Origin of the sequence: Aeromonas sp. YN13HZO-058 (assembly GCF_001921245.1) — a bacterium.
GTDB classification, from domain to species: domain Bacteria; phylum Pseudomonadota; class Gammaproteobacteria; order Enterobacterales; family Aeromonadaceae; genus Aeromonas; species Aeromonas allosaccharophila.
This window is the reverse complement of sequence record NZ_MQSY01000033.1, coordinates 57,672-160,233: the sequence shown is the minus strand read 5'-3', so window position 1 is coordinate 160,233 and position 102,562 is coordinate 57,672. Positions and strand designations below refer to the sequence as shown.

Below are 102,562 nucleotides of genomic sequence, written 5' to 3'. Positions count from 1 at the left end.
TGTGAGTGCCCACACAGATTGCTTGATTCAAATTGTTAAAGAGCGTCACGCTTGTCGCGTTGAGGAGGCGCATATTACGCTCCTCACTTCGAAAGTCAAGCGATTATTTTCGCTTTTCTTTCGGCGCCCACTTCGCTAGGAAGCTGGCTCATCAGTTCGGCGTGTTCCGCCGTGCTGGTAGGGGCGCATTATAGGGAGCCGCGCCGCGATGACAAGGGCTTTTTCAGCAAAAAAGTTCGTTCGCTCAGATATCAAGCAATCACCTCTTTTTTTGTTCGAAATGGCATCAATCCTGACTATTGCCGGATTTAAATTGAACATTTGAAAAGCCAATTTATAATTGCCATCTCAAATGTCCAATTGGAATGCCCTCATGCATCAAATCCTCGATAGCCATAAGGAAGAGCAAATCGTCCCGCTGTTCCGCTTGGGGTTCCGACCCTTCTTCTTGTTCGGAGCTCTGTTTGCTGCCGTCGCCATGCTGCTCTGGCTGGGGCAGCTCAACGATTGGCTAACCTTGCCCGGGATTGCCAACCCGATCTGGTGGCATGGTCATGAGATGCTGTTTGGTTTCGGGGCTGCTATCGTCGCGGGTTTTCTGCTCACCGCGGTGCAAAACTGGACGGCCCATCCCAGTGTTCGGAGTTGGCCATTGGTGTTGGTGGTGGGGTTGTGGATGTTGCCAAGGACGTTGTTACCCTGGCTGGGTGAGGAGAATACGCTCCTGATGGCGGCAGACCTGCTCTGGTTGCCGCTTTGCGCCTGGTTCCTTGCCAAGCCGATCTTGATAACCCGGCAATGGCGCAACCTCTTCTTCGTGCCCCTGTTGCTGATACTGACCCTGCTCAATGGCGCCAGCTGGTTATGGCATGAAGAGTGGAACACCGTTGAGCATCTGCTGATCACGACTGTGCTGTTGTTTACCACCCTGATCGCCGTGATGGGTGGAAGGGTGATTCCGTTCTTCACCGCCCGAGCAACCGGTCAGGAGAAAGCTGCACCTCAGCTCTGGCTGGAACGGGCGGCGCTCGCAACACTGTGGCTTATCTTGTTGTGCTGGCTGCTGCTCCCCACCCAATGGGTCACCTGCATATATATAGTGCCTCTCTATATAGTGGTGGCGAGTTTGCATCTGTGGCGACAACTGCGTTGGCATCTGCCATCGACCATTGCGCATCCACTGCTTTGGTCACTCCATCTCGCCTATCTGTTTATCCCACTTGGCCTGCTCGCTCTTGCGGCACATAGCGCGGGTCTGCCCATCACGCTGTCAATGGCCAGCCATCTGCTCAGCGCAGGCTGTATGGGCACCATGATCCTGGGCATGATTGCGCGAGTCTCCCTCGGCCATAGCGGTCGGGCCTTGCAGGTAGGACGCAGGATCACTGGCGCATTCGCCCTGGTTATCGCTGCCGCTACAATGCGGGTGGCGATTCCGCTGTTCTGGCCTGCTTATACCCTGCATGGCTGGAACCTCAGCACGCTTGCCTGGATCGCTGCCTATGGTCTGTTTGTCTGGGTCTATACCCCGATACTGGCTAGCCCCAGAGCAGATGGTCGACCGGGTTGATGACTGCGGAACATGTTCAGGGTGTTGCCACCGGATAGTGGATCAGGTTGTGGAAAATCGCCGGAGCTATGCCCAGATTGCGATAACCGTGGGGACGGTCGGCAGCAAAACGCACCGCCTCCCCTTGCTCCAGTGAGCGCCACTCCCCTTCCACCAGCACCTCCATCATGCCGCTGATGACGATGACATGTTCGGTCACTCCCGGCTCATGGGGCTCGGATTCACGCTGGTAACCCGGCAACAGGGTCAGCTCAAGCAATTCGAAGCCAAACCGGTTTTCATAAGGGAAGAGCGGCGCCACTTGCATGCCCTCTCCCGCTGGCTGCTGGCGAATGGCATCGGCGGTGCGATAAAGCACCTCTTCCTGCGCGGCGGGTGTGGGCTCGATGAAACTGGAAAATGAGACTCGAAAACCGGTCGCAATCTTCCACAGGGTCGCCACCGTCGGGCTGGACTCCCCCCGCTCAATCTGCCCCAGCATAGCCTTGCTGACACCCGTTTCGCGCGCGGCGGCATCCAGGCTCCAGCCTCGCTCGCTGCGCAGCTCCTTCAGTCGAGCAGCCAGATGCTGACTCATCTCTTGCATAACTGCCTCTTTATTACTCTTACACAATGCGCCTTGTACGCTATAGCGCACGGCGATATAGTCAAAGCTGTATTGTACGCAATAACGCACAGCACGTCACAACGCCAAGAGGAAACCCCCATGCCCTTCGCCCTTCCCCATCTGGTCGCAGGCTTTATCGCCGTGATGGTCGGCTACACCAGCTCCGTCATCCTGATCATCCAGGCCGCCACGGCAGCGGGTGCTGATACTGCCCAAGTCGCCTCCTGGCTCTGGACGCTGGGGATCGGCATGGGGGTGAGCTGCATCAGCCTCTCTCTCTATTACCGCATGCCCGTACTGACCGCCTGGTCCACCCCGGGCGCGGCCCTGCTGATCACCACACTGGGCAACTTCACTCTGGCGGAAGCCATCGGCGCCTTCGTTATCTCTTCCCTGCTGATCACCCTGTGTGGCATCAGCGGCTGGTTCGACCGTTTGATGAGACATATCCCGGCGCCATTGGCCGCCGCCATGCTCGCTGGGGTGCTGCTCAGATTCGGACTGGATCTGTTCAAGGTCGCCCCGCAAGATCCCTTGCTGCTTGGCACCCTGCTGCTTACCTTCCTAGTGGGGCGTCATCTCTGGCCCCGCTATACCATGGTACTGGTGCTGGGAGTGGGGATGCTGATCTGCAGCGTGCGGGGGGAGTTGCAGCTGACAACTCTGCACTGGCAACTCGCCAGCCCGGTCTGGACCTGGCCAACCTTCTCCCTTGATGCCCTGTTTGGCATCGCGCTGCCGCTGTTCATTGTCACCATGACATCGCAAAACATGCCGGGGATAGCCATCTTGCGAGCCCATGGCTATCAGCCTGCCACCTCCTCGCTAATCAGCTGGACCGGCCTGACCGGCCTGTTGCTAGCCCCTTTTGGTGGCTATGCCTTCAATCTGGCCGCCATCACCGCCGCCATCTGCATGGGCAAAGAGGTCGACCCGGATACCAAGCGCCGCTGGCCTGCTGCTGTCTGGGCGGGTTGCTTTTATCTTGTGACCGGCTGTTTCGGTGCAACCGTCGCCGCCCTGTTTAGCGCCTTCCCGACAGCCCTTGTCACCTGCATCGCCGGATTGGCCCTGCTAGGCACCATCGGCAGTAGCCTGCACTCGGCCTTGCAACAGGATGAAGCGCGAGAAGCTGCGCTGCTCACCTTTATCATTACTGCGTCCGGGATCAGCCTGCTCGGCATCGCGGCAGCCTGTTGGGGTCTGCTCATCGGACTTGCCTTGCACTGGCTTCATTTATATCGACAAGAAAATCAATGAGACATCAAACCGTGATGACCTGCGCAAGATCCGGAAAAATTAGTTCACAGATGAAACTAATTACCCTCTATTGGTGTCAGGGCACCACTCTTCCCGGACATGGTGCCCTGTCAGGTTCATGCAACGGAGAATAATAATGAAACATCAGGCTTTCATCATGTTGCTGGCGCTTCTGGGCGTCAGCACGGCACACGCAGCCGACACGGACAGAGAGCTGGCTCGCCAGCTCGCACTTCAGCAGAAAAACCTGCTGCCCCTGCTGAGCAATCAGCAATACCAGAGCCCGCTTCCCAACCTGCTGCAAAAAGCCAGCCCGCGCCTTAAACGGCAGGCGACCGATGCCAACCAGGCGGCCATCAGTCGACAAGGACTGGATGGCGAGGTCAAGCAACTGATGCAGTTGCGGCTGGCCAACACCGATCAGGCCGCCGCACTGCAACAGGGCGTCGAACCGCTGGTCGCCTATGTTCCGAGCGGGGATGAGAAGAGCTGGAGCGCGATCGAGGCGTTCGACAGCGCCGGCAATCCTGTCTATCTGGATGTGGACAAGGCACCGGCCCGGCCGGTGCTGGTGGTCGAAGCCGATCCTGTCAAAGCCAAGAACGCAGGCTTGAAGGTGATGCGCAAGGCGCTGGCCGATGCAGATCTGCAAAGCGCCCCGCGAGCGGCGACCAACACGGCGCCGCTCAAGACCAGTGTCCTGAAAAAGATCAGACTGAAGGATGATCAGGAGCCCTGGCTGCTCGGCGCGGCCGAAGTGTATGCGGTGGTCGCAGGGGTCAATCCCAGCCGGGATGAGCCAGTGGTCGATATTGTCGACATGCCCTACCTCGACTATGACAACACCGATTACACCCCCAACCAGATCCTGGTTTACTGGGATCGCTATCGCTGGGGTGCCGTCGATGTGGTGATGATGGAGCAGGATGACAACGTCAACTACAAGGAGCTGAGCGCCCTGCTGATTGAAGCCCTCAAACTCGGCTTTACCGCGGGTGGAGTACCGGAAGCGCTGCCCTTCCTCGATCTTGGTGGTCGCATCGTCAAGGCGCTGCCCGACTCCTGGATGACCAACAACGATGACTATCTGGATACCTTCTACACCCTGGAGCAGGATCAGGTCTATCACCAGTATCCGGGGGCGGCCGGTAATGCGGTTATCGATCTTGAACCGAAAGAGATCCCGGTAACCCGGCCTTAAACCACGGCCATAACGAAAAAGCCAATGAGCAACTCATTGGCTTTTTGCTTTTATCGCGCTGACCACAGGTCAGCCCTTGGGACGAACCCCCAGGGTATGACAGATGGCATAGGTCAGCTCGGAGCGGTTCAGGGTGTAGAAGTGGAAATCTTTCACCCCCTCCTGACTCAGCACGCGCACCTGATCAATGGCGATGCTCGCCCCCACCAGATTGCGGGTCATCTGATCGTTATCCAGTCCCTCGAAACGTTGATGCATCCAGCGCGGGATCTTCACGTTGGTGAAACCGGCAAACTTGGCCAGCGTCTGGTAGTTGGAGACCGGCAGTATCCCCGGCACGATTTCGGCATCGATACCGATGGCGGCGCAGCGATCCCGAAAGCGCAAGTAAGTCTCCACATCGAAGAAGAACTGGGTGATGGCGCGGTTGGCACCGGCATCGATCTTGCGCTTGAGGTTGAGCAGATCGGATTGCGCACTCTTGGCCTCCGGGTGGCCTTCCGGATAGGCGGCAACCGAGATATCGAAATCAGCCTCTGACTTGAGCAGGGCAACCAGATCGGTGGCATACATATCCGGCTTGTCCAACCCCTGCGGCAAGTCACCGCGCAGAGCCACGATATGACGAATACCGCTGTTCCAGTAGTCGCGGGCGATGGTGCGCAGCTCGTCGCGGCTGGCATCGATACAGGTCAGGTGCGGCGCCGCAATCAGGCCGGTCCGCTCCTTGATGTCCTTGATCACCTTGTGGGTGCGATCACGGGTGCCTGAGTTGGCGCCATAGGTGACGGAGACGAACTTGGGTTCCAGCACTTTCAGCCGTTCGATGGACTGCCAGAGAGTATTCTCCATCCCTTCACTGTTGGGCGGAAAAAACTCGAAACTGACCGATATATCGCCATTCAAATCTGCCAAGCTCTGGTTGAGCGCCTCAACCTGACGTGCACTGTGAAATCCCATCTGCTCTTCTCCCTGTCCTGCAATCCATCTTCTTACGTCAAAACGGATGTTTGGACGTCTAAACGTCTTTATATTTATGAGTAAAACGATACAAAGTCAACAGGGATTTACCTCACATCCGATCTGACGAACGTCATATTTACAAAATTAACGGTACGTAACCGAAAAGTGCCCATCCCAAAATCGCCCCAGTCGAGTTATGATGGGGCCAGATCGTCCTGGACGTTCTGAATCTGCGTGTGATTGTTTGGCCGGAGGATTCTCCGGCCCCTTTTCATCTATTTCCCCCTCCTGCCGATAACAGAATGAGTCTTTGCAGGAGCACCATCATGGATACCCACCCCGGCTTTGCCACCGACTTGCTGTTTGATCGCTACCAAGGCGAGGTCACTCAGCATGAGCAGTTCTGGGCGGTTCGCACACCGGATGCTCCCGACTACTACTTTGGCAACTACCTGCTGCTCACCACCCCGCCCAGCGACCATGATAAAGGCTGGCTGGAAGCCGCCTTTGATCAACTGATCGGTCACGACCACAGAGTCCGCCACCGCACCTTCCAGTGGCCACTGGCGGTCGGGCAAAACAGCCGGATCGCCGGTTTTGTCGCAACGGGATACCAATATATGGAGTGCGTGGTGCTGGCGCTGGATAAGCAGATCTGCCCACCTCCTCACGGTGACATGGACAAGGTTCAGGCACGCACCTTCACAAATGCTAATTGGCAAGAGTGGCTCGACTTCGAACTCAATGAGCGGGATGAGGGGCACACGGCAGAGAGTTATCTCCCCTATCTGCAATCCCGCCGGGCGCTCTATCAGGCCATGATTGCCGATGGGCTCGGGGATTGGTGGGGGATCTGGCAAGAGGGGCAACTGGTCGCCAGTTGTGGCCTCTTCTTCTGCGGCACTCTTGGGCGCTTCCAGTTGGTACGCACTCACCAGGCGTGGCGCAACCAGGGGTTATGCCGCCAGCTGCTGAGTCAAGTGGCTCGCGCAGGATTGTCCCGCGCCAAACAGCTGATCATCGTGGCCGACGAGCACTACCATGCCCAGCGCATTTACCGCTCTCTGGGGTTCGCCCCGGTAGCCCGCATCGGCAGCCTCTGCCGTTGGCCCCACGACACACCATAAAGCGATTCGCTCTGGCCGCGAGCCATCAATAAAAACGGGAGGCTGATGCCTCCCGCTTGTTATTTATGCTGATGAGTTATTGCTGCGGTGCTTCCAGCTCGTTGGAGAGCGCCTGCTCCACATCAGCCGCAGGAGCGGGGACTGGCGCCGTCGCAGCTGATGCAGGTTCTGCGGGAGTCACAGCGGGTGTCACCACGGCCGGCGTGTCACTGGTCGCGGGTGCAGCGGACACAGCAGCCGGTGCTGAAACCGGCGCAGGAGTGACGGCATCACACTGACAATCCGCACTCTTGGCCTTATTGCCCTGATGAGGGGCATACCAGCCCTTCAAGCCCCCTTCCAGTCGATCCGCGGCCGCCTTGGGCTCCATCTTGCCAAGCAGCACCGCCTGACTCACCTCGGCCAGTTCATCCCCCAACTTGGGCGTACCACGAGAGAGGATCTGGGTCGCCACCCGAATGGTCGAGTCACACTGATCGCGCCACTCCATCATCTCTTTGGCCGCCGGATTGGTGACATCGAAGAAGTGGTTGGAGAGGGAGAAGAATCCTGGCAGCGAGTTGGTATAGAGTTCGGCAAATTGCGGCGTCGTCAGCCACTGCAAGAAGGCCATCGCCCCCTCTTTGTTCTTGCTGGCCGGATTCATCCCCATACCGATATCGGTGTGGTCGGTAAAGAAACAGCCATCCCCCTGTTTGGCCACGGGCGGACGCATGACGCCAAAATCGACCTTGCCAGTGAAGGGGGCAATCTCCCAAGAGCCCGCCACGTAGAAGGCAGCCTTGCCCGAGGTGAACAACTCGTTGCTGGTCGCATAATCGCGGCTCTCGCCCCCCTCACCAAGGTAGGATCGCCAGCGGGCCAGTTCGTCGAACACCTTCACATATTGCGGGTTGTCCAACCGTTCCTGCCCGCCAATCAGCGCCAGACGGCCATCCTCCCCCTTCCAGTAGTTAGGGCCAATATTCTGGAACCCCAGCTCGGAGGCAACCCAGCTCTCGGAACCGCTCATGGCCAGCGGCACATAGCGACCATCGGCCTTGATCTTGTCCAGCACCGCAAAGAACTGATCGCGGGTTTGCGGCAATGTCAGCCCCAACTCACTGAAGATCTTCTTGTTATAGAAGAAGCCATGGATTACCGAGGCCATCGGCACGCAGAAGGTCTGGGCACCGGAGTCGGTCTGCCAGGGTGACTGGGCAAAGCTCGGGAAGTTCTCCATCCCCGCCATTTCGGTCAGCTCGGCCAGATGGCCCGCCTTGAACAGGGCGAGCGAATCATCAAACGGACGACAGGTGATCAGATCCCCCGCCTTGCCCCCTTTCAGACTCTCCCACAGAGTGGGCATGTAATTGACGTTCTGCACCGGATGAAAACTCACCTTGATGCCGGGATGCGCCGCCTCAAACGCCGGAATGATCTTCTGCTCCCACAGCACCTTGTCATCGGTTCGCCAGCTCTCGATCACCAGCTCACTGGCCATCAGCTGGCCACACAACAGGAGACTCAGGGCTCCAATCCACTTTTTAGACATAAGCCCTCCTAGACCTTGAAATGAGCGATCAATTGCTGCTGTTTGGCGACCAGGTCGGCCAGCACTTCGCTGCTGCTGGCGGATTCGCGCGCCTCCCGCTCTGTCTCGTATGCCACATCGGCAATACCGGCAATATGACGAGCAACCCCCTGACTGACGGAGATCTGCTCCTGAGCGGCATGGGCCACCTGATCGGCCATCGACTTGATGGCCCCCATCCGATCGGCAATGGATTGCAGCGCCACATCCATCTCGCGAGTCTGCTCGACACAGCTCTGGGTCTGTTCCTGACTGCGCCCCATCACTTCAACCACATGCTTGCTGGAGCTCTGCAGGTTCTCAATCATCCCCTGGATCTCTTCGGTCGAGGTCTGGGTGCGATTGGCCAGTGCCCGCACCTCATCGGCTACCACCGCAAAACCGCGACCGGCATCGCCAGCACGAGCCGCTTCGATGGCGGCGTTCAGGGCCAGCAGGTTGGTCTGCTCGGCGATGCTGCGGATCACATCGAGAATGCTGCCAATGTTGTTACTGAATTCCCCCAGCTTGTAGGTGATCCCGACCGCCTCTTCCATGGCGCCAGCCAACTGCTCGGTAAGCCTGCGAGTGGTGGCCACTTTCTGGCGACCACTGCGCGCCTCTTCATCGGCCAGATCCACCTCCCGTTTGGTGCCATCGGTAGAGCGGGCCACCTCGGTCGCGCTCACTTCCAGCTCGGTAATGGCGGCGGCCACCTGATCGGTCTGGCTCTTCTGCTCCTGTACCCGGGACATGGCCCGTTCGCTGATCTCGGCGGCGCGGCTCGCCTCATCCACCAGATGACGTGAGCCCGCATTGATTTGGGAGAGCAGCTCGCCGGTCTTGCCTGCCAGCGTATCGATGGAGCGGGAGAGCGTGCCAAATTCGCAACTGCTGCGATAGTTGATGCGGCGGGTCATGTCACCGGCCGCCATGTAATCGAGCTCCTTGTTGATCATCTGCAACGGACGCTGAATACTGCGCGCAGTGGTATAGCCGATCACCAGCGCCGCAGCGGCCGACATCGCGGCAACCACCAGGATCCAGAAGCTGGCGCTACTGACCGCCGCATCGGCATTGATCCGGCTATCGCTGGCGATGGCACCGGCAGACTTGCCCATCTCATCGAGCAAATTGAGGCTGTTGACCAGACTGGCATCCAGCTGCTGATTCTGATTAGCCAGCGACAGCTCCAGTTGCTGGGCCTGACGCATGGTTGCCAGCAAGCCCTGAGCGCCAAGCGCCAACTCCTGCATCCGGTCGAGATTGGAGACAAAGCGCGCTTTCACATCATCCGGCACCGTCACTCGCTCCAGACGCTTGCGCGCCATCTCGATATCCTTGCTCAACACCTTTTCCAGCTCGTTCAAATCGGTTTTGGCATCGGCACGGCGGATATTCTTCAGATCGCGGGCGATACCTGAGGTAATGAGTTCCGCCTTGTTGCGCATGGAGCGCTTGCTGGCGGTCTGTTGCAACAGCAGATCCGCCGCCCACTGGTAGGTATCCTCAAGCCGGATAAATTCCATCTCCAGCTTGTGGCGCTGATCCAGTGCACTGACCCACTGCCGATGCTGGGCCAACACCTGATCCGCCAAGCCATAAAATTGGGAGGTAGCACTCTCGACCTGCTGGAAGCGGGCGCGGGCATCCGCCACGTCGGTAAATTTCCCCATCTCCTGACTCAGCTGAGCGAAGCGGTTCTGCTGCTCCTTGAACTGATTGGCCAGCTGCGGCAACTGGGCGGCATCTTCACTGGTGCGGTAGACCAGCACCCAGCGGTTGCTATCCTGCAGCGCCCCCTTGAGACCTGCGACAGCCACCACCAGCGGGGTTGCCCGGTCAGATACGGCGGAGAGGCCGTCATTTATACCCTTGATTTTAAAGGTACTGATCACGCCAAGCAGGATCAGCAACAGCAGCATCAACACAAATCCGGCGATGATCCGCTGCACGATAGATAAACCCATGGAGACATCCTCACTCATTGGGGGAAGGTAAAGTGAACATAGTCACTATCGGCAGGGGTAGCGAATAACTGAAATAAAGCTGTGGGTATTTAATTGATTTGTATCGGGTTGGATCACAGTCCGGACCACTTCAGTCAAATAAAAAAAGCCCGGCACAAGCCGCAATGCTGTTCACTTAAGCGGAGCCGCATTGCGATCTACCGGAAAACGGGTCTTTGATATCTTCACCGCCCTGGGTCTCGATGGCCTGGGGCGTTTTTCTATAAACATGACGCCTATGCAGCCCCGCAACTCCGCCAACCTCCGTGGGGTATGGGCTGGCGATAACGCGCCCGCCATCACTGCCATCTGGTTCGCTATGAACTGACAGGCAAATTTGAAGCTCACCTCATTAGGCGCTCGCTGATGGGCTACGGCGGCCTGGCTCGCCTCCCGCCTGACCAGATTGTATCCAAGCAGCAATCCCCACAGCTCCTGATAGACCAAGTCCACTTTCTTGCTTCTCAGTGTGATGGCGTTGTGCTGCATCGCGCTTTTGATATCCCGGTATCCCAGCTCGATTTCCCAGCGCTCGTAGTACAGGGTCGCCACCTGCGCTGCGCTAAATCGGGTTACGGGTAGGGAGGTAAAGACCGTTTTCTCCTTGCCTGCCACCTCATAGGTCATTGCGCGAACTTGCCAGTGCGTCGGCAACGCCGGGTTTTTCTTGTGAGCCTGAGGCGAGACCGTCATTTGCAACAGACGGTCACCGTCGCCATAGCGCTCCAGTTCCGTGTATACCAGCCCCTTGCGTTCCGGGATGAGCCAGTGACGGTCGGTGTCTTCGGCCTGAATACGCAGCAACAGGTCGGCACCGAAGAAACCTTTATCCAGCAGGGTCACCGAATTGTCCGGCAATGAGTGAATGAACTCGCTGGCCAGGGGAATTTCCCCTTTGCGGTACGGGCTGATGGCCGCGTTGGCAATGACATGCGAGCGGACATTCATCAGCGTGACCAGCCGCAGCATCGGGTAGGGTGTCTGCCGGTTGGTTGAGGTGTTACCCGAGCCGAAATGCGCCCTGAGTTCAGGCATATCCTGGGTTCGGAACAGGGCACCATCGATGGCGAAGACCTGTAAACCGTGCCACTGGTCTTGAGGATAACGTTCCCGCCCCCACACATCGGCACACTGCTTGAACAGCCACTCGAGTGGCTGTTTGCCGAGTCGCTGACGGGCTTGAGACAGGGCACTGTCCGCGAGCAAGGCATCATTGGCCAACCCTTCTGCACAGATGTTGAGGCGCCGAGCGACCTCGGAGATGGGCTCATTGCGGAAAAAGGCCATCCCCACGACGAGCCACAAAACCATATCAGAAGGTAAGCGGCGGCGGCGAATAGTGGCTTTTTCAGACAAGGCGGCAGCGGCACGGAGCCATTCGTCGGGAATATGGTCGGCAAAAATGGCCAGCCGAGCCAGCATGTCGCCAGATGTCTCAATAACGTCGTTCAGGTCGTTTGCAATAGACATAAAAAATCCGGAACCAGTGATTGGTTCCGGATTGTCCTACAGCAGAAGGATCGGTCAATGGATCCTTAACTGATCAGCATTGCGGCACAAGCCGGGCTGAAAGAGACGTACTTTGCTATCTTCCGCGACCTTTCAGGGCAGCGGTCAGAATCAATTCATTAGAAGCGGTAGCCGACACCTACCATAAAGGCCATCGGGTCGACCTTGGTATTAATGGTGCCAATCGCAGTATGCACATCGGTATCGATATCCATGATCCAGGCCGAGCCATTCACAAACCAGCGATCGGTGATCGCCATATCGATACCAACTTGTCCGGCAACACCCCAGGAGTCATCGACTTTGACATCGGTCCCGGACAATGCACCACGGCCCTCTTCATCAAAGAAGGTGGTGTAATTCACGCCAATACCGACATACGGGCGAACCTTGCTCTGAGCATCGCCAAAATAGTACTGACCCATCAGAGTCGGCGGCAGATGCTTGATCTTGGCAACTTCAGAGCCACCCAGTTTGACCGAATGAGAGAAGGGCGTTGCAGCCAGCAACTCAACACCCCAGTTATCAGTAATCATGTAAGAGAGAGTCAATCCCAATTGCATGTTGTCATTAATTTCCAGCTCTACAGGCGTGCTGCTTTCCTGCGGCGATACAAATGCCAAACCACCACGAACCAGAATATCGCCAGCCTGGTGGGCCATGGCGAAGGGAGAGGTCACTGCAGCGGCAATCATCAGAGGAAGTAATTTTTTCATCACGTAATCCCTTTTTTTGTTTTCATTTGATGCTGTAAGCCCGCTGACTATATGCCCTTGTAAATGCAAAGTTATTGACCTGAAGCAAAAGTTGCACAGAAATAAATCGATTGCTGTGACATCTTTGCGCACCATCCCAATCTTGTCGCTCACCCCAGATAACACGCCGCCATGCCCATTCCTGGATACCTGCGCCGCCCGCACCCAACGCCAAAAGGCGCATGCCAGTGACACCTTACAGCCGTGTAGGACAGCGATTAATTGTTGTTAAGATGAGCAAAACAGCGTATTTTTGCGCCACGCAAGTTATTGGGAAGTAATGGTTTATTTATGAAGAATGAGTCGAGATGGCAAAAGGTGGGGGCCTTTCTCGCGGCCGTGTGGGGAATCGGTTCCTTTCTCTTTATCCTGCTCGGTTTTATTGTCGCGCTGGCCTATCTGGTCCTGGTAAAACACGGTTAATCAAGGCTTGCAGATGAGTATTGTGTGAGAACCGCCCCTTCGACAAGTTGTTCCGGGGTCCGGCCCATCACATCGCCAGGAGACGGGGAACCGCCATACCCGCACCACCGATTGCGCCCTCCCAGCTTGGCCTGATAGAGCGCCATATCAGCCAGCTTGAAACTGTGGCTCCAGAATGAATCCGGACATTCAGGATGCAACGGATAGCGACAGTATCCCAACGACACCGTCAACCATAGCGGCCTGTCTTCGAAACCAAAGCGGTGCTGGGCAACACGCTGCCTGAGGTATTCGGCTCGCAGCGCCAACTCCTGTTCGTTATCCACTTGCAACAACAGTAAAAACTCCTCTCCCCCCAGTCGGATAATCGGTTCTGATTCACTCACCACCAGCTTGCGCAGCAGTTCTGCCAGTTGCTTCAACACCAGATCCCCGATGTCATGACCAAATCGATCATTGATCCGCTTGAAATGATCCAGATCCAGCAGCAACAGCAAACAAGGCTTGGCTCCGTTAGCCTGCAACCAGCCATCCAGATAGCGGCGATTGAAGCAACGGGTCAAGGGATCGGTGAACGCCGCCATCTCCATCTGACAGGATCGCTCCAGCAACGCATCGTGTTGCTGGCTTACCTTGCTGGCCATCTCCCTGAACTTGCCACTCAGGGTCGCCATTTCGGCACTGCTGTCGATAAACGGGATCAAATTGGCATCTGGCCGATCGCCAAAGCGCTGCAGCGCCGAAACCAGCTGTTGCAACGGGGTAAGCACGATACTGTTGAGTCGGTACATGGCGATCATGATGCAAATAAAACTGATAAACAGCATGCCGATGAAGGTCCAGAGCGCCCCTTCCAGCACACTGCCCAATACTTTGCGATCCTCCTCAATGACCAGCGTCAACACCGGCAGGTTATCGCTGTTGAGCAGCCGCACCTCTCCTCTTAGCCGATCCAGCCCCAGGTCAATCAGGCGATAGGTCATTTGCGATTTCAACGGTTTGAAGGAGGCGGTGACATCCAGATTGGTATGGGAAATCGCCAGTGGCAGCTCGGTTCGCTGCGATACCTGCTCGAGATAAGCGGTGTCGAGCCAACGCATCACCAGCAAAAAACCGTTGAACGGCGCAGAGCCGTCACTGTTTCTGATCGGCTGCCAGGAGTACATCAGTGGCCCCCACTGGGAGGCTCGAATGCCATGCAGGTTGGCCCCACCCTGCGCCATAGACTGCTCTTTGAGCTGTTTTTTCAGCTCGTCGAGGAAATAGGGAAACTGATCAGGATTGATCCCGGGCGCATCGGGCAGCAGGGTACGAGTCCAGATCTCGTGCCCCCCGAGATCCATAAAGCTCATCAGGTTGAGGCTGAAATCCCGCATTGGCATGTCGTTGAACAGATTGGATTCGATGTACATCCTGTTCCTGTTGCCTATAAAGCGATGGCTATCATCCCAGATGCCCCAATCCCGACTGAATGCATCCAGAGCAGCGACATCGGACTGCACCACCCGGCTAACTCGCAGCAGGTGATCCTTCATGCGCTGCTCTTCAATCCGGGTGGCCGCCGGGATCTGGGCCCATGCCAGCAGGAACAATAGCAGCAGGATAGCCCCCAGCCAGATGGGGAACATGGAGTAAGCCAACTGATGATCAATCGTGCGCGGAGCCTGAGCCATAACCCGATATATCCATTACCATGATGCCGTGATACCCAGCCTGCCCGCATCACACGAGCCGCACCTGCAGGCTCCCGAACTTCATAGTAAAAAGGGGCCAAAGGCCCCCCGATTATAACGGTTTATCTGGTCAATAGCGGTCGCAAAAAACGTGCTGTATGAGACTCTTTATGGCCGCATATCTCCTCTGGCGTCCCCGTCACCAGAATTCGGCCGCCACCGGCGCCCCCCTCCGGCCCCAAATCGACGATCCAGTCGGCAGTTTTCACCACGTCCAGGTTGTGCTCGATGATGACGATGGTATTGCCGCGATCCCGCAACTGGTGCAGTACCTTGAGCAGTTGCTGGATGTCGTGGAAGTGCAACCCGGTGGTCGGCTCGTCCAGAATATAGAGGGTCTGACCGGTATCCCGCTTGGAGAGCTCCCGCGCCAGCTTGACCCGCTGCGCCTCGCCACCAGAGAGAGTGGTCGCTGACTGACCAAGGCGAATGTAAGAGAGGCCCACATCCATCAGGGTCTGCAACTTGCGCGCCACTGCCGGCACAGGATCGAAGAACTCGCGGGCATCTTCCACCGTCATGTCGAGGATCTCGTGGATGTTCTTGCCCTTGTATTTCACCTCCAGGGTCTCGCGGTTATAGCGCTTGCCCTTGCAGACATCACACGGCACGTAGACATCCGGCAGGAAGTGCATCTCCACCTTGATAACCCCATCCCCCTGACACGCCTCGCAGCGACCGCCCTTGACGTTGAAGGAGAAACGGCCCGGCTGGTAACCGCGCGAACGCGCCTCCTGGGTGCCGGAGAGCAGTTCGCGGATCGGGGTAAACAGACCGGTATAGGTAGCCGGGTTGGAGCGCGGCGTACGGCCGATGGGGCTCTGATCGATGTCCACCACCTTGTCCAGATGCTCCAGCCCCTCGACGCTGCGATAGGGCGCAGGCGTAGACTCGGTCGCCTTGTTCAGTTCACGGTGAGCGATACGGAACAGGGTGTCGTTGATCAGGGTGGACTTGCCGGAGCCGGAGACGCCGGTGACGCAGGTCATCACCCCGATCGGCAGATCCAGGTTGACGTTACGCAGGTTGTTGCCGCTCGCACCCTTGAGTTTCAACCACTTGCCGGTGAGCGGGGTGCGCTCGGCCGGGATGGCGATCTGCTTGCGGCCAGAGAGGTAGTCACCGGTCAGCGAATCCGGATTGTCGATGATCTGCTGGGGGGTGCCCTGTGCAACAATTTCGCCACCGTGCACACCAGCGCCCGGTCCGATATCGAGCACATGGTCGGCGAGGCGAATGGCATCCTCGTCGTGCTCCACCACGATCACCGTATTGCCCAGATCGCGCAGATGGGTGAGAGTCTTGAGCAGCCGCTCGTTGTCGCGCTGGTGCAGGCCGATGGAGGGCTCATCGAGCACATACATGACCCCTACCAGACCGGCACCAATCTGGCTCGCCAGTCGAATGCGCTGGGCCTCGCCACCAGAAAGGGTCTCGGCGCTGCGCGACAGGCTCAGGTAGTTGAGGCCGACGTTCACCAAGAAGCCAAGTCGCTCGACGATCTCTTTCAGGATCTTCTCGGCAATCTGGGCGCGCTGGCCGGTCAGGTTCAACCCCTCGAAGAAGGCGAGCGCATCACCGATAGACTGCTCGGCGATGGCGGGAAGGTTGCGGTTGTCGACAAAGACGTGACGCGCCTCTTCCCGCAGTCGGCTGCCACCGCAGCTGGTACAGGATTTGTTGGCGATGTATTTGGAGAGCTCTTCGCGCACCGAGTTGGACTCGGTTTCCCGATAGCGCCGCTCCATGTTGTGCAGGATCCCCTCAAACGGGTGCTTGCGCACCACCACGTCGCCGCGATCGTTCATATAACGGAACTCGATCTCGGTGCGGTCGGAACCACGCAGGATCACCTCCTGGGTCTTAAGCGGCAGATCTTCCCACGGAGTTTCCAGATCAAACTTGTAGTGCTCGGAGAGGGATTTCAGCATCTGGAAGTAATAGAAGCTGCGCTTGTCCCAGCCGCGGATGGCGCCGTTGGCCAAGCTGATGGAAGGATCGCCGATCACCTTGGCCGGATCGAAATATTGCTGCACCCCGAGGCCGTCACAAGTCGGGCAGGCACCGGCCGGGTTGTTGAAGGAGAAGATGCGCGGCTCCAGCTCCGACATGGAGTAGCCGCACTCCGGGCAGGCGAAGTTGGCGGAGAAGGTCATGGGGGCAGCCCCCTCCTCTCCATCCATCGGCACGACCTGCACGATGCCACCGGAGAGGGTCAGAGCCGTCTCGAACGATTCGGCCAGCCGCAACGCCAGGTCGTCACGCACCTTGAAGCGATCCACCACCACCTCGATGGTGTGCTTCTTGTGCAGCTCCAGCGCGGGCGGGTCTGAGAGATCGCACACCTCGCCATCGATGCGGGCCCGGATATAGCCCTGCGCCGCCAGATTCTCCAGCAGCTTGGCGTGTTCCCCCTTGCGATCGCGCACCACCGGGGCCAGCAGCATAAGCTTGCTCCCCTGTGGCTGGGCCAGCACCTGATCCACCATCTGGCTGATGGTCTGGGCGGCGAGCGGGATGGCATGAGTCGGGCAACGAGGCTCACCGACCCGGGCAAACAGCAGACGCAGGTAGTCGTAGATTTCGGTGATGGTGCCGACGGTCGAGCGCGGGTTGTGGGACGTGGACTTCTGCTCGATGGAGATGGCGGGCGAGAGTCCCTCGATATGGTCGACGTCCGGCTTCTCCATCAGGGAGAGGAACTGGCGGGCATAGGCGGAGAGGGACTCCACGTAGCGGCGCTGCCCCTCGGCATAGAGGGTATCGAACGCCAGAGAGGATTTGCCCGAACCGGAGAGGCCGGTGACCACGATCAGCTTGTCGCGGGGCAGGGTCAGATTGATGTTCTTGAGGTTATGGGTGCGAGCACCCCGGACCACGATCTTTTCCATCTTGTTGCACGCTCGATACAGAAACCTGAGCGAGTCAGTATGGCATAGAGACTACTGGATGAATAGACAGTCATGAGATGAAATGCGCATCATCCGGCGCACGCCATCTGCTCTTTTTTCTCCACCAGCAGCTGCTCGTTTTGCCATATCTGGGCAGTGACCTCGACCCGATAGGGGCAGCGCAAACCCAACCCAATCTTGCCAGCCGCCATGCCCTCCCCAGCCAGCAGCGACAGCTTGCGGCTCTGGCGCTGAGTCGTGTTCCCGGCCGCCCCCTCGCTATGCACCAGCCACCTGAAGCTCACCGTCATGTCGCGCTTGCTGAGCAGCGTCGGTGCAAGTGATAACCCTTGCTCGTTCCGCACCATATTGAGAGACAAGCGGATCGACGAGTCTGGTTCCATCCCGGTTTCCATTGCGCTTGCTGGTGATGCAACGCGATGAACCAGCATCAGCCCGCAGAGCAGTACCAATAAAAGAGGGGCCCGCAGGCCCCTGAATCCACAGATACTCATCAGTTGCTACCAGAACCCTGATAGACATAGGCACCGTTGTTGCTGCCATAGACAGTCACATTGGCAGTGTTGAGGCTGTCAGTTTGCGCAACATCTACCTCGTTATTGCCACCGCCGATGCCGCCATTGACGTAAACATTGGCCACGTGTTTTTCACCGATCTGGCTCACGGTGAGCGTGTTTTCGCTACCCAGATAAGACTCAACCTTGGCATTGTTCAGTTTCCCATCCTGAGTCACTGACACCACGGAGTCAGAGTGAGACGCATCGGCATAGGCCCAGTTGTCAGCGCCTTTCTGAGCCACGGTCAACTCGTTGTTCGAGCCCCAGGTCCAGGCGCCCTTGCCTTCACCATCACGGGCAGAGGCAACCTGGTTGCCAGTCCCGTTCTGGTCAATATCGATGGTATTGCCACTGCCTGCTTGTTGCACTGCATTGGCATAGTTGTCGCTACCCAGCTGATCGATAGTGACAGACCCATCCACGCTGCTGGCTAGCTGATCAACCACCGCCTGGTTATTGTTGCCATTCTGAGTGACCTGCGCAGTGTTGCCAACGCCTTGTTGGTTGGTGTCGGTCTGGTTGCCATTACCCAGTTGGGTCACGACCGCCGTTTCACCAGTGCCGCTCTGTTTGGCCTTGGCGATGTTGTCGTTACCATTCTGGGTGATGGTCAACAGATCCTCTGAACCTCTCTGCTCAGAATCGATCTGGTTACGACTCCCGGTCTGGGCCAGTGAGGCGGTTTCACCGGAACCAGCCTGCTTGGCCAGCAGGTTGTTTCCTTGTCCGGCGGTAGCACCAGACTGCAGGGAAGTCACGCTACCAGCGGTGCCGCTTTGCTCCACCGTTGCAACGTTGGCCAGCCCCAACTGGGTGACATCGGCTGTGTTGTCACTGCCACTTTGCTTGACGACCGCGGAAGTGCCCTCGTTTGCGCTGTAACCGAAGTTGTTTGTGCGCTGTGCGACGAAGGCAGTGTTATTACCCCCCTCTTGAGCCACGCTGGCCACGGCACCATCCGATTCGTGTTGATCGACATCCGCAATATGCCCACCGTCTCCTGACTGGGTAATGGTCGCATTGGCATAATCAGACCAGTAGTTATTGATCTGCGCGCTGTTATCGTTCGATTGCTGCTCAATCACTGAATTGGCACGGTCACCATCATCCTGCTTGATACGGGCATCGTTACCATCACCAAGCTGGCTCACCCGGGCCGTGGCCTCACCGTTGTAGTACTGCTGGGTAATCGAAGCGTTGTTCAGCTGTCCGTTGGTATCAATGGTCGCGGTCGATTTATTGGTCACCCCCTGCTGCAATACCGACCCCTCGTTCAGGTGACCGGCTTGCTTGATGTCAGCACTGGAGGCCCCGGTATTGCGCTGCTCGGTCGAGGCGAGGTTATCGCTACCCTGCTGATAAATCGCCGCCTTGTTTGCCGTGCTCTCCTCGACCTGCTGGATGTAAGCCAGGTTGCCGCTGGAGAATTGAGCCTGAGTCACCTCGGCCTGATTGCCAGTAGATGCCGCCCAAGCGGTGCTGGTCGCCAGAAGAACTGCCGAGGCAATAATGGTACGTTTAAACATGATTTCCCTCTCGTGCTAATGGTTGAGCCTAGGCTCAGTTGGTTTGAACGACATTCACTTGCTGATTGGCACCCGTCTGAATAACGGTTGCCGCCAATCCATACCCGTTTTGCTCGATGCTGGCCTGATTACCATCACCCAGCTGGATCGCCCGGGCCTGATTGTCTGCCCCTTGCTGACTGATCCAGGCTTCATTGCTGCTGCCTTGTTGCAGCAGCCAAATCCGGTTATTGATGCCCGCCTGATAGAGCTCGGCGCTATTGCCCTCACCCAGTTGCGCGCCATTGACCCAGTTCTCATCTCCCACCTGGGAGAGCGCCAACTCGTTGGCCCAACCCTGTTGCAGCAGGCGCGCCTGATTCAGATCCCCTTGCTGGGTGAGGTGCAGTTGCTGCTCGCTACCGAGTTGCCACAACTGCGCCTGATTCCCATCGTTCTGCAGACCGGAATCCAGCTCGCTTGCCATCGCCAGCTCATCGAAGACGGCAGGCTCTGCGGCGAGTTGCGGGGCGCCCGACATCAGCAGACAAAAGAGAGCACTCAACAGGTGTTTCATCGCGCCATCGCCTTGTTGGAAAACGCCCACAGTATCTCTGCCAGACAAGAGGTGGCCTATCAGGCACTCCGCTGATTCGAGGATGAAAAGCGCCGCCCGGGAGCTGAGCAGAAAGTCTTAAGTCGTACTCGATGGAAACCAAAAAAATGCCCTCCACCAGGGAGGGCATTGCGAGAGCAGGAAAACTCAAAGCAGCGGGGCGTTATCTTGCAGGTACTCCTGCAGGATCGGGTTATCGATATCCCGCTGGTCGGCCAGTTGCCACAGATTGTCCCGCACGCCATTGGCAATCAGCCGGATCACCCCGGACTCGATAGCCGACATAACACACATCTGTACCGGTTCATTGGTGCTGAAACCGGCCTCGGCCTCCAACAGGCGCTTGTACTCGACGAAGCGGAATACCCCGGCCTGCACCTGTTGCGACAGTACGGTCTTGGAGGTAGTCACACTATTCAGGATCCTACCGGAACGGATATCAACGGCACGCAGATTGACCGTCACCTGATCGACCCGATACTCCCCGCTGGCACCGATGCCGAAATACTTGGCCCCCGCCCCGCCGGTTCGCACATTGCTGTCATAGGCGACGATCCCCCCCTCGATCAAGATGTTGGCGGCAACCAGCGAGGGCAGTTGATTGGCGTTGTTGCCGGGAACATTGGGTTTATTCTGGGCCGCCCGCACAATCTTGCGCTCGGTCAGCAGGTTCTGCAGCCCCTCTCGCTCCAGCGGTACAAACCATTGGGAATCCCACAAGGCCGTGCTCAGCATGGCCACCCCGCCCTGGGTGACCGCAGTGGAGAAGTTGGACGCCGGTGCTGGCAGGTACTGACCGGTCTGATCGCGAAAATCATAGACGGCTGCGACAATTTTCCCTTTTGGCTTGGGCAGGCTGATCAGCTCCTTGTAGGAGATGGAGCGCGGCATCAGGGTCGCCTTCTCATCGGCAACGGGAGAACCGATATGGGTCGTACAACCGGCCAGCATAAGCTGCGCCACTATTAATAACAGTTGTCGTTTCATCGCGCCCTCAGTCGGCAATCAGGCCATTCACTTCGATCATGGTGGTCTGGTTAGTCACCCGGTCGGTGATCGAGACCACCAGGGTGCCATCTTCATCCACCACATTGATGGCAAAATCATCGGTCACCAGACTGCCGCTCTGGCTGCCATCCTTGCCGATATCGGCCAGCAGCTGGCTTATCAAGCGGGATTGCAGGTTGGAGGTCAGGCGATCCAGCGCCGAGGTGCCGCTGCTACCACTACCGCTGGCGGGATCCTTGTAATCATTCTGCGCATTGGCGGTGCCAAGCAGATGACTGCTGTTGAGAGGGTTACCCCCAAAGCTGGGGTTGACGGGGCGATAGACAAGCTCCGACGCATGGAGCGCTGGCGCTATCAGAGCTGCAACTAGCCATAACCGGGCGCGCATGAAAAATATCCTTATAGTTCATCATGTTCCAAATCGAAGGTATCCATGAACAGGGTCGCGATCTTCTGCTGTTCGAGGGTCTGCCTGACCTGTGACCAAGCCAGTTTGGCGCTCTGCTCCTGCTGATTGCGGCCGGGAGAGAGCGCCGTTTTAAAAATCACCTTGCGGTTATGGGTGATCCAGATCAGGCTGCCCCACCGGGCAGTCGGGCGCTCATGAATCGTCAGATTTTCTCTGGCATCCGGGTCTTCATCACTGCGTAACCGGGTAAATTCGTTATAAAAGCCCTGACCGAAGCGGGTAAAGGTGCGATCCAGTACCAGACCATCCACATCCAGCCGGTCACTCTCCTGCTCCGGCTGCACCGACTCCAGCGGTGCATCGGCCTCGGCCGCCACAACAGTCGTGCAGCCCCAGAACAGCACGAGGCAACACACCAGAGAGAGCGCTTTCATCAGTGGGAATCCGATACATCGAGATACTCTTTGGCCCAGCTCACCGCCTGGATCCGGTTCTTCACATTCAGCTTTTTAAAGACGTTGTAGAGGTGGGATTTAACGGTATGCTCGCTGACAAACAGGCTGTCAGCGATCTCGACATTGGAGGCGCCCGTCATCAGATAACGGATGATCTCCTGCTCTCTGGCTGTCAGCAGGGTGTCGTTGCGCAGCAGGTAGCTGTTGCCCTGACGATAGTATTCGACCAGCTCGCACAACAGGTGGCGCGGCATCCAGTACTCGCCCAGCAGGATTTTCTGCAACCCGGCAACCAGCCGGTCGAGCGGATCCTGACGGAAAAAAAGACCGCAGATCTGCGGCCACATCAGCAACAGGTCGCGATCCGTCGCAGTGGGAGCATTGAGCAGCACGGTCGTCGCCATGCCAAAACGCTCGGAGATCGCCCGGTTCCAGCCCAGTGACTGGCCGGAGCGGATATAGTCGAGATCGATGAGAAACAGCGTGCCGTCACACTGGTTATCTAGCTGGTTAATCTCGTGGATTAGCTGGACGGGACGGCTCAAATGAGAGATGAGGTATGCAGCAAATGTGCTGGCCTGCACATTATTTTCAGTGACCAGTGCGATCGGGCATGCGGCTTTCATTGTGTGCTCTTCCTTGAACCTGTAAACCACCTAATCTGGCCGACTGAGTCTACCAAGGAGGTATGGGAGCACAATATTAAAAAAGTATGAGAATGGATCTCAAAAAAATCATAACCATATGTTTTTTTTGGATTTAAAAAGCGGCACCCATTTACCAATCGGCCAGCATAACAGGAATATATGGCAGAAATGTGATGCCAGACACGCCGGCAACACAGACAACCCGACCATCACCACGGCAGGAGCCAACCGTTACCTTTGGCACATCAAGCCGGTTAAGGATGCTGCCAATCCGCTTCGCAACTGTTACTATGGCCGTCACATGCGTCTGCGGGACATTGCGCCCCGCACACAGCAACTAATCAGGTATCTAGTCGTGTTGGACCAGGTTTCGACCTGGCCGGTAAATAAGGTGGAAGAGAGATTATGGCCAGTCGAGGCATCAATAAAGTCATTCTGATCGGTAACCTCGGGCAAGACCCGGAAGTACGCTACATGCCGAGTGGCGGTGCTGTGACCAACATTACTCTGGCTACCTCTGAAACCTGGCGCGACAAGCAGACCGGTGAGCAGAAAGAGCGTACCGAATGGCATCGCGTTGTCTTCATGGGCAAACTGGCCGAAGTGGCTGGCGAGTACCTGAAGAAGGGCTCCCAGGTCTATGTCGAAGGCAAACTGCAGACCCGCAAATGGCAAGATCAAAGCGGTCAGGAGCGCTACACCACTGAAGTGCTGGTCGACAGCTTCACTGGCGTGATGCAGATGCTGGGTGGCCGTCCGCAAGGCGGTCAGGGCATGGGCCAGAACATGGGTGGCCAATCCCAGGGTAACTGGGGTCAGCCGCAGCAGAGCATGCCTGCCCAGCAGCCGATGAATCAGCAGCGCCCGGCGCCAGCCCCGCAGCAAAACATGCCGCCGCAAGGCGGTTATGGCCGTCCGGCCCAGCAGCCACAATCTGCGCCGCCGGTATATAACGAGCCGCCGATGGATTTCGACGACGATATCCCATTCTAAGAACAGACATATTAAAAAGACCCTGATAAATCAGGGTCTTTTTAATTCAAGCCGAGCACCTCTACCAACAGGGAAGAGTATTCTATTAGTGACGGCCCATATTCAGCCATGGACCGGCGCCACAGGAGCACTTGATGAAAGGTGCGATGAAACCGATTGCCCAGATGCTGCTACTGCTGGCGATTTTTCTCCCCGGACAACTGCTGGCACAACCGCTCAAGGTAGGGGTCAGCTTTGCCATCCCACCTTATGTCATCGAAGGCGATAACCGCGGCATCGAGCTGGATCTGTTGAAAGAGGCGTTCGCTGGCAGCGGCTATGATCCCAGCTTTGAATATCTGCCGCTGGAGCGCACCTTCCGCCTGTTCGAGTCAGGCAAACTGGATGCCATTATCAACGTCAGACCCGGCATGGTTGATACCCTCTTTCTGACCCGCCCCGTCATTACCTTCCATAACCGGATCTTCAGCCTGCGCACGACCCATATCAGTACCCTGGACGATCTGCATTCAAAACGAGTCACCGCCTTTCAACGGGCAAGGATCATTCTGGGGGGTGAGTTCGCCACCATGGCCAACCAGAATCCCCACTATGAGGAGGTGGCCAAGCAGCAGGGACAGGTGCACCAGCTGATGCGCGGCAGAGTCGATGCGGTGGTACTGGAGGAGCGGGTGTTCTACTACTATCTGGACCAGCTGATCGCCACGGCGCAGGCTGGCGAGCGCTACGAACGCAGCCAGGTCAGGCAAGCGGACCTCTTCCCACCCACTGTCTATCACTTCGCCTTTCGCTCGGCTGATGCCCTCAAGTTGTTCAACGCTCGTCTTGAGGCCATGAAAAAGGATGGCAGTTATCAGCGAATTTTCGAGGTGTACGGCGCCAAGCCCTAGACATTCATCAGTTCAAGACGACAGCCCCGAACCCGGAAACATAAAAGCCAGCCCATTACAGGCTGGCTTTGTACTGGCTCCGAAGGAACAGCAGTAAAGGAGCGTTACTTCATTGCGCTGCCGTTTTTCAGATCTGCTTTCTGACGTTTGGCTTCGCGTTTCTCTTTCAGTGACATCTGCGGTTTTTTCTTGGCATCTTTGCCGTTGTGATGTTCTTTGTTACTCATCATCAAACTCCAAAAATGTTACCCAGACAGTTGGTTCCTCATGGGAGCCAGCATGCCATCCGAATCATCAACTTCAGTACGCTTGGTGGGATGGTGCAAGACCATCACCAGACTCAGCATACCCTCCAGCGGCATCCGGATCCAGCCTCATTCTCGCCCAAAAAATGCAGTGCTCAGCCCCCGGAACACTGACGCCACACAACCTCGACAGGAAAGACCAAAAAAGAGTAATTCGCATTATTAAATGTTGTCATGCTTATATTAATGCATCACTTTCGAGATATTTTTACGGATAAATATAAACTCCACTCATTAGTTATTTCCACTCAAGCCGCCACCATTTTCATAAGCATTCGCAATATCACCAGAAACATCAGGTTACAACACCGAATAGGTTATTTCCGGTCAGCCAGATATAATGCGCGCCGCACCGAAATATCCGTTTTTATTCAGGAAGCTGTGACATGAACAGAAAAACCAGAGCCGCCATGGTGTCGGTCTGCTCCAATATCAGTCTGATTATCATGAAGGTCGTAGCCGGTTTCGCCAGTGGCTCGGTCAGTATCATCTCGGAGGCCATCCACTCCGCGATGGATCTGGTCGCCGCCCTGATCGCCCTGTTCGCAGTAAAAAAATCCGATCTCCCGCCCGATGAGCGTCACCCCTATGGCCACGACAAGATTGAAAATGTCTCCGGCGTCATCGAAGCACTGCTTATCTTGCTGGCCGCAGGCTGGATCATCTTCGAAGCCGTCGACAAGCTGATCTCACCCAGCCCCATCGATAGCATTGGCTGGGGCGTACTGGTGATGGTGATCTCGGCGCTGGTCAACAGCGGGGTATCGGCTTACCTATATAAAGTCGCCAGAGAGGAGGAGTCGGTCGCGCTGGCTGCCGATGCACTCCATCTCAAGGCTGACGTGCTCACCTCCGCCGGGGTGGCCGCCGGTCTTGGCGGCATCTGGCTGGCCGGTCTGTTCGGCCACTCCCTCGCCATCCTCGACCCGCTGGTCGCCATTGCGGTCGCCATCTTTATTGTCAGAGAGGCGATCAGCATGCTCAACGAGGCCTTCCAGCCGCTGATCGATCAGAGCATGAGCCCGGAAGAGCTGGCAATGACCAGCCGCATCATCACCGAATGCTGCCCCGCCGCCAGCGGTTTTCACGATCTTCGCAGTCGTCGTGCCGGTCGCCGCCGCCATATCGACTTTCACCTCACCTTGCACCCGCAAATGAGCATCGGCGAAGCCCACGACATCTGTGATCGCATCGAACACGCCATCATGCAACAACTGCCCCACGCCATTGTGCTGATCCACGTCGAGCCGGAGGAGCAAGGAGTGCCATCCCCCCTCGCCATAAACTGAAATGTGGCAAACAGGCGGGAAAGTGGCAGCGAAATAACGGAGATCTGGCACAAACCCGCATTTTTGCGGCCTAAATGCCGATTGCATAAGAAGTGATCGGCACAACTGTGTTAGGGTATCTAACCCCCCTGCCGCAGGAGCGCGCCGTGAAAAAGCTGGAAATGAAAGATCTGACCGAGGTTGAAAAAGCCGAGATAGCCTTGTTATTGCAAAAGGCACAAGCCAATGCAGACCACCAGCTGACCAACGGAGAGCGGAACAAGATCCGCGAAGAGGGTCGCCTGAAGATTGTGGCCGACCGCGCCGAAGCGGCCAAGGTAGCCTCCAAGCTGGCCCGCGAGAAAGCCAAAGAACGCGCCAAAAATCAGGTACTGCCAGAAACCTTCAGCTGGATCGACTCGGTCAGCAACAAGTTTCGCAGCAAGCGCTGACCCCCAGCTTCCAAAACGCCCGCTCGCACTAGATGCCAGCGGGCGTTTGCATTTCTGGCCTGCGCACGATGAATCCGATGTGGTCTTGTTAACTGGTTCACTGCTCTGGCGTTCATCCCGGCGTCAAATGGTTGCTTGGCATGACGGGCTCGACACCCAAGCCAACTGACGCCCCAGCCATCGCCACCCTTTCGTTTTTTTCATATTTTTTTTTGCCAGAACTGGCTACATAGTCAGGACAAAAAAGCCAAACCCGGCTTTCTACAGGGTAAGGCGAATCCTTGCTGATTTCGCTATGCAGTTGAAATACATCACATTTACTATAAAAGATGAGATTTTCGGCTGTTACAAAACATTAATATCGAGATAAAGTTTGCTTTAAAAATGAGAGCGTGTTTTAATCTTTCTCGATGGTTCGGCAGTTCAGACCTGATTATGTTAGGCAGTCATTTTAGTAAAGCAGTGATTAGCATAAGCGTTATCCTCGGATAATTCTTATCAAATAATTCTCCTTCTTTAGTGCTCCCCATACGTATTGCTGACGAAAAATCAAAAATTGCCATCTAGGTGGCATTCAACACTATTTAAGGAAATTATTATGTCTAACAAAATGACTGGTACCGTTAAGTTCTTCAACGCTGAGAAAGGTTTTGGTTTCATCTCCCCGGCTGACGGCAGCAAAGACGTGTTCGTACACTTCTCCGCTATCCAGTCCACCAGCTTCAAAACCCTGGACGAAGGTCAGCGCGTTGAGTTCACCATCGAGCAAGGCCAGAAAGGCCCGGCTGCTGCCAACGTAGTTGGTCTGTAATTCAAGCCTGAGCATGCCGCTGATGGCTCACGCCAATCGCTGACAGCTCTGCAAGAATTAAAAAAACCCGCCTAGGCGGGTTTTTTGTTGTTCCCCGTTTTTTTCCTCACAGTTTCTCCCGCCGCCCGACCATTTGATCCCTTCCTTACACACTCTCACCACTTGAGTCTGATAAAGAGCTCCAAGTGAGCTCAAAATGTAAAATAGTGACGAAAAAGTCAGGTTATCCGCTGTATTTGCCGCGAATTCTTGCTATTTTGCGCGCCACAAAAGCAAACGATTTCCTTCACACTTTCAGGATAAGTTATGGCAAAGCAAGATATGGCCGCCAATCGAGTACAGGGCGGCTTTTTGGACTCTTATTTTTCCATTTCTGCGCGCGGCAGTAGTGTGCGCCAGGAGCTGTTGGCCGGTTTGACCACCTTCCTGGCCATGGTCTACAGCATCATAGTGGTGCCGAACATGCTGGGTGCCGCCGGTTTTGAGCAGGGCCCCGTTTTCGTGGCAACCTGTTTGATCGCCGCCTTCGGCTCCCTGCTGATGGGCCTGTGGGCCAAGCTGCCGATGGCCATCGGTTGCGCCATCTCCCTCACCGCCTTTACCGCGTTCAGTCTGGTACTGGGTCAGGGACTGAGCATTCCGGTCGCGCTGGGCGCCATCTTCCTGATGGGTGTGCTGTTTACCCTGATCAGCGTCACCGGCGTGCGCCAGTGGATCCTGGATAACCTCCCCTCCGGCATCGCCCACGGTACCGGCATAGGTATCGGTCTGTTCCTGCTGCTGATCGCCACCAACGGCGTCGGCATGGTGATCAAGAACGAAGGGGCCGGTTTGCCGGTTCAGCTGGGTGAAGTGACCTCCTTCCCGGTCATCATGACAGTGCTGGGTCTGGCCGCCATCTTCGGTCTGGAGCGTCGCAAGGTGCCGGGCGGTATCCTGATGGTGATCATTGCCATCTCCATCCTCGGCCTTATCTTCGACCCGAAAGTGACCTGGAAGGGCTTCTTCGCCATGCCGAGCCTGACTGGCGAGAAAGGTTCGCTGGTAGGCAGCATGGATCTGCTGGGCGCCCTCAATCCGGTAGTGATTCCGACCGTGCTGGCGCTGGTGATGACCGCTGTGTTTGACGCCACCGGCACCATCCGTGCCGTGGCCGGTCAGGCGGGCCTTATCAACGAACGTGGCCATATCATCAGCGGCGGCAAGGCCCTGACTGCCGACTCCGTCAGCAGCATGGTCGCTGGCGTGGTGGGTGGTGCTCCGGCGGCCGTCTACATTGAATCTGCCGCAGGCACCGCGGCTGGCGGCAAGACCGGCCTGACCGCTGCGCTGGTCGGCGTGCTGTTCCTGCTGATGATCTTCCTCTCCCCGCTGAGCTATCTGGTACCGGCTTACGCCACCGCACCGGCCCTGATGTATGTCGGTCTGCTGATGCTGGGCAACGTCACCAAGCTGGACTTCAGCGATTCGGTCGATGCCCTCGCCGGCATGCTGTGCGCCGTCTTCATCGTGCTGACCTGCAACATCGTAACCGGAATCATGCTGGGCTTCGTGGCACTGGTCGTTGGCCGCATCTTCGCTGCCGAGTGGAAGAAGCTGAACATCGGCACCGTCATCATCGCCCTGGCGCTGGTGATCTTCTATGCCGGTGGCTGGGCCATCTAACCCGCCCGCTTATCCGGTTATAGCGAAGGGCTCTACGGGGCCCTTTTTCATGGCTGTGAGGCCGCTAACAGTTTCCCGCCCGTTTGCCCCGCGTTGTTTCAAATTGAAACACCAACCTCCCTTCAGCTGTTTCAAATCCGAACCAAATCACCCGTCATTTTTATCCTTTTTTCTGTCGTTAGACTGGCTCCATCAACCATTTGCCCACCCGTGCGGTGGCAAGCCAAGGAGTGAGCCATGAAGAAACTGATCAATGCCGTCGATGCTGTGGTCCGTGAACAACTGATGGGGATGGCAGCCGCCCACCCCGAGCTCAAGGTACGTATCGAACCCCACTACATCACCCGCGCCGACTCCCCCGTGATGGGCAAGGTGGCGCTGGTCTCCGGCGGTGGCAGCGGCCACGAGCCGATGCACGGCGGTCTGGTGGGCAAGGGGATGCTGGATGGCGCCTGCCCCGGCGAGATTTTTACCTCCCCGACACCGGATCAGATGTACGAATGCGGTCAGGCCGTTGATGGCGGCGCGGGCGTGCTGTTTCTGGTGAAGAACTACACCGGCGATGTGCTCAACTTCGAAACCGCGGTCGAGCTGCTGCACGGTGACGGCGTCAAGGTCGGCTTCTCGCTGATCGATGACGACGTGGCGGTCAAAGACAGCCTCTACACCGCCGGTCGCCGTGGCGTTGCCACGACCGTGCTGTGCGAAAAACTGGTGGGGGCCGCTGCCGAAGCGGGCTATGACCTGACCCGCTGCGAGGCACTGGCCCGTCGCATCAACAACCAGAGCCGCACCATCGGCGTTGCCACCCACGCCTGTACCGTGCCTGCTGCTGGCAAGCCCTCCTTCACCCTGGCAGACAACGAGATGGAGTTCGGCGTGGGCATTCACGGCGAGCCGGGCATCGAGCGCCGCCCCTTCACCGACCTCAATACCCTGGTGGACGACATGTTCAGCGAGCTGGCGGACAACACTCCCTATGGCCGTACCCTGCGTCACTGGGACAGAGCCTCCGGCAGCTGGCAGGAAGAGCACACCTTTATCGAACCGCTCAACAAGGGCGATCGGGTCATCGCACTGGTCAACAGTCTCGGCGGCACCCCCATCTCCGAGCTCTATGGCGTCTATGGTCGCCTCGCCACCCTGTGCGAAGAGGCGGGCATCCATCTGGTGCGCAACCTGATTGGCCCCTACTGCACCTCCCTCGACATGACCGGCATCTCCATCACCCTGCTCAAGGTGGATGATGAACTGATGACCCTGTGGGATGCCCCCGTTCACACCCCCGCCCTGCGTCGCGGCTGCTAAGGAGAACCCATGTTAAGCAAGCATCACATCGTCAACTGGCTGCTCGACTGCGAACACATCTTTACCGAGCAGCGTGACTACCTCACCGCACTGGATACCGACATCGGCGACGGCGACCACGGCCTCAACATGCAGCGCGGCTTTTCTAAAGTGGCCGAGAAGCTGCCCGCGGTGGCGGACAAGGATATCGGTCAGGTGCTGAAAACCACCGGTATGACCTTGCTCTCCTCGGTCGGCGGTGCCAGCGGCCCGCTCTACGGCACCTTCTTTATCCGGGCGGCGGCCAGCACCGATGCCTGCCAGAGCCTGAGCCTCAGCCAGTTGTGCAAAATGCTGAGCGACGGGGTCGAAGGGATCGTCTCCCGCGGCCGCGCCGAGCCGGGTGACAAGACCATGTGCGATGCCTGGTGGCCAGCACTGGCGGCCCTGCAACAAGCCCAACAGCAAGAGCTGCCGCTCAACGAGGCGCTGGACAAGGCAGTAGCCGCCGCCGCTGCCGGTACCGAGGCCACCATCCAGATGCAGGCCCGCAAGGGGCGCGCCAGCTATCTTGGCGAGCGCAGCATCGGCCATCAGGATGCCGGGGCCACCTCGACCCTGCTGCTGCTGACCGCCCTGCGTGACAGAGCGAGGTTGTGACATGATCGGAATCGTAGTTGTCTCTCACAGCGCCATGCTGGCGGCCGGATTGAAAGCGCTGGCCGACCAGCTCGGCAGCCCGGCGAAACTGTTGCTGGCGGCTGGGGTCGATGACCCCGACCACCCCATCGGCACCGATGCCATCGCCGTGATGAGTGCGATTGAAGAAGCGGATGACGGCAGCGGCGTGCTGGTACTGATGGACTTGGGCAGCGCCCTGCTCAGCGCCGAAACCGCCCTCGAACTGTTGCCCCCCGAGTTAAGCGCCCGGGTACGGCTCTGCCCGGCCCCCTTGGTCGAGGGCACCCTGGCCGCCGTGGTGGCGGCCGGTTCCGGCCTGACGCTGGATGAGGTGGCCGCCGAGGCGCTCGGCGCCCTTGGCCCGAAACAGGCGATGCTGCCTGCAAGTGCGGCGCAGGCCGCCACGGAGACAGCCCCCGTTGCCGACGACGGCTGGCTGCGCTGCGAGGTAGTGGTGGATAACCCCCACGGCCTGCATGTGCGCCCCGCCGCCCGACTGGTGGCCGCCCTCAAACCCTTTGCCGCTGAACTCAAGCTGCAAAAGGGGGACAAAGAGGCCAACCCCCGCAGCCTGACCCGGCTCGCCATGCTCAACGTGCGTCAGGGCGACATGCTCACCCTGCTGGCGCGCGGAGAGGACGCTAACGCCGCACTGACCTGCTTCCAGCAGCTGGCCGCCGAGCGTTTCGGCGACTGACGCCGCACGCCACTGTTTCAAGGCGCTGCACTCGCTCGCTGAGCCTGTGCAGCACCACTTTCGTGCAAGTAAAAAGAAGACGAAGGCGTCCCCGGCACAGCCGCCCCTTCGCCCCTGTAAGTTTTAAGAGAAGTCTTAATTCATAAAGAGAGGGATAAAATATGGACCGCATTATCATCAGCCCCAGCAAATACGTACAAGGCAACGGGGCCCTCGCCAATATCGGCAACTACGTCAAGGCGCTCGGCAGCAAGCCACTGATCCTGGCCGACGCCTTCGTCACCAAGCTGGTGGGCGATACCGTGGCCACCAGCTTCCACGGCGCGGGCATCAAACCCGAGTTCGACTGCTTCAATGGCGAGTGCTCCCGCCCCGAGATCGACCGCCTGCTGGCGCACTGCAAGCAGACCCCGTTTGACGTCATTATCGGCATCGGCGGCGGCAAGACGCTGGATACCGCCAAGTCGGTCGCCTTCTACCAGAAGGTGCCTGTGGTCATCGTCCCCACCATCGCCTCCACCGATGCGCCGACCAGCGCGCTGGCGGTCATCTACACCCCGGAAGGGCAGTTCAGCGAATACCTGATGATCCCGACCAACCCCAACATGGTCATCATGGATACCGGCGTGATCTCCCGCGCTCCGGTGCGGCTGCTGGTCTCCGGCATGGGGGATGCACTCTCCACCTACTTCGAGGCGCGGGCCAACAAGGTTTCCGGTTGCCAGACCATGGCCGGTGGCGCTTCCACGCTGGCGGCGCAGGCCATCGCCGAGCTCTGCTACAAGACCCTGCTGGCCGATGGCTACAAGGCCAAGCTGGCGGTGGAACAGGGGCTCTGCACCAAGGCAGTGGAGAACATCATCGAGGCCAACACTTATCTGAGCGGTATCGGCTTCGAGAGCAGCGGACTGGCCGCCGCCCACGCCATCCACAACGGCCTGACCCAGCTCGCCGAGTGTCACCACCTCTACCACGGTGAGAAAGTGGCGTTCGGTACCCTGGTGCAACTGGTGCTGGAGAACGCGCCGATGGCGGAGATCGAGACAGTGCTGGGTTTCTGCCGCTCGATCGGTCTGCCGACCAACCTGCATATGATGGGGGTCAAGGAGCTGGATATGGCGCGCCTGATGGAGGTGGCCAAAGCCTCCACCGCCGAAGGGGAGACCATCCACAACATGCCGTTCAAGGTCACCGCCGAGGATGTGCTGGCGGCCATCGTCACCGCCCACCAGCTGGGGCTGTAACCGCGCCACCGCTGACCTTGCCATATAACACGGCCCCGCAACTGCGGGGACGTTTCATTTTCTACGGGCTGCTTGGCGACGGCCTCAATAACCGTCAGCCGTGATAGTCGGCGGGATCGATCTCGAGCAGTTTGAGCCGCCGCCAGAGGGTGGTGCGACTGATGCCAAGATGCTGGGCCATCTGGCTCACCTGCCCCTTGCAGGCGTGGGCGCAGCGCAAAATGGCCTGCCGCTCCAGCTCTGCAAGCGTGAGCAGCGGTTGCCCCACCACCTCGTCCGCCACCTGCTGATAGCCGTGACGAATGGCGGCAGGCAGCGCCTCAGGCGGGATCTGCCCCTGACCGGCATGAAGCAGGGCATGCTCGACGGCGCTGCGCAGCTCCCCCAGATTACCGGGCCAGGGATAGGCGAGCAGACAGTCGAGGGCCGCCGGACTGAACTGGCGCACCGGCTCGCGCCCCTGCGCCGCCAGCTGCTGGCTGATAAGGCCCGGCAGATCCGCTGCGCGCTCCCGCAGCCCCGGCAGCCAGAGCTCGCACGCCTGCAGCGCATAGAGCAGCTGGCGGCCAAACAGCCCCTCCTGCACCAGTTGCTCCAGCGGGGCGCTGCTGGTGGCGATGATCCGCACCTTGAGCGGCAGGATACGGGCCGAATCGAAGCGCTGGATGCGACCGGTCTTGAGCAGTTGCAGCAGCGCCGCCTGCATGGGGGCAGAGAGACACTCCACCTGCTCCAGCACTAGCGTGCCACCGTGGGCCAGCTCGAACTTGCCCGCCCGCTCCTGCCCCGCCTCGTCGGAGCCCATCAGCTCCAGCGCCATCCGCTCGCTTGGCAGCGCCTTGCAGTTGAGGGTAATGAGCGGCCCGGCGGCCCGCTCGCTGCCAAAGTGGATCGCCTCCGCCAGCTGGGCCTTGCCCACCTCCTCCTCGCCGCGCAGCAGGATCGGCCCCTGACTCTGGGCCGCCTGCCGGGCATAGCGCAGCAGCTTGCGCATGGCGCTCGATTCGCCCACCAGCGCCGACAGCTCGGGCACCGTCTGGCGCAGCTGGTGAATGGCCCGCAGCCGATCGACCGGGTGCAGCAGGGCGATAAAGCTGACCCCCTCCGGCCCCGGCAGCGGCTTGAGGCTCACCAGCGCATTGATAAACTCCCCCTCCTGCGCGCCGAGCCGCTCCAGCGTCACCTCCACATGACTCAGTGGCGTCTGCCCCCTGATGGCCAGCTGCAACCGCTGGGGCAACAGCAGATGCTGCTCCAGCTGCTGGCCGAGACAGAGCGCCGGATCGAGCCGCAGCCGGTGGGCCGCCAGCGCGTTGAGGTAGCGCAGCCGACCCTGCGGATCCCAGGCCAGCACGCCGTCATCCATACCATCGAGCAGGACATAAAGCTCACTCAGGTGGTGCTGGGACTCCTGCATCAGGGTTTCCATCTGCAGCAGATGGGCCAGCTCGCGCCCCGCGCTGACGGTGAGCGCCAGATCGCCGGCGCTCGCCTCCTCCACCTTGCAGATCAAAGCGATGATGGCGACCTGACGGCCATTGCTGTTGTAAACCGGGCTGGCGCAGCTGTGCCACGGGTGGAGGGTCTGGTTGAAGTGCTGGGGGCCGCTGACGCAGAGCGGTACTCCCTCCAGCGCCGCCAGATTGATGGCATTGGTGCCGATGCGCCCCTCACTGAAAAAGGCGCCGGGGCCAAACCCCAGCTCTGCCAGCTCACGCAGGGTGTCGGGGTGGCCGGTGCGGGCCAGCACACAGCCGCTCTCGTCGGTGAGCAGCAGAGCGCAGGGGCGCCCCTCCATAAATTCGTAGAGATCTTCGAGGGCCATCTCGCCGGTGGTGAGCAGGTCCCGCTTGCGCTGGCGCAGGCTCTGCAAGGTCTGCCCCTTGGCGCTGTGGGGCGGATGCCAGAGGGTGGCACTGGTCTGGTGGGCGCAGCGCAGCCAGGATGCCTGCAAATAGTCGGGCCAAGCGAGCAGCGGCTGAAGGTCAGATGGCATGGTCACAGCAATATCCGGCAAGATGTGAGCCGACCATTTAACCACGTCAGTGCCCCCGATTCAGTGACCTGCCTCAGAGGGTGGCAACCACAGCGCCAGAGATGTAGTCCGTAACACATGCATAACGGGGCCCTCGCGAGCCCCGTTGCCACATCGTTTATATCGCCTCCTTGGCAATTCAAGGGGCCATGGCTACATCAGCATCCACTTCTCGCAGGTACAGTGTTGTGAGTGGATCCGTGTCACTCCAGCGGCGAAATGTCATGATCCCTCTCACCGGGTCAACACTGTCAAGCGAAGTAATACGTTGCTCCCAGCAGGTCCACCAGGCACAGGGTTCCGAACCTATTCCTTTCAGGAGTACCAGAGAAGTCATGCCCCCCGCCTGTTGTAACAACAGGTCCTGTGTGCCGACACGCTGACCATTCACTGTCATTTTTTGTTTGCCAGAGGCACCAAGCCAGCCGTCGTTTGTCACCAGGTAGCCTTTGAACGCGGTGGTAAACAGAGGACCAGACAGCGCAACTTGGTCATAAACCCCCAATCCGGGCAGCTCAGCAGCAGTAATTTGTGCAAAACTCTTACCTTGTGCCAGCAGCGCGAGAACTTTACCTGGGAGATCGAGCACCTCTTGGCTACCCCACTCGGCATAGTTATGCCCTATCCACCACCCTTTCATTGCATCCCCATCAACTTTGTGACGACGCATGACCTTGAACTCTTGGCCAATATCGTCACGGTTGAAGTCATATCCATCCAGCGCAATGTGCTGCCAGGTAACATGGATCTGATGCTCGTCGGCAGAAACTTCTTTTTGTTTTGCTTTGTACTGGTGAAACAGGTAGCCATCCGGGTGCGTATCATCGATCTTGCGCAGCTGTTTCTCCTCATCCAGCAAATAGCGCTTCCCTTCGGTGGTTAACTGTTGCAGCCCATCTCCCAAGGGGACATGTTCGACTACAGTTTCGTACCAGTAAGGTAAACGAGTGCCAGTGTGGAAGTTGTAATCAGCATACTCTTCGAACGAGTCATCAAGAGGGTTGGCCCAGACAATTTTGCCAGACTCATAACGTGTCGTGCCATTTTGGCGGCTGAGCAGTGACTCTCGCTGATTGATGGTGCCATCAGCGTTCCAATCATTCTCATATGTGGTACGTACACCATCAGAGTCTTTAACGTAATGCTCCAACCGGCGGAAACCGGGTTGTCCCGGATTGTCCAGCTTGAACCAGTTACGAGTCGGGGCATCGGTTTTGTACTCAATCATCTCGATGTCGTGGCCTGTGGCATTGCCCGTTTTCGTCCACATCTGAACAAAATCGATAGTACTGTAATCCTGTGCTGCGAACTCAGCTCGCAGGTCTCGCCCTTCATTTATCCGGGTGGGATCATTGCACTGATATTCATTCAGCTCTTTGCAGTTGGTGTCCTCGTCAAAATATTCCACCCACTTGGTGTCATTCCCTACACTCAGCGATTGTCCCTTGAAGTTTCGCTCGCCATCCTTGTTAAAGTCATGTTCCCATTTGGCATAGCGCTCGATAGTTCCGTCAGCTTTACGTGTGGTCTCCAGGCTCCATGTGGTAGCGATCAGTGGCGTACCATTGTATCTCTCATAATCGTTGGCATTTTTATCCCAGTAATATTTGGTCCCCTGGCTTACCTCGACACCGCCCTCAGTTTTACGGGTGGAAAACTCGATGGTGAATGTTGCCTTATGAGTGTTGTAGTCGATTTCACTCTTCAGGGTGGGATTGCCCTGAACAGTGATTTGTTCATCCGTCAATTTGTCGTAAATAGCTGTAGCTTCACCGGTTTTATTGTTAAGCGCCAAAAGCAGGACATCCTGTTTGTCTGCCTCTGCTGGCAACGAGGCTGGCAGAGCATCGGCGATCACTTTGGCAATAAACAGTGCCCGCCCATCTCCCAATGCGACAAAGTCTGCATCCAGCATGGCCGAGGAAATGCCAAGCCTCTGGGCCAGCACCTCCCGGGCCTGTACCGGATCGTTATATTTCAGTGTTTCGAGATGCAGTAACGTGGTCAGAGGCGATACGATTCTTACTGTACCACTGCTGCCTGAGCCTGCAGGAGCAACCATAGTAAAAGCGGTGTCAACCGGTCCCCGTTCCAGATCTACTGTTTCACCGGGAATGGTTTCCACATACACATTGGCGCTCAATTGGCCTGGCTCAAGAGTGAACAGTGCTCTCCCCTCGCTATCTGACTTGGCAAAAGGCTCTGCTGCATCACGCAGGCTATTTCCATTAAGATCGACCCACACCAGAGCACCCTGTAACACACCATCAATTGCTCTTATCTGAAGCGTGGTTTTAGTCTCTGGTGGCGTTGTACTATCACCACTACTGTCTCCGCCACCACAACCGGCAAGTGCGGTAATGATGCTTGCTGCCAGCCATGATTTAGTAAAAAGTTTCATACGTCCCCCAGTCCCTGACTTTTTATATTGCTTGCTGTCATCCATGGCAGATACATCGACAGACCCCTTGTAATACTTGATCGGCCGCTTTAACGACTGTGTTGGTTATAGGCTCCTGGTGAACAAACCGCATCCCCCTATCGGGGGAGCGGTTGCGTGTGAGGGGAGAGAAAATAGCGGTGAATCGCCCCTGGTTTTCTAGACACTCTGTTGCTGAAAAATAAACTGCCTTTCAAACTCTACCGGCGACAGCCCATCATTGGAACCATGACGCCTGATTGGGTTGTAAAACATCTCGATATAATCAAACACATCGCTGCGGGCTTCGTCTCTTGTCGCGTAAATCCTGCGCTTGATCCGCTCCCGTTTGAGCCACTGGAAGAAGCTCTCGGCGACAGCATTGTCGTGACAGTTGCCACGTCGGCTCATGCTGCAACTCAGGTTGTGAGTCTTCAGAAAGTCCTGCCATTCGCCACCGGTAAACTGGCAGCCCTGATCCGAATGCACCAGTACCGGCTGCTTGGGCTTGCGCCGCCAGACGGCCATCAATAACGCATCAACCGCCAAGTCTGCCGTCATGCGTGATTTCATCGCCCAGCCGACGATCTGGCGAGAGAACAGGTCGAGCACCACCGCCAGGTACAGCCACCCTTCTTGAGTACGGATGTAGGTAATGTCAGTCACCCAGGAGAGGTTGGGGGCTGGCACCTTAAACTGACGTGCCAGCGTGTTTGGAGCAACCAGTGGGCTCTTGCCTCCATAATGCCCCTTGCGGCGTTGATAGCCCGTTTGCGAACGCAGCCCTTCCCGCTTCATTAATTTGGCCACTCGGTGCTTGCCGCAGGCTTCTCCCCCGTCACGAAGGTCGCGATGGATCTTGCGATAACCGTAGACAGCACCACTTTCCAGCCAGGATTGCTTGACCAATCCGGTCAGTCGTTCGTCCTCCCGCTGTCGTGGCGATACGGGCTGTTTCAACCACGCGTAGAAGCCACTTCGGTGAACCCCCAAGGTCTGGCACAGGGTAACGACACTGTACCGGTCGAGTCGGGAGGTTATGAACGCGTACCTTTCCTTGACTCGCAGGCAAAGTACGCGGCGGCCTCCTTTAGGATATTGCGCTCCTCGGTGACTTGGCGCAGTTCGGCTTTCAGGCGGCGGATCTCGGCTTGCAAGGCAGACTCTTCGAGCTGCTGGTCAGCAGGCTTACCGTACTGCCTGAGCCAGGTATACAGACTGTGGCTGGAGACCCCAAGGGCTCGTGCAACGTCAGCCACCGGCCGTCCGCGCTCGGTGATTTGTTTAACGGCTTCGATTTTGAATGTTTCTGGATAACGCTGACGGGTCATAACACCTCCAATAGTTGCCTCATTTTAAGGCTATGAGGTGTCTAGGGAACTGGGGGCGATTCAGTGCTTAATGAGATATATTGAACAGCAAGTTAAGTAGATCGTTTTGATTATTGGTGCCGGTTTTATGCAACAGTGTTTTTATTTGGCTTTTTACAGTCTCCAAAGAGACCCCTCGAAGGCGAGCGACCTCTGCTCCGGTCAGACCACGCGAGAGCAGGGTAAGTACATCCTGTTCGCTCTTAGTCAAACAATAAAGTAGCTCCATACGTTGCAGGTGCCGCTCATGCTCCCATCGAGGATCAATCAACATCAATTCAAACCATCCGCTGGGCTCTGGCAGTGGAGTCCATTCGAGGATCACCTGATGAGACTCTGACAGAGACAGAACAAGACGCCCTTCAGTTCCACGGCTCAACGATTCCCGCCAAAGAGGTAGCCAGCGAGAAGGAATGACCAGTTGATGGTCAACAGGGTTCTGTGTGATGTGATATTCACCCAGCGCCTGCTGCATGGCACGATTGGTCAGTTGTAGATGCCCATATTGATCCACTACAGCGCGTGGGCGATTATCACGCTCCAGCAGTGCCGTCAGTAGTATACGTTCCTCATTGAACCTCTGACGTCGACGATAACTTCTGGCCCAACAGCCAAGTCCGTTGGAGAGCCATTGCAACATCTGTTGCTCAGCCGGAGTGAAAGGGGGTTGAGTCTTATCCCGATGGAGGGTGATCGCAAACTCGTCCCGGGTACTCAGAGGAACCAGAATGCACAGGGCATAACGAGCTTGAAAACGCGGCACCATCTCTTCCCTGAACACTGGATTGTCGATGCGCTCAAAGTTCAAGAGTTGATCAACGATGGCCGCCTTGCCAACCAGCATGTGCTGCATATAGGTGTTGAGAAAAACATCATCGGCCATGCGTTCAAAATAAAAGGCCAGATCAGAGCGAGAATAGCTTTTGGTCCAGACGATAGCATCCTCAGGGGTTTGTCGGGGGGCCAGTACCACGCTAGCAGCGGATGCATTGAACAGAGATCTCAACTCATCAAATATTTTGCACAGGAGGTCATAGTCTTGCTCAGCCTCGTAGAGACGCCCCTGCAATTCCAGTAGCTTCGAGATACAAATTGCCATACACACCAACCTCCATTGTCAGCGTGATGATATTGGACTCTACCTATTTTGGCGGATACAGGAACCGGTGACAGAGAGGCTGTGTATTTATGTGATCTGTGGCGAAAGATCTCTGGGCAGATTATTGAAAATTGCGTCTTCTCATCATGAAGGCCTCATTGGAGGCATAGCGGGCAATGCCAATCCATCTGACAGGAACCCATCTCACCCAATGTTTCAGACGACATCGAGCCTACGTCACCTGGCACACAACTTAGCCAGAATGGCTATCCCGATTCAGTGACCTGCCTCAGAGGGTAACAACCCCGTCCTCCTCCCGGTCGAGTTCGCCATCGGCAAATTGCTGGCCGAGCCAGTGGCAGAAGGCGCGGCACTCCGGCATCCCCTCGCTCTCCTGATGCACCAGCAGATCCCACTGCGGCCCCTTGACCCGACGGGTGGAGAGGGGCAACAGCTGTCCCTGCTGACGAGCGGGACGGGAGAGCAGTTCGCTCACCAGCGCCACACCGAGTCCGGCGCTGGCGGCCTCCAGCAGCAGGCCGGGATCGGAGAAGTTGAGTCCCCGGGTCTGCAGGTGCAGATCCTCTCCCCCTCTCAGCGTCCAGTGATGCCAATCCAGCTCCCGCTCGCCATGCAGGGTGGTGCGCTCCTCCGCGGGCCGTGACAACACGGTTGCGGATGCCACCGGCAACAAGCGATCCGCCAGCAGGTGCTGATGGCGACACTCGGCCTGCGGCGCGAGATCCCAGCGCAGGGCGAGATCGACGGTCTGCTCGGCCATGTCGGGCTCTTCGTCGCTGGTGAACAGCCAGAGATCGATGTCGGGATGCAGGCGATGAAACTCCCCCAGCCGTGGCAGCAACCAGTGGCGGGCGATGGCGGTGCTGGTGTTGAGCACCAGCTGGTTCGGTTTGCGGTACTGCTCCAGCCGCTGGATCCCCATCGCCAGCTGCAACAGCACGCTCTGGGTGGTCTCCAGCAGATCCTGCCCCGCATCGGTCAGCGCGACCGAGCGCCCCTGCCGGTGAAATAGCGGCTGGCCGAGCAGCTCCTCCAGCGAGCGGATCTGCTGGCTGATGGCGGATTGGGTCAGGTGCAGCTCTTGCGCCGCCTGATGAAAACTGCCGAGTCTCGCCGCCGCCTCAAAGCCCCGCAACACGTTGAGCGGGGGCCACTGCTTGAACACCATTGATTAGCTCCACTTATCACTTTTACCGAAAATTGATCGTTTGTTCGCCGCTACAGCCACGGATAGTCTATTACTCAACGCAATTCGATTAACAGCGCTTGTCACTTCCGTGCATTCAGCGACAGCAAAGAGCGCCCTCATTCAAGGAGTTTTTCATGCCATCCCGACGCAACGTATTGAAACAGCTGGCGGCCATCGGCGTGTTGGCCGGGCTCGGCAATCTGCCAGGCAAGGTGTACGCGGCCAGCGGCAATGCCGATGAGGATGCTGCCAGCGCCAGCGGCGAGTCGTTCCATATGCCCGATGAAGCCGCTCCTCAGGCGCAGGTCTGGGTCGCCTTTGCCGCCAGTGCCGATATCTGGGGTCGCGACTACAAGGAGGTGCAGGCCACCATAGGGCGGCTGGTTAACGCCATGACCCCTTACACCAAGGTGAGCGTGCTCTGCCGCGAAGAGGAGGAGGCGCTGGCCCGCAAGCTCTGTGGCGAGCAGAACACCCGCTTTATCGTCGCCAAGCTGGACGATATCTGGCTGCGCGATACCGGCGGCGTCTTCGTCCAGAACGGCGAAGGGGAGCTGGGGCTGGTGGATTTCAACTTTAACGGCTGGGGCGACAAGCAGGAGCACGAACAGGATGCGGGGGTGGCCGAGCTGGTCAGCAAGCAGGCGGATGCTCACTATCTGCAGAGCAAGCTGACTGGCGAGGGGGGCGGCATCGAGGTGGATGGCAACGGCACCGCCATCCTGACCGAGAGCTGCTGGCTCAACAGCAACCGCAATCCGGGGGTGAGCAAGGTGCAACTGGAGGCGGAGCTGAAAGCCAATCTGGGGCTGCGCAAAATCATCTGGCTGCCGGGCATCAAGGGCAAGGACATCACCGATGCCCACGTCGATTTCTACGCCCGCTTTGTGCGCCCTGGGGTGGTGGTGGTCAATCTGGACAATGACCCGGCATCCCACGACTACGAGGTGACTCGCAAGCATCTGGCTATTCTCAAGCAGGCCACCGATGCAGACGGCAACAAGCTTGAACTGCATATGCTGCCGCCCCCGCTCGATGTGCGGGACAACCGCTTTAGCCGCAGCCGCGACTTTGCCGCCGGTTATATCAACTATCTGCCGATCAATGGCGCGGTGATCGCCCCCGAGTTTGGCGACAAGGCCGCCGACAGCTACTGCCACGAGCTGCTGGCCAAGCTCTACCCCGGCCGCGAAATCGTGCAGATCAATATCGATCCGGTCGCCGCCGGTGGCGGTGGCATTCACTGCATCACCCTGCACCAGCCAGCCTGACCCTCCCCTCCCCTACCCACTGATAACCCGGGGCGTTGCGACGCCCCGGGTTATTTCATCACGCTCATTTCTGTTAGCCACAAGCCCCCTGGACCCGCCTCAGCCCTACACGTGGCCAGCAACAACATATGGCGTGTCACCTCGATCACACTCCAGAGTTATTCAAGAAGTTGAGACTCGGTGGCGCTTTCCATTGCTGCTCTAGAAGAGTATTTTTGCTCGGTGGTACAAGTAGAGCCAAAAGAGTAAACCACTAGAAAGTTGACTGGTAATATCATAATTTAACATTCATATTTCGTAGCGGTGACCAGCGTTATTCGAGGGAATATGGAAGACTCTATTAACGGATTATTATTACTTTCAATTCAATAAATATTATGTGCGCGAAGGAAAACAACATGAGTTTAGTTGGCGAACATCAGCTTCGTAAAGTGACTGGAATTAGTCAGTCTCAAATTGAAGCTATCAATAATTTCTTACAAGGTGCTATCTATTGCTGGTGTAAAAACAAAACTCTAGACGATTGGTTCTCATTAAGTGCGTTAATGGGTGGTGACAACTTTTACTGGCAAGGAACCCCACTAATATGCCTCTATACTAAGCACGAGGAAAATAGCAGCGAAAACCCTGTAAATCAAGCAGGTATCGATGCTGGTTGGCTGCTAAAGTCCGTTATAGTAAATGACTCTCGGCACTTTGAAACCAAAATAGAATTTCGTAAAAGAATGTATCGTTGGTGTGGTGAAAAATGAATATAAAAAGATGCTAAGACGAATTCGCAACCCGTGACATTTTTACTATGCGTTAGTCTAAATTATTAAAGCGGCCTATGTATTGAGCCCCCCTCTTAACAAGGTGTTATATACATTACAGGATTAACTAGGGTACTAATGGACGATAAAATATTTGAAGTGGCATCTTGGGGTAAATATATTTACCGCGCTGAAATGGAACGTCTTAATTTTGATTTACGAATTCAAAGTGACGATAGTGGGATTAGGTATTTTATATACAGCAGTCAGTGGCTGGCATCCTTATATGTTGTCGTTGAAGGATGGGAAAGCCTTAAGCTATCAGATTACAAAATAAATAAACTTTTGTCAGTATATAATGACTACGTACTAACAATAAAGCGCTGCAGAAATGCAGTTTACCATTTCCAAAAAAACATCGTTGATAAACGAGTGGATTCTGCAGTAAGTGATAAAGAACTTCTGGTATGGGCAGGAGCATTACTGGATGAATTCATTAGATATCTTTACTTGTATCCGATATCTCTTCATGGGGTGTGTGATGAATCATTAGATTTACAAAAAGAATATTTTGATTTGATTGGATGGCATCCCGAAAATCTTCATCTGATAAAGTGGTTTGAAACTCTTGTTTACATCTTTAGGTACTATGAAGGAGGAAATGCTGATATCTTGTGTCGAAGTCCTGAAAACGACAAAAAAATTAATTCCGCATTGCAAGAGTTGATGGCGTTAGAAACCAATCCATATTTTCCAATGTTATCTCGCCTGTAGCCCGTAGGTTCGATTAGCCGCAAGGCGTAATCGGACGTTCGCGTCAATCAATTCTCCCGCTATAACCGCCACCCACATTTTCCCTCTGGCAGGCCGCCGCTGACTCACGGAGACAACCGTAAAATTAGGACACCTACTTTCCTGAGAAAGCCGCTGTATCACCAGCACGCCAAGATGGATGTCCTTTTTCTCGATAGTATGTTTCGCAAAACTCACGCCAACATAGCAAAGAATTTCAGAATGATTCGCAACGCTTGGCATTTTCAGTGTAAGGTTGGGTTTTGTGTTTACGGTGCAATGATTTAGATTAGGTAGCAGCGTAGCTCACCTATTAATATGACGTTATCTCGCTTTAAAGGATTAGACATGATTAAGCTCAGACCCATGACCTCAAGTGAATATCCAGCATATTGCGATTACTTTATTGATGATTACAGCCGTGAAATAGCTAAAAGTTATGGCCATTCAATAGATAGAGCGATCGAATTATCCAATCAGGAGCTTCTTCGTAGTTTTCCTAATGGCTTGGAAACCGATAAGCATGAATTATTGTGCATCGAATCAGACTCAGAATTAGTTGGTTATTTGTGGCATTCGATTAACGCCGATGATAAATCCACGTTTATTTATGACTTCTTCATTTTCTCAAATCGTCGCAATAACGGTTATGGGAAATTGGCAATTTCTGCGTTTGAATCAAAATTAACATCAATTGGGATTAATCAAATTAAATTGCGAGTAGCGTACCATAATCAAAGAGCGTTAAAACTGTATCAAGAAGTTGGCTTTGCCATTTCTGGCTACAATATGTCAAAGAAGATAGGCTTGAATTAGGAACCCCACCTTTCTGAACAAATTCCGTATAGCCAGCCCGTAGGTTCGATTAGCCGTCAGGCGTAATCGGACGTTCGCGCAAATCAATTCGCCCGCTATCACGGCCACCCGCATTTCCCCTCTTGCAGATGCCGCTGACTCACAGATACTCTGGGACGGCGGTATCTCGATCGTCCGATTACGCTTCGCTAATCGAACCTACATGAAGCGGTAATATTTGGGATATGCAGGTTAGTACGGATCAGCGTTCTGACGCCATCGCCATAAATCACGCTCGTCAAAAACCAAAGAGCCGCCCTTATGGGCGGCTCTTGGCATCAGCGATGGATGGCTGAATCGTCTTGTTACCGAATCGTCTTTTTACTGAATCGTTATTGGGCCTTGGGCGCTTCAACCGCAGCGGCCGCGGGTTGGTCATCTTCCTTGATCCAGGCATCCAGCAGGGTGTAGCCCACCGCCAGCACCACGGGGCCGATAAACAGGCCGATGATCCCCATGGTCAGCAAGCCGCCGATAACCCCCACCAGAATGAGGATGAGCGGCAGATTGGCGCCACGCTTGATCAGGAAGGGGCGCAGGAAGTTGTCCATGGTGCCCGCAAACAGTGACCACACCAGCAGGAAGGTGCCCCAGGTGGTGTCGCCGCTCCAGTAGAGATAGCCGATACAGGCCAGCAGCACCGGGAAGGGGCCGATCTGGGCGACGATCAGCAGGAACATCACCACCACCAAAATCATGGCGTAGGGGATACCGGCAATCAGCAGGCCGACACCGGCCACCGTGGATTGCACCAGCGCGGTCACCACCACCCCCATCGCCACGGCGCGGATCGCCTGTGAAGCGAGCACGGTGGCATTGTCACCCCGTTGGCCCGCCAGCCGGTGGGCAAAGCGGCGAATGCCGGTCGCCACCACTTCACCCGAGTGATAGAGCAGGCCGCAGATACCGACCGTCAGCAGGAAGTGGACGAACAGCAGCCCCAGATTACCGGCCTGAGAGGCCAGCCAGCGGGCAGTCTGGCCGAAATAGGGAGCCAGCTTGGCAAACAGCACCTGACCACCACTCGCCAGAATTTGCTGCCAGAACTCATACAACTTGGTACCCACCAGCGGGATCTGTTGCAGCCAGAGCAGCTCCGGTGGCGGCGACTGGCTGATATGGGTGCCCAGCTCGATCAGCATGGGGGCCTTCTCCGCCACATTGGCCAGCGTCATAAAGAGCGGGATGACAAATATCAGCAGCAGCACCAGCGTCATAAACAGGGCCGCCAGCGAACGCTTGCCCCACAGCAGGCGCTGCATCATCAGCATCAGTGGCCAGGTGGCGATGGTGATCATGGTGGCCCACACCAGTGCTGGCAGGAAGGGCTGCAACACCAAGAAACAGGAGATAATCAGGAGGCTGATAAACAGCACCCCCAGGGTTGTCTTGGCCAAATCCACTTTTTTCACATTCATAGAGTTCCCTTGTCAGAGCCGTTGCCCTTGGGTCGTGTGTCGCATTTCAAGAAAGAGAGTATCCACCAGAGGCCCGCGCTCAACCAGAGCCCCAGCCCGAAAAAGAGCGATAACTGACCGAGCAGGATGTTAAGCGAACTGCTGGTCAGCAGCGGCACCGCCCAGAGCCCTGCCCCGATCACCACGCCCCCCGCCAGCGTGACTGCGCCGGTCAGGATGGGGGGATAACCGCCGCGGGTCAGGGAGCGCAAGCCGCCCATCCAGAGCCCGAGCGCCGTCAGGCCGATCCCGGTCAGATGGGCCGATTGGGTCAGTCCCCCGAGTGCCAGCGCGGCGGCAATCAGCAGCAGCCAGCCAACCGCATGCCCATCGGCACGCCAGCAGGGGCGAGCAGCCAGCAGCAAGGCGCCGATCAGCAACCCGGCCGCCACATCAGAGATAAAGTGTACTCCGAGCCAGACCCGCGCCAGACCGGTGGCCAGCGCCAGCAACAGGGCCAGCGAAAGCGCCCGCCAGCGGTGCGTCGGCCACAGCCAGCCAAGCAACGCCCCCCAGAACAGCAGCGCCGAGGCGGTGTGGCCGCTCGGCATGCCAAAGCCTTGCGCGCTCTGGGTTGCCAGCAGCGGTTGCAGATGAAAGGGGCGCGGCCAGCCGATCCCCTCCTTGCCCGCCTGCACCAGCAGCCCGAGCCAGAGCATGGCGAACAGCAGCTGGCGCAGTCGCGGCCACCCCAGCAGCGGGAGCAGCAAAGGTATCAGGGCAAGCTGAAAGCCGCCTGAACCAAACAGATTGCTGACCGACAGCCACCAGACATCCGGCCCCAGCCACTGCTGCAAGCGCATCATCAGCGGGATCTCGACCTGATGCAGCCCATTGCCCTGCGCCACGAAATCGGCCTGCCAGCGCACCTCGCTCTCGGGCACCTTATCCAGTCGGGATTGCAGCCAGTCGAGCTGATCCGGGAAGCGGCGCTGCTCGCGGGGCAACTTGTCCACCGCGATCAAGCGGGCGTTGAGGATCTCGCCCCCCAGATTGGGGGCCTTCAGGATCGAGACAAACGCTGTGTCTTGCTGAGCGACTATCGGTTCCAAGGTGCGGCAGGCAAAGACCTGCGCTTTCTGCCAGCGGCCAAGATCCGCGACGATTTCGCCGTGCAAGCCGGTCTCTTCATAGAGTTCGCGCAGCGCCGCCTGCTCAGGGCGCTCGCCGCCATCGATATAGCCACCGCTCAGGCTGTAGCGGGAGGAGATGCGATCCTGCACCAGCAACAGTTGATCCTGATGGCGGATGGCGCAGGCGGCCGCCGAGGGAGCCGCCGGTTCGGCGCTCACCGCAGGCACAGCGGCAACCAGAGCCAGCAACAGTAAAAAGAGGGTTCTCGACATCAATTTGCTTTCCCTATGCGTAATGGCGACAAGCCTCCCAGAAATCAGATAGTTGGGCAATGGTAGCGGCCGGATCGCCGCCGTTCCCACCGCGATGGCGGTGCACGGAAGATTGCGATGAAGCGGGGCACTCCCTACTATTGGCGGCTATCTTCAATTTCATGCAGCAAATGCTGGAGCCCTCCATGAGACAGTTCGGCTTTTTCCTCGGCATCGCCATCGGTGTCATTTTGATCCTGTTCGGCAGCATCGTCATCTTCCAGGCGCTCCCTGCCGCACTGGATGTGCTGGAGATGCCAAGCCGCATCCCGTTCGTGCGCGAGGTTTACACCTGGCTGATGACCAGCGCCAACGGCCTGACCTCCCAGCTGGAGCAGAACTTCCTGGAAGCGTTCCAGACCGTGCTCAAGCTGATCCTGCTCATCACCTTCATGTGGGTCTGCGTCAAGCTGGTCAACATGGGGGTGCTGATTATCCGCGCCGGGGTTGATCTGATCCGCACTGCCATCGCCCACAGCGAAGGCCACCACGACCAGAAGAAGCCGGATCAGCACGATCACTTCTGACTCTGACATGGTCAACGGATGTGAACGCTGCCGCTCCCAACCGGGGCGGCAGCGCTATATGCGCGGTATGAAGGCCCTCCCCTGCCCCATAAATGCCCGATAACGCACCGGCTTTCCCTTGTGAATCAGCAAACTGCCCATATGTTGCATCACCTTGACATGGTTTGCGCCCCGCGCTGCGGCTGCCCGGTTTCTATCCCGACCCCGTGCTCTGGTATAATCGACCACCTCTTTTCCCCGTTATGGAGCCTGTTCATGCCCAATCATGCAGAAAGTCCCCTTGAGGTTCGTCTCGACAAGTGGCTGTGGGCGGCCCGTTTCTACAAGACCCGCTCCGTGGCGCGGGATCAGATAGACGGGGGCAAGGTGCACTACAATGGTCAGCGCAGCAAACCGGGCAAACAGGTGGAAGTGGGTGCACTAATCCGCTTCTGGCAGGGGCAGGACGAACGCGAAGTGCGGGTGCTGGCCTTGAGCGAGCAGCGCAAATCGGCCCCGCTGGCCCAGCAGCTCTATGAAGAGACCGCCGAGAGCCTGAAAAAACGGGCCGAGAACAGCGAGGCGCGCCGCTTCAACAGCCAGTTTGCTCCCAGCCCCGAGCGCCGCCCCGACAAGCAGGAGCGACGCCAGTTGCTCAAGGTCAAACAGTACTGACCGACCCCGATTTGATACCGGGCTGGCAGCAACCCCAGCCCGCCCGATTTACCTCACCGAAAAGCCAGGAATACATGATGAGCAACCAAGATCTGCTGTATCGCTATCTGTTTGAAGAGTACGAAGTGCGTGGCGAGCTGGTCCAGCTGGATCACACCTACCGCCACGTGGTGGAAGCCCAGAACTACCCGGTGCAGGTGCAAAAACTGCTGGGCGAGCTGCTGGTCGCCACCAGCCTGCTGACCGCCACCCTCAAGTTTGAAGGCTCCATTACCGTACAGCTGCAGGGCGATGGCCCGGTACGTCTGGCCGTGATCAATGGTGACAACAACCAGCAGCTGCGCGGTGTGGCCCGCTATGAAGGCGAGCTGCCGAGCGATGGCAAGCTGCAGAGCCTGATCGGCAATGGCCAGCTGATCATCACCATCACCCCGGAGCAGGGCGAGCGCTATCAGGGCATCATAGCGCTGGACGCCGACACCCTGGCAGGCTGCCTGGAGCACTACTTCGCCCGCTCCGAACAGCTGGCGACCAAGTTGTGGATCCGCACCGGCTACCACGAAGGCGCACCGCGTGCCGCCGGCATCATGCTGCAGGAGCTGCCCGCCCAGAGCGAGGATCACAGCAACGATTTCGATCACCTGACCCAGCTCACCAGCACCATCAAGGATGAAGAGCTGTTCGGGCTGGAAGCGGAAGAGATCCTCTACCGTCTCTACCATCAGGACAAGGTACGGGTGTTCGATCCGCAGGCGGTCGAGTTCCGTTGCACCTGCTCCCGTGAGCGCTGCGAAGGGGCCCTGTTGCAGATAGAAAAGGAAGAAGTCATGGAGATGGTGCAGGAGCTCGGCAAGATCGACATGCACTGTGATTATTGCGGCGCCCAGTACCAATTTAATGGGATCGATGTCGAAACCCTGTTCAGCAGGGCTCCCGGCAATGATGCAAACCAGTTACACTAATTAAAGGCGGGCAAAACCCGCCTTTAACTTTAATAACAAAAAAACACCCTATTTTATAAAGTTTGATGGCGATCGCTAAACTCTACCACCTAAGTGATAGGATGACCGTCAGATAGAACCCTACCAACCTCTGAACCCAGGAGAATACAATGACAATCGTGGCAGAACCCACCCTGGCCCAACAATTAGGACTGGACCAGTACGGCATCACAAACAGCCAAGAAATCGTTCGCAACCCCTCTTACGACCAGCTTTTCGCGGAAGAGACACGTTCTGACCTGGAAGGGTTCGAGCGCGGTGTGGTGACCGAGCTGGGCGCCGTCAACGTCAACACCGGGATCTTCACCGGTCGCTCCCCGAAAGATAAATATATCGTCAAAGATGCCACTACCCAGAACACTGTATGGTGGTCTGACCAGGGTAAAAACGATAACAAAGCCATTAGCCCGGAAGTGTGGTCACATCTGAAAGCGCTGGTCACCAAACAGCTCTCCGGCAAGCGTCTGTTTGTGGTCGACGGCTTCTGCGGTGCCAACCCGGATACCCGTCTGGCCGTGCGCGTCATCACCGAGGTGGCCTGGCAGGCTCACTTCGTGAAGAACATGTTCATCCGCCCGAGCGATGAAGAGCTGAAAACCTTCAAGCCTGACTTCGTGGTGATGAACGGTGCCAAGTGCACCAACCCGAACTGGAAGGAGCAGGGTCTCAACTCCGAGAACTTTGTTGCCTTCAACCTGACCGAGAAGATCCAGCTCATCGGCGGCACCTGGTACGGTGGCGAGATGAAGAAGGGCATGTTCTCGATGATGAACTACTTCCTGCCCCTGCGCGGCATTGCCTCCATGCACTGCTCCGCCAACGTGGGTCAGGATGGCGACGTCGCCATCTTCTTCGGCCTCTCCGGTACCGGCAAGACCACCCTCTCCACCGATCCCAAGCGTCAGCTGATCGGCGATGACGAGCACGGCTGGGACGACGACGGCGTATTCAACTTCGAAGGTGGCTGCTACGCCAAGACCATCAAGCTCTCCGAAGAGGCAGAGCCGGACATCTACCACGCCATCCGTCGCGATGCGCTGCTGGAGAACGTGACCGTTGCTGCCGATGGCACCATCGACTTCGATGATGGCTCCAAGACCGAGAACACCCGCGTCTCCTACCCCATCTATCACATCGAAAACATCGTCAAGCCGGTCTCCAAGGCAGGTCACGCCACCAAGGTGATCTTCCTGACTGCCGACGCCTTCGGCGTGCTGCCCCCGGTCTCCAAGCTGACCAAAGAGCAGACCAAGTACCACTTCCTGTCTGGCTTCACCGCCAAACTGGCCGGTACCGAGCGCGGCATCACCGAGCCGACTCCGACCTTCTCCTCCTGCTTCGGCGCAGCCTTCCTCTCCCTGCACCCGACCAAGTACGGTCAGGAGCTGGTGAAACGGATGGAAGCGGCAGGTGCAGAGGCCTATCTGGTCAACACCGGCTGGAACGGCACCGGCAAGCGCATCTCCATCAAGGATACCCGCGCCATCATCGACGCCATCCTGGATGGCTCCATCGAGAAGGCCGAGACCAAGGTGCTGCCGATCTTCAATCTGGAGATCCCGACCGCGCTGCACGATGTGAACCCGGCGATCCTCGACCCGCGTGACACTTACGCCGACAAGGCCGAGTGGGATGCCAAGGCCGTCGATCTGGCAGGCCGTTTCATCAAGAACTTCGAGCGCTTCACCGATAACGACGAAGGCAAACGTCTGGTTGCGGCAGGCCCGCAGCTGTAATAGCCCCGCTTCCTATCAGTGACATCATGCCGGTCAGCCACGCTGACCGGCATTTTTGTTTTTATGGAGCCCCGAACGCCGCCAGCCACGCGGCGGCGAGCCCCTAAACCTTGCCTTGCCACTCCTGACGGGGTAGATTCAGCCAAACTTTATACAATATACAATTTTGTAACGCCCAATCGTGACCCGACCATGACTCCACCCTACAAGACCCGAACCCAGATGGTGATGGAAAACCTCCGTGGCCGGATCCTCCGTGGGGAGTTCCCCGCCGGCGCCCCCTTGCGTCAGGATGCTATCGCCAAAGAGCTGGCAGTGAGCCGCATTCCGGTGCGCGAAGCATTGATGCAGCTGGAGGCACAGGGGCTGGTCAAGTTCGAAGCCCATCGCGGCGCCGTGGTCACCATGCTGGACGCCTCGGCCATCGAAGAGCTCTTTTATTTGCGAGCACTGCTGGAAGCCGATACCCTGTTTCACGCCGTCGACAAGATGACGGAAGCCACCTTCGCGCAAGCGGAGGCGATCCTCGCCCAGTTTGATCACGCCCTGGAGTCAGGCACCCAGATCGAACATTGGGCCGAGTTGAACCACAGCTTTCACGCCACCCTCTATCAGGCAGCCGGTCGCCCCCAGGCACTGGATCTCATCGCCCAGATCAATCTGAGCTGTGACCGCTATGTCCGCTTCGAGCTGCTGTTTGCCAGCGACGGCGTGGACAAGGCGGAGCGTGAACACGCCCAATTGCTGGAACTGTGCCGCGCCCGGCGCAAGCACGAGGCGGTGGTGCTGCTCAAGCAGCATATCGAAGCGGCGGGCCAGTCGATCAAGCGGATCCTGGCCAGCGGCCATAAAAACTGAACACTCATATAGCAACCATCTGGCACTAACGACATGAATAATTTCGAGATAATTGAAACCCGCGTCGCCCAAGTCAGGGCCGAGCTGGCCATGCAGGAGTTGGACGCATTTATCGTCCCCCACGATGATGAGCACCTCGGCGAGTACATCCCCGCCTATGCCGAGCGGCTTGACTGGATCACCGGTTTCAACGGCTCTGCCGGGGTCGCCATCATCATGACCCAGCGAGCAGCCCTCTTTGTCGATGGTCGCTATACGGTGCAGGCGCGGATGCAAACCCCCGCCGAGCTGTTCGAATTCCTCCACCTCAATGAAGATCCCCACGTCCAGTGGCTGGCCGAGCAGCTGCCGTCCGGCTCCCGGGTTGGTTTCGATGCCCGCCTGCACAGCCTGACCTGGTACAAGCATGCCAAAGCCGTGCTGGCCGATCGCGGTATCGAGCTGATCCGCGTCGAGCAGAACCCCATCGACCTGAACTGGAGCGATCGTCCCGAGCCGACCAAGAGCCCGGTCATCCTCTACAGCGAGGAGTTGGCGGGCCAGTCCAGCCAGTCCAAACGTGAACAGCTGGCGGCCGACCTGCGCAAGCGCGGGCTGGATGCAGTGCTGCTGACCCAGGCCGAGCCCATCAACTGGCTGCTCAACCTGCGTGGCCGCGACATCGACCGGCTGCCGGTGGTGCTGGGCTTTGCGGTGCTCTACGCCAACACCAGCATGGATTTCTTCGTCGATACCGACAAAATTGACTGCTTCGCCTTCACCCAACACGTTGGCCAAGACGTCTCCGTCTACCCCATCGACAAGCTGGGCGACGTGCTGCAACGCATCGGTGAAGATCAGCAGAAGGTGCTGGCCGATCCGGACAGCGCCAACGCCTGGACCCAGCTCGTCATGGAAGAGGCGGGCGCCATTCTGGTGGCAGGGCAAGACCCCACCATGCTGCCGAAAGCGTGCAAGAACGAAATCGAACTGACCGGCATGCGTGCCGCTCACCTGCGTGATGGCGTGGCCATGACCCGCTTCCTCGCCTGGCTGGATCGTCTGATCGCCTCCGGTGAGTTCGAGGGGGTGGATGAAGGTACTCTGGCCGATCAGGTGGAAGCGTTCCGCCGCGAGCAGGAACACTACGTCGAGCCGAGCTTCGACACCATCTCCGCGCTCGGCCCCAACGCCGCCATGTGCCACTACCACCACACCAATGGCACTCCCCGTGCATTCGGCCAGGACAGCCTCTATCTGCTGGACTCCGGCGCGCAATACATGGATGGCACCACCGACATCACCCGCACCATCAAGGTGGGTGAGGTGACCGACGAGCAGAAAGCGATGTTTACCCGGGTGCTGCAGGGCCATATCGCACTGGATCAGGCCCGCTTCCCCCGTGGCACCGCCGGTATCCAGCTCGACGTGCTGGCCCGCATGCCGCTGTGGCAAGCCGGTTACAACTACGACCACGGCACCGGCCACGGCGTCGGCCACTTCCTGAGTGTCCACGAAGGGCCCCAGCGCATCGCGCCGAAAGGGAGCATGGTCGCCCTGCAACCGGGCATGGTGCTCTCCAACGAGCCGGGCTACTACCGCGAAGATGGTTTTGGCATCCGCTGCGAAAACCTGGTGGTGGTGACCGAGCTGGAACAGGTTGGCGAGCTGCCGATGCTGGGCTTCGAGCGGCTGACCTACGTGCCGTTCGATACCCGCCTGATCGACCGCAGCCTGCTGAGCCCGGCCGAATTCCGCTGGTTCAACGAATACCACGTCGAGGTGTTCCGCCGCCTGAGCCCGCTGCTCGAGGGCGAGGATCTCGCCTGGCTGGAGCAGGCAACCAGCCTCATCTGATGACACAGGGCCTGCGGGCCCTGTTTTTTTATCGCCCCTTTTGACCTGTATCAACACCCCGAACGAGCAGGTCAGGAGAATGGCGGCCATGAAAAGTCATCATGCCAGCCCAGCCCGGGGCTCACACGCCGCAGCCAGCAAAAAGGCGAGTGACCACCCCAGACTCATGCGCGAGCAGCAGACGGTCAGCGCCATGATCCGCCTCTACTGCCAGCACCATCATCAGGATCCCCACTGCCGCCACTGTCGCCAGTTGCGGGATTTCGCTCATCAGCGCCTTCGTCGCTGCCGTTACAACCATGGCAACAAACCCACCTGCGCCAACTGCACGATCCACTGCTACGCCCCGGCAATGCGCAAAGAGATCCAGCAGGTGATGAAGTGGAGCGGCCCGCGCATGTTGCTACGCCACCCCTGGCTCACCCTCCGTCACCTGCTCGATGGCTTGCGCAAAGCCCCCAAACAGCCCCAGAGCCGGCCACTGCCACCATAACCGCCAATCCCTTGCATCCGGCAGGGGATGACCACTACCCTATGACTCCTTTTCTGCCGTTGACCCAGCCGTCAGCGGCGTTGCTGATCCGCTTGCTGCCGATGGAGTCCTGATGCACCACAACCCGCCCCTGCTACGCACCGCCACCCACCATGACATGCACGCCATCTGGCAGATCGATGCCAAGGTGTTTGGCGAAGATGTCTATCCCGCCTTCTTCTTCCGTCAGGCGATGGATTTGTGGCCCGAGCTGTTGCTGGTGGCCGAATACGAGGGGCAGCTGGTGGGTTATGTGCTGGGGGGATTCGGTCAGGAGCGGTCGCAAGGCTGGGTGCTGTCGCTGGCGGTGCTGCCCGAGGCGCGCGGTTTCGGCCTGGCCGAACGAATGATGCGCCAGATGGAGGCCAACCAGCAGGCGCTGCAGATCAGCGAACTGCGGCTCACGGTCGATCCGGTCAATCCGGCCCAGCGCCTCTACTACCGGCTCGGTTACACATTGCAGGCGGAAGTAGCCGACTATTTCGGCCCCGGAGAAGACCGTCTGCTGCTGGTCAAAACTCTCTCCGGTACAGCTGCGATTCAAGGACAAAACCGGTTACAGAACGCATAATTGGTTACATTTTGCCGATTTCATGTGTGACGGGGTTGGAGTAGAGTTCACTCATCAACCGGATTGTTCAAATTACGTGCAGCCCAGGAGGCCCACCATGTTGAAGCGTATGACCCTTATTGCCCTGCTGGCAGCGACCACCATCACCGGATGCGCCAACAGTGACGTTTACTCCGGCGATGTCTACACCAAAGACCGCGCCAAACAGGTGCAGACTGTCAGCTACGGCACCATCATCTCCACCCGCCCGGTGAAGATCCAGGCCGATGAGAACTCACTGGTGGGCACCATTGGCGGCGCCGTGGTCGGCGGCCTGCTCGGCAGCACCGTGGGTGGCGGCACCGGACGCGATATCGCCGCAGCAGGCGGCGCCATCGCCGGTGCGGCGGCAGGCAACGCCATCGGCAACAAGATGAATCAGGTCGACGGCGTCGAGCTGGAGATCAAGAAAGAGAGCGGCGAAGCCATCGTGGTGGTGCAGAAAGCCAGCCCCACCTTTGTACCGGGCGCGCGGGTGCGCATGACCCAGGGCAATGGCAGCATCAACGTGGCCGTCGTGAACTAAGCGTGTGAACCAAGCGCGCCATTGCGCTCGAGCATAAAAAAACCGCCGGAACCGGCGGTTTTTTGTTGTCTGACGTTCGGGATTACATGCTGTAAGCCTTCTCGCCGTGGGAAGTGACATCCAGCCCTTCCCGCTCGGCATCGCCGTTCACCCGCAGCCCCACCAGCATATCGACGGCCTTGAAGGCAATCGCCGCCACGGCACCGGACCAGAGGATGGTGACACCGACCCCGATGGCCTGGATCTTCACCTGAGTCAGGATGGAGTAACCCTCGGCAACCTGATTGGTGACATAGTCCCACACCCCGGTGCCGCCCAGATCCGGGCTGGCAAAGACGCCGGTCAGCAGGGCGCCAAGAATGCCGCACACCCCGTGCACGCCAAACACGTCCAGACTGTCATCGGCCCCCAGCATGCGCTTGAGACCGTGGACGCCCCACAGACCCGCCACGCCACTGATAAGGCCCATCACCAGACCACCGCCCACACCGACGAAACCGGCTGCCGGGGTGATCACCACCAGACCGGACACCGCACCGGACGCCGCCCCCAACAGGGAGGGACGCCCCTTCATCACCCACTCGGCCAGCGTCCATGACAGGGCTGCCGCAGCAGGCGCCACCCAGGTGTTGATAAAGGCGAGTGCAGCGATACCGTTGGCTTCCAGCGCGGAGCCCGCATTGAAACCGAACCAGCCAAACCAGAGCAGGGAGGCGCCAATCATGGTCATGGTCAGGCTGTGGGGGGTCATGGGATCACGACCGTAGCCCAGACGCTTGCCCACCAGATAGGCACCCACCAGACCCGCCACGGCGGCGTTGATGTGCACCACGGTGCCGCCTGCAAAGTCCAGCGCACCATGCTGGAACAGATAACCGGCAGTGGCGGTCGCGGTTGCTGCGGCCTCGGCGCTGGTATAGGCATCCGGACCCGCCCAATACCACACCATGTGAGCCAGCGGGATATAGGCGAAGGTGAACCAGATCACCGAGAAGAGCAGCACGGCGGCAAACTTGATGCGCTCGGCGAACGCCCCCACGATAAGGCCGCAGGTGATGGCGGCAAAGGCCCCCTGGAACACCACATAGATCAGCTCGCTGATCCCGACACCCTTGCTGAAGGTGGCGGCGATGGAGTCAGGCGTCACCCCCTTGAGCAGCACCTTGCTGAAGGCGCCGTAGAAATTGCCCCCCTCGGTAAAGGCCAGCGAATAGCCGTAGATCACCCAGAGCACGCAGATGAGGCAGAACAGGGTAAAGACCTGCATCAGCACGCTCAGCATGTTCTTGGCCCGCACCAGACCACCGTAGAAGAGAGCCAGACCGGGGATCGACATCAGGATCACCAGCGCCGCCGAGAGCAGCATCCAGGTGTTGTCACCCTTGTTGATTGTCACGGCGGCAACCGGTGCCACCGCAGCCTGTACCTGAGCGACCTCTTCGGCCCAACTTGGGGTAACCAGCAAGGCAGGCAACATCGTCAGACCCGCCATCATCCATTTTTTGACCATAGAGCACTCTCCTTCCCTGTCGTACCGGTACGAGACCGGCTCCGTTTCCCTGATTGAATCTGTGGCGAGCCGCAAGGTGTTGCAGCAACCCGCCAGAATCACACCCGTGCCCGGCACGGGGATGTCTCTTGCTACCTCCTCATCACTGCGTCTGCCGCCTATGACCGCAAGAGACCGTCTGACAGATAAAAAGCATAAAGCGGGCCATAAATTTAAATCCTTTAAAATCATAGAATTAACTATCGACAAAACCTTGCTTGCACCAACATGGCGCGCTGACTGCGCCAACCCGCCCAGGGCCGCCCTGTCACAGGGCAGGCGATAACGTGCGCACCATAAGTGCGCAAACCCGGAGCCAGCCCACAAGCTGACATCATCGATATCGCCTGCTGCGGGCCCGCTCGTTTACACTGACAGACCAGCCGCTTCCTGTTATCCGACCACGGCATACCATTACGCAGCCCCTTGTTTGCAAGGTGATGGCAGGCCCAATCCGAGGAACACCATGCAGTTCGATCGTCTCGACATCAGACTCTCCCACTACCACCATCTCGACCGAGAGCATCGTGCCCACATCATGCTGCTGGGGGGATTGATGCTGGTCATCATGGTCCTTCATCTGTTGCTGCTGCCCCATTTCCCGTTCGCTCGCCTCCATGTCATCAGCTTTGGCTTCGAGGGGATCAACTGGCTGACCATGCTGTTCCTGTTCTGGGTGGTGCAGTGTGCCCCTCTGCCCACCAGAACCTATCGCCTGCTCTGCTACGGCCTGATGTTGTGGATCATGGGGGCCACCGCCGACATCATGGACGAGCTGGTCGCCCAACCACTCTGGATCGCCATCTATGCCGAGGATCTGCTGCGATCCAGCGGCATCCTGCTCAGCAGCATCGGCATCCTGAGCACCATGCACCACCTCTTTCACGTCAACGCCCAGCTCAGACAACAGGCGCTGTTTGACGATCTGACCCGGCTGCCAAACCGGCGCTACTTTCATCAACAGCTGTTTCTGGAGCAGGGCGAGTGCCAGGGGCTCATTCTGCTGGATCTCGATCACTTCAAGGTGATCAATGACAACTACGGTCACGATATCGGGGATCGGGTGTTGCTGCAGTTTGGCGAGCTGTTGCAGCAGCACTGCCCGCCCGGGGCGCTGGCAGCCCGCATCGGCGGAGAGGAGTTTGCCCTGCTGCTACCCGCAGCAAACGAAGCCCGCTTACAGCAACTGGCCAGCACCCTGCTGACGGCGACCCGCGCCATCGCCCCTGACCCGGCCCATCCCCTGACAGTCAGCCTGGGGGTGGGGATCCGCGAGCCCAAGGAGTCGGCAGTCTCGCTGTTCAAACGGGTGGATCAGGCGCTCTATGGCGCCAAGGAGGCGGGTAGAAATTGCGCCGTGTGGGCAACCCCGGTCAATCACGGGACGTGAGCATCTGCCAACGTAATGATGAGCACAGCAGCAAACATCCAGACAAAAGGGGCCAGACGGCCCCTTTTCCCTGCATGAAATTGTGGCGGCTTAAAAGCGGAAGGTGAGACCGATATTGGCCTGCCACTGGGTCACCAGCTCGCCCCGCACCTTGAACACGCACTGCTCCGGGTTGCAGAGAAACTGGCTGCTGTCGTTGACCAGCGAGCCATAACCGCGCACCTCGGCACGCAGCGCCAGATGCTCGGCGAGGCGCGGTTGCACCCCGAGCGCCAGCGACATGGAAGGGGTCACCTCGCTGTCGTAGGCGGCGAAACGGGTCACCCCGATCCCGGCGCCGATATAAGGTGCCATCAGGTTGTCAGAGAGGGTCAGCGCACCGGCAAAGTGCAGCGTATCGACCGTCAGGCGATCCGGCTGGTCGGGAGAGAGGGTGGTGGACTGGTGGCTGTAGAGCAGCTCGATCATGCCGGGATCATCCACCTCCTTACTGATAAAGAAGCCCCAACTGCCGGAGCTCTGCCCCTGCAGTGAATCGAGCGAGGCAGAAAGCGGCACCGGCTGCACCTCGTCGCTCTTCTCGAAGTCGATGGACGAGCTGTAGCCGAAAAACGGCGTCACCTGCCAACCGGATGTGGCCGCGCCCTCGGCACTCCAGACCTGCCCGAATGGCAGCAGCAGCCCCATTATCACGATCCCTGCTCTCTTCATCATCGATCCCTGAACTGAATGTGATTGTTCAAAGAGCATACCAGAGTCATCCTGCTCCAATCCTAAATGGCGGCTGTACCGGTTCGATTTCATGGCGGTGATCACACTCACCGATGGCGCTGCAGGCCAGCACCACTGCCGCCGCTATGTGCCCCTGCCACCATTCATCGACGGTTAACCTCTGCCACGTATGCTGGCGCCAAATCGGGTCATCGGGGCCCGTTATCACCACTCAGAAGGACATCAGGGAATGGTTGCCGCGCAACTCAACGACCCCAAAACCACCCTCGCGGATACCCTGCGGGCCACCGCGCATGCCATCGACGAGAGCCATATCAGCCTGCGCCAGATGCTCGCGCTGGTGGGTGAACAGGGCATGCTGCTGTTTTGCGTGCTGCTCACCGTCCCCTTTCTGCTGCCGGTCTCCATTCCCGGCGTCAGCACCCCGTTTGGCCTGCTGATCCTCTTTATCGGCATCGGCATCACCCTCAACCGGGTGCCCTGGCTGCCCGCCATGCTGATGGAGCGCCGCTTCGCCGCCGACCAGCTCAAGCCGACCCTGCACAAGGGAGCGGATCTGCTGGCCCGGGTCGATCGCGTTATCCGCCCGCGTCTGCTGTTGCTGACTGGCAGCAGCACGGTCAACCGCTGCAACGGCCTGCTGATCATGCTGGCCGCCCTGCTGCTGATGCTGCCCCTGGGCGCCATCCCCTTCACCAATGCCATGCCTGCCTGGGCCATCCTGCTGCTGGCCACCGGCATGTTGCAGCGGGATGGTCTGTTCGTCGCCAGCGGCTATCTGCTGGTGAGCGCGACCCTGGTCTGGTTCAGCGTGCTGGCCATCGGCTTGCTGATGGCGGGCCAGAGCGCCAGCGGCCTGCTCGGATAAACCCGATGCACAGAAAAAGGGCGACCAGATGGTCGCCCTTTTTGATTTGTGCGGGATACCGCCCGGTCAAAGCAGATCGTAGATAAGGGCCGAGATGGCAAGCAGCCCCATCACCAACACAAAAAGGGTACTCGGCCCGCGATAACGCTTGAGTGCGGACAAGCGATAGATGGAGCAGGCTGGCAGCAGAAACAGGATCACCGCGATCAGCGGGCCACTGACGCGCTCGATGATATCGAGCACATTGGGGTTCAGATAGGTGATGACGGCAGTCACCATAAACAGGATCACCGACGACACCCGGGCGATGGTCGACTCTCTGAGGGAGAGCCCCAGCCCCTGACAGGCACCGCTCACCATGCTCACCGTCCCCTCGCTCACCCCCATGGAAGTGCCGAGGAAGGATTTGGACATGGCCAGAATGGCGATGAGCGGCCCCACATAGGCGATCAGCGGGTTGGAGAACTTGTTCGCCAGCGCCGACAGCACTGAGATATTGTCGGTGCGGGCCAGCGCCATCTCCGCCTGACTCAGACTCATCACGCAGCTCACCACGAAAAAGAGCACGCTGCCGCAAATCAGCATGCTGCTGCACTTGATGATCCGCTTGGCGCGCAGGTCGGCACTCTCCTGACAACGCTTCTTCTGTGCCGCACTGAAGGAGGAAATAATGGGCGCATGGCTGAAGGAGAACACCATCACCGGCACGATCAGCCAGAGGGATTTCCAGAATGCCGGATCACGCCAGTCCACCGCCTGACTCTCGCTGAAATAGGAGAGGCTCCACTGGGGCAGTAGATAGATAGAGAGGCCAATCAGAAAGGCGACCATCGGCAGTGCCAGCACGCTGATGGCCGACACCACGATCTGTTTGCCAGCCAGCAGGATCAGATGCAGACCCAGCATCACCCCCAGCACCAGCAGGCCACGCGGCAGCTCGGCGTTCCCCAGTTGGTGGACCACAAAGCTCTGGATCGCATTGGTGATGGAGATGCTGTAGACCAGAATGATGGGGTAGAAGGCCATCAGATAGACCAGCATCAGCAGCTTGCCCGCTTTGGCACCGAAGTGCTCCTCCACCACATGGGTGATGTCCCCTTCCCGATGGGAGCTGGAGAGCACAAAGCGGCTCAATGCCCGGTGGGAATAATATGAGAGCGGAAAAGCCAGCAATAATATAAACAGCAAAATAACCGGAGAATTACTGCCAACAGTAATAGGGAGAAATAACGTACCGGCACCAACAGCAGTGGCATATAAGCCCATGGTCCATACCGAATCGCTTTTCTCCCATTTCAATTTTGAAACAGGGTTACTCTTTTCAGCAATAGAAACACTCATTGCAATATATACCTTATTAGTCTGTCATCATTATTTTTATTGGCCCGAATAACAGGCTGGAGATATGTCGTTGCATATCGCCCTGTACATGAAAAAACAACGCCGCCAGCGGCCAACAGGGCCACCGGAGGAAGACGGAGCTGCCACGCTACCATCGTTGAAATCGCTATCCGGGTCAAGGTTAATAATTCATGACTGTTTGAATCGGATTGTTTCAAAAGAGAGCGAGATGTGTCACATCCGGCACCCAAAACCCGATTCAAGTCTGTTTGATAACATACCGATAAAACCTCATCCTGTTGCCCAACAACACAAATAAGACCAGCGATCAGGCCGATAATATTAACACCTTAGCCAGTGGAATATGAGTGAAATAATATGGCGAACTTTTCCACTAATTGACAGTGATGTCAGCCAAATTATTGATGGCAAAAGGACAGGTCATTTCTGGCCAATAACAAGGCCGGGAGGCTCAGCGTGCCGGGCTGTGCGCCACCCGGTTGCGCCCTGCCCGCTTGGCCCGGTAGAGCCACTCATCGGCCCGAGCCAGCGCCTGATTGATCTCCTCCTCCGGCCGCACCAGGGTCGTGCCCAGACTGACTGTCATGGCGACCGGATCGGCAGGCAGTGCTTCGACGGCGGCGCGGATCTGCTCCGCCATCTGCAGCAAACCGGCCTCATCGATCCGTGGCAGCAGGATCAGAAACTCCTCACCACCGCTGCGCACAAACAGATCGTCTGCCCGCAACAGGGCATCGATGCAGCCACTGAAGCGCTGCAACGCCCGATCTCCCTGCTGATGACCGTAACGATCGTTGATCTGCTTGAAGTGATCGATGTCGAGCATGATAAGGCCGCAGGGCGCATCCCCTGCCCGCAACTGCTGACAGTGCTCGAAGAAGAAACGGCGGTTGTAGAGGCCGGTCAGCTGGTCGGTTTCACTCTGACGCAGCAGTCGCTGCTGCAACTCGAACTGACGGGTGATATTGCGGGTCACCCAAGCCACCGCCCGCTTGCCGTCATAGAGGGAGGGCAACGGCGCAATCTTGCCCTCGAAACGCTGCACCCCTTGCGGCCCGACGGCGGCATTGATCCCCCCCACCTCGGCTGCGGATAGCTCATACTCCACCACCCGTACCTGACCGCTTGCCAGCGACTCGGCCACCTGCGCCTTGACCCACATGGCCATCTCGGGCGGCAGCACATCGGCCAGCTGCTTGCCCGCCAGCGGATTGCCATCGTGATAGGATTGCTGCTCCATGCCGCCGATATATTCCACGTAATAGCCACCCTCACTGAGGATAAAGATGGGATCTGGCAGTTGGGCCATCACTTCATAAAGCTGGGTTACCGAAAGCGCCACGGAGACTCCTGTACTTCAGCGTCAAGCAGGGGGGAGATATTCTGCCTCAAGAGGACTCAACTGCCCTCATCGCCCCAGATGGTTAATTTACCGCCACAGCCAACAATCCTTTACATCTAGCAGCCCGTCAACATCTCGGCCAACACCGGTTGCCAGCGCGCTCCGCCTCCCGACCCAGCGCTCGCTCACAGTGGCGAAAGCCCCCTCATCCGGTCGCGGATATCCCATTGTTTCAACTCACAAGTTCATTTACGCTGGCCGTCCTGAGTCCAGTTTTCAGCTCATCAGCCATCAGGGACGCCAGCCACCCGCAACCGCAGGGGCTGTACCACGGAAAAGGAATCGCCAGATGAAAAACGCCATCGTCACCGCCCGCTTCGACGCCATCAGCACCGAAGGGGAACAGCTCGTACTCAAGATCGCCATCAAGGCCCCCGAGCCGGCTCCCAAGTCCGCCAGCGGTGACTGGCGCTGCAAGGTGAAGCTGGCGGGGCTGAGCGACAAGACTTTTATCTACGGTGTCGACAGCCTGCAGGCCCTGAGCCTCGCCATCAAATTTGTCGAAACCGAACTGCGCGCCTTCTCCGATGCGGGTTGGCAATTCTATCTGCCGGGCTGCCCCGATCACCCCATCGACATGAGCGCCTGCTACTTTCCGGCGCTCTAGCCCAGCCACTCCAAGGAGACCAGATGCACGGACCCGATCCCGCCAATCCCCACCCCATGAACGGCTTTCCCCAGGTGTGCTTTATCAAGAACACCATCAAGGGGCCCAATATCGAGGTGGGTGACTACACCTATTACGACGACCCGGAGGATTCGGCGGGCTTCGAGCGCAACGTCCTCTACCACTTCCCCTTCGTCGGCGACAAGCTGATCATCGGCAAGTTCTGCGCCATCGCCCGCGGGGTGAAGTTCATCATGAACGGCGCCAACCACCAGACCTCCGGCTTCTCCACCTACCCCTTCTTTATCTTCGGCAACGGCTGGGAGAGTGCCGCCCCCACCCCGGGTGGCCTCCCCTACAAGAGCGATACCGTCATCGGCAACGATGTCTGGATTGGCTATGACGCCCTGATCATGCCGGGGGTCAAGGTCGGCAACGGAGCTATCATCGCCGCCCGCTCCGTGGTCACCGGAGACGTGCCCGCCTACGCCGTGGTCGGCGGCAACCCCGCCAAGGTGATCCGCTACCGCTTCGACGACGACACCATCGCCCGTCTCAACGCCATCGCCTGGTGGGACTGGCCGGTGGAGCAGATCAGCCGCAACCTGCCGCTTATCAGCGGCGGCGAGATAGCCGCACTGGAAGCGGCAGCCCCATAGAGACAACCACCATCAAGCAGGAAGCACTATGCAACTAACCCCACCCCAACCGCCTCAGGATGATGAGATCGAAGCGCTGCGCATTGGTCTCTCGGGCTTCAACACGGGTCACGTCGGCACCCATCTACGCGAGCGGATCGCCAGCTTTATCAAGGATAAAGAGGGCAAGGTACACGGCGGCATCATCGCCGACATCAAGTGGGGCTGGCTGCATGTCGACTGGCTCTGGATCGACGAAAGCATCCGTCGCGATGGCTGGGGCGGCCGCCTGCTCGGCGCCATGGAGCAGTACGCCCAAAGCAAAGGCATCACCAACTACCATCTGGAAACCACCAGTTTTCAGGCCCTCCCCTTCTACCAGAAGCAGGGCTACGAAGTCTTTGGCCAGCTGCCCGATATGCCGCCGGGGCATATCAGTTACTTTCTGAAAAAGCAGGATAAGTGATGACACTCCCGCGCCTTGCCAAGGCCAATATCGTGATCCGCCCGTTCGAACTGGCCGATGCCGACGAGTTTGTCCGCGCGGCCCACGAATCCATCGAGAAGGTCGGCAAATGGATGAGCTGGTGCTCCCCTTCATTTACTCGGGAGAGCGCACTGGAGTGGTTTGCCAGCTGCGAGCAGGATTGTGCGGCGGGACGCGCCTTTGACATGGGCATCTTCTGCGCCACCACCGGCCAACTGCTGGGTGGCGCAGGTATCAACCAGCTATCGCCCCATCATCGCTACGGCAACATCGGCTATTGGGTGCGGCAATCCCGCCAAGGCTGCGGCATCGCCCGACAGGCGGTCGCTCTGCTCCGTGACTTTGGCTTTGAACAGTTGGGGCTATTTCGGCTGGAGATCGTAATGGGGGTTGGCAACACAGCCAGCGAAGCCATCGCCATCGCCGCAGGGGCTACTTTTGAGTGCCGGGCAAGAAATCGTATCTTCCTCCACGGACAACCCCTTGATGGACTTATTTACTCTCTTGTACCCGCTGACTGACTTCTGTAGCACGCCGTACCCTGCAAGCTTATGTGAGATGAAAGAATACTGTCATGGCAACCTCCCTTCCAGTAAGCCCTGATTTAAAGAATTCGCCCCCTTGCAAAAAGGCGAGTGCTCGTGAATCCTGCCTAGGTTTTAATGGCTTCATACAAGCCTCAAGCAGAGGTACACTGCTCTACCAGTTAATATGAATATTTAGATATTTTTAGGGGCGCACTTCATGAAAAAACTTGGAAATTTAAATCATCCACCCATTCAAAAACCACATGAATCAACAACGCTGAAAATATCAAAAGAGATGTCTCAACCATATGAGATACTAGAGTCTCCCACGATGAAAGCTGCAAGAGAAATTGTCAAATCATATGCGATACCAGAATCACCTGCGATGAAAGCCGCAAGAGATATTGCCCAGTCATATGCGATACTAGAATCGCCTGCGATAAAAGCTGCAAGAGAGATTGCTCAATCATTTGTGATCCCAGAATCGCCCGCGATGAAAGCTGTAAGAGAGATTACTCAATCATTTGTGATCCCAGAATCGCCCGCGATGAAAGCTGTAAGAGAGATTACTCAATCATTTGTGATCCCAGAATCGCCCGCAATGAAAGCTGCAAGAGAGATTGCTCAAACATTTGTGATTCCAGAATCGCCCGCAATGAAAGCTGCAAGAGAGATTGCCCAGTCATTTGCACTACCAGAATCGTTTGCGATGAAAGCTGCAAGAGAGATTGCCCAATCATTTGCACTACCAGAATCGCCTACGATGAAAGCCGCAAGAGAGATAGTCCGATCATTTGAATTACAAGAATCGGCTGCTATGAAAGTAGCAAGAAAAATGGCATCGCTGTTCACAGCACAGGATTTATCTGTGATTACTGAACAGTTCAACAAATTACTTTCCGAAAGTTCGGACAATATAGAGATAAAAGATGATTCTGTAGAACAGACTTTTGTAAAGCTTGCTCAAGCAACATCATCAAATAGTGATAATGGGTTTCTAAGTTGGTATGACAATCAGCCCTCATCAATACAGCTTATTGTATCCATAATTTTAAGTTACTTCCTCAATGTATTTAGTAATTTATCTATGCCTCTATATGAAAACTGGGAGCATCAGTTTGAAACAGAAACTCCAAGGGTCGCAACCAAGTTGATTTCTCAATCTGCTAATAAAGAGTACGATATTAATGAATTAAGTAGTTATCGTTTTGTTATAGTTTCAGTTCTAAATATTAGGGCAGAACCATCAACAAAATCTGAGGTTGTTGACGAATTGAAAAATGGGATGGTAGTAAAATTCCTCGCAAAATCAAAACGCTGGACTCAGGTTGAATTTATATGTGACGAGACCGGTGAGCACAAAATAGGTTGGGTATTCTCTAGATACTTACGGAAGTTTGATCTTTAGTACCGTAGGGTGCAATGAACGAAGTGAATTACACCTCTATCTTCACAGCTATCATAACGAAAGCGGTGCAATGCGCTCCGCTTATTGCACCCTACGTTAACCACGTTAATGCCGTTTATTTATTGTCGCGTGGTTCTTCATATTCTGGCGTAGCGGTATCTCCCCAAGATAAGGGATACCTGCCCTGCTGAACACAACGATGGAAGGTGGAATATGGCCAATCTTTCGGGGCTGCTACCAACCCATGTTTGACCGGATTAATATGGATATAATCGAGATGATTGTTGAAATCTTCCTGATCGCGGATCAGATGCTCCCAATAGCGTCGCTGCCAAATACCCCGCTCACCGCGACGCCAACGAGATTCTGAACGAGCCTCCGAATTGGGGATTGCTCGCGAAAACTTGCTCTTGATTCGGCGCCAGCGTAGCGGAAAGTTGGTATCCCCTTGCGGCAACTCCAGCAAGGCATGCAGATGTTCGGGCAAGACAACCCAGCCGTGGATCCGGAATGGATGGCGCTCTTGCACCTCCCTGACAACTTGCCTCAACAGATCGATCCGTTCGACCAGTAGATGGTTATCCTGACGTTCAGCCAGCACGACCGTAAAAAACCAGGTTCCCCCCGGCTGCCATATTCGCCTGTAATTCGCCATGTTTGCCCAATCCACAATCAACCCTGTTGTTAAATGTGGTCCAAACGAAGCAAAACGTAGGGTGTAATGAACGAAGTGAATTACACCTCGCTCACACATCCACAAAACAAAAGCGGTGCAATGCGCTTCGCTTATTGCACCCTACTTTTATGGTTCCTGTGTTGCCACATCATTTGGTTAGCGGCCCAAAAAGGGTTCCCAATCCTTAAACACCGGCTGCAACCCTGCCTGCCGCACGGCGGCGGCTACTTCACCCACCGGCCTGTCATCGTGGATGGCGAACTGCTCCAGCTCCTCTTTATCCCCCTCGGCATAGCCCCCCGGCTGGGTACGCGACTCGGCCGACATCTGGGTGATGCCAAGGCGCACCGCGCCGTTGCGAAACGTGGCGGACTCGCGGGTGGAGAGGGACAAGTCCAGCGTCGGCGAGAAGAGGCGCCAGGCGCAGATCAACTGGGCCAGCTGGCGATCCGACATGACCACGGCAGGTTCCAGTCCGCCGGTGCAGGGGCGCAGGCGCGGGAAGGAGAGGGAATAGCGGCTCTGCCAGTGGTGGCGCTCAAGCCAGCTCAGATGCTCGGCGACGAAGTAGCTGTCGGCGCGCCAGTCTGAGGAGAGGCCAATCAGCGCCCCCAAGCCAATTTTGTCGATACCGGCACGGCCGAGCCGATCCGGCGTCGCAAGGCGCCATGCGATGTCACGCTTGTTGCCGCGCAGATGGTGGCGGGCGTAGGTGGGGGCATGGTAGGTCTCCTGATAGACCATGACAGCGTCGAGGCCGAGGCTTTTCAGCTCGGCATATTCGGCCTGCGAGAGGGGCTGCACCTCCATCCCTACCGTGCTGAAGTGGCGGCGGATGATGGGCATCACCTCGCGAAAATAGGCGAGCCCCACCTTGTGCTCGTGCTCGCCGGTCACCAGCAGTACGCTGTCAAAACCGCGCGCCTTGATGGCCAGACACTCGCGCTCAATCTCCTCTGCATTCAAGGTCTTGCGCTTGAGGCGGTTGCTCATGGAGAAGCCGCAGTAGGTGCAGTCGTTGGCGCACAGGTTCGACAGATAGAGCGGCACATAGAAGCCGATGGTGTTGCCAAAGCGCTGGCGGGTCAGCCGCTCGGCCTCGGCCGCCATCTGCGGCAGATACGCCTCGGCGGCTGGCGAGATCAGCGCCATAAAGTCGCTCAGGGTTCGGCGGGGGGCGCTCAGCGCCCGCTCTACATCGGCGGCCGTCTTGGCGCGGATCTGCATGCCGATATCGTCCCACTCCAGCTCCTGCCAGCGATTGGCAAAATCCAACCCCCTCCCGGCCTCCCCCTTGGGAGGGGGAGGAGCGCTGGACTCGCTCCATTCAAGCACCGAATCAGCCGGAGCCCTCACCCCCAGCCCCTCTCCCAGAGGGAGAGGGGGGCAAACCTCTGGCTGCCCTTGGGGCAAGGGGGAGATGTTCATGGTCGCCCCTATTTCATGACTCATAACGCCCCCAGAAAATCGGTGAGCGGGCTGGATGCCTGGGCCTGCAGAGCGCGGGCGCCAAGGCCAGCTTCATAGGCGCTGCGACCGGCGGTGCAGGCGAGCGCAAAGGCGCGGCCCATGGCGACCGGATCCCGGCTCACGGCGATGGCGGTGTTGACCAGCACGGCGTCGGCACCCAGCTCAAAGGCGGCGGCCGCGTGGCTCGGTGCACCGATCCCCGCATCCACCACAACGGGCACCCGCGCCTGTTCGATGATGATGGCAAGGAAATCCCGGGTCACCAGCCCCTGATTGGAGCCGATGGGGGCGCCGAGTGGCATGACGGCGGCGCAACCCACCTCTTCCAGCCGCTTGCAGAGCACGGGATCGGCCCCGCAGTAGGGCAGCACCACAAAGCCCTCTTTCACCAGCTGCTCGGCGGCTTTGAGCGTCTCGATGGGATCGGGCAGCAGATAGCGGGGATCGGGGTGGATCTCCAGCTTGAGCCAGTTCGTCCCCAGCGCCTCGCGGGCGAGGTGGGCGGCAAATACCGCCTCGGCGGCGGTCTTGGCGCCTGAGGTGTTGGGCAGCAGCTTGACCCCGAGTTGCAGCAAGGGGCTCAGGATATCGTCGTGGGCCTTGCCCGGTTCGAGCCGCTTGATGGCCATGGTGACCAGCCGGGAGCCGCTCGCCTCGATGGCGGCGGCCATCAGATCCGGGCGGGCAAACTTGCCGGTGCCGGTAAAGAGGCGCGATGAGAAGGTGTGATCGGCAATTGTCAGCATGTCAGCCTCCGGCCACTGCGATAAGAAGAGATGAGGTTCCGCCGCAAGGCAGAGCGCTCGAAGATGGGACTGTGAGCATCATGGGTCAGCCTCCCGCGATGGCGGTAAAGAGGTGAAGTTCGTCCCCGTCATTAAGACGGGTCTCGGCCCAGCGGCCACGGGGCAACACGGCGCCGTTAAGGGCCACCGCTACCCCTTGGGGATGGACCCCTTGCGCCGCCAGCAGGTCGGCCACGCTCTGCCCTGCCGCCAGCTGCTGGGCTTTATCATTGAGTCGAATGGTCAAGGTCATGGGGTGATCTCCTTATCGTCTGTCGGGCATCGGCGCTGCCCGCAAACCGGGCAATCGGGATCGGGAGCCAGCGTGAGGGTCTGCCACTGATGGGTCAGAGCATCGAAACGGCGCAGAGTGCCAGCGACCGGGCTTGGCATCCCGAGCAACAGTTTCAGTGCCTCCAGCGCCTGCAAAGAGCCCATCACCCCGACCAGCGGGCCGGTGACGCCGCTGGTCTCGCAGCTCTGGCTCACCTTGGTATCCAGCGGATAGAGGCAGGCGTAGCAGGCGTGATCGCTGCTGGTGCGCGCCATCAGCTGCCCCTGCCAGCCCACCGCGGCGGCAGAGATCCAGGGCTTGCCCTGCTCCACGCAGGCGGCGTTGATGGCCTGGCGGGTGGCGAGGTTGTCGCAGCAGTCGATCACCAAATCTACCTCGGCCACAAACTCCGGCAGGCTGGCGGCATCGAGCCGCTGGTTGATGGCAATCAGCTCCACCAACGGGTTGTGGGCGGCCAAGCGCTCGCGGGCCAGCTCCGCCTTGGAGTGGTTGACCGCCTCGCTATCGAACAGGATCTGGCGCGGCAGATTGCTGGAGTCCACCGTATCGCCATCGGCCAGCCACAAGGTGCCGACCCCGGCGCCAGCCAGATAGAGGGCGAGCGGCGAGCCGAGCCCGCCCAAGCCCACGATCAGCACAGATTTATCCTTGAGCCGCGCCTGACCCGCCTCCCCCACTTCCGCCAGCATCAGCTGGCGGCCGTAGCGCAAATACTCAGCATCAGAGAGCATGAACTGCCTCCTGCATGTCGGTCATAAGCTGCGCCGAGCGCGGCTCATCCCCTGCCCCCACGGCCGCGAGCAGCCGCTCGGTCGCCCCCTGCCAGTCGTCGCTGGCAGTGATAGCCGAGACCAGCGCGATACTGCCGACCCCGCTCCCCTTGACCGCAGCCACCCGCTCCTCGCTGATGCCGCCGATGGCCACCGTCGGCCAGTCGCCCATCAGGGCGCGGTAGCGGTGCAGCCGCACCAGCCCCTGCGGGCGGGAGGGCATCGCCTTGGTGTTGGTCGGGAAGATATGGCCGAGCGCGATATAGGAGGGGGCCAGTTCGCGCGCCCGCATCAACTCGAAGTAGCCGTGGGTGGAGATGCCAAGGCGCAGCCCGGCCGCCTGAATGGCGGCGAGATCGGCGGTCTCCATATCCTCCTGCCCCAGATGCACGCCCCAGGCGCCCGCCTCGATGGCCTGCTGCCAGTAGTCGTTGATAAAAAGCCGCGCCCCATGACGGCGACCGAGCGCGACAGCCTCGGCAATGGCCGGTGCCACCTGGGCGGCGGGCAGATTCTTGATCCGCAGCTGGATGGTCTTGACCCCCTGCCCCAGCAGGCGGCGCAGCCACTTGACCGAATCGACCACCGGATAGAGGCCCAGATGCTGTTCGGTTGCGGCAAAGGGGCCATCCGGCAGGCGGGCGCAGCTCGCTTCCATCCCTTCAACAGAAAAGAGCCCGAAGCGGCGATCGAGGGTTGAGCCCGCCAACACGGCGCGGGGGAAGTGAGCCAGATCGGCGGGCCAGCCGAGATGGGCGATGGGGCCCGGGCCTGCCCCCACCCCCTGCGCCGCCGCCAACCCCTGTTGCAGGTAGGCACGAGCGAGGGTGATGGCGTCCTCCACCGGATAATCCTGCGCCACCACGGCGGCGATGGCGCTGGCGTAACAGCAGCCGGTGCCGTGGCCGTGGCGGGTATCGAGGCGCGGCGCCGCCAGCCAGAATTCACGGGTCTCGTCCTGGTAGTAGTCAAGGCAGAGATCGCCGCTCCACTCCAGATGGCCCCCCTTGACCAGCACGGCGCGGGCGCCGAGTTCGCGCAGGCGGCGGGCGGCGAGGCGCACCAGTTCGGGGCTGCTGACCGGCAAGCCGGTCAGGGCTTCCAGCTCGGGGCCGTTGGGGGTGATCAAGGAGAGGCGCGGTAACAGCTGCTCGCGCACCGCCTCCAGCATATTGGGCTCCGCCATCGGGGTGCCGGTGCTGGCGATGGCCACCGGGTCGTAGACCACGAAGGGGGCTTCGATAGTTGCCAGTCGACGGGCCAGTACCTCCACATGGAGCCGGGTCGGCAGTAGACCAATCTTGATGGCGGCAGGCGGCAGATCGACGCCGAGGGCGTCGATCTGGGCGGTGAAGGTCTGCATCAGCACCGGGTCGACCATCTTCACCGCCACCGAGTTCTGGGCGGTGATGGCGGAGATGACCGAGCAGCCGTGCACGCCAAGGTCGTGCAATGTGTGCAAGTCGGCCTGAATACCGGCGCCACCGCCGGAGTCTGAACCGGCGATGGTCCACACTCTCATTTTGAGATCACTACCCAAGGGGCGAGCCTCTGTGACCGCCAGCAAGTCGGCGGGGCTGACAGCCCCGCTTGCGCTGCTCACGCCTCCTCCCCTGCGGCCTGTTTCAGCGCCGCCACCTGATGGTAGATCTCGCCGCCGGTCTCCTTGAAGGTTTCGGCCATGCGAGCCATGCCGCTCTCCACCTGAGCCACCACCTGCTCCTGCTGGCCATCCATCCCCACCAGCTTGATCTCTACCGCTTCGAGTTTTGCTGCATAGTCACGCACGTCCTGAGTGATCTTCATGGAGCAGAACTTGGGCCCGCACATGGAGCAGAAGTGGGCCACCTTGCCGGACTCCTGCGGCAGGGTCTCGTCGTGATAGGCGCGGGCGGTGTCGGGATCCAGCGCCAGATTGAACTGATCCTCCCAGCGAAACTCGAAGCGCGCCTTGGACATGGCGTTGTCGCGGATCTGGGCGCCCGGATGCCCCTTGGCCAGATCGGCGGCGTGGGCGGCAATCTTGTAGGTAATCAGGCCCTGTTTCACGTCTTCCTTGTTGGGCAAACCCAGATGCTCCTTGGGGGTCACGTAGCAGAGCATGGCGCAGCCGTACCAGCCGATCAGCGCCGCACCGATACCGGAGGTGAAGTGATCGTAACCCGGCGCGATATCGGTGGTGAGCGGGCCGAGAGTGTAGAAGGGGGCATCAAAGCAGTGCTCCAGCTGCTCGGTCATGTTGCGCTCGATCATATGCATCGGCACATGACCCGGCCCCTCGATCATCACCTGTACGTCGTACTCCCAGGCGATTTTGGTCAGCTCGCCCAGAGTGCGCAGCTCGGCGAACTGGGCCTCGTCGTTGGCGTCATAGACGGAGCCGGGGCGCAGGCCATCGCCCAGCGACAGCGCCACGTCATAGGCGGCGCAGATCTCGCAGATTTCGCGGAAGTGCTGGTAGAGGAAGTTCTCCTTGTGATGGGAGAGGCACCACTTGGCCATGATGCTGCCGCCGCGGGAGACGATGCCGGTGAGGCGCTTGGCGGTCATCGGCACGAAGCGCAGCAAGACCCCTGCGTGGATGGTGAAGTAGTCCACCCCCTGCTCGGTCTGCTCCAGCAAGGTATCGCGGAACAGCTCCCAGGTGAGCTCTTCGGCGATGCCGTTGCTCTTCTCCAGCGCCTGATATATGGGCACGGTACCGATGGGCACCGGGCTGTTGCGCAGGATCCACTCGCGGGTCTCGTGGATGTAGCGGCCGGTGGAGAGATCCATCACGGTGTCGGCGCCCCAGCGGGTCGACCAGACCAGTTTCTCCACCTCCTCTTCGATGCTGGAGGTGACCGCCGAGTTGCCGATGTTGGCGTTGATCTTCACCAGGAAGTTGCGGCCGATGATCATCGGCTCCGCTTCCGGGTGGTTGATATTGCTGGGGATGATGGCGCGACCGGCGGCCACCTCATCGCGCACAAATTCTGGGGTGATGTTCTGGGGCAAACGGGCACCGAAATCGCGGCCCGGATGCTGGGTACGCAAAAGCTCCGAGCGCACCCGCTCGCGGCCCATGTTCTCGCGAATGGCGATAAATTCCATCTCGGGGGTGACGATACCGGCGCGGGCGTAGTGGAGCTGGGTCACCCGGCGACCCGGCTTGGCGCGGCGCGGTTTTGGCAAGTGCTCGAAGCGCAGATGATCCAGCCCCTCGTCGGCCAGACGCTCCTGGGTGAAGGTGGAGCTGAGCCCCGGCAGGGCGTAGGTATCATCACGCTCCAGCACCCAGTTTTCCCGCAGGCGTGGCAGGCCGCGGCGCACGTCGATGGCGACCCCCTCCTCCCCGTAACGGCCCGAGGTGTCATAGACCGGCACCGGCTCGTTGGGCTCGAACCGGGGAGCTTCCTTATCGCCACTGACAGGGCCGCCAACGAAGGTATCGGCCAGCTGGATCTCCCGCAGCGGAACACGGATATCGGCGCGGGAACCTTCGATAAAGATGCGGCGGGAGTTGGGGTGAGCCATCCCTTTGAGGTTGTCGATAAAGGTCTGGGCGCTGGAGCGCTGCTCGCGGCGGCTGGATTTGGCGGTATCAGAAACATTGGTAGACATAGCAAAACTCACATTAACTGGTTGAAGTTATGGGTATTTGCTTGTCTGGAGTTCGAGGAGAAGATGAACTTGCGGCGGGGTGTTTATCTCGGGAGGGAGTGCGCGCGGGATGGATCTCCGCGCCGCTGTTCTGCCACTTCCCGCTCTCTGCATGCTGTGGGCAAGGTGCCCCACGTGCTGGACAACCGGACGGGACAGACTCCCTCCTGTGCGCCCTGACCCATCAAGGGAGACCCCTTCGATGAGCGGAAGAGGCTTGTTCCTCCTCCGGCGCGGTAACCCGCAAGTTACCCTTGTTCCCTTCGCAGGTTTTAACCTGATCAGGTTCCACGGATCCCGAATTAACGGTCTCAGCTTCGCGTCGTTCGACGGTCAGCACTCCGACAAGATGGCGCCAGTATAAGGGGGAAAATTTAAAGCACAAGCCGTTAACAATCCGGGTCAACGGTCGGTGCTGTGGTCAGACCGGGTTACTCCCCGCGCGACCAGGTGCGGATGGCGGCGATCTCCGCGGCGGGGATCTGCAGGGATTCGAGGAATTCCTGATGGGCCTGTGGCTCCATCTTCTCGAACTGGATATGCCAGTTGCGCATCATCTCTTCGGTCATGCCTGCGGCCTGCATGATGGCAACCCAGCGTGCCTTGTCTACCATGGGGATCTCCTCGTGTGTCTGTTGGCGATAGAGGATGATGGCCCGCTGTTGACGCCTCAGCTCGACGATCTCCTGCTCCAGTCGCAGCAGGTGACCATCGAGGCAGGAGTGGCTCTCTTGCCTTGCCGCCAGCAGGGTACCGATCTCTTCGAGCGGCAGCCCCATGGCACGAAAGCTGGCGATCTGCCGCCCCCGTTCCAGCTCGGCCTCGCCATAGCGGCGATAGCCGTTCTCCCCGCGCAGGGCGGGCAGCAGCAGACCGAGACGTTCGTAATAGAGCAGGGTGGTGCGGCTCAGGCCCAGTTCTCTGGCCAGCCGGGTAATCGTCAACATAGGGGTTCCTTCATCCAACGGGCAGAGGATAAACCCGCCTATCATAGACGGGTCAACTACTCCTCCGGATTGACGACAAGGATTTCGCTTAAGCGGCCCCGTTCGTCGCGGATCAGCACCAGCTCGCTCCCGGCATGCAGGTCGGCGGCCGAGCCGTTGACCCAGCGCACCTGTGGATTGAGTGGCACAGTGCCCAGGGTGGCCAACGTGAGCTGCCGGTCATCGAAGGATTGCAGGCGATCTTGCGCCCGCTGCCAGGGCTGATTGGCCAACGGGGCTCTGGCGGCCAACAGCTCAATTCGGGTGGCAACGCCGTCGGCGACCAGCAGGGCAAGCTGGTCGCCGGGTTTGAGCGGCTGATCCCAAACCACTCCCTGCCGCCAGACGGCGGCACTGCCCTGCTCCACCCCGGCCCCCTGAAATTGCAGGCGGATGCCGTCGTTGTGCTCCAGCTCAACCAGCCACAGCTCGTCGGCTCCCGCCTGCACCGCCCAGAGCGGCACACCCAGCATCCATGCACACCACTTTCTCGATTGTTCCATCTTCGTTCGTCCCTGAACAAAAAGCCCATGCTGGACAAGCATGGGCTTCATTCGGGAGCATTTCTAATCGGAACGCAGAGATCGGATCAGTCATCCTCGCGGCAACGGCTCAGGCGCATGCCGTCAAACTTGCACTCCAGCTCGAGCCAGCGCCCTTCGAACGGCACCAGACTGTTGTCCGAGGTGGTGTAGCCCCAGATCCGCCCCCCTTCGACCGGCCCTTCCAGATCCATCTCGTCCTTGTCATCTTCGTCGAGCGCTTCGACCTTGCGCACATAGCGCACACCGTTCTCCACCACCCCCTTCATCTCGACCCAGGTGCCGCCGAGATCATCTTCGTTGAGCCAATCCTTGAAGCGGGTCTGATCGTCGATCACGAACGGCATGCCGTTGACCATCAGCTGGCCAAGCTGCCAGGTGGTGCGGCCGATCAGCTTGAATTCGGTCGCCTGTGCGGTGCCAAGTGGCAACAAGATCAGCAACAGGAGGGCGCAGAGAGACTTCTTCATCGGGGATCCTCGGGGTTACACTGGCACACAGGATGCCATATCCGGTGTGAAAAGAGCGTGAAACGCTCGCCAACCAGGAGAGCAAAGCATGAAGATTTTGGTAGTGGAAGACAATCCTCAGGTGGCGGAAACCATCATGGATTATCTGGAGCTGGCCGGTCACCGCCTCGATTGTGCCTATCACGGTCAGGCGGCGCTGCAACTGCTGGAGGAGCAGCGTTTCGACGTCATCATCATGGATGTGATGATGCCGCGCCTCGATGGCCTCAGCACGGTGGCGCGCCTGCGCGAGCAGGGGATTGCCACTCCCGTGCTGTTTCTCACCGCCCGCGACAGCCTGGAGGACAAGCTGGCAGGCTTCAAGGCGGGAGGGGATGACTATCTGGTCAAGCCGTTCGCGATGGAGGAGCTGGAGGTGCGGCTGCAAGCCCTCAGTCTGCGCGGCCCGCGCGGCGATGTGGGGGCCATCAGCTTTGGCGATCTGACGGTCGATGTCGCCAGCGGCCGCGCCACCCGCGCCGGTGAGCCCCTCAAGCTCGGCAAGATCCCGTTCCAGATCCTCGCGCTACTGGCTCGCCGTGCCCCCGCCATCGTCAGCCGTCAGGAGGTGCTCGACACCGTCTGGGGGGATGAGGAGCCCGACTCCGATGCCCTGCGCAGCCACATCTACGCCCTGCGCAACGCGCTGGACAAACCCTTCCCCACTCCCATGCTGGAGACCCTGCACGGCCAGGGCTACCGACTGGTGAGCGCATGAGCCTGCCGAGCCTGCGTCGCCGCCTGATCATGGCGCTCGGCGGCGCCGGGGTGGTGCTGCTGATCCTGCTCTCCGGCCTGATGCTGGTGGCCGAGGACAAGATGGAGGAGCTGAGCCTGCGCCACTGGCTGGAGGCGGAAGTGACCCGCTACAGCGATGACTGGCTGCGACTCGGCCCGGCGGCAGCGGCCCCGAGCCCCAGACAGTTCTCCAGCTACTGGACCGAGGCGGGCCGCCTGCCGAAATGGTTGAAGCCCTACCGGACCCCCGGCTTTTTCGAGCACCAGCTGGGCAAGGAGGACAAACACTTTCTGGTGGCCCGCCACCCCTCCGGCGAGGGACTGCTCTATCTGGTGTTCAACGACGACGCCGATGACTACCTGGATCCCTACGAAGATAAACTGCATCTGGCGACCCGGCTGATCGGGCTGGCGCTGCTGCTCGCCTGCCTCGGCTTCGGCATCTGGCTGGTACGTCATATCACAGGGCCGCTGCAACGGCTGCAGCACAGGGTTGCCCACCTCACTCCGGATCAGGCGGATTTCGAGCCCGACGCCCCCTGGCAGGAGCTGCGGGATATCGAGCTGGCGCTGCTGGCCGGCAAGCAGGAGGTGGCCGCCGTGTTTGCCCGCGAGCAGGAGTTCAGCCGCTTCGCCAGCCACGAGCTGCGCACCCCCAACATGGTGATCCAGGGCTCGGCGGCCCTGCTCGGCAAGGTGACGGATCTGCCCGCGCCAGCCGCCCGCGCCACCACCCGCATTCGCGCCGCCGCCGACGAGATGGCGCTGCTCACCGAGACCTTCCTGCTGCTGGGCCGCAAAGAGGCGGTGGAGCGACCGCTGCAACAGGTCACCCCGCTGATCCGTCAGGAGCTGGCCCGCCTCGCCCCGCTGCTGCAGCGGGAGGCGCTCGATATCCGGCTTAATCTGGACGAGAGCAGCGAGGTGAATGCCCCCCTCTCCCTGCTCGCCATTGCCCTCGGCAACCTGCTGAAAAATGCCCTGAGCTATGCCGAGGGGCATATCGAGATCGAGCTCTGTGGCCCCGTGCTCACGATCAGCAACCCGACGGCGGCGGCGCCGGATCAGATCCTTGGCTACGGCTGCGGCCTCACCATCATCCAGCGCATCTGCGAGAAGTTGGGCTGGCAGATCGAAACCCGGCTGGAAAACGGCGTATTCAGCGCAAGGCTGGCGATGATCGCCGCCGAACAGTTCCCTCTCCCTCCGGGAGAGGGCTAGGGTGAGGGCGCTGCGGCACCAGCCAAAAACAAACAAGGCGCCCGAGGGCGCCCTGTTGTTATCTGATGGCTGCAAGCCAGAGGCTCACTCCGCCGGTTTGTTCTTGCGGCTCGCCTTGAGTTCGAGGAACTCGATGATCTTGCCGGCTACATCCTTGCCGGAGGCGGCTTCCACCCCTTGCAGGCCGGGGGAGGAGTTGACCTCCAGCACCAGCGGGCCACGGGCGCTGCGCAGGATATCGACCCCCGCCACATCCAGCCCCATGATCTTGGCGGCCTGCACGGCGGTGGCGCGCTCTTCCGGGGTGATCTTGATAGCTTCGGCGGTGCCGCCACGGTGCAGGTTGGAGCGAAACTCCCCCGGCTGGGCCTGACGGCGCATGGCGGCCACCACCTTGCCGTTGACCACCAGACAGCGGATGTCGGCGCCATTGGCCTCGCGGATATACTCCTGCACCAGAATGTTGTTATTGGTCTGGATAAAGGCCTCGATCACGCTCTCGGCGGCCTTCTGGGTCTCGCAGAGCACCACGCCAATCCCCTGGGTTCCCTCCAGCAGTTTCACCACCAGCGGCGCCCCGCCCACCATGGTGATGAGGTCGGGCACGTCGTGGGTGCTGTGGGCATAGCCGGTGATGGGCAGGCCGATGCCATGGCGGGAGAGCAGCTGCATCGCCCGCAGCTTGTCGCGGGAGCGGCTGATGGCCACCGAGCTGTTGAGCGCCATGGTGTTCATCATCTCGAACTGGCGCAGCACGGCGGTGCCGTAGGCGGTAATGCTGGCCCCGATCCGGGGGATCACGGCGTCATAACTTCCCAACTCCCCACCCTCGTAGTGAATGGAGGGGTTGTGGGAAGCGATATTCATATAGCAGCGCAGGGTGTCGAGCACCTCGACCTGATGACCGCGCGCCTGCGCCACCTCGACCAGACGGCGGGTGGAGTAGTTTTTCGGCTCACGGGATAAAATGGCGATCTTCATGACAATTCCGCTAGAAGGCTGTGCCTGGGCAGGATGGGGCGGGAGAGTATAAGGTGCCACAGCGCCAAGACAACGCCAATTGTTTCTCCTGACAACAAGACAAACCACGCCAGACAGCACGCTACCCTGTCACTGTGACCAACAGGTTAAACGGCGGCTCTGCGCAAGTTGTTCAACCCGTGCAAGGATGCCGCCGTTTCTCGTTAAAGATCAACCGGTGTCACGCGGGAGTCAGTTCAGGTTTGGCCCCAACCAGCGCTCGGCCTCGGCCAGCGTCATCCCCTTGCGAACGGCGTAATCTTCCACCTGATCGTGCTGGATCTGCGCCACCGCGAAGTATTTGCTCTCGGGGTGGGAGAAGTACCAGCCCGACACCGCCGCCCCCGGCCACATGGCGTAGGATTCGGTGAGCTGCATGCCGATAGCCTGTTCCACCTCCAGCAGTTCCCAGATACTCCCCTTCTCGGTGTGCTCAGGGCAGGCCGGATAACCGGGCGCCGGGCGGATGCCCTGATAGTTCTCGCGGATCAGCTCATCATTGCTGAGGGCTTCATCAGGGGCATAACCCCAATGCACCTTGCGCACCTGCTCGTGCAGGTACTCGGCAAACGCTTCGGCGAGACGGTCGCACACCGCCTGAATGAGGATGGCGTTGTAGTCGTCGTGATCCGCCTTGTAAGCCTTGGCGATGGCCTCCTCACCGATGCCACCAGTCACCGCGAAGGCGCCGATCCAGTCCGGTTTGCCGCTCTCCTTCGGCGCCACATAGTCCGCCAGACAGTAGTTGGGGAAGCCCTGCTTCTCGCTCTGCTGACGCAGGTGATGCAGCACCTTGATGACCTCGGTGCGGGACTCGTCGCTGTAGACCTCGATGCTGTCCCCTACCGCGTTGGCCGGGAACAGGCCGATAATACCGGCGCAGCGCACGCTCTGATCCTTTTCCAGCTGATCCAGCATGGCGTTGGCGTCGGCAAACAACTTGGTCGCCTCCTCGCCAATGATCTCGTCCTCGAGGATGCGCGGATACTTGCCCGCCAGCTCCCAGCTGAGGAAGAACGGCGTCCAGTCGATGTAGGGGCGCAGCACCGAAATGGGCACGTTTTCGAACTTTTGCACCCCAAGCTCGCGGGGCTTGGGCGGCTGGTAGCCAACCCAGTCCAGCTGCTGCCGATTGGCGCGGGCATGGGCCAGACTGACCGGGCGGGAGCGCGGCTGCTTACGGGCATGCTGATCCCGGGCAATCTCGTACTCCTTGTCGATGCGGGCGACAAACGCCTCCTTGAGATCCGGGCTGAGCAGGCTCTGGGCCACCCCCACCGCACGGGAGGCGTTGGAGACATAGACCACCGGCTCCGAGTAGTTCTGCTCGATCTTCACCGCAGTGTGCGCCTTGGAAGTGGTGGCACCGCCGATCAACAGCGGCAGCTTGAAGCCCTGACGCTCCATCTCTTTGGCCACATGCACCATCTCGTCCAGCGACGGGGTAATGAGACCCGACAAGCCGATGATATCGGCGCCGACCTCCCGCGCTGTTTTGAGAATGGTCTCGCAGGAGACCATGACACCGAGGTCGACAATCTCGAAGTTGTTGCACTGCAGCACCACCCCGACGATGTTCTTGCCGATGTCGTGCACATCCCCTTTCACGGTGGCCAGCACGATTTTGCCGTTGCTGGAGCCGCCCGATTTTTCCGCCTCGATATAGGGCTGCAGATAGGCCACCGCCCGCTTCATCACCCGGGCCGATTTCACCACCTGCGGCAGGAACATCTTGCCCGCGCCGAACAGGTCACCGACCACGTTCATGCCATCCATCAGCGGCCCTTCGATGACGTGCAGCGGCTTCTCTGCACCGGCGCGCGCCTCTTCGGTATCCTCTTCGATAAAGTCGGTGATCCCCTTGACCAGCGCGTGCTCCAGCCGCTTGCCCACCGGCCAGCTGCGCCACTCCTGATCCCGCGGATCCTCCGCCTGGGCACCGGCACCGCGATACTTCTCGGCGATGGCCAGCAGCTCCTCGGTGGCGTTGTCATTGAGGTTGAGTACCACCGCCTCGACCTTCTCTTTCAGCTCGGCCGGAATGTCTTCGTAGATGGCAAGCTGACCGGCGTTGACGATCCCCATGTCCATGCCGTTCTGGATGGCGTGGTAGAGGAAGACGGCGTGAATGGCTTCGCGCACCGGCTCGTTGCCGCGAAACGAAAACGAGACGTTGGAGACGCCGCCGGAGATCATGGCGTGAGGCAGGTTCGTCTTGATGTCCTTCACCGCCTCGATGAAGTCCACCGCGTAGTTGTTGTGTTCGTCGATGCCGGTCGCCACCGCGAAGATGTTGGGATCGAAGATGATGTCTTCCGGCGGGAAACCGACCTGATCCACCAGGATCCGGTAGGCGCGCTGGCAGATCTCGAACTTGCGAGCGCGGGTATCGGCCTGCCCCTTCTCGTCGAACGCCATCACGATCACGGCGGCGCCGTAGCGACGCAGCAGTCTGGCCTGCTGGATGAACTTCTCCTCCCCCTCCTTCATGGAGATGGAGTTGACCACCGGCTTGCCCTGCACGCACTTGAGACCCGCTTCCAGCACCTCCCACTTGGAGGAGTCGATCATCACCGGCACCCGGGCGATATCCGGCTCACCGGCGATAAGGTTCAGGAAGCGCACCATGGCCGCCTCGGCGTCCAGCATCCCCTCGTCCATGTTGATGTCGATGATCTGGGCACCGCTCTCTACCTGCTGCTTGGCGACATCCAGCGCCTCATCGTAGAGCCCCTCCTTGATCAGCCGCTTGAACTTGGCCGAACCGGTAACGTTGGTGCGCTCCCCCACGTTCACGAACATGGATTCAGGGGTGATGATCAGCGGCTCGAGGCCCGACAGGCGACAGGCCACCGGCAGTTCGGGTAGCACGCGCGGTTTGATGCCCGCCACGGCATCCGCCATGGCGCGGATATGGGTCGGGGTGGTGCCGCAGCAGCCGCCGACCATGTTGAGAAAGCCGCTCCCGGCCCACTCGCGGATATGCTCCGCCATCTCGACGGCATCGAGATCGTACTCACCGAATGCATTGGGCAGACCGGCGTTGGGGTGGGCGCTGACGCAGGATTCGCTGATGCGCGACAACTCCTCGACATATTGGCGCAGCTCGTCCGGGCCGAGCGCACAGTTGAGACCGAACGACACCGGTTTGACGTGGCGCAGCGAGTGATAGAAGGCTTCGGTGGTCTGGCCGGAGAGAGTACGGCCGGAGGCGTCGGTAATGGTGCCGGAGATCATCACCGGCAGGCTGTAACCCAGCGCTTCGAACACCCCTTCCACCGCGAAGGCGGCTGCCTTGGCGTTGAGGGTATCGAAGATGGTCTCAATCAGGATGATGTCGGCGCCGCCCTCGATCAGGGCATGGGTCGATTCGGTATAGGCGGCCACCAGCTGGTCATAGGTGACGTTGCGCTTGCCGGGGTCGTTGACGTCCGGCGAGATGGAACAGGTGCGGTTGGTGGGGCCCAGCACCCCGGCGACGAAGCGCGGCTTGGTGGGATCTTTCGCCGTCCACTCGTCTGCCACGGCGCGAGCCAGCCGGGCAGCTTCCCGGTTGATCTCGGCGGAAAATGCTTCCATCTCGTAGTCGGCCATGGCGATGCGCGTGGCGTTGAAGGTGTTGGTCTCGAGAATGTCGGCCCCGGCAGCGCAATACTGCTCATGGATCTCGCGGATCACCGCCGGACGGGTCAGCACCAGCAAATCGTTGTTGCCCTTGATGTCGGTATGCCAGTCGGCAAACCGCTCACCCCGATAATCCGCTTCGCCCAGTCGGTAACCCTGGATCATAGTGCCCATGGCCCCGTCGATGATCAGGATCCGCTCACTGAGGCAGGCTTCCAGCTTCTTTGTTACGTCCGACTGCTTGCTCGGCTCTCTGCTCGACATTTCGTTCGACACCGCGTGTTCCTCTTACATCCATGCAACTGCGTAAACAGCATCCTAACAGCAAACAAATAAAATGGAAATCTAGCCGTCTATCAGTCCAAACAGAACACCATATACTCATTTATGGGTAATGAGTAACATAGGGCCCGAGAGTAACCTATGCCCGTCCTGAATAGGGATACGTGCTTGCTGTCTACCAACGAGAAAAAAATAACTATGAGCGTCTACTACACACTCTGTTTTCTGGCAGCGCTGGCGATTTTTATCGCCTTTGCCAACCAGTATGTTGTGAAGATCCAGACCACCATCGCCATTACTGCGGGCTCCATGCTGATCTCCGCGCTGATGGTGCTGTTTGGCAAACTGGGCTGGTTCAACCTGGAACCTCTTGCCGTCAAAACCATGGAGAGCATCGACTTCCAGAACTTCCTGCTGAAGGGGATTCTGGGCTTCCTGCTGTTCGCCGGTGGTCTTGGCATCAATCTCAAGGCGTTGCATAGCCAGAAGTGGGAGATCACCATTCTGGCCATCATTGCCACCCTGCTCTCCACCTTTATCATCGGTTACGGCTTCTGGTTTATCGCCAAGCTGCTGGGCTGGGAACTGCCGCTGGTCTACTGCATGCTGTTCGGGGCGCTGATCTCCCCCACTGACCCGATTGCCGTACTCGCCATCGTCAAGAAGATGAAAGCGCCACCCCAGATCGCCATCCAGATCGAAGGGGAGTCACTGTTCAACGACGGCGTCGGCCTCGTCATCTTCGCCACCGTGTTTGCCGTCGCCTTTGGCGGGGTTGAGCCGACCTTCGGCAGCGTGGCTGGTCTGTTCCTGCACGAAGCCCTCGGCGGCATCCTGTTCGGCGCCGTGCTGGGCCTCATCGCCCATGTGATGATCAGCGCCACCGACGATGGCTCGCTGGAGCTGCTGCTGACGCTGTGCATCCCGACCGCCGGTTTCGCCTTTGCCAACATGATCGGCGTCTCCGGTGCGCTGGCCATGGTGGTCACCGGCATCATGATCGGCAACTGGACCCGCCAATCCGGCTTCTCCGAACAGAGCCGTCATCACCTGGATCACTTCTGGGAGTTGATGGATCAGTTCCTCAACGCCCTGCTGTTCCTGCTGATCGGTCTGGCACTGGTGCTGCTGGAACTCTCCTGGCATGACTGGGTGCTGCTGGTTATCGCGGTACCGCTCTGCCTGGCTGCCCGCTTCATCAGCGTATCGCTGCCCTATGTGGCCTTCCGCAGATTCCGCAACTACAACACCTTCTCGGTGCGGATCCTTACCTGGGGCGGTCTGCGCGGCGGTCTGGCCATGGCGATGGCACTGGCACTCCCCTCCGGCGTCATGATGATCCCGGATCATGGCGTCGACCTGCGTGAAGTGATCCTGGTGATGACCTACTCGGTGGTGATGTTCTCCATCGTGGTGCAGGGCATGACCATCACCCCGATGATCACTGCCGCCAAGAAGGCCTCTGGCGACTACTGAGTCGACCGACTGTACTGATTGCAGAATGAACGAGGGCTCCGTAAGGAGCCCTCTTTTTATGGCTAATATTTGCGACTGATAGCACCTTGATAACACAGAGGAAAAGCGCACTGACTTCAACATCGCCAAATTATTGTTTGCTTTTTATTCATTTCGAGGAGAGAATGCGCCCCGGCTAGTTAATCAGCCCTGTTTATGTTCGCAATGTTTCAACGTTAGATGAATCCTGCCAAAACCCACATAACCTTCCTCTGATTTACTCGCCTTGAGAACCGTCAGGCTGTCTGCCTGCGTTGCCCGGCTCTCACGGTGCAGACCCGATCTGCCCACCCAATTTGATTTATGCATCAGCATATTCCTTGAAAAGTGCAGACGCCCCTTAACCGGGCTGGGTATTCCTGCGCGCTTGTCGTTCACCCAATCGACCGCGCCCATTAACCTGACATTTGCCAATACAAGGAGCAAACACCTAATTTATATAGAGAAATACCATGATGAAAGCCGTACAAACACACAAGCCCCTGCGTCGTAGCAAACCCATCAACCTGCCCCCGCAAGAGCAGGATTCCGATGCGTTCCTGATCCAGTTCAGCACCCGCTTCAGCGGCGGTTTCGCCATCTCCTGTGATGGTATCGCTGGCGAGTTCTCCATCGAAGACCTCAACTGATCCTGCCTGCCCTCCGGCAGCGCCCGATGCAGACAGGCCGCAACTCACGGCGGCCTCTTTGCTTCTCTCACACCTTTAACCAGATCCAGCCTCTTGCTTGTCACTCAATCTGACCAGCCACCTCGCCATTCGCTTTCCAGCTCTCTGACCTCGATCACTGCTCCAGCAGCAGGCATTCATCAGCATCTTCGCTCAGCTTGACCAGACGGCTGCGTACCAGCCCCAGCTTGGCCAGCAGGCCGATGGATCGCTCGTTACCCGGGGTGACGATGGCGACCACTTGCCCGATCCCCAACCGGCTTTTGCCATCGGCAAGAGCGGCCTGCGCCGCTTCAATGGCGTAGCCCTGACCGCGATACTGCGGCAAGAAGGCGTAGCCGATATCGACCTGCGCCAAGGTATCGCGCTTGATCAGGCCGCAGATACCAAGGCTGGCACCGTCCTCCTTGCGCTCCACCAGATAGAGCCCGTGACCATAACGGGCATAGCTGACTGCTGGCCCCTGCTGGATATACTCCTGCGCCTGCTCCAGAGTGCGGATGCCCCGATCGCCGATGTAGCGATAAAAGTCGCCGTCATTGAGCAACTCAAGAATGAAGGGGGCGTCAGTGGCGATCATTTCGCGCAGGATCAGGCGGGAGGAGGCAATCATGGCAAGGGCTCTCAGACGGAAAGTGAAGGGCAAAGAGTGCCCCGTCACTCCCTGGCTGGCAAGCCTGTGGCACCATCAGCCATGAAAAAGGGGCCGCGCAGCGACCCCTGATGAGATGGAAGATATGGAAGATAAGGCCTCAGGCCGCCAGCAACCCGGCATAACCGTTGCCCTGCTCTCGCAGCGCGATGAACTGGGCGGCACAATCGGCCCAGCTCAGCCCCAGCGCATCTGCAACCTTGTGGGGCCACTCGGGCGGTGCCTCTTCTGCAACATCGGACTGAGCCGCCAGCACGATGGCCAGATGGATCAATCCGGCCTCGGGAGAGAACTCCTTGGCCAGCATGGGGTTGTAGTGATACTCCACCGCAGTGCTGATGGTCTCGGGGAACTTCCAGTAGCGCGCCATGGCCGCCCCGACCTGGGCATAGTTGAAGCCGACTACCAGCTCTTCCGCCTTGGCCCGCCCCTTGTGCAACTCCAGATCATGGATGTGATGGACGGTGTTTTCCGGCAGGCCCACGTGCATCACCAAGCGGCCAAGGTCATAGAGCAGGGCGCAGGTAAAGACCTCCTCCCCCTTCATCCCCTTCTTCACCGCCAGACGGCGAGCCAGTTCGGCCACGTTGAACACGCAGCCCCAGAAATGTTTGAGATCAATGCCGGGGACGGCCTTGACCGATTCGGTGAGCCCGCAGGCCAGCACCATGTTGCGCACCATCGCCAACCCCAGCCGCACAGCGGCTTCATTGACGGTGCCGATCTGGCGACTGCTGCCGAATTTGGCCGAGTTGGCCAACCGCAGCAACTTGGCGGAGATGACCGGATCCTTGTTGATCAACTTGCTGATCTTGAGCAGATCCGGCTCCTTTTCATTGAAGGTCTGAATCAAGTCGCGCATTACTTCGGGGATCTGTGGCAGCAGCTTGGGCTCGGCCAGCAGGGAATCTATTGTGGGCATAGGCGTGTCCATCCATGTTATCTGTGTTCCAACCAGTCTGCCTTGGCAAACGTCTCTAATTATGGGTAACAAATGACTGCCATATCGGATTGTTTATTCGCTGACCGTTCAAGGTGTTAGCCCCATTCAGGCTATACTGGCCGCCACATTCACTGTTGCGGATATCCCATGAACGACACTCAGGAATTTTTTGACGAAGAGACGCTGCTGGAGATGGTGGAGAACCAGCTCAACGATGGTCACCCGCCCCATGTGAAGGCGACCCTGATGCGGCTGGTGATGAAGGGCACGCCGCGGGAAGAGGCGCTGCAATATATCGCCTGCGCCCTCGGGGCCGAGCTGATGGCGATGGAGGCCGATCAGGGCCCCTTCAATCTGACCCGCTACGGCGAGTTCCTCGACAGCCTGCCCGAGATGCCGTGGGCAGACTGAGGCGCCACGCCTTGTAGTGACTACCCAAAAACAGAAGGGCGGGTGCCGATGGCCCCGCCCTTGTTGCATGGATCCTCTCCGGATCAGAACTGGGAGTTGATGATCACCTCTTCCCCCAGCGCCCCTGCCAGCGGCAGTGGCCGGTAGCTGGAGTTGGCAGCCCGCAGCAGACGAATGCCGCGAATGCCGATCTCCTGCGCCGCCTTGATATCCCCGTCGGCATCGCCGTAGAAGAGCTTCATCTGCTTCTCCTTGAGCCACTGCACCTTGGTGTTCTGGCCCGGCTGATCACCGGCAAAGATCACCGGATTGAGCTGGTCGGCCGGAATATTCATGGTCTGCTGCAAGGTCTGGCTCACGGTTTCGGTCTGGGTGGCCGAGCGGCCGGTGACGAAATAGATGTGGTCACCGCGCTTGAGATGCATGGCGATGAGCGCCTTACCCACCTCTTTCGGCATGCTGAACGCATCCCAGCCATTGTTCATCTTCTCCCAGAAGGCGGGGTTCTTCAGATAGCTCTCGTCGTTGGGCGAGAACTCCTGCTTGCCGCGATAAAAGCCCGGGCTGGAGAAGAGCAGGGTATCGTCGATATCAAACCCGACCGCCATCGGGGGCAGGCCATCCAGACTCTTGGCAATCTGCTCCACCGACACCCAGTGGATCGGCGCCTGCTGGGCCAGAGTGACGGTGGTGACACCGGCAGGGATTGGCTGAACGGTAGCGGCTTGACCCGCCACAGCAGGCAGAGAGAGGGCCGCAGCCAGCAAGGAGGCAAGCAGCGCCGGACGAGAGATGTGTTTCATAAGGCAGGTTGTCATCTTGAATCAAAAGAGGGGGGCCAATAGTGCCCCCATCCCGCCTCTCAAATCTGTGAATGCTCCTGCAAAAGGGAGCATTTGACGCCCGATAATTAATCCTCGATTGGCAGCAGATCGGTAAAGACAAAGCCGTCGCGCAGCACTGTCTCGCCGACCCGAATGCCGAGCGGACGGGAGAACATGGGGCCATCATAGGCCAGGGTGTGAAACTCGCCGTTCTCGCCGCACGGATCGACACCCTCCGGCAGCGCCGCCAGCAGTACCTCGTCAAAATCGTGCCCCCCCAGGCAGGCATCCAGCTTGTTCGGGTCGAGAGCACTGATCCGCGCCTTCAACCCAGCGGCCACCATCTGCGGCGCCAGTTCACGGGTATTGCTGCCCCAGAGCGGGAACAGTGGTTCGATGCCGGTACCTGCCAGCTGCTTTTCACGGTAGGCGCGCACATCCTCGAGGAACAAGTCGCCAAAGGCCATATGGCGGATCCCCTGTGCCACCACATCAGCGATAAAGCCGGTCATGATGCGGGCGTAATCCTCGTTGCTGCAGGGCCAGGGCAGATCGATGGTGATGAGGGGCAGCCCGACGCAGGCGGCCTGCTCGGTCAACAGCTGCTTGCGCACCCCGTGCATCGCCACCCGCTTGAATGCCTGATTGAGGGTGGTGAACAGCCCCACCACCTCGATGGCGGGATCTTGCCGCAACTGATGCAGTGCCCATGCGCAATCCTTGCCGCTGCTCCAGGAGAGCAGTACCCGTTTCTTTTCCATCATTCCTCCGCCAGCGGGGCACTCGGATTGCCCCAAAAAGATGCAAGACAGTGTTGCGAATTGCGCGATTTACACACAAGAGGCAGGCAGCATACTCTCGATCACCTGTATATGCCCCTTGTACGGGGTGACAATAACTAAAAAAACCGATGGGAAACATACGGATATGACCACGACCACACAACAGCACGATCACGCCCGCCCCCTCAATCGACAGGATTACAAAACCCTGAGTCTGGCTGCCCTCGGCGGTGCGCTGGAGTTTTACGACTTCATCATCTTCGTCTTCTTCGCCGTGGTCATCGGCGAGCTATTCTTCCCGGCCGATATTCCCGAGTGGCTGCGCCAGTTCCAGACCTTCGGCATCTTCGCCGCCGGTTATCTGGCCCGCCCGCTTGGCGGCATCATCATGGCCCACTTTGGCGATCTCATCGGTCGCAAGCGGATGTTCACCCTCAGCATCATCATGATGGCGCTGCCCACCTTGCTGATCGGTCTGTTGCCCACCTATGCGGTGCTCGGCATCGGCGCACCCATCGCCCTGCTGGGACTGCGGATCCTGCAAGGCGCCGCCATCGGCGGTGAAGTGCCGGGCGCCTGGGTATTTGTCGCCGAGCACGTCCCTGCCCGTCGGGTCGGGGTCGCCTGCGGCACGCTCACGGCGGGATTGACGGCCGGCATCCTGCTTGGCTCCCTGATCGCCACTGCGGTCAACAAGAGCCTGACCCCGGCCGAAGTGAGTGACTGGGGCTGGCGAGTGCCCTTCCTGCTCGGCGGTATCTTCGGCATCGTCGCCATGTACCTGCGTCGCTGGTTGCACGAAACCCCGGTCTTCGCCGAGATGAAAGCCAACAAGACCCTGGCCGATGAGCTCCCCCTCAAGTCGGTGCTGCGCAACCACAAGAGCAGCGTGGTGGTCTCCATGCTGCTCACCTGGCTGCTCTCCGCCGGTATCGTGGTGGTGATCCTGATGACCCCGACCTATCTGCAGAAGGTCTATGGCATCAGCCCGGCTGACGCCCTGACCGCCAACTCGCTGGCGATCGTGGCCCTGACCCTAGGCTGCATCGTCTATGGCCGACTGATCGACCTGCTGGGCAGCGGTCTCACCTTCATGTTCGGCTCCTTGCTGCTGGCGGGCTCCAGCTACGCCTTCTATCACGGTCTGGCGGCCGGTACGAGCCAGCTGGTGCCGCTCTACATGCTGGCGGGCTTTGCGGTCGGGATTGTCGGCGCCGTGCCTTACGTGATGGTCAACGCCTTCCCGCCGGTGGTGCGCTTCTCCGGCTTGTCGTTCTCCTACAACGTGGCCTACGCCATCTTCGGCGGCCTCACCCCGATGGCGGTGACCCTCTGGATGAAAAACGACATGCTAGCACCCTCCCACTATGTGGTGAGTCTGGCGGTGCTTGGCTTTGCCATCGGCCTCTGGCTCTGGTTCCAGCAGCGCGCCATCCGGCAGCAGCAACCCCAACCCGCCTGACCCCGAGCCCCGAATCTGATTCGGGGCTTTTTTGTACTGCTTGTGTTCAGTTTGGCCAGCATAAGATAGCCTCCCTCTTGAGTCAGGTGACCGCCTGCCTCATGGCGTTCCTATTCACTCCTGCTATCAGAGGCCCAATATGTTCTTTCAGGTCGTCTTTATCGCCTTGCTGGCGCTGCTGCCCATGGTCAACCCGCCCACCACGGCCACCCTGCTGCTGGGGCTGAGCAAGGGGATGCCGCGCGAACACGTGCGCCGCCAGGTCAACCTGGCAGCCATCTATCTGTTCTGCACCCTCTGCATCACCTTCTTTATCGGATCCTCGGTTCTGGATCTGTTCGGGATCTCCATTCCGGGCTTGCGACTGGCCGGTGGCCTCATCATCGGCTTTATTGGTTTTCGCATGCTGTTTCCCGCCCCCAGTCAGGCAAGCGGGGTCGACATCAACCAGAGCATCGCGTTCGTGCCGCTCACCATGCCCAGCATGTGCGGACCGGGCACCATGGCACTGGTGATCAGCGGTGCCGCCCAGATCGCCGAGCTGCCCAGCGAGTACAATCGGCTCACCATCTACGGCGGCATGGTGACGGCGTTTGCCCTGATGAGCCTGATCAGCTGGGGAGTATTGAAGCTGGCGGATCCGGTCTGCAAGATCCTCGGCGACACCGGCATCGACGCCATGACCCGCATCATGGGCTTCCTGCTGGTTTGCATGGGTATGCAATTTTGCATCAATGGCATCAAGGAAGTAGCACAGGATCCGGTATTCCACGGTGGGGGTGCCGTACAGAGCACACCGGCGTTACCGCAGGTTTCCGGCACTTTTGATCACTTGCCGCAAAAGCCCACCATCTCTGATTGAAAACGGTATCAAAAAGTCCCTGACGATCTGCACTGATCTTGTTCCTGATCATGTTATTGACACACAAATGAGTTAGTTTGTTTTTCATACAGACTTTGTTCAGACGGATGCTGATAGGTTTGTTGATGAATACCCACTCAATTTCAGGAGAGTATGCAGATGGACAAGATGCTGACCGAAATAGGGAGCCATAGCCTGTTTCACGAGTACCTGAACGTGGTTGGGATTGCGAGCCCATCCCTCGCCAAGATCGAACAGCGCTGGGAATATAAAGCGCAAGAGCAGCTGGTCGCCAAGATCCAGATCGACAAACAGGGTAACGCCCGCTACTTCATCGACGCCCGCGCCATATCCGTCAACTGATACCGAATAATCCGCCAGCCCCGGTCCGCCGACCGGGGCTTTTTGTTGTCCGCAATCCCGTACTCAATGACCGGCCTCATCTCTGCTATGACGACAAGCTATTTGCTGTTTGTTTTTTGTACAGCAATCATTCAGCTCGACATGGCTATCTTGTATCCGCCCCCCTTGTTCCAGAAGAGTGTCCAGATGACCAAGATGCTGACCGAAATTGGTAGTCATAGCCTGTTTCACGAGTACTTGAATGTGCTCGGCATTGTCAATCCAGCCCTTGCCAACGTAGAGCAGCTGTGGGAACACAAGCAGCAAGAGAGGCTGATCGCCAAGATCCAGATCGATAAACAGGGCAAGGCCCGTTACTTCATCGACGCCCGCGCCATCTCGGTCAACTGATACCGAATAATTCGCCAGCCCCGGCCCACCGACCGGGGCTTTTTGTTGCCTGCGACCCCTGAAAAGCAAAACCCCGGCCAAGAGCCGGGGTTTGATTTCACTGTGACCAGTTTGCCGCAAGACTTACTGGGTACCACCCACGGTGAGCTGGTCCAGCTTGAGGGTGGGCTGGCCGACACCGACCGGCACGCTCTGCCCCTCCTTGCCGCAGATGCCGACCCCGCGATCCAGCGCAAGATCGCTGCCCACCATAGAGACCTGGCTCATCGCCTCGGGGCCGTTGCCAATCAGGGTGGCCCCCTTGATCGGTGCGGTGATCTTGCCATCCTCGATGAGGTAAGCCTCGGAGGCGGAGAAGACAAACTTGCCGGAGGTGATGTCCACCTGACCGCCACCGAAGTTGGGGGCATAAATGCCCTTCTTCACCGAGGCGATGATCTCGGCCGGATCATACTGACCCGCCAGCATGTAGGTATTGGTCATGCGCGGCATCGGCATGGCGGCGTAGGATTCGCGGCGACCGTTACCGGTGAGCGGCACGCCCATCAGGCGGGCGTTCTGCTTGTCCTGCAGGTACCCCTTGAGGATGCCGTTCTCGATCAGCACGTTGTAACCGCCCGGCGTCCCCTCGTCATCTATGCTGACGGAGCCGCGCCGACCCGGCAGGGTGCCGTCGTCAACGATGGTGCAGTGCCTGGAGGCCACCTGCTCGCCGATGCGACCGGCAAACGCGGAAGAGCCCTTGCGGTTGAAGTCCCCCTCCAGACCGTGGCCCACCGCCTCGTGCAGCAGCACGCCGGGCCAACCGGAGCCCAGCACCACCGGCATGGTGCCGGCTGGCGCGTCGATGGCTTCGAGGTTGACCAGCGCCTGACGCACCGCTTCGCGCACATAGCCAAAGGCGCGGCTCTCCAGCCCGTCCAGTTCGAGGAACCAGTCGTAGCCGAAGCGACCACCGCCACCGGCACTGCCACGTTCGCGGCGATCGCCCTTCTCGGCGATCACGGTCACCGACAAACGCACCAGCGGACGAATATCGGCAGCCAGGGTGCCATCGGTAGCGGCGACCAGCACCTCTTCGTAGACACCGCTGATGGAGGCCATTACCTGATTGATGGCGGGGTCCAGACTTCTGGCGAACTTGTCCATCTGCTCCAGCAGGGCGATCTTCTGGTGCTTGTCGAGGGTCTGCAGCGGATCCATGGCCGGATAGAGCAGGTTCGCTTCGGTGCGAGCCCACGCCTTCACCTTGCCGTGGGCACCGGCAGCGGCGATGCCACGGGCGGCGGTCACCGACTGTTGCAGCGCCAGCAGGCTCAACTCGTCCGAGTAGGCGAAGCCGGTCTTCTCGCCGCTGACGGCGCGCACCCCGACCCCCTGATCGATGTTGTAGCTGCCATCCTTGACGATGCCATCCTCCAGCATCCAGGACTCGTGCCAGCTGCGCTGGAAATAGAGATCGCCGAACTCCACCTGATGGCTCATCAGGCTGCCGAGCAGCTGCTGCAGGCGCCCTTCGTCAAGATCGTTCGGGGCCAACAGGGAGGCACTAACCTGGCTCAATAGACTCAATCTTCTTCTCCACTCTCGTAACGAGATGTTTTAAATCGTCTTGCCGACGGGTTGGCAACAAGCCACACCATCACAACAAACGGGCATGGGTCAGCACTGGCATGGTGCGATGCAATTCGTCGATAAGCCCAGGCTCCATCTGCGCCAATACTGTGCCGCGTCCGGACTCTTTGCTCGCCAGCACCCGACCCCAGGGGTCGATCACCATGCTGTGGCCCCAGGTCTGGCGCCCCGTCTGGTGAGTGCCGCCCTGATTGGCAGCCACTACGTAGCACTGGTTTTCGATGGCGCGGGCCCGCAGCAGCGGCTCCCAGTGCGCCTCGCCGGTCACGGCGGTAAAGGCGGCAGGCACCAGCAGCACGCGGGCACCGGCACGGGCCAGCTGGCGGTAGAGCTCGGGAAAGCGCAGATCATAACAGATCGAGAGGCCAAGGGGACCAAAGGGGGAGTCCACCAGCACGCAGTCCTGACCAGGACTGAAAGTCTCCGACTCCCGATAGCGGCCGTGATTGTCCGCCACATCCACGTCGAACAGGTGGATCTTGTGGTAGTGACCCTTGAGTTCACCGCTTGGGTCAAACACCAGCGAGCTGGTGTGGATATGGTCGGAACCGGCGATAGTCGTCGGCATAGCCCCGGCCACCAACCAGATGCCAAAGTCGCGGGCCCACTCGGCCAGCTGTTGCTGGATCGGCGCGGCGCCGCTCAGGTCGGGGCCGATCGGCTCGGCGCCATCCAGATAACCCTGCCGCTCGCCAAACAGGGCAAAGTTCTCCGGCAGCAGCACCAGCAGCGGCCGCTCGGTTGGCAAGGCCGCCAGCTCGGCGGCAATCTGCTCCCGGTTATCCTGCCAGTGACGGCCAGATACCAGCTGTATTGCGGCTAACCACATGACGCTCTCCTTGTCGCTTGCCTTGTAGATTGGGTCATCAGACGGTGACAGCATCCCCTGCCTGCAGGGTGTAATCCAGCACTATGATACGTGCCAGCACCGGACGGAAGATGGCCTTGAGGGCATCGTGCTCCGGATGGGGCAGATAGCGCTGGCGGGCCGCTTCGTCGGCGAAGGTCATCAGCACGCTGTGGGTAAAGCCGTCATCCCTCCCCTCCGGGCTGTCATTCTCCCCCCACTCCACGGCGGTCACACCGCTGACCTTTGCCGGTATGGCGAGGAAGGCGGCCCTGACGGCGGCAATATCGGCGGGGTGTGCGTCGGGCTTGAAGGTGATCAGCAGAATATGTCGGATCATGGCTCTCTCCTTGAGCGTGAGCAGGTCGAGGCAAGGGTTGGCGCCAGCATCAGGGCTGGCGCGGACTGCCCGGTTGTGGATTGAGCAGGAAAGGGGTGGCCGCTGGCAGGGTGGGCACCACCGCATCGACCGCCTCTTTCTGCTGCTGGTTGAGCTTGATGCGAGCCCGATTGCGTCCCGCCTCGATCAGCTTGGGATCATCGAGCGGGCCGGAGACCCGAAAATCGATGCGGGTCACCACATCCACCACCGGTTCCAGCAATTTGGAGAGGGCCAGCACATAGAGCCCGGTCACCGGCGTGATGGAGAAGGCCGCCACCACCGGCAAAGTGCCACCCAGGTTCGGGGAGAAGCTCAGATCGAAGTCGAGCCGCCAGCGCACCAGATCGGCGATCCCTTCACCACGCAGGTTGCCAGCCGCCCCTTTCATATAGAAGTCGTCATTTTTGAGCTGCCCCTGCTTGATGGTGGCGGAGGCGGACATGGATTCGAAGTAGAAGCCCTTGTCGAACACATCGCGAAAATCGAGGCGCAGCTTGCGCAGCAGGGAGTCGAGGCTGAGCAGGGAGAGCAGTCGCGCCCCCTTGTCGTTGACCTCCCGCAGGGTGCCGCCCTCCAGCTGATAGTTGGCACTTCCCCCCAGGGTCGGCAGACTCGGCCGGTAGGGCACATCCTGCCAGTTCAGATCAAAGGCGAGGGAGCCGGGAGCATCGCCGATGGGCGAGGTGTAACCGAGCCGCTTGAGCAGCAACTCGCTGTTGCTGCTGGTCAGCTTGCCACGGGCGCGGGTCTGCATCCGGTTGCCATCGGCCAGCCAGTCCATGCTGCCGGTAAGCTGACTGCCGGCCAGCCGCACATCCAGCCCCTTGAGGGTCACCTTGTTGGCGCCGGGCACCAGCTCCCCTTTCACTTCGCCGAGCGGCAGCTCGCCAAAGCGGCAGTCAACACAGCTGAATGTCAGCCAGGGAATGGAGGCCATGATGGCGTTATCCTGCTGCGCATCGGGATCCGGGCTGAGATCCGAACTCTTGCCGGACCAGTAGATACGGGCAAACTTGGCATCTACCGGGCGATTGGCCACTGCGGGCAGCCGGATCACCCCCATCACGTCGGGGCTGTCGATCATCACCTCGGTCGCCTGACTGGTCGGCCCCACAGTGAAGCGCGCCGCCTTGAGGGTGGCACTGCCGATATAGGCGCGGGCCAGCTGACCATCAACCCACCACTCCTGCGGCAGGAAGGCGGGGCCGACCACCGCATTGCCGGTCTGGTTCTGCGCCGGTAACCACTGCTTGAGCCGCGCCAGCCAGCCACCGACATCGGCCTCCTGCTGGTTGATGGCAAGCAGCATGGGGGCATCGCGCAGCACCCGGGCACCCGGTTGGCCCACATCGACCCGCACCCGACTGAGATAGGGTACCCCTTCGCCGTAGACCAGTCGGGTCTGCATATCCACATCCGCCCCCAGTACGGCGCGAATGTCGGCGCTACCATCCCGGCCACGGGCGATCACCTTGAGCGGCAGCCGGCTGGCGCTGCTCTTGGCCAGCGGCAGCGGCAGATCCAGCCCCATCCCCTGCAGGTTGGAGTCGAGCGCCAGCTGGAAGCTGAACGGCTTGCCCTCGGGCAGGGTCAGCCCAAGCTTGCCGCCCCAGTTGCTGCGGCCGTTGAGAATGCCGTACGAGGCGATGGCCGCAGGCTGGCGGCGGCTATCCCATAGCCCCTTGAAATCGAGGTCGACCTGATAGTGATCCGGATGCTGGCGTCCCTGATAGTCGAGGGTCAGCGGCTGGTTCCACAGGCTCGCCTTGAGGTTGCTGAAGCGGGTCTGTTCGTTGTCATATTCGAGGCGCCCCTGCACCTTCTCCAGCGGCAGATCCAGACTGGCGACCCGCACCTTGTTGTTGCTGAAGGTGGCGTCGCCACTCGCCTTCACTTCGCTCTCGCCATCGAGGGGAATGTCGAGCTTGACCGAACCGGCCATCGGGCCGCGGATCTCGATCTCCCGCAGCGCCTGTCCCACCGAACTGCCCAGCGGTGAGTCCTGCAGGTAGTCGCTGATGGCCTTGCCCTCCCCCTGCACCTTGGCATCCACATAGAGGTGGGCGCCTGGGGAGAGATCCGGGATCCAGGCATGCACCGAGTCGGAGCTCGCCTTGCCGAGTTTGGTGGAGCGGCTGCGCATATCGAGGCCGGCATTCTGGAACAAGAGATCGATCTGCAGGTCGGTGAGCGCTTTCCAACCGGGGAAGAATTCGTAGGTGGCCTGCTCCAGCGGCACCGCCACCTGGAAGACCCCCTTGCCATTGTCGTAGGGGAAGTCCCTGAACTCGCCGTACCAGAGCAGATCGGCCCCCTTGGCCTTGCCCCCCTTGATGGCGCCGCTCAGGTAATCCACCAGCCCCTTGTCCATCACCTGCAGCGGGAAGTAGCGATCGGCATGGCCCGCATTCTTCACATCGATGCGGCCGGTCAGGGCCAGGAAGGGGTGCTCGAACAGATCGAGACGGAAACGGCTGGCCAGAGTCAGGTCAGGGTTATCCAGCGCGATATCCTGCCCGTAGAGCACCCAGCCCTGTGACTCTTGCCACCAGTCGAGGCGGGCCGAGAAGCTGTCGACCGGGATCGGCACCTTGAAGTGACGGGCGGGATCCACCTTGTCGTTCGCCAGCGCCAATCTGGCACTGCCCCCCTTGGGGGTGAGCCAGAACTCGCCGTTGAGATCCCGCCAACCTGGCACGTCGTGCCAGGCATTGAGGCTCACATTGGCGATCTCGCCGCTGAAGGAGATATCCTGCCACCCGGCATCCGCCAGCAGGGTCAAATCGGTCAGCTTGCCCTTGGGTCTGGTCTGCTTGAGCAGCTCGCTCTGGGCGGGATACATCGCCGAGACCAGCTGGCTCAGCTGGGCAAGCTGGTCGAGGTCGATCTGCGGCACATAGCCCTGCACCCGCTCGCCGATCCGCTCCAGCTGTAACCGGCTGTGCAGCCAGGGTTTTTCGTCAAGTTTGAAGATCACATCGTGGCTGGCCAGTTGCCAGTCCTGACCATCGCGGCGTAGCTGAACCTTGCCGCCATCGAGACCGAGACGATGGAGCCGCTGATCCTTGGGATCCTTCCAGATCAGATAGTTGTTGCCAAAGGCCAGCAGGGTGTTGCCCAGCTTGCCGCTGTCAAACTCGCTCCAGAGCTGGAAGTCGAGCTGACCGGCGACGCTGGGCTCACCGGCATGGATCTTGGCGAGAATGGGACTGATATCGAGCTGGCGGGCACCCAGATAGAGCTGCCCCTTGAGGCGGTCGAGGCGCGCCGTCGGGGCATCGATATCCAGAATCAGATCGATGGTGCTCTCGCCCACCCCGTTGATCAGATACGCCTTGCCCACACCCTGATGGCGCTTGCCGCGGTTCTGCCAGCGCAGTTGGGCAATGTCGAGCGCCCGCAGATCGCCGAGGGAGGTGGTGACGCTGAGGCGGGTGTTGTGCACATCGAAGGTGGAGAGCTGGGTCAGCAGAAAGCGCAGCAGGGCCCCCTGCTGGTGGTCTCCTTGCGGCTCGCGGCTGTTGGCGGGCTGGCTGAAATCGAGAGTGATGTCGCCATCGCTGAGGGTCAGCTCGCCAAACACCGGCTTGAGCTCGTTGAGGGTGCGCCAGAAGTCGAGATGCACCCAAGCTTTGCCGAGCTGTACGGTAAAACGCCCCGAATCCGGGGCGATGGCGAGTTGCTGCAATTCGAGGGCTGGGCCGGATTGTGTCCAGTCCAGCCCCACTTGCTCCACGCTGACCTTGAGTTGTGAATCCCCCAGCAGAGTGTGGATCAGACTCTCCCGGTATTGATTCAGCAAAGGGCCCCCAACCCGTACCAGCGTGACCAGCATGGCCATCAGTACGAACAGGACCCCCAGAGCCAACCAGCCCCGACTCAGCCAGCGGTAGACCAATTACATCATCACCACGTCGAATTGCTCCTGACCGCAGAGGGGTTCGCTCACCACCCGCACCTGCTTGCCGATAAACACTTCCAGCTCCGCCAGACTGTGGGACTCCTCGCCATGGAGGTAGTCGGCCACGGCCGGAGCGGCGTAAACGGTGAACTGATCCGCATCGTAGGCGCGATTGACCCGGATGATCTCCCGCAGGATCTCGAAGCAGACCGACTCCACGGTCTTGACCCGGCCGCGCCCCTTGCACTCGGGGCACTCGGAGCAGAGCACATGCTCCAGACTCTCGCGGGTGCGCTTGCGGGTCATCTCCACCAGACCGAGCTGGGAGAAACCGTTGACGTTGGTCTTGGCGCGGTCTTTCGACAACGCCTGCTCCAGGCTGTGCAGCACCCGACGGCGGTGATCTTCGGACTGCATGTCGATGAAGTCGATGATGATGATGCCGCCGAGGTTGCGCAGCCGCAGATGGCGGGCGATGGCCGCCGTCGCCTCGACGTTGGTGTTGAAGATGGTCTCTTCCAGATTGCGATGGCCAACGAAGGCGCCGGTGTTGATATCCACCGTGGTCATGGCTTCGGTCTGGTCGATGATGAGGTAGCCGCCGGATTTCAGCTCCACCTTGCGCTCCAGTGCGCGCTGGATCTCGTTCTCCACGTCGTAGAGATCGAAGATCGGCGACTCGCCGGGGTAGTACTCCAGCTTGTTGGCCAGCTCCGGCACATACTCACCGGTGAAACGCTTGAGCTGATCGAAGCTCTGACGCGAGTCAACGCGGATCTTGTCGAGCTCGGCGCCGACAAAATCGCGCACCACCCGAAAGGCCAGACTGGGATCCTCGTAGAGGATCTTGCAGGGCGGGTACTTCTGCTTGCGCTCGAGGATCTTGCGCCACAGGCGTTTCAGGAAGGCGGCATCCTGCTCCAGCTCCAGCTCCCCCACCCCTTCGGCGGCGGTACGGATGATGTAGCCACCCAGCTCGTCCACATAACCGGCCACGGTGCGCTTGAGACGCTCCCGCTCCGCTTCGGACTCGATGCGCTGGGAGACGCCAACGTGGGCGCTGCCCGGCATAAACACCAGATAGCGGGAAGGCAAGGTGATATCAGTGGTGAGACGGGCACCTTTGGTACCCAGCGGATCTTTCACCACCTGCACCATGATGTCCTGCCCCTGACGCACCAGCTCGGCGATATTGCCGACCTGAAACTGCTCCTTCTCCTTCACCGCCACACACTCGGTGTGCGGCACGATATCGGAGGCGTGCAGGAAGGCCGCCTTGTCCATGCCGATATCGACGAACGCCGCCTGCATACCGGGCAGCACCCGACTGATCTTGCCTTTGTAGATATTGCCCACGATGCCGCGCTTGGCCTGACGCTCGACATGCACTTCCTGCAGCAGACCGTTTTCGACCAGAGCGACCCGGGTTTCGGAGGGGGTAACGTTAACCAGCAGTTCTACCGACATAAGTAACCTTGCCTGTTCCAGTTTTGAATTCTATAGAGCCAATCCGGTACAACGCGCGCAAGGGAGAAACGCAGCAGAGCACAGCTGACGGGAAATTATTTGAGCTGTTCCAGATGATGCTTGATCAGCAGGTCTGTCTCCAGCAGGGGCAGGCCGACCACGGCGCTATAGCTCCCCTCGATGCGGCTGACAAATTTGCCGGCAATGCCCTGAATGCCATAAGCCCCGGCCTTGTCACAGGGCTCACCGGTCCGCCAGTAGGCCTCGATTTCGGCCTCATCCAGCTTGCGAAACGCCACGTTGGTGGTGACCAGACGCACGTCACAACGATCCTTGCTGGCCAGCGCCACCGCCGTCATCACCTGATGCACCTTGCCGGAGAGCGCCTCCAGCATATCTTTGGCATCGAGCAGATCGGACGGTTTCTCCAGTACCAGGTCGCCCAGCACCACTATGGTGTCGGCACCCAGCACCGGCAACGCCGTCGGCGCACACGCCACGCCAGCCATCGCCTTGTCACGGGCGAGGCGGCAGACGTAATCCTGCGCCTTTTCACCCTCTTCCCGCTGCTCGGGCACATCCAGTTTCAGCACCTCGAAGCGGTAGCCAAGCTGGGTAAGCAGTTCACGGCGACGGGGAGAAGCCGAGGCGAGATAGAGTTGTGGTTCGTTGTTTTTGCTCATATTTACCTAATGTTGAAGCGGCGCCGCACCTTGCGCAGCACCAGAAACACCCAGGGCCATATTAACATCGTCGTCAACGTCGACCAAAAATAGGCGAAGTTGAGGCTGGCCTGGCTGAACAGGTGCTCGGCCCAGAATACCGTCATCTTGCCCACCAGCGAGAGGCCACCGATGATCAGTGCCTGCTGCCAGAGGGAGAAATTGCGGATCTTCTGGAACTGGAAGGCTGCCAGATAGGTGGTGATGGCCATCGCCATCGCCCGCACGCCGAGGGTGCTGCCGAGCAGCACATCCAGCAGCAGGCCCGCCACCCAGGCGGTGCCGACGTTGGTCCGGTGCGGCAAGGCCAGTGCCCAGTAGATCAGCACCATGGCCAGCCAGTCCGGACGGAAGGGGTCAAATTCGAAAGGAAGCGGCAGGATCGACAGGCTCAAGGCCAGCAGGATCGAGATCCAGATCCAGATCCTGCCGCTGGCGGGTTGCAGCATCAGCGAGTGGCTCCTGCGGCGGACGCAGCGGGCGCTGCCTGTTCGCCATCCTCATCATGTACTTCAGGCTTCTTGTCGGTCCACAGCAGCAGCAGGTAGCGCAGTCGATCCAGCTCCACCAGCGGCTTGGCCTCGACCTGGGCGAAGGGCTTGCCCTCCACATACTCGGAGCGAGTCACGGTCGCCACCGGATAACCTTCCGGGAAGCGGCCACCCAGGCCCGAGGTGACCAGCAGATCCCCCACCTGAATATCGGTGTTGCGCGGCAGGTTGCGCAGCTCAAGCTTGTCGAGCTCGCCACTGCCGGAGGCAATAGCACGCAAGTCGTTGCGCAGCACCCGCACCGGAATGCCATGGCTGGAGTCGGTGATCAGCAGCACGCGACTGGTGGTGGAGCCCACGTGGAGCACCTGACCAATCACCCCCTGATCGTTGATCACCGCCTGACCGTTGTAGACGCCATCCAGCGCCCCCTTGTTGATCAGCACCTGATGGCTGAAGGGGTCGGAATCCACCGACAGCAGCTCGGCCACCATCTTGCGGGACTCCTTGTGCACCGGCGAGCCCAGCAGCTCGCGCAGGCGCTGGTTCTCGTGCTCCAGATGATCCATCTTGAGCAGGCGAGAGCGCAGGGTAAACAGCTGTTGCTCCTGCTGCTTGGTCTGCTCGATAAGATCGGCACGGGTCTGCACCTGGGTCGACATGGTGTCGAGCAGGGTAC

General features: G+C 59.1%; 94 protein-coding genes and 1 riboswitch (1 of these 95 running past the window's edge). Of the genes, 43 read left to right on the top strand and 51 right to left on the bottom strand.

Annotated features, from left to right (window positions below; genetic code table 11):
- The first annotated feature begins 373 nt into the window (after positions 1 to 373).
- The gene (locus BSP75_RS08015; RefSeq protein WP_075112835.1) at positions 374 to 1,570 is read left to right on the top strand and encodes an NnrS family protein; all 1,197 of its coding nucleotides are present in this window, start codon (positions 374 to 376) and stop codon (positions 1,568 to 1,570) included.
- Positions 1,571 to 1,586: 16 nt separating this feature from the next.
- Here BSP75_RS08015 and BSP75_RS08010 read toward each other — a convergent pair whose 3' ends face one another.
- Positions 1,587 to 2,156, bottom strand: a complete 570-nt coding sequence (locus BSP75_RS08010) for an XRE family transcriptional regulator (RefSeq protein ID WP_075112834.1) — start codon at positions 2,154 to 2,156, stop codon at positions 1,587 to 1,589.
- A 120-nt stretch (positions 2,157 to 2,276) separates the two neighbouring features.
- Here BSP75_RS08010 and BSP75_RS08005 point away from each other — a divergent pair, with 120 nt between their 5' ends.
- Positions 2,277 to 3,437 carry a benzoate/H(+) symporter BenE family transporter gene (locus BSP75_RS08005; RefSeq protein ID WP_232100230.1) on the top strand — a complete coding sequence of 387 codons (1,161 nt, stop codon included), beginning with the start codon at positions 2,277 to 2,279 and terminating at the stop codon, positions 3,435 to 3,437.
- 136 nt (positions 3,438 to 3,573) lie between these two features.
- Positions 3,574 to 4,638 carry a DUF3103 family protein gene (locus BSP75_RS08000; RefSeq protein WP_075112833.1) on the top strand — a complete coding sequence of 355 codons (1,065 nt, stop codon included), beginning with the start codon at positions 3,574 to 3,576 and terminating at the stop codon, positions 4,636 to 4,638.
- A gap of 69 nt (positions 4,639 to 4,707) precedes the next feature.
- Here BSP75_RS08000 and metF read toward each other — a convergent pair whose 3' ends face one another.
- A complete protein-coding gene (gene metF / locus BSP75_RS07995) occupies positions 4,708 to 5,598 on the bottom strand; it encodes a methylenetetrahydrofolate reductase (RefSeq protein WP_033138589.1) in 891 nt (296 codons plus the stop codon).
- A gap of 329 nt (positions 5,599 to 5,927) precedes the next feature.
- Here metF and BSP75_RS07990 point away from each other — a divergent pair, with 329 nt between their 5' ends.
- Entirely contained in the window at positions 5,928 to 6,728 is an 801-nt protein-coding gene (locus BSP75_RS07990) for a GNAT family N-acetyltransferase (RefSeq protein ID WP_075112832.1), read from the top strand.
- Positions 6,729 to 6,804: 76 nt separating this feature from the next.
- Here the strand turns inward: BSP75_RS07990 and BSP75_RS07985 are convergent, their stop codons facing one another.
- The 13 genes from BSP75_RS07985 to BSP75_RS07925 form a co-directional block, all read right to left on the bottom strand.
- Positions 6,805 to 8,262 (bottom strand): ABC transporter substrate-binding protein, encoded by a 1,458-nt coding sequence (locus BSP75_RS07985; RefSeq protein WP_075112831.1) that lies wholly within the window; start codon positions 8,260 to 8,262, stop codon positions 6,805 to 6,807.
- Positions 8,263 to 8,270: 8 nt separating this feature from the next.
- Positions 8,271 to 10,250 carry a methyl-accepting chemotaxis protein gene (locus BSP75_RS07980; RefSeq protein ID WP_075112830.1) on the bottom strand — a complete coding sequence of 660 codons (1,980 nt, stop codon included), beginning with the start codon at positions 10,248 to 10,250 and terminating at the stop codon, positions 8,271 to 8,273.
- Positions 10,251 to 10,421: 171 nt separating this feature from the next.
- Positions 10,422 to 11,759, bottom strand: a complete 1,338-nt coding sequence (locus tag BSP75_RS07975; protein WP_075112829.1) for an IS4 family transposase — start codon at positions 11,757 to 11,759, stop codon at positions 10,422 to 10,424.
- Between the two features lie 158 nt (positions 11,760 to 11,917).
- On the bottom strand, positions 11,918 to 12,514 hold the full coding sequence (locus BSP75_RS07970; protein WP_058054129.1) for an OmpW family outer membrane protein: 597 nt from the start codon (positions 12,512 to 12,514) through the stop codon (positions 11,918 to 11,920).
- Positions 12,515 to 12,972: 458 nt separating this feature from the next.
- Complete coding sequence (locus BSP75_RS07965) at positions 12,973 to 14,649, bottom strand: diguanylate cyclase (protein ID WP_075112828.1); 1,677 nt, start codon at positions 14,647 to 14,649, stop codon at positions 12,973 to 12,975.
- Positions 14,650 to 14,771: 122 nt separating this feature from the next.
- The gene (gene uvrA / locus BSP75_RS07960; protein ID WP_075112827.1) at positions 14,772 to 17,600 is read right to left on the bottom strand and encodes an excinuclease ABC subunit UvrA; all 2,829 of its coding nucleotides are present in this window, start codon (positions 17,598 to 17,600) and stop codon (positions 14,772 to 14,774) included.
- Between the two features lie 89 nt (positions 17,601 to 17,689).
- Complete coding sequence (locus tag BSP75_RS07955; RefSeq protein WP_253186619.1) at positions 17,690 to 18,004, bottom strand: hypothetical protein; 315 nt, start codon at positions 18,002 to 18,004, stop codon at positions 17,690 to 17,692.
- Between the two features lie 110 nt (positions 18,005 to 18,114).
- Positions 18,115 to 19,704, bottom strand: a complete 1,590-nt coding sequence (locus tag BSP75_RS07950; RefSeq protein ID WP_075112825.1) for a curlin — start codon at positions 19,702 to 19,704, stop codon at positions 18,115 to 18,117.
- A gap of 34 nt (positions 19,705 to 19,738) precedes the next feature.
- Positions 19,739 to 20,260, bottom strand: coding sequence for a curlin (locus tag BSP75_RS07945; RefSeq protein ID WP_075112824.1), 522 nt, complete (start codon positions 20,258 to 20,260; stop codon positions 19,739 to 19,741).
- 186 nt (positions 20,261 to 20,446) lie between these two features.
- A complete protein-coding gene (locus tag BSP75_RS07940) occupies positions 20,447 to 21,286 on the bottom strand; it encodes a CsgG/HfaB family protein (RefSeq protein WP_075112823.1) in 840 nt (279 codons plus the stop codon).
- Between the two features lie 7 nt (positions 21,287 to 21,293).
- The gene (locus BSP75_RS07935) at positions 21,294 to 21,695 is read right to left on the bottom strand and encodes a curli assembly protein CsgF (RefSeq protein ID WP_042063493.1); all 402 of its coding nucleotides are present in this window, start codon (positions 21,693 to 21,695) and stop codon (positions 21,294 to 21,296) included.
- An 11-nt stretch (positions 21,696 to 21,706) separates the two neighbouring features.
- Positions 21,707 to 22,150 carry a curli production assembly/transport protein CsgE gene (locus tag BSP75_RS07930; RefSeq protein WP_083617107.1) on the bottom strand — a complete coding sequence of 148 codons (444 nt, stop codon included), beginning with the start codon at positions 22,148 to 22,150 and terminating at the stop codon, positions 21,707 to 21,709.
- A complete protein-coding gene (locus tag BSP75_RS07925; RefSeq protein WP_042063492.1) occupies positions 22,150 to 22,797 on the bottom strand; it encodes a LuxR C-terminal-related transcriptional regulator in 648 nt (215 codons plus the stop codon). The genes BSP75_RS07930 and BSP75_RS07925 overlap by 1 nt, the downstream gene beginning before the upstream one ends.
- Positions 22,798 to 23,223: 426 nt before the next feature.
- On the opposite strand from BSP75_RS07925, the gene BSP75_RS07920 reads away from it, so the two are divergent.
- Positions 23,224 to 23,811: a single-stranded DNA-binding protein gene (locus tag BSP75_RS07920; RefSeq protein WP_075112822.1), complete on the top strand. Its 588-nt coding sequence runs from the start codon at positions 23,224 to 23,226 to the stop codon at positions 23,809 to 23,811.
- A gap of 134 nt (positions 23,812 to 23,945) precedes the next feature.
- On the top strand, positions 23,946 to 24,701 hold the full coding sequence (locus BSP75_RS07915) for a transporter substrate-binding domain-containing protein (protein WP_148140651.1): 756 nt from the start codon (positions 23,946 to 23,948) through the stop codon (positions 24,699 to 24,701).
- Between the two features lie 104 nt (positions 24,702 to 24,805).
- On the opposite strand, the gene BSP75_RS22085 is transcribed toward BSP75_RS07915, so the two are convergent.
- A complete protein-coding gene (locus BSP75_RS22085) occupies positions 24,806 to 24,928 on the bottom strand; it encodes a hypothetical protein (RefSeq protein WP_111809286.1) in 123 nt (40 codons plus the stop codon).
- 464 nt (positions 24,929 to 25,392) lie between these two features.
- On the opposite strand from BSP75_RS22085, the gene BSP75_RS07910 reads away from it, so the two are divergent.
- From BSP75_RS07910 to BSP75_RS07875, 8 genes are all read left to right on the top strand, one after another.
- Complete coding sequence (locus BSP75_RS07910) at positions 25,393 to 26,295, top strand: cation diffusion facilitator family transporter (protein ID WP_075112821.1); 903 nt, start codon at positions 25,393 to 25,395, stop codon at positions 26,293 to 26,295.
- A 146-nt stretch (positions 26,296 to 26,441) separates the two neighbouring features.
- The gene (gene yjbD / locus BSP75_RS07905; protein WP_075112820.1) at positions 26,442 to 26,726 is read left to right on the top strand and encodes a DUF3811 domain-containing protein; all 285 of its coding nucleotides are present in this window, start codon (positions 26,442 to 26,444) and stop codon (positions 26,724 to 26,726) included.
- A gap of 598 nt (positions 26,727 to 27,324) precedes the next feature.
- Positions 27,325 to 27,537 carry an RNA chaperone/antiterminator CspA gene (gene cspA / locus BSP75_RS07900; protein ID WP_005316548.1) on the top strand — a complete coding sequence of 71 codons (213 nt, stop codon included), beginning with the start codon at positions 27,325 to 27,327 and terminating at the stop codon, positions 27,535 to 27,537.
- 306 nt (positions 27,538 to 27,843) lie between these two features.
- Positions 27,844 to 29,202: an NCS2 family permease gene (locus tag BSP75_RS07895; protein WP_075112819.1), complete on the top strand. Its 1,359-nt coding sequence runs from the start codon at positions 27,844 to 27,846 to the stop codon at positions 29,200 to 29,202.
- 237 nt (positions 29,203 to 29,439) lie between these two features.
- Positions 29,440 to 30,510, top strand: coding sequence for a dihydroxyacetone kinase subunit DhaK (gene dhaK, locus BSP75_RS07890; RefSeq protein WP_033137955.1), 1,071 nt, complete (start codon positions 29,440 to 29,442; stop codon positions 30,508 to 30,510).
- 9 nt (positions 30,511 to 30,519) lie between these two features.
- A complete protein-coding gene (dhaL, locus tag BSP75_RS07885; RefSeq protein WP_075112818.1) occupies positions 30,520 to 31,149 on the top strand; it encodes a dihydroxyacetone kinase subunit DhaL in 630 nt (209 codons plus the stop codon).
- Position 31,150: 1 nt separating this feature from the next.
- Complete coding sequence (dhaM, locus tag BSP75_RS07880; RefSeq protein ID WP_075112817.1) at positions 31,151 to 31,867, top strand: dihydroxyacetone kinase phosphoryl donor subunit DhaM; 717 nt, start codon at positions 31,151 to 31,153, stop codon at positions 31,865 to 31,867.
- 161 nt (positions 31,868 to 32,028) lie between these two features.
- On the top strand, positions 32,029 to 33,111 hold the full coding sequence (locus BSP75_RS07875; protein ID WP_043850356.1) for a glycerol dehydrogenase: 1,083 nt from the start codon (positions 32,029 to 32,031) through the stop codon (positions 33,109 to 33,111).
- A 94-nt stretch (positions 33,112 to 33,205) separates the two neighbouring features.
- On the opposite strand, the gene dhaR is transcribed toward BSP75_RS07875, so the two are convergent.
- The 5 genes from dhaR to BSP75_RS07845 all read right to left on the bottom strand — a co-directional run bounded on the left by dhaR (position 33,206) and on the right by BSP75_RS07845 (position 41,223).
- Complete coding sequence (dhaR, locus tag BSP75_RS07870) at positions 33,206 to 35,107, bottom strand: dihydroxyacetone kinase operon transcriptional regulator DhaR (protein WP_043850361.1); 1,902 nt, start codon at positions 35,105 to 35,107, stop codon at positions 33,206 to 33,208.
- Positions 35,108 to 35,285: 178 nt separating this feature from the next.
- Complete coding sequence (locus BSP75_RS07865) at positions 35,286 to 37,592, bottom strand: hypothetical protein (RefSeq protein WP_075112816.1); 2,307 nt, start codon at positions 37,590 to 37,592, stop codon at positions 35,286 to 35,288.
- 153 nt (positions 37,593 to 37,745) lie between these two features.
- A protein-coding gene (locus BSP75_RS07860) for an IS3 family transposase (protein WP_148140650.1) occupies positions 37,746 to 38,896 on the bottom strand; the annotation gives its coding sequence in 2 pieces (ribosomal slippage) (positions 37,746 to 38,659 and positions 38,659 to 38,896; 1,152 coding nt in all).
- A gap of 67 nt (positions 38,897 to 38,963) precedes the next feature.
- Positions 38,964 to 40,034 carry a LuxR C-terminal-related transcriptional regulator gene (locus BSP75_RS21915; protein WP_043852304.1) on the bottom strand — a complete coding sequence of 357 codons (1,071 nt, stop codon included), beginning with the start codon at positions 40,032 to 40,034 and terminating at the stop codon, positions 38,964 to 38,966.
- A 289-nt stretch (positions 40,035 to 40,323) separates the two neighbouring features.
- Complete coding sequence (locus BSP75_RS07845) at positions 40,324 to 41,223, bottom strand: LysR family transcriptional regulator (RefSeq protein WP_075112814.1); 900 nt, start codon at positions 41,221 to 41,223, stop codon at positions 40,324 to 40,326.
- 155 nt (positions 41,224 to 41,378) lie between these two features.
- On the opposite strand from BSP75_RS07845, the gene BSP75_RS07840 reads away from it, so the two are divergent.
- From BSP75_RS07840 to BSP75_RS07830, 4 genes are all read left to right on the top strand, one after another.
- Complete coding sequence (locus BSP75_RS07840) at positions 41,379 to 42,515, top strand: agmatine deiminase family protein (RefSeq protein WP_075112813.1); 1,137 nt, start codon at positions 41,379 to 41,381, stop codon at positions 42,513 to 42,515.
- 398 nt (positions 42,516 to 42,913) lie between these two features.
- Positions 42,914 to 43,267, top strand: coding sequence for a hypothetical protein (locus BSP75_RS07835; RefSeq protein ID WP_075112812.1), 354 nt, complete (start codon positions 42,914 to 42,916; stop codon positions 43,265 to 43,267).
- Positions 43,268 to 43,405: 138 nt separating this feature from the next.
- Positions 43,406 to 44,041 (top strand): hypothetical protein, encoded by a 636-nt coding sequence (locus BSP75_RS21505; RefSeq protein WP_148140649.1) that lies wholly within the window; start codon positions 43,406 to 43,408, stop codon positions 44,039 to 44,041.
- Between the two features lie 366 nt (positions 44,042 to 44,407).
- A complete protein-coding gene (locus BSP75_RS07830) occupies positions 44,408 to 44,875 on the top strand; it encodes a GNAT family N-acetyltransferase (RefSeq protein WP_075112811.1) in 468 nt (155 codons plus the stop codon).
- A gap of 371 nt (positions 44,876 to 45,246) precedes the next feature.
- Here BSP75_RS07830 and ydiK read toward each other — a convergent pair whose 3' ends face one another.
- The gene (ydiK, locus tag BSP75_RS07825; protein ID WP_075112810.1) at positions 45,247 to 46,332 is read right to left on the bottom strand and encodes an AI-2E family transporter YdiK; all 1,086 of its coding nucleotides are present in this window, start codon (positions 46,330 to 46,332) and stop codon (positions 45,247 to 45,249) included.
- Entirely contained in the window at positions 46,329 to 47,717 is a 1,389-nt protein-coding gene (locus BSP75_RS07820; protein WP_075112809.1) for a phosphatase PAP2 family protein, read from the bottom strand. Before BSP75_RS07820 ends, ydiK begins: the two co-directional genes overlap by 4 nt.
- Positions 47,718 to 47,902: 185 nt before the next feature.
- Here BSP75_RS07820 and BSP75_RS07815 point away from each other — a divergent pair, with 185 nt between their 5' ends.
- From BSP75_RS07815 to BSP75_RS07775, 9 genes are all read left to right on the top strand, one after another.
- A complete protein-coding gene (locus BSP75_RS07815; RefSeq protein ID WP_075112838.1) occupies positions 47,903 to 48,283 on the top strand; it encodes a hypothetical protein in 381 nt (126 codons plus the stop codon).
- Positions 48,284 to 48,538: 255 nt separating this feature from the next.
- Complete coding sequence (hslR, locus tag BSP75_RS07810) at positions 48,539 to 48,937, top strand: ribosome-associated heat shock protein Hsp15 (RefSeq protein WP_042062186.1); 399 nt, start codon at positions 48,539 to 48,541, stop codon at positions 48,935 to 48,937.
- Between the two features lie 77 nt (positions 48,938 to 49,014).
- Positions 49,015 to 49,899, top strand: coding sequence for an Hsp33 family molecular chaperone HslO (hslO, locus tag BSP75_RS07805; RefSeq protein ID WP_042062184.1), 885 nt, complete (start codon positions 49,015 to 49,017; stop codon positions 49,897 to 49,899).
- 149 nt (positions 49,900 to 50,048) lie between these two features.
- Positions 50,049 to 51,674, top strand: a complete 1,626-nt coding sequence (gene pckA / locus BSP75_RS07800; protein ID WP_042062183.1) for a phosphoenolpyruvate carboxykinase (ATP) — start codon at positions 50,049 to 50,051, stop codon at positions 51,672 to 51,674.
- A 192-nt stretch (positions 51,675 to 51,866) separates the two neighbouring features.
- Entirely contained in the window at positions 51,867 to 52,532 is a 666-nt protein-coding gene (locus BSP75_RS07795) for a GntR family transcriptional regulator (protein WP_042062182.1), read from the top strand.
- A 33-nt stretch (positions 52,533 to 52,565) separates the two neighbouring features.
- Positions 52,566 to 54,368, top strand: coding sequence for an aminopeptidase P family protein (locus BSP75_RS07790; RefSeq protein ID WP_075112808.1), 1,803 nt, complete (start codon positions 52,566 to 52,568; stop codon positions 54,366 to 54,368).
- An 88-nt stretch (positions 54,369 to 54,456) separates the two neighbouring features.
- Positions 54,457 to 54,861: a nitrous oxide-stimulated promoter family protein gene (locus BSP75_RS07785; RefSeq protein ID WP_075112837.1), complete on the top strand. Its 405-nt coding sequence runs from the start codon at positions 54,457 to 54,459 to the stop codon at positions 54,859 to 54,861.
- A gap of 112 nt (positions 54,862 to 54,973) precedes the next feature.
- Positions 54,974 to 55,471 (top strand): N-acetyltransferase, encoded by a 498-nt coding sequence (locus BSP75_RS07780; protein WP_075112807.1) that lies wholly within the window; start codon positions 54,974 to 54,976, stop codon positions 55,469 to 55,471.
- A 97-nt stretch (positions 55,472 to 55,568) separates the two neighbouring features.
- On the top strand, positions 55,569 to 56,036 hold the full coding sequence (locus tag BSP75_RS07775; protein WP_075112806.1) for a glycine zipper 2TM domain-containing protein: 468 nt from the start codon (positions 55,569 to 55,571) through the stop codon (positions 56,034 to 56,036).
- An 82-nt stretch (positions 56,037 to 56,118) separates the two neighbouring features.
- Here BSP75_RS07775 and amt read toward each other — a convergent pair whose 3' ends face one another.
- Positions 56,119 to 57,546 carry an ammonium transporter gene (amt, locus tag BSP75_RS07770; RefSeq protein WP_075112805.1) on the bottom strand — a complete coding sequence of 476 codons (1,428 nt, stop codon included), beginning with the start codon at positions 57,544 to 57,546 and terminating at the stop codon, positions 56,119 to 56,121.
- A gap of 505 nt (positions 57,547 to 58,051) precedes the next feature.
- Between amt and BSP75_RS07765 the strand changes: the two genes are divergently transcribed.
- Positions 58,052 to 58,975 (top strand): GGDEF domain-containing protein, encoded by a 924-nt coding sequence (locus tag BSP75_RS07765; protein ID WP_075112804.1) that lies wholly within the window; start codon positions 58,052 to 58,054, stop codon positions 58,973 to 58,975.
- A gap of 90 nt (positions 58,976 to 59,065) precedes the next feature.
- Here the strand turns inward: BSP75_RS07765 and BSP75_RS07760 are convergent, their stop codons facing one another.
- Complete coding sequence (locus BSP75_RS07760; protein WP_042655721.1) at positions 59,066 to 59,686, bottom strand: outer membrane beta-barrel protein; 621 nt, start codon at positions 59,684 to 59,686, stop codon at positions 59,066 to 59,068.
- Positions 59,687 to 59,936: 250 nt separating this feature from the next.
- On the opposite strand from BSP75_RS07760, the gene BSP75_RS07755 reads away from it, so the two are divergent.
- Complete coding sequence (locus tag BSP75_RS07755) at positions 59,937 to 60,575, top strand: exopolysaccharide biosynthesis protein (RefSeq protein ID WP_042062170.1); 639 nt, start codon at positions 59,937 to 59,939, stop codon at positions 60,573 to 60,575.
- 66 nt (positions 60,576 to 60,641) lie between these two features.
- Here BSP75_RS07755 and BSP75_RS07750 read toward each other — a convergent pair whose 3' ends face one another.
- Positions 60,642 to 61,916, bottom strand: a complete 1,275-nt coding sequence (locus BSP75_RS07750) for an HAAAP family serine/threonine permease (protein ID WP_075112803.1) — start codon at positions 61,914 to 61,916, stop codon at positions 60,642 to 60,644.
- Between the two features lie 472 nt (positions 61,917 to 62,388).
- Positions 62,389 to 63,279, bottom strand: coding sequence for a GGDEF domain-containing protein (locus tag BSP75_RS07745; RefSeq protein ID WP_075112802.1), 891 nt, complete (start codon positions 63,277 to 63,279; stop codon positions 62,389 to 62,391).
- A gap of 349 nt (positions 63,280 to 63,628) precedes the next feature.
- Between BSP75_RS07745 and BSP75_RS07740 the strand changes: the two genes are divergently transcribed.
- The 5 genes from BSP75_RS07740 to BSP75_RS21260 all read left to right on the top strand — a co-directional run bounded on the left by BSP75_RS07740 (position 63,629) and on the right by BSP75_RS21260 (position 67,006).
- Positions 63,629 to 63,946 carry a hypothetical protein gene (locus BSP75_RS07740; protein ID WP_075112801.1) on the top strand — a complete coding sequence of 106 codons (318 nt, stop codon included), beginning with the start codon at positions 63,629 to 63,631 and terminating at the stop codon, positions 63,944 to 63,946.
- A 23-nt stretch (positions 63,947 to 63,969) separates the two neighbouring features.
- Positions 63,970 to 64,605, top strand: a complete 636-nt coding sequence (locus tag BSP75_RS07735; RefSeq protein WP_075112800.1) for a Vat family streptogramin A O-acetyltransferase — start codon at positions 63,970 to 63,972, stop codon at positions 64,603 to 64,605.
- Between the two features lie 28 nt (positions 64,606 to 64,633).
- Positions 64,634 to 65,050, top strand: coding sequence for a GNAT family N-acetyltransferase (locus tag BSP75_RS07730; protein ID WP_075112799.1), 417 nt, complete (start codon positions 64,634 to 64,636; stop codon positions 65,048 to 65,050).
- Positions 65,050 to 65,592, top strand: a complete 543-nt coding sequence (locus BSP75_RS07725) for a GNAT family N-acetyltransferase (RefSeq protein ID WP_075112798.1) — start codon at positions 65,050 to 65,052, stop codon at positions 65,590 to 65,592. Before BSP75_RS07730 ends, BSP75_RS07725 begins: the two co-directional genes overlap by 1 nt.
- Positions 65,593 to 65,815: 223 nt before the next feature.
- Complete coding sequence (locus BSP75_RS21260) at positions 65,816 to 67,006, top strand: SH3 domain-containing protein (protein ID WP_083617104.1); 1,191 nt, start codon at positions 65,816 to 65,818, stop codon at positions 67,004 to 67,006.
- Positions 67,007 to 67,121: 115 nt separating this feature from the next.
- Here the strand turns inward: BSP75_RS21260 and BSP75_RS07715 are convergent, their stop codons facing one another.
- The 10 genes from BSP75_RS07715 to BSP75_RS07670 all read right to left on the bottom strand — a co-directional run bounded on the left by BSP75_RS07715 (position 67,122) and on the right by BSP75_RS07670 (position 76,642).
- Complete coding sequence (locus BSP75_RS07715) at positions 67,122 to 67,661, bottom strand: transposase (protein WP_075112796.1); 540 nt, start codon at positions 67,659 to 67,661, stop codon at positions 67,122 to 67,124.
- Between the two features lie 177 nt (positions 67,662 to 67,838).
- Positions 67,839 to 69,110: a 2-iminoacetate synthase ThiH gene (gene thiH, locus BSP75_RS07710; protein ID WP_083617102.1), complete on the bottom strand. Its 1,272-nt coding sequence runs from the start codon at positions 69,108 to 69,110 to the stop codon at positions 67,839 to 67,841.
- 20 nt (positions 69,111 to 69,130) lie between these two features.
- Positions 69,131 to 69,898 carry a thiazole synthase gene (locus BSP75_RS07705; RefSeq protein ID WP_075112794.1) on the bottom strand — a complete coding sequence of 256 codons (768 nt, stop codon included), beginning with the start codon at positions 69,896 to 69,898 and terminating at the stop codon, positions 69,131 to 69,133.
- 85 nt (positions 69,899 to 69,983) lie between these two features.
- Positions 69,984 to 70,190, bottom strand: coding sequence for a sulfur carrier protein ThiS (thiS, locus tag BSP75_RS07700; RefSeq protein ID WP_075112793.1), 207 nt, complete (start codon positions 70,188 to 70,190; stop codon positions 69,984 to 69,986).
- Complete coding sequence (locus tag BSP75_RS07695; RefSeq protein WP_075112792.1) at positions 70,187 to 70,963, bottom strand: HesA/MoeB/ThiF family protein; 777 nt, start codon at positions 70,961 to 70,963, stop codon at positions 70,187 to 70,189. Before BSP75_RS07695 ends, thiS begins: the two co-directional genes overlap by 4 nt.
- Positions 70,953 to 72,605: a thiamine phosphate synthase gene (gene thiE / locus BSP75_RS07690; RefSeq protein WP_075112791.1), complete on the bottom strand. Its 1,653-nt coding sequence runs from the start codon at positions 72,603 to 72,605 to the stop codon at positions 70,953 to 70,955. The genes BSP75_RS07695 and thiE overlap by 11 nt, the downstream gene beginning before the upstream one ends.
- Positions 72,602 to 74,605 carry a phosphomethylpyrimidine synthase ThiC gene (thiC, locus tag BSP75_RS07685; RefSeq protein WP_075112790.1) on the bottom strand — a complete coding sequence of 668 codons (2,004 nt, stop codon included), beginning with the start codon at positions 74,603 to 74,605 and terminating at the stop codon, positions 72,602 to 72,604. Before thiC ends, thiE begins: the two co-directional genes overlap by 4 nt.
- A gap of 280 nt (positions 74,606 to 74,885) precedes the next feature.
- Positions 74,886 to 74,998: riboswitch (TPP riboswitch) on the bottom strand.
- 77 nt (positions 74,999 to 75,075) lie between these two features.
- Entirely contained in the window at positions 75,076 to 75,591 is a 516-nt protein-coding gene (locus tag BSP75_RS07680) for a MerR family transcriptional regulator (protein WP_075112789.1), read from the bottom strand.
- A gap of 56 nt (positions 75,592 to 75,647) precedes the next feature.
- Positions 75,648 to 76,133, bottom strand: a complete 486-nt coding sequence (locus BSP75_RS07675; protein WP_075112788.1) for a hypothetical protein — start codon at positions 76,131 to 76,133, stop codon at positions 75,648 to 75,650.
- Between the two features lie 86 nt (positions 76,134 to 76,219).
- Positions 76,220 to 76,642 carry a hypothetical protein gene (locus BSP75_RS07670; protein WP_075112787.1) on the bottom strand — a complete coding sequence of 141 codons (423 nt, stop codon included), beginning with the start codon at positions 76,640 to 76,642 and terminating at the stop codon, positions 76,220 to 76,222.
- 88 nt (positions 76,643 to 76,730) lie between these two features.
- Here BSP75_RS07670 and BSP75_RS07665 point away from each other — a divergent pair, with 88 nt between their 5' ends.
- Both BSP75_RS07665 and BSP75_RS07660 read left to right on the top strand, forming a co-directional pair.
- The gene (locus BSP75_RS07665; RefSeq protein WP_019446511.1) at positions 76,731 to 77,399 is read left to right on the top strand and encodes a response regulator transcription factor; all 669 of its coding nucleotides are present in this window, start codon (positions 76,731 to 76,733) and stop codon (positions 77,397 to 77,399) included.
- Positions 77,396 to 78,640, top strand: a complete 1,245-nt coding sequence (locus BSP75_RS07660; protein ID WP_075112786.1) for a HAMP domain-containing sensor histidine kinase — start codon at positions 77,396 to 77,398, stop codon at positions 78,638 to 78,640. The genes BSP75_RS07665 and BSP75_RS07660 overlap by 4 nt, the downstream gene beginning before the upstream one ends.
- Positions 78,641 to 78,724: 84 nt before the next feature.
- Here BSP75_RS07660 and rimK read toward each other — a convergent pair whose 3' ends face one another.
- Together rimK and metH are read right to left on the bottom strand one after the other, a co-directional pair.
- Complete coding sequence (gene rimK / locus BSP75_RS07655; RefSeq protein WP_005340088.1) at positions 78,725 to 79,621, bottom strand: 30S ribosomal protein S6--L-glutamate ligase; 897 nt, start codon at positions 79,619 to 79,621, stop codon at positions 78,725 to 78,727.
- 231 nt (positions 79,622 to 79,852) lie between these two features.
- A complete protein-coding gene (gene metH, locus BSP75_RS07650; protein ID WP_075112785.1) occupies positions 79,853 to 83,548 on the bottom strand; it encodes a methionine synthase in 3,696 nt (1,231 codons plus the stop codon).
- A gap of 216 nt (positions 83,549 to 83,764) precedes the next feature.
- Here metH and BSP75_RS07645 point away from each other — a divergent pair, with 216 nt between their 5' ends.
- Both BSP75_RS07645 and BSP75_RS21500 read left to right on the top strand, forming a co-directional pair.
- Positions 83,765 to 85,042, top strand: coding sequence for a sodium:proton antiporter (locus BSP75_RS07645; protein WP_075112784.1), 1,278 nt, complete (start codon positions 83,765 to 83,767; stop codon positions 85,040 to 85,042).
- A gap of 491 nt (positions 85,043 to 85,533) precedes the next feature.
- Positions 85,534 to 85,710: a hypothetical protein gene (locus BSP75_RS21500; RefSeq protein ID WP_005342935.1), complete on the top strand. Its 177-nt coding sequence runs from the start codon at positions 85,534 to 85,536 to the stop codon at positions 85,708 to 85,710.
- 154 nt (positions 85,711 to 85,864) lie between these two features.
- On the opposite strand, the gene BSP75_RS07640 is transcribed toward BSP75_RS21500, so the two are convergent.
- A complete protein-coding gene (locus tag BSP75_RS07640; protein ID WP_075112783.1) occupies positions 85,865 to 86,362 on the bottom strand; it encodes a GNAT family N-acetyltransferase in 498 nt (165 codons plus the stop codon).
- Between the two features lie 139 nt (positions 86,363 to 86,501).
- Positions 86,502 to 87,323 (bottom strand): HDOD domain-containing protein, encoded by an 822-nt coding sequence (locus tag BSP75_RS07635; RefSeq protein ID WP_075112782.1) that lies wholly within the window; start codon positions 87,321 to 87,323, stop codon positions 86,502 to 86,504.
- A 168-nt stretch (positions 87,324 to 87,491) separates the two neighbouring features.
- Here BSP75_RS07635 and BSP75_RS07630 point away from each other — a divergent pair, with 168 nt between their 5' ends.
- Positions 87,492 to 87,755: a hypothetical protein gene (locus BSP75_RS07630; RefSeq protein ID WP_042658108.1), complete on the top strand. Its 264-nt coding sequence runs from the start codon at positions 87,492 to 87,494 to the stop codon at positions 87,753 to 87,755.
- Between the two features lie 83 nt (positions 87,756 to 87,838).
- Here the strand turns inward: BSP75_RS07630 and aphA are convergent, their stop codons facing one another.
- The gene (aphA, locus tag BSP75_RS07625) at positions 87,839 to 88,558 is read right to left on the bottom strand and encodes an acid phosphatase AphA (RefSeq protein WP_075112781.1); all 720 of its coding nucleotides are present in this window, start codon (positions 88,556 to 88,558) and stop codon (positions 87,839 to 87,841) included.
- A gap of 107 nt (positions 88,559 to 88,665) precedes the next feature.
- On the bottom strand, positions 88,666 to 89,340 hold the full coding sequence (locus BSP75_RS07620; protein WP_075112780.1) for an ATP-binding protein: 675 nt from the start codon (positions 89,338 to 89,340) through the stop codon (positions 88,666 to 88,668).
- 166 nt (positions 89,341 to 89,506) lie between these two features.
- Between BSP75_RS07620 and BSP75_RS07615 the strand changes: the two genes are divergently transcribed.
- The 4 genes from BSP75_RS07615 (at position 89,507) to BSP75_RS07600 (ending at position 92,438) form a co-directional block, all read left to right on the top strand.
- Positions 89,507 to 90,823, top strand: coding sequence for an MFS transporter (locus tag BSP75_RS07615; RefSeq protein ID WP_075112779.1), 1,317 nt, complete (start codon positions 89,507 to 89,509; stop codon positions 90,821 to 90,823).
- A 139-nt stretch (positions 90,824 to 90,962) separates the two neighbouring features.
- Positions 90,963 to 91,685, top strand: a complete 723-nt coding sequence (locus tag BSP75_RS07610; protein ID WP_075112778.1) for a MarC family NAAT transporter — start codon at positions 90,963 to 90,965, stop codon at positions 91,683 to 91,685.
- A gap of 159 nt (positions 91,686 to 91,844) precedes the next feature.
- The gene (locus tag BSP75_RS07605) at positions 91,845 to 92,048 is read left to right on the top strand and encodes a hypothetical protein (protein ID WP_042057225.1); all 204 of its coding nucleotides are present in this window, start codon (positions 91,845 to 91,847) and stop codon (positions 92,046 to 92,048) included.
- Between the two features lie 186 nt (positions 92,049 to 92,234).
- Entirely contained in the window at positions 92,235 to 92,438 is a 204-nt protein-coding gene (locus tag BSP75_RS07600; RefSeq protein WP_042658113.1) for a hypothetical protein, read from the top strand.
- Positions 92,439 to 92,561: 123 nt separating this feature from the next.
- On the opposite strand, the gene tldD is transcribed toward BSP75_RS07600, so the two are convergent.
- The 8 genes from tldD to mreC form a co-directional block, all read right to left on the bottom strand.
- Positions 92,562 to 94,010 (bottom strand): metalloprotease TldD, encoded by a 1,449-nt coding sequence (tldD, locus tag BSP75_RS07595; protein ID WP_075112777.1) that lies wholly within the window; start codon positions 94,008 to 94,010, stop codon positions 92,562 to 92,564.
- A gap of 70 nt (positions 94,011 to 94,080) precedes the next feature.
- Positions 94,081 to 94,902 carry a carbon-nitrogen hydrolase family protein gene (locus tag BSP75_RS07590; protein WP_075112776.1) on the bottom strand — a complete coding sequence of 274 codons (822 nt, stop codon included), beginning with the start codon at positions 94,900 to 94,902 and terminating at the stop codon, positions 94,081 to 94,083.
- Positions 94,903 to 94,939: 37 nt separating this feature from the next.
- Positions 94,940 to 95,260, bottom strand: a complete 321-nt coding sequence (locus BSP75_RS07585; protein ID WP_075112775.1) for a Dabb family protein — start codon at positions 95,258 to 95,260, stop codon at positions 94,940 to 94,942.
- Between the two features lie 49 nt (positions 95,261 to 95,309).
- Positions 95,310 to 99,200 carry a YhdP family protein gene (locus BSP75_RS07580; RefSeq protein WP_075112774.1) on the bottom strand — a complete coding sequence of 1,297 codons (3,891 nt, stop codon included), beginning with the start codon at positions 99,198 to 99,200 and terminating at the stop codon, positions 95,310 to 95,312.
- The gene (rng, locus tag BSP75_RS07575) at positions 99,201 to 100,670 is read right to left on the bottom strand and encodes a ribonuclease G (RefSeq protein ID WP_005348639.1); all 1,470 of its coding nucleotides are present in this window, start codon (positions 100,668 to 100,670) and stop codon (positions 99,201 to 99,203) included.
- Between the two features lie 95 nt (positions 100,671 to 100,765).
- On the bottom strand, positions 100,766 to 101,353 hold the full coding sequence (locus BSP75_RS07570; RefSeq protein WP_075112773.1) for a Maf family protein: 588 nt from the start codon (positions 101,351 to 101,353) through the stop codon (positions 100,766 to 100,768).
- Between the two features lie 2 nt (positions 101,354 to 101,355).
- A complete protein-coding gene (gene mreD / locus BSP75_RS07565) occupies positions 101,356 to 101,841 on the bottom strand; it encodes a rod shape-determining protein MreD (protein ID WP_042057163.1) in 486 nt (161 codons plus the stop codon).
- Positions 101,841 to 102,562 carry the 3' portion of a rod shape-determining protein MreC gene (gene mreC, locus BSP75_RS07560; protein ID WP_042057160.1) on the bottom strand. It continues 169 nt past the right edge of the window, so the window shows 722 of its 891 coding nt (coding positions 170–891); its start codon lies off the right edge, out of view — the gene reads right to left on this strand; the stop codon is at positions 101,841 to 101,843. Before mreC ends, mreD begins: the two co-directional genes overlap by 1 nt.

Bases quoted from the DNA above. Each gene is read 5' to 3' on its own strand.
- BSP75_RS08015 (WP_075112835.1), top strand. From the start codon at position 374: ATGCATCAAATCCTCGATAGCCATAAGGAAGAGCAAATCGTCCCGCTG.
- BSP75_RS08010 (WP_075112834.1), bottom strand. From the start codon at position 2,156: ATGCAAGAGATGAGTCAGCATCTGGCTGCTCGACTGAAGGAGCTGCGC.
- BSP75_RS08005 (WP_232100230.1), top strand. From the start codon at position 2,277: ATGCCCTTCGCCCTTCCCCATCTGGTCGCAGGCTTTATCGCCGTGATG.
- BSP75_RS08000 (WP_075112833.1), top strand. From the start codon at position 3,574: ATGAAACATCAGGCTTTCATCATGTTGCTGGCGCTTCTGGGCGTCAGC.
- metF (WP_033138589.1), bottom strand. From the start codon at position 5,598: ATGGGATTTCACAGTGCACGTCAGGTTGAGGCGCTCAACCAGAGCTTG.
- BSP75_RS07990 (WP_075112832.1), top strand. From the start codon at position 5,928: ATGGATACCCACCCCGGCTTTGCCACCGACTTGCTGTTTGATCGCTAC.
- BSP75_RS07985 (WP_075112831.1), bottom strand. From the start codon at position 8,262: ATGTCTAAAAAGTGGATTGGAGCCCTGAGTCTCCTGTTGTGTGGCCAG.
- BSP75_RS07980 (WP_075112830.1), bottom strand. From the start codon at position 10,250: ATGGGTTTATCTATCGTGCAGCGGATCATCGCCGGATTTGTGTTGATG.
- BSP75_RS07975 (WP_075112829.1), bottom strand. From the start codon at position 11,759: ATGTCTATTGCAAACGACCTGAACGACGTTATTGAGACATCTGGCGAC.
- BSP75_RS07970 (WP_058054129.1), bottom strand. From the start codon at position 12,514: ATGAAAAAATTACTTCCTCTGATGATTGCCGCTGCAGTGACCTCTCCC.
- BSP75_RS07965 (WP_075112828.1), bottom strand. From the start codon at position 14,649: ATGGCTCAGGCTCCGCGCACGATTGATCATCAGTTGGCTTACTCCATG.
- uvrA (WP_075112827.1), bottom strand. From the start codon at position 17,600: ATGGAAAAGATCGTGGTCCGGGGTGCTCGCACCCATAACCTCAAGAAC.
- BSP75_RS07955 (WP_253186619.1), bottom strand. From the start codon at position 18,004: ATGGAACCAGACTCGTCGATCCGCTTGTCTCTCAATATGGTGCGGAAC.
- BSP75_RS07950 (WP_075112825.1), bottom strand. From the start codon at position 19,704: ATGTTTAAACGTACCATTATTGCCTCGGCAGTTCTTCTGGCGACCAGC.
- BSP75_RS07945 (WP_075112824.1), bottom strand. From the start codon at position 20,260: ATGAAACACCTGTTGAGTGCTCTCTTTTGTCTGCTGATGTCGGGCGCC.
- BSP75_RS07940 (WP_075112823.1), bottom strand. From the start codon at position 21,286: ATGAAACGACAACTGTTATTAATAGTGGCGCAGCTTATGCTGGCCGGT.
- BSP75_RS07935 (WP_042063493.1), bottom strand. From the start codon at position 21,695: ATGCGCGCCCGGTTATGGCTAGTTGCAGCTCTGATAGCGCCAGCGCTC.
- BSP75_RS07930 (WP_083617107.1), bottom strand. From the start codon at position 22,150: ATGAAAGCGCTCTCTCTGGTGTGTTGCCTCGTGCTGTTCTGGGGCTGC.
- BSP75_RS07925 (WP_042063492.1), bottom strand. From the start codon at position 22,797: ATGAAAGCCGCATGCCCGATCGCACTGGTCACTGAAAATAATGTGCAG.
- BSP75_RS07920 (WP_075112822.1), top strand. From the start codon at position 23,224: ATGGCCAGTCGAGGCATCAATAAAGTCATTCTGATCGGTAACCTCGGG.
- BSP75_RS07915 (WP_148140651.1), top strand. From the start codon at position 23,946: ATGAAAGGTGCGATGAAACCGATTGCCCAGATGCTGCTACTGCTGGCG.
- BSP75_RS22085 (WP_111809286.1), bottom strand. From the start codon at position 24,928: ATGAGTAACAAAGAACATCACAACGGCAAAGATGCCAAGAAAAAACCG.
- BSP75_RS07910 (WP_075112821.1), top strand. From the start codon at position 25,393: ATGAACAGAAAAACCAGAGCCGCCATGGTGTCGGTCTGCTCCAATATC.
- cspA (WP_005316548.1), top strand. From the start codon at position 27,325: ATGTCTAACAAAATGACTGGTACCGTTAAGTTCTTCAACGCTGAGAAA.
- BSP75_RS07895 (WP_075112819.1), top strand. From the start codon at position 27,844: ATGGCAAAGCAAGATATGGCCGCCAATCGAGTACAGGGCGGCTTTTTG.
- dhaK (WP_033137955.1), top strand. From the start codon at position 29,440: ATGAAGAAACTGATCAATGCCGTCGATGCTGTGGTCCGTGAACAACTG.
- dhaL (WP_075112818.1), top strand. From the start codon at position 30,520: ATGTTAAGCAAGCATCACATCGTCAACTGGCTGCTCGACTGCGAACAC.
- dhaM (WP_075112817.1), top strand. From the start codon at position 31,151: ATGATCGGAATCGTAGTTGTCTCTCACAGCGCCATGCTGGCGGCCGGA.
- BSP75_RS07875 (WP_043850356.1), top strand. From the start codon at position 32,029: ATGGACCGCATTATCATCAGCCCCAGCAAATACGTACAAGGCAACGGG.
- dhaR (WP_043850361.1), bottom strand. From the start codon at position 35,107: ATGCCATCTGACCTTCAGCCGCTGCTCGCTTGGCCCGACTATTTGCAG.
- BSP75_RS07865 (WP_075112816.1), bottom strand. From the start codon at position 37,592: ATGGATGACAGCAAGCAATATAAAAAGTCAGGGACTGGGGGACGTATG.
- BSP75_RS21915 (WP_043852304.1), bottom strand. From the start codon at position 40,034: ATGGCAATTTGTATCTCGAAGCTACTGGAATTGCAGGGGCGTCTCTAC.
- BSP75_RS07845 (WP_075112814.1), bottom strand. From the start codon at position 41,223: ATGGTGTTCAAGCAGTGGCCCCCGCTCAACGTGTTGCGGGGCTTTGAG.
- BSP75_RS07840 (WP_075112813.1), top strand. From the start codon at position 41,379: ATGCCATCCCGACGCAACGTATTGAAACAGCTGGCGGCCATCGGCGTG.
- BSP75_RS07835 (WP_075112812.1), top strand. From the start codon at position 42,914: ATGAGTTTAGTTGGCGAACATCAGCTTCGTAAAGTGACTGGAATTAGT.
- BSP75_RS21505 (WP_148140649.1), top strand. From the start codon at position 43,406: ATGGACGATAAAATATTTGAAGTGGCATCTTGGGGTAAATATATTTAC.
- BSP75_RS07830 (WP_075112811.1), top strand. From the start codon at position 44,408: ATGATTAAGCTCAGACCCATGACCTCAAGTGAATATCCAGCATATTGC.
- ydiK (WP_075112810.1), bottom strand. From the start codon at position 46,332: ATGAATGTGAAAAAAGTGGATTTGGCCAAGACAACCCTGGGGGTGCTG.
- BSP75_RS07820 (WP_075112809.1), bottom strand. From the start codon at position 47,717: ATGTCGAGAACCCTCTTTTTACTGTTGCTGGCTCTGGTTGCCGCTGTG.
- BSP75_RS07815 (WP_075112838.1), top strand. From the start codon at position 47,903: ATGAGACAGTTCGGCTTTTTCCTCGGCATCGCCATCGGTGTCATTTTG.
- hslR (WP_042062186.1), top strand. From the start codon at position 48,539: ATGCCCAATCATGCAGAAAGTCCCCTTGAGGTTCGTCTCGACAAGTGG.
- hslO (WP_042062184.1), top strand. From the start codon at position 49,015: ATGAGCAACCAAGATCTGCTGTATCGCTATCTGTTTGAAGAGTACGAA.
- pckA (WP_042062183.1), top strand. From the start codon at position 50,049: ATGACAATCGTGGCAGAACCCACCCTGGCCCAACAATTAGGACTGGAC.
- BSP75_RS07795 (WP_042062182.1), top strand. From the start codon at position 51,867: ATGACTCCACCCTACAAGACCCGAACCCAGATGGTGATGGAAAACCTC.
- BSP75_RS07790 (WP_075112808.1), top strand. From the start codon at position 52,566: ATGAATAATTTCGAGATAATTGAAACCCGCGTCGCCCAAGTCAGGGCC.
- BSP75_RS07785 (WP_075112837.1), top strand. From the start codon at position 54,457: ATGAAAAGTCATCATGCCAGCCCAGCCCGGGGCTCACACGCCGCAGCC.
- BSP75_RS07780 (WP_075112807.1), top strand. From the start codon at position 54,974: ATGCACCACAACCCGCCCCTGCTACGCACCGCCACCCACCATGACATG.
- BSP75_RS07775 (WP_075112806.1), top strand. From the start codon at position 55,569: ATGTTGAAGCGTATGACCCTTATTGCCCTGCTGGCAGCGACCACCATC.
- amt (WP_075112805.1), bottom strand. From the start codon at position 57,546: ATGGTCAAAAAATGGATGATGGCGGGTCTGACGATGTTGCCTGCCTTG.
- BSP75_RS07765 (WP_075112804.1), top strand. From the start codon at position 58,052: ATGCAGTTCGATCGTCTCGACATCAGACTCTCCCACTACCACCATCTC.
- BSP75_RS07760 (WP_042655721.1), bottom strand. From the start codon at position 59,686: ATGAAGAGAGCAGGGATCGTGATAATGGGGCTGCTGCTGCCATTCGGG.
- BSP75_RS07755 (WP_042062170.1), top strand. From the start codon at position 59,937: ATGGTTGCCGCGCAACTCAACGACCCCAAAACCACCCTCGCGGATACC.
- BSP75_RS07750 (WP_075112803.1), bottom strand. From the start codon at position 61,916: ATGAGTGTTTCTATTGCTGAAAAGAGTAACCCTGTTTCAAAATTGAAA.
- BSP75_RS07740 (WP_075112801.1), top strand. From the start codon at position 63,629: ATGAAAAACGCCATCGTCACCGCCCGCTTCGACGCCATCAGCACCGAA.
- BSP75_RS07735 (WP_075112800.1), top strand. From the start codon at position 63,970: ATGCACGGACCCGATCCCGCCAATCCCCACCCCATGAACGGCTTTCCC.
- BSP75_RS07730 (WP_075112799.1), top strand. From the start codon at position 64,634: ATGCAACTAACCCCACCCCAACCGCCTCAGGATGATGAGATCGAAGCG.
- BSP75_RS07725 (WP_075112798.1), top strand. From the start codon at position 65,050: ATGACACTCCCGCGCCTTGCCAAGGCCAATATCGTGATCCGCCCGTTC.
- BSP75_RS21260 (WP_083617104.1), top strand. From the start codon at position 65,816: ATGAAAAAACTTGGAAATTTAAATCATCCACCCATTCAAAAACCACAT.
- BSP75_RS07715 (WP_075112796.1), bottom strand. From the start codon at position 67,661: ATGGCGAATTACAGGCGAATATGGCAGCCGGGGGGAACCTGGTTTTTT.
- thiH (WP_083617102.1), bottom strand. From the start codon at position 69,110: ATGAACATCTCCCCCTTGCCCCAAGGGCAGCCAGAGGTTTGCCCCCCT.
- BSP75_RS07705 (WP_075112794.1), bottom strand. From the start codon at position 69,898: ATGCTGACAATTGCCGATCACACCTTCTCATCGCGCCTCTTTACCGGC.
- thiS (WP_075112793.1), bottom strand. From the start codon at position 70,190: ATGACCTTGACCATTCGACTCAATGATAAAGCCCAGCAGCTGGCGGCA.
- BSP75_RS07695 (WP_075112792.1), bottom strand. From the start codon at position 70,963: ATGCTCTCTGATGCTGAGTATTTGCGCTACGGCCGCCAGCTGATGCTG.
- thiC (WP_075112790.1), bottom strand. From the start codon at position 74,605: ATGTCTACCAATGTTTCTGATACCGCCAAATCCAGCCGCCGCGAGCAG.
- BSP75_RS07680 (WP_075112789.1), bottom strand. From the start codon at position 75,591: ATGTTGACGATTACCCGGCTGGCCAGAGAACTGGGCCTGAGCCGCACC.
- BSP75_RS07675 (WP_075112788.1), bottom strand. From the start codon at position 76,133: ATGGAACAATCGAGAAAGTGGTGTGCATGGATGCTGGGTGTGCCGCTC.
- BSP75_RS07670 (WP_075112787.1), bottom strand. From the start codon at position 76,642: ATGAAGAAGTCTCTCTGCGCCCTCCTGTTGCTGATCTTGTTGCCACTT.
- BSP75_RS07665 (WP_019446511.1), top strand. From the start codon at position 76,731: ATGAAGATTTTGGTAGTGGAAGACAATCCTCAGGTGGCGGAAACCATC.
- BSP75_RS07660 (WP_075112786.1), top strand. From the start codon at position 77,396: ATGAGCCTGCCGAGCCTGCGTCGCCGCCTGATCATGGCGCTCGGCGGC.
- rimK (WP_005340088.1), bottom strand. From the start codon at position 79,621: ATGAAGATCGCCATTTTATCCCGTGAGCCGAAAAACTACTCCACCCGC.
- metH (WP_075112785.1), bottom strand. From the start codon at position 83,548: ATGTCGAGCAGAGAGCCGAGCAAGCAGTCGGACGTAACAAAGAAGCTG.
- BSP75_RS07645 (WP_075112784.1), top strand. From the start codon at position 83,765: ATGAGCGTCTACTACACACTCTGTTTTCTGGCAGCGCTGGCGATTTTT.
- BSP75_RS21500 (WP_005342935.1), top strand. From the start codon at position 85,534: ATGATGAAAGCCGTACAAACACACAAGCCCCTGCGTCGTAGCAAACCC.
- BSP75_RS07640 (WP_075112783.1), bottom strand. From the start codon at position 86,362: ATGATTGCCTCCTCCCGCCTGATCCTGCGCGAAATGATCGCCACTGAC.
- BSP75_RS07635 (WP_075112782.1), bottom strand. From the start codon at position 87,323: ATGCCCACAATAGATTCCCTGCTGGCCGAGCCCAAGCTGCTGCCACAG.
- BSP75_RS07630 (WP_042658108.1), top strand. From the start codon at position 87,492: ATGAACGACACTCAGGAATTTTTTGACGAAGAGACGCTGCTGGAGATG.
- aphA (WP_075112781.1), bottom strand. From the start codon at position 88,558: ATGAAACACATCTCTCGTCCGGCGCTGCTTGCCTCCTTGCTGGCTGCG.
- BSP75_RS07620 (WP_075112780.1), bottom strand. From the start codon at position 89,340: ATGGAAAAGAAACGGGTACTGCTCTCCTGGAGCAGCGGCAAGGATTGC.
- BSP75_RS07615 (WP_075112779.1), top strand. From the start codon at position 89,507: ATGACCACGACCACACAACAGCACGATCACGCCCGCCCCCTCAATCGA.
- BSP75_RS07610 (WP_075112778.1), top strand. From the start codon at position 90,963: ATGTTCTTTCAGGTCGTCTTTATCGCCTTGCTGGCGCTGCTGCCCATG.
- BSP75_RS07605 (WP_042057225.1), top strand. From the start codon at position 91,845: ATGGACAAGATGCTGACCGAAATAGGGAGCCATAGCCTGTTTCACGAG.
- BSP75_RS07600 (WP_042658113.1), top strand. From the start codon at position 92,235: ATGACCAAGATGCTGACCGAAATTGGTAGTCATAGCCTGTTTCACGAG.
- BSP75_RS07590 (WP_075112776.1), bottom strand. From the start codon at position 94,902: ATGTGGTTAGCCGCAATACAGCTGGTATCTGGCCGTCACTGGCAGGAT.
- BSP75_RS07585 (WP_075112775.1), bottom strand. From the start codon at position 95,260: ATGATCCGACATATTCTGCTGATCACCTTCAAGCCCGACGCACACCCC.
- rng (WP_005348639.1), bottom strand. From the start codon at position 100,670: ATGTCGGTAGAACTGCTGGTTAACGTTACCCCCTCCGAAACCCGGGTC.
- BSP75_RS07570 (WP_075112773.1), bottom strand. From the start codon at position 101,353: ATGAGCAAAAACAACGAACCACAACTCTATCTCGCCTCGGCTTCTCCC.
- mreD (WP_042057163.1), bottom strand. From the start codon at position 101,841: ATGCTGCAACCCGCCAGCGGCAGGATCTGGATCTGGATCTCGATCCTG.